This is a genomic window from Bacteroidota bacterium, assembly GCA_013360915.1.
Taxonomy (GTDB): Bacteria; Bacteroidota; JABWAT01; order JABWAT01; family JABWAT01; genus JABWAT01.
Genome location: JABWAT010000001.1, coordinates 288,356 through 403,698 on the forward strand (window position 1 = coordinate 288,356; position 115,343 = coordinate 403,698).

General features: G+C 49.1%; 102 protein-coding genes and 4 tRNA genes (2 of these 106 running past the window's edge). 46 read left to right on the plus strand and 60 right to left on the minus strand.

Annotated elements, in window-relative coordinates; genetic code table 11:
• Window positions 1-1,879, plus strand: partial view of a T9SS type A sorting domain-containing protein gene (locus tag HUU10_01270; protein NUQ80216.1) — the 3' portion only. It extends 695 nt beyond the left edge of the window; the window shows 1,879 of its 2,574 coding nt (coding positions 696-2,574); the start codon falls outside the window, past its left edge; the stop codon is at window positions 1,877-1,879.
• A gap of 166 nt (window positions 1,880-2,045) precedes the next feature.
• Here the strand turns inward: HUU10_01270 and HUU10_01275 are convergent, their stop codons facing one another.
• Window positions 2,046-3,569, minus strand: coding sequence for a 6-phosphofructokinase (locus tag HUU10_01275; protein ID NUQ80217.1), 1,524 nt, complete (start codon window positions 3,567-3,569; stop codon window positions 2,046-2,048).
• 139 nt (window positions 3,570-3,708) lie between these two features.
• Between HUU10_01275 and HUU10_01280 the strand changes: the two genes are divergently transcribed.
• Window positions 3,709-4,914, plus strand: coding sequence for an MFS transporter (locus tag HUU10_01280; GenBank protein ID NUQ80218.1), 1,206 nt, complete (start codon window positions 3,709-3,711; stop codon window positions 4,912-4,914).
• A 249-nt stretch (window positions 4,915-5,163) separates the two neighbouring features.
• Here the strand turns inward: HUU10_01280 and HUU10_01285 are convergent, their stop codons facing one another.
• Complete coding sequence (locus HUU10_01285; protein ID NUQ80219.1) at window positions 5,164-5,790, minus strand: TonB family protein; 627 nt, start codon at window positions 5,788-5,790, stop codon at window positions 5,164-5,166.
• A gap of 321 nt (window positions 5,791-6,111) precedes the next feature.
• On the opposite strand from HUU10_01285, the gene HUU10_01290 reads away from it, so the two are divergent.
• From HUU10_01290 to moaA, 11 genes are all read left to right on the plus strand, one after another.
• Window positions 6,112-7,866 carry a M61 family metallopeptidase gene (locus HUU10_01290; protein NUQ80220.1) on the plus strand — a complete coding sequence of 585 codons (1,755 nt, stop codon included), beginning with the start codon at window positions 6,112-6,114 and terminating at the stop codon, window positions 7,864-7,866.
• A gap of 3 nt (window positions 7,867-7,869) precedes the next feature.
• Window positions 7,870-10,035, plus strand: coding sequence for a S9 family peptidase (locus HUU10_01295; GenBank protein ID NUQ80221.1), 2,166 nt, complete (start codon window positions 7,870-7,872; stop codon window positions 10,033-10,035).
• A 1-nt stretch (window position 10,036) separates the two neighbouring features.
• On the plus strand, window positions 10,037-11,347 hold the full coding sequence (gene chrA / locus HUU10_01300; protein ID NUQ80222.1) for a chromate efflux transporter: 1,311 nt from the start codon (window positions 10,037-10,039) through the stop codon (window positions 11,345-11,347).
• Between the two features lie 672 nt (window positions 11,348-12,019).
• Window positions 12,020-12,772 carry a cytochrome c gene (locus HUU10_01305; GenBank protein ID NUQ80223.1) on the plus strand — a complete coding sequence of 251 codons (753 nt, stop codon included), beginning with the start codon at window positions 12,020-12,022 and terminating at the stop codon, window positions 12,770-12,772.
• 20 nt (window positions 12,773-12,792) lie between these two features.
• Entirely contained in the window at window positions 12,793-16,419 is a 3,627-nt protein-coding gene (locus tag HUU10_01310; protein NUQ80224.1) for a nitrate reductase subunit alpha, read from the plus strand.
• A gap of 21 nt (window positions 16,420-16,440) precedes the next feature.
• A complete protein-coding gene (gene narH, locus HUU10_01315) occupies window positions 16,441-17,931 on the plus strand; it encodes a nitrate reductase subunit beta (GenBank protein NUQ80225.1) in 1,491 nt (496 codons plus the stop codon).
• Complete coding sequence (narJ, locus tag HUU10_01320) at window positions 17,931-18,497, plus strand: nitrate reductase molybdenum cofactor assembly chaperone (protein ID NUQ80226.1); 567 nt, start codon at window positions 17,931-17,933, stop codon at window positions 18,495-18,497. The genes narH and narJ overlap by 1 nt, the downstream gene beginning before the upstream one ends.
• Entirely contained in the window at window positions 18,490-19,173 is a 684-nt protein-coding gene (gene narI / locus HUU10_01325; protein ID NUQ80227.1) for a respiratory nitrate reductase subunit gamma, read from the plus strand. Before narJ ends, narI begins: the two co-directional genes overlap by 8 nt.
• Window positions 19,174-19,190: 17 nt before the next feature.
• The gene (locus HUU10_01330) at window positions 19,191-20,747 is read left to right on the plus strand and encodes a NarK/NasA family nitrate transporter (GenBank protein NUQ80228.1); all 1,557 of its coding nucleotides are present in this window, start codon (window positions 19,191-19,193) and stop codon (window positions 20,745-20,747) included.
• Between the two features lie 115 nt (window positions 20,748-20,862).
• Window positions 20,863-22,368, plus strand: coding sequence for an MFS transporter (locus HUU10_01335; GenBank protein ID NUQ80229.1), 1,506 nt, complete (start codon window positions 20,863-20,865; stop codon window positions 22,366-22,368).
• Complete coding sequence (gene moaA / locus HUU10_01340; protein ID NUQ80230.1) at window positions 22,365-23,345, plus strand: GTP 3',8-cyclase MoaA; 981 nt, start codon at window positions 22,365-22,367, stop codon at window positions 23,343-23,345. The genes HUU10_01335 and moaA overlap by 4 nt, the downstream gene beginning before the upstream one ends.
• Window positions 23,346-23,889: 544 nt before the next feature.
• Here the strand turns inward: moaA and ric are convergent.
• Window positions 23,890-24,606, minus strand: a complete 717-nt coding sequence (gene ric / locus HUU10_01345; protein NUQ80231.1) for an iron-sulfur cluster repair di-iron protein — start codon at window positions 24,604-24,606, stop codon at window positions 23,890-23,892.
• Between the two features lie 166 nt (window positions 24,607-24,772).
• On the opposite strand from ric, the gene HUU10_01350 reads away from it, so the two are divergent.
• The 4 genes from HUU10_01350 to HUU10_01365 are packed head-to-tail and all read left to right on the plus strand — an operon-like array spanning window position 24,773 to window position 29,602.
• Entirely contained in the window at window positions 24,773-25,927 is a 1,155-nt protein-coding gene (locus HUU10_01350; GenBank protein ID NUQ80232.1) for a transporter, read from the plus strand.
• 49 nt (window positions 25,928-25,976) lie between these two features.
• Window positions 25,977-26,735, plus strand: a complete 759-nt coding sequence (locus HUU10_01355) for a hypothetical protein (GenBank protein NUQ80233.1) — start codon at window positions 25,977-25,979, stop codon at window positions 26,733-26,735.
• 54 nt (window positions 26,736-26,789) lie between these two features.
• Entirely contained in the window at window positions 26,790-27,929 is a 1,140-nt protein-coding gene (locus HUU10_01360) for an FIST C-terminal domain-containing protein (GenBank protein NUQ80234.1), read from the plus strand.
• The gene (locus tag HUU10_01365; protein ID NUQ80235.1) at window positions 27,929-29,602 is read left to right on the plus strand and encodes a response regulator; all 1,674 of its coding nucleotides are present in this window, start codon (window positions 27,929-27,931) and stop codon (window positions 29,600-29,602) included. The genes HUU10_01360 and HUU10_01365 overlap by 1 nt, the downstream gene beginning before the upstream one ends.
• Window positions 29,603-29,656: 54 nt before the next feature.
• Here HUU10_01365 and HUU10_01370 read toward each other — a convergent pair whose 3' ends face one another.
• The 5 genes from HUU10_01370 to HUU10_01390 all read right to left on the minus strand — a co-directional run bounded on the left by HUU10_01370 (window position 29,657) and on the right by HUU10_01390 (window position 35,982).
• Entirely contained in the window at window positions 29,657-31,234 is a 1,578-nt protein-coding gene (locus HUU10_01370; protein NUQ80236.1) for a 4Fe-4S binding protein, read from the minus strand.
• 14 nt (window positions 31,235-31,248) lie between these two features.
• Window positions 31,249-33,195, minus strand: coding sequence for a 2-oxoacid:acceptor oxidoreductase family protein (locus HUU10_01375; GenBank protein NUQ80237.1), 1,947 nt, complete (start codon window positions 33,193-33,195; stop codon window positions 31,249-31,251).
• A 96-nt stretch (window positions 33,196-33,291) separates the two neighbouring features.
• Window positions 33,292-33,822, minus strand: a complete 531-nt coding sequence (locus HUU10_01380; GenBank protein NUQ80238.1) for a CBS domain-containing protein — start codon at window positions 33,820-33,822, stop codon at window positions 33,292-33,294.
• A 208-nt stretch (window positions 33,823-34,030) separates the two neighbouring features.
• Window positions 34,031-34,942, minus strand: coding sequence for an exopolyphosphatase (locus HUU10_01385; GenBank protein ID NUQ80239.1), 912 nt, complete (start codon window positions 34,940-34,942; stop codon window positions 34,031-34,033).
• Between the two features lie 38 nt (window positions 34,943-34,980).
• Entirely contained in the window at window positions 34,981-35,982 is a 1,002-nt protein-coding gene (locus tag HUU10_01390; GenBank protein ID NUQ80240.1) for a ketoacyl-ACP synthase III, read from the minus strand.
• 156 nt (window positions 35,983-36,138) lie between these two features.
• Between HUU10_01390 and rfaD the strand changes: the two genes are divergently transcribed.
• The 6 genes from rfaD (at window position 36,139) to HUU10_01420 (ending at window position 43,129) form a co-directional block, all read left to right on the plus strand.
• Entirely contained in the window at window positions 36,139-37,110 is a 972-nt protein-coding gene (gene rfaD, locus HUU10_01395) for an ADP-glyceromanno-heptose 6-epimerase (GenBank protein ID NUQ80241.1), read from the plus strand.
• Between the two features lie 194 nt (window positions 37,111-37,304).
• Window positions 37,305-37,718, plus strand: a complete 414-nt coding sequence (locus tag HUU10_01400) for a rubrerythrin (protein NUQ80242.1) — start codon at window positions 37,305-37,307, stop codon at window positions 37,716-37,718.
• A gap of 97 nt (window positions 37,719-37,815) precedes the next feature.
• Window positions 37,816-39,279, plus strand: coding sequence for a 4Fe-4S dicluster domain-containing protein (locus HUU10_01405; protein NUQ80243.1), 1,464 nt, complete (start codon window positions 37,816-37,818; stop codon window positions 39,277-39,279).
• Window positions 39,280-39,284: 5 nt separating this feature from the next.
• Window positions 39,285-39,869, plus strand: a complete 585-nt coding sequence (locus HUU10_01410; GenBank protein ID NUQ80244.1) for a DUF3501 family protein — start codon at window positions 39,285-39,287, stop codon at window positions 39,867-39,869.
• Window positions 39,870-39,892: 23 nt separating this feature from the next.
• On the plus strand, window positions 39,893-40,753 hold the full coding sequence (locus tag HUU10_01415) for a hypothetical protein (GenBank protein NUQ80245.1): 861 nt from the start codon (window positions 39,893-39,895) through the stop codon (window positions 40,751-40,753).
• 21 nt (window positions 40,754-40,774) lie between these two features.
• Window positions 40,775-43,129, plus strand: a complete 2,355-nt coding sequence (locus HUU10_01420) for a DNA internalization-related competence protein ComEC/Rec2 (protein NUQ80246.1) — start codon at window positions 40,775-40,777, stop codon at window positions 43,127-43,129.
• On the opposite strand, the gene HUU10_01425 is transcribed toward HUU10_01420, so the two are convergent.
• From HUU10_01425 to HUU10_01460, 8 genes are all read right to left on the minus strand, one after another.
• A complete protein-coding gene (locus tag HUU10_01425) occupies window positions 43,092-43,580 on the minus strand; it encodes a biopolymer transporter ExbD (GenBank protein NUQ80247.1) in 489 nt (162 codons plus the stop codon). The genes HUU10_01420 and HUU10_01425 overlap by 38 nt on opposite strands.
• Complete coding sequence (locus HUU10_01430) at window positions 43,538-43,981, minus strand: biopolymer transporter ExbD (protein NUQ80248.1); 444 nt, start codon at window positions 43,979-43,981, stop codon at window positions 43,538-43,540. Before HUU10_01430 ends, HUU10_01425 begins: the two co-directional genes overlap by 43 nt.
• Window positions 43,962-44,555, minus strand: coding sequence for a MotA/TolQ/ExbB proton channel family protein (locus HUU10_01435; GenBank protein ID NUQ80249.1), 594 nt, complete (start codon window positions 44,553-44,555; stop codon window positions 43,962-43,964). The genes HUU10_01430 and HUU10_01435 overlap by 20 nt, the downstream gene beginning before the upstream one ends.
• Before the next feature lie 5 nt (window positions 44,556-44,560).
• Window positions 44,561-44,959 carry a hypothetical protein gene (locus HUU10_01440; GenBank protein NUQ80250.1) on the minus strand — a complete coding sequence of 133 codons (399 nt, stop codon included), beginning with the start codon at window positions 44,957-44,959 and terminating at the stop codon, window positions 44,561-44,563.
• 16 nt (window positions 44,960-44,975) lie between these two features.
• Window positions 44,976-45,049, minus strand: a tRNA-Pro gene (locus HUU10_01445).
• A 49-nt stretch (window positions 45,050-45,098) separates the two neighbouring features.
• Window positions 45,099-46,481: a hypothetical protein gene (locus tag HUU10_01450; GenBank protein ID NUQ80251.1), complete on the minus strand. Its 1,383-nt coding sequence runs from the start codon at window positions 46,479-46,481 to the stop codon at window positions 45,099-45,101.
• A gap of 222 nt (window positions 46,482-46,703) precedes the next feature.
• Complete coding sequence (locus HUU10_01455; protein NUQ80252.1) at window positions 46,704-48,428, minus strand: SDR family oxidoreductase; 1,725 nt, start codon at window positions 48,426-48,428, stop codon at window positions 46,704-46,706.
• A 131-nt stretch (window positions 48,429-48,559) separates the two neighbouring features.
• Window positions 48,560-48,709: a hypothetical protein gene (locus HUU10_01460; protein NUQ80253.1), complete on the minus strand. Its 150-nt coding sequence runs from the start codon at window positions 48,707-48,709 to the stop codon at window positions 48,560-48,562.
• An 83-nt stretch (window positions 48,710-48,792) separates the two neighbouring features.
• Between HUU10_01460 and HUU10_01465 the strand changes: the two genes are divergently transcribed.
• The 19 genes from HUU10_01465 (at window position 48,793) to ftsE (ending at window position 65,506) form a co-directional block, all read left to right on the plus strand.
• Complete coding sequence (locus HUU10_01465) at window positions 48,793-49,539, plus strand: hypothetical protein (GenBank protein NUQ80254.1); 747 nt, start codon at window positions 48,793-48,795, stop codon at window positions 49,537-49,539.
• A gap of 7 nt (window positions 49,540-49,546) precedes the next feature.
• Window positions 49,547-50,182 (plus strand): hypothetical protein, encoded by a 636-nt coding sequence (locus HUU10_01470; protein NUQ80255.1) that lies wholly within the window; start codon window positions 49,547-49,549, stop codon window positions 50,180-50,182.
• Window positions 50,183-50,308: 126 nt separating this feature from the next.
• Entirely contained in the window at window positions 50,309-50,494 is a 186-nt protein-coding gene (locus HUU10_01475) for a histone H1 (protein NUQ80256.1), read from the plus strand.
• A 113-nt stretch (window positions 50,495-50,607) separates the two neighbouring features.
• Window positions 50,608-50,679: transfer RNA gene (locus tag HUU10_01480), tRNA-Gln, on the plus strand.
• A 38-nt stretch (window positions 50,680-50,717) separates the two neighbouring features.
• Window positions 50,718-51,650, plus strand: coding sequence for a ribose-phosphate pyrophosphokinase (locus HUU10_01485; GenBank protein ID NUQ80257.1), 933 nt, complete (start codon window positions 50,718-50,720; stop codon window positions 51,648-51,650).
• Window positions 51,651-51,672: 22 nt separating this feature from the next.
• Complete coding sequence (locus HUU10_01490; protein NUQ80258.1) at window positions 51,673-52,302, plus strand: 50S ribosomal protein L25; 630 nt, start codon at window positions 51,673-51,675, stop codon at window positions 52,300-52,302.
• Window positions 52,302-52,868, plus strand: a complete 567-nt coding sequence (locus HUU10_01495; protein NUQ80259.1) for an aminoacyl-tRNA hydrolase — start codon at window positions 52,302-52,304, stop codon at window positions 52,866-52,868. Before HUU10_01490 ends, HUU10_01495 begins: the two co-directional genes overlap by 1 nt.
• A 32-nt stretch (window positions 52,869-52,900) precedes the next feature.
• On the plus strand, window positions 52,901-55,057 hold the full coding sequence (locus HUU10_01500) for a sodium-translocating pyrophosphatase (protein NUQ80260.1): 2,157 nt from the start codon (window positions 52,901-52,903) through the stop codon (window positions 55,055-55,057).
• A 116-nt stretch (window positions 55,058-55,173) separates the two neighbouring features.
• A complete protein-coding gene (rpsF, locus tag HUU10_01505) occupies window positions 55,174-55,563 on the plus strand; it encodes a 30S ribosomal protein S6 (protein NUQ80261.1) in 390 nt (129 codons plus the stop codon).
• A gap of 6 nt (window positions 55,564-55,569) precedes the next feature.
• Window positions 55,570-55,806, plus strand: coding sequence for a 30S ribosomal protein S18 (locus HUU10_01510; protein NUQ80262.1), 237 nt, complete (start codon window positions 55,570-55,572; stop codon window positions 55,804-55,806).
• Window positions 55,807-55,830: 24 nt separating this feature from the next.
• Window positions 55,831-56,289, plus strand: a complete 459-nt coding sequence (locus HUU10_01515; protein ID NUQ80263.1) for a 50S ribosomal protein L9 — start codon at window positions 55,831-55,833, stop codon at window positions 56,287-56,289.
• Window positions 56,290-56,495: 206 nt separating this feature from the next.
• The gene (locus tag HUU10_01520) at window positions 56,496-58,325 is read left to right on the plus strand and encodes a 2-oxoacid:acceptor oxidoreductase subunit alpha (protein NUQ80264.1); all 1,830 of its coding nucleotides are present in this window, start codon (window positions 56,496-56,498) and stop codon (window positions 58,323-58,325) included.
• Window positions 58,326-58,327: 2 nt separating this feature from the next.
• Entirely contained in the window at window positions 58,328-59,365 is a 1,038-nt protein-coding gene (locus HUU10_01525) for a 2-oxoacid:ferredoxin oxidoreductase subunit beta (GenBank protein ID NUQ80265.1), read from the plus strand.
• Between the two features lie 29 nt (window positions 59,366-59,394).
• Window positions 59,395-60,399 carry a bifunctional oligoribonuclease/PAP phosphatase NrnA gene (locus tag HUU10_01530; protein NUQ80266.1) on the plus strand — a complete coding sequence of 335 codons (1,005 nt, stop codon included), beginning with the start codon at window positions 59,395-59,397 and terminating at the stop codon, window positions 60,397-60,399.
• Window positions 60,399-61,850 carry a leucyl aminopeptidase gene (locus HUU10_01535; protein ID NUQ80267.1) on the plus strand — a complete coding sequence of 484 codons (1,452 nt, stop codon included), beginning with the start codon at window positions 60,399-60,401 and terminating at the stop codon, window positions 61,848-61,850. The genes HUU10_01530 and HUU10_01535 overlap by 1 nt, the downstream gene beginning before the upstream one ends.
• The gene (locus HUU10_01540; GenBank protein ID NUQ80268.1) at window positions 61,847-63,124 is read left to right on the plus strand and encodes a GWxTD domain-containing protein; all 1,278 of its coding nucleotides are present in this window, start codon (window positions 61,847-61,849) and stop codon (window positions 63,122-63,124) included. The genes HUU10_01535 and HUU10_01540 overlap by 4 nt, the downstream gene beginning before the upstream one ends.
• Entirely contained in the window at window positions 63,121-64,086 is a 966-nt protein-coding gene (pdxA, locus tag HUU10_01545; protein NUQ80269.1) for a 4-hydroxythreonine-4-phosphate dehydrogenase PdxA, read from the plus strand. The genes HUU10_01540 and pdxA overlap by 4 nt, the downstream gene beginning before the upstream one ends.
• The gene (locus HUU10_01550) at window positions 64,083-64,847 is read left to right on the plus strand and encodes a class I SAM-dependent methyltransferase (protein ID NUQ80270.1); all 765 of its coding nucleotides are present in this window, start codon (window positions 64,083-64,085) and stop codon (window positions 64,845-64,847) included. The genes pdxA and HUU10_01550 overlap by 4 nt, the downstream gene beginning before the upstream one ends.
• Entirely contained in the window at window positions 64,841-65,506 is a 666-nt protein-coding gene (ftsE, locus tag HUU10_01555; protein ID NUQ80271.1) for a cell division ATP-binding protein FtsE, read from the plus strand. Before HUU10_01550 ends, ftsE begins: the two co-directional genes overlap by 7 nt.
• Here the strand turns inward: ftsE and HUU10_01560 are convergent, their stop codons facing one another.
• The 7 genes from HUU10_01560 to rpmE all read right to left on the minus strand — a co-directional run bounded on the left by HUU10_01560 (window position 65,507) and on the right by rpmE (window position 71,308).
• Complete coding sequence (locus HUU10_01560) at window positions 65,507-65,743, minus strand: NifU family protein (GenBank protein ID NUQ80272.1); 237 nt, start codon at window positions 65,741-65,743, stop codon at window positions 65,507-65,509. It abuts the gene before it with no gap.
• The gene (gene apbC / locus HUU10_01565; GenBank protein NUQ80273.1) at window positions 65,740-66,816 is read right to left on the minus strand and encodes an iron-sulfur cluster carrier protein ApbC; all 1,077 of its coding nucleotides are present in this window, start codon (window positions 66,814-66,816) and stop codon (window positions 65,740-65,742) included. Before apbC ends, HUU10_01560 begins: the two co-directional genes overlap by 4 nt.
• Window positions 66,817-66,831: 15 nt before the next feature.
• Window positions 66,832-67,830, minus strand: coding sequence for a hypothetical protein (locus HUU10_01570; protein NUQ80274.1), 999 nt, complete (start codon window positions 67,828-67,830; stop codon window positions 66,832-66,834).
• Window position 67,831: 1 nt separating this feature from the next.
• Complete coding sequence (locus HUU10_01575) at window positions 67,832-68,587, minus strand: hypothetical protein (protein NUQ80275.1); 756 nt, start codon at window positions 68,585-68,587, stop codon at window positions 67,832-67,834.
• Window positions 68,580-69,803 (minus strand): hypothetical protein, encoded by a 1,224-nt coding sequence (locus HUU10_01580; protein ID NUQ80276.1) that lies wholly within the window; start codon window positions 69,801-69,803, stop codon window positions 68,580-68,582. Before HUU10_01580 ends, HUU10_01575 begins: the two co-directional genes overlap by 8 nt.
• Complete coding sequence (locus tag HUU10_01585; protein NUQ80277.1) at window positions 69,800-71,023, minus strand: hypothetical protein; 1,224 nt, start codon at window positions 71,021-71,023, stop codon at window positions 69,800-69,802. The genes HUU10_01580 and HUU10_01585 overlap by 4 nt, the downstream gene beginning before the upstream one ends.
• A 69-nt stretch (window positions 71,024-71,092) precedes the next feature.
• On the minus strand, window positions 71,093-71,308 hold the full coding sequence (gene rpmE, locus HUU10_01590) for a 50S ribosomal protein L31 (GenBank protein NUQ80278.1): 216 nt from the start codon (window positions 71,306-71,308) through the stop codon (window positions 71,093-71,095).
• Window positions 71,309-71,373: 65 nt separating this feature from the next.
• On the opposite strand from rpmE, the gene HUU10_01595 reads away from it, so the two are divergent.
• Window positions 71,374-72,669 (plus strand): D-alanyl-D-alanine carboxypeptidase, encoded by a 1,296-nt coding sequence (locus HUU10_01595; protein NUQ80279.1) that lies wholly within the window; start codon window positions 71,374-71,376, stop codon window positions 72,667-72,669.
• Here HUU10_01595 and HUU10_01600 read toward each other — a convergent pair.
• Window positions 72,663-73,586, minus strand: a complete 924-nt coding sequence (locus HUU10_01600) for a DUF4097 family beta strand repeat protein (protein NUQ80280.1) — start codon at window positions 73,584-73,586, stop codon at window positions 72,663-72,665. The two genes, HUU10_01595 and HUU10_01600, sit on opposite strands and share 7 nt — an antisense overlap.
• A 109-nt stretch (window positions 73,587-73,695) precedes the next feature.
• Here HUU10_01600 and prmA point away from each other — a divergent pair, with 109 nt between their 5' ends.
• Both prmA and HUU10_01610 read left to right on the plus strand, forming a co-directional pair.
• Window positions 73,696-74,535, plus strand: coding sequence for a 50S ribosomal protein L11 methyltransferase (gene prmA / locus HUU10_01605; GenBank protein ID NUQ80281.1), 840 nt, complete (start codon window positions 73,696-73,698; stop codon window positions 74,533-74,535).
• A complete protein-coding gene (locus tag HUU10_01610) occupies window positions 74,532-75,464 on the plus strand; it encodes a hypothetical protein (protein NUQ80282.1) in 933 nt (310 codons plus the stop codon). Before prmA ends, HUU10_01610 begins: the two co-directional genes overlap by 4 nt.
• Here the strand turns inward: HUU10_01610 and HUU10_01615 are convergent.
• The 15 genes from HUU10_01615 to HUU10_01685 form a co-directional block, all read right to left on the minus strand.
• Window positions 75,437-76,573, minus strand: a complete 1,137-nt coding sequence (locus tag HUU10_01615) for a cysteine desulfurase (protein ID NUQ80283.1) — start codon at window positions 76,571-76,573, stop codon at window positions 75,437-75,439. The genes HUU10_01610 and HUU10_01615 overlap by 28 nt on opposite strands.
• Window positions 76,563-77,033, minus strand: a complete 471-nt coding sequence (locus HUU10_01620; GenBank protein ID NUQ80284.1) for a Spy/CpxP family protein refolding chaperone — start codon at window positions 77,031-77,033, stop codon at window positions 76,563-76,565. Before HUU10_01620 ends, HUU10_01615 begins: the two co-directional genes overlap by 11 nt.
• 1 nt (window position 77,034) lies before the next feature.
• On the minus strand, window positions 77,035-77,565 hold the full coding sequence (locus tag HUU10_01625) for a hypothetical protein (GenBank protein ID NUQ80285.1): 531 nt from the start codon (window positions 77,563-77,565) through the stop codon (window positions 77,035-77,037).
• Window positions 77,549-78,124: a sigma-70 family RNA polymerase sigma factor gene (locus HUU10_01630; GenBank protein NUQ80286.1), complete on the minus strand. Its 576-nt coding sequence runs from the start codon at window positions 78,122-78,124 to the stop codon at window positions 77,549-77,551. Before HUU10_01630 ends, HUU10_01625 begins: the two co-directional genes overlap by 17 nt.
• Before the next feature lie 30 nt (window positions 78,125-78,154).
• Window positions 78,155-79,606, minus strand: a complete 1,452-nt coding sequence (locus HUU10_01635; GenBank protein NUQ80287.1) for a glutamate--tRNA ligase — start codon at window positions 79,604-79,606, stop codon at window positions 78,155-78,157.
• Window positions 79,607-79,670: 64 nt separating this feature from the next.
• Complete coding sequence (locus HUU10_01640; protein ID NUQ80288.1) at window positions 79,671-80,240, minus strand: ferritin-like domain-containing protein; 570 nt, start codon at window positions 80,238-80,240, stop codon at window positions 79,671-79,673.
• Window positions 80,241-80,253: 13 nt separating this feature from the next.
• Complete coding sequence (locus HUU10_01645) at window positions 80,254-81,441, minus strand: hypothetical protein (protein NUQ80289.1); 1,188 nt, start codon at window positions 81,439-81,441, stop codon at window positions 80,254-80,256.
• Window positions 81,438-83,150: a HAMP domain-containing protein gene (locus HUU10_01650; GenBank protein NUQ80290.1), complete on the minus strand. Its 1,713-nt coding sequence runs from the start codon at window positions 83,148-83,150 to the stop codon at window positions 81,438-81,440. Before HUU10_01650 ends, HUU10_01645 begins: the two co-directional genes overlap by 4 nt.
• A 2-nt stretch (window positions 83,151-83,152) precedes the next feature.
• The gene (locus HUU10_01655) at window positions 83,153-83,839 is read right to left on the minus strand and encodes a hypothetical protein (protein ID NUQ80291.1); all 687 of its coding nucleotides are present in this window, start codon (window positions 83,837-83,839) and stop codon (window positions 83,153-83,155) included.
• Window positions 83,840-83,900: 61 nt separating this feature from the next.
• Complete coding sequence (locus HUU10_01660) at window positions 83,901-84,914, minus strand: hypothetical protein (GenBank protein NUQ80292.1); 1,014 nt, start codon at window positions 84,912-84,914, stop codon at window positions 83,901-83,903.
• Window positions 84,911-87,166, minus strand: a complete 2,256-nt coding sequence (locus HUU10_01665; protein ID NUQ80293.1) for a PD40 domain-containing protein — start codon at window positions 87,164-87,166, stop codon at window positions 84,911-84,913. The genes HUU10_01660 and HUU10_01665 overlap by 4 nt, the downstream gene beginning before the upstream one ends.
• A 9-nt stretch (window positions 87,167-87,175) precedes the next feature.
• Window positions 87,176-87,649, minus strand: coding sequence for an Lrp/AsnC family transcriptional regulator (locus HUU10_01670; GenBank protein NUQ80294.1), 474 nt, complete (start codon window positions 87,647-87,649; stop codon window positions 87,176-87,178).
• Between the two features lie 188 nt (window positions 87,650-87,837).
• Window positions 87,838-88,767, minus strand: a complete 930-nt coding sequence (locus HUU10_01675; protein NUQ80295.1) for a diguanylate cyclase — start codon at window positions 88,765-88,767, stop codon at window positions 87,838-87,840.
• Window positions 88,764-89,147: a response regulator gene (locus tag HUU10_01680; protein NUQ80296.1), complete on the minus strand. Its 384-nt coding sequence runs from the start codon at window positions 89,145-89,147 to the stop codon at window positions 88,764-88,766. Before HUU10_01680 ends, HUU10_01675 begins: the two co-directional genes overlap by 4 nt.
• Window positions 89,148-89,249: 102 nt before the next feature.
• Window positions 89,250-90,023 (minus strand): energy transducer TonB, encoded by a 774-nt coding sequence (locus HUU10_01685; protein ID NUQ80297.1) that lies wholly within the window; start codon window positions 90,021-90,023, stop codon window positions 89,250-89,252.
• 34 nt (window positions 90,024-90,057) lie between these two features.
• Here HUU10_01685 and HUU10_01690 point away from each other — a divergent pair, with 34 nt between their 5' ends.
• Window positions 90,058-90,951, plus strand: coding sequence for a helix-turn-helix domain-containing protein (locus HUU10_01690; GenBank protein ID NUQ80298.1), 894 nt, complete (start codon window positions 90,058-90,060; stop codon window positions 90,949-90,951).
• Here the strand turns inward: HUU10_01690 and HUU10_01695 are convergent, their stop codons facing one another.
• The 21 genes from HUU10_01695 to nadD all read right to left on the minus strand — a co-directional run.
• A complete protein-coding gene (locus HUU10_01695) occupies window positions 90,952-92,382 on the minus strand; it encodes a proline--tRNA ligase (protein NUQ80299.1) in 1,431 nt (476 codons plus the stop codon).
• Between the two features lie 109 nt (window positions 92,383-92,491).
• Window positions 92,492-93,322: a Crp/Fnr family transcriptional regulator gene (locus HUU10_01700; protein ID NUQ80300.1), complete on the minus strand. Its 831-nt coding sequence runs from the start codon at window positions 93,320-93,322 to the stop codon at window positions 92,492-92,494.
• A 102-nt stretch (window positions 93,323-93,424) separates the two neighbouring features.
• Window positions 93,425-94,237: a TIGR02757 family protein gene (locus HUU10_01705; GenBank protein ID NUQ80301.1), complete on the minus strand. Its 813-nt coding sequence runs from the start codon at window positions 94,235-94,237 to the stop codon at window positions 93,425-93,427.
• 8 nt (window positions 94,238-94,245) lie between these two features.
• Window positions 94,246-94,319: transfer RNA gene (locus HUU10_01710), tRNA-Pro, on the minus strand.
• A 6-nt stretch (window positions 94,320-94,325) separates the two neighbouring features.
• On the minus strand, window positions 94,326-95,288 hold the full coding sequence (locus HUU10_01715; GenBank protein NUQ80302.1) for a TonB family protein: 963 nt from the start codon (window positions 95,286-95,288) through the stop codon (window positions 94,326-94,328).
• Window positions 95,289-95,325: 37 nt separating this feature from the next.
• Entirely contained in the window at window positions 95,326-95,742 is a 417-nt protein-coding gene (locus HUU10_01720; protein NUQ80303.1) for a biopolymer transporter ExbD, read from the minus strand.
• Window positions 95,743-95,751: 9 nt separating this feature from the next.
• Window positions 95,752-96,294, minus strand: a complete 543-nt coding sequence (locus HUU10_01725) for a biopolymer transporter ExbD (protein ID NUQ80304.1) — start codon at window positions 96,292-96,294, stop codon at window positions 95,752-95,754.
• Between the two features lie 21 nt (window positions 96,295-96,315).
• Window positions 96,316-97,008 carry a MotA/TolQ/ExbB proton channel family protein gene (locus tag HUU10_01730; protein ID NUQ80305.1) on the minus strand — a complete coding sequence of 231 codons (693 nt, stop codon included), beginning with the start codon at window positions 97,006-97,008 and terminating at the stop codon, window positions 96,316-96,318.
• Between the two features lie 217 nt (window positions 97,009-97,225).
• The gene (gene aspS / locus HUU10_01735) at window positions 97,226-99,007 is read right to left on the minus strand and encodes an aspartate--tRNA ligase (protein NUQ80306.1); all 1,782 of its coding nucleotides are present in this window, start codon (window positions 99,005-99,007) and stop codon (window positions 97,226-97,228) included.
• A gap of 72 nt (window positions 99,008-99,079) precedes the next feature.
• Window positions 99,080-100,186 (minus strand): AgmX/PglI C-terminal domain-containing protein, encoded by a 1,107-nt coding sequence (locus HUU10_01740; GenBank protein ID NUQ80307.1) that lies wholly within the window; start codon window positions 100,184-100,186, stop codon window positions 99,080-99,082.
• Complete coding sequence (locus HUU10_01745) at window positions 100,186-100,689, minus strand: biopolymer transporter ExbD (GenBank protein ID NUQ80308.1); 504 nt, start codon at window positions 100,687-100,689, stop codon at window positions 100,186-100,188. The genes HUU10_01740 and HUU10_01745 overlap by 1 nt, the downstream gene beginning before the upstream one ends.
• A gap of 12 nt (window positions 100,690-100,701) precedes the next feature.
• Window positions 100,702-101,292: a biopolymer transporter ExbD gene (locus HUU10_01750; protein NUQ80309.1), complete on the minus strand. Its 591-nt coding sequence runs from the start codon at window positions 101,290-101,292 to the stop codon at window positions 100,702-100,704.
• Window positions 101,293-101,356: 64 nt separating this feature from the next.
• Window positions 101,357-102,070, minus strand: a complete 714-nt coding sequence (locus HUU10_01755) for a MotA/TolQ/ExbB proton channel family protein (protein ID NUQ80310.1) — start codon at window positions 102,068-102,070, stop codon at window positions 101,357-101,359.
• A gap of 90 nt (window positions 102,071-102,160) precedes the next feature.
• A complete protein-coding gene (locus HUU10_01760) occupies window positions 102,161-102,487 on the minus strand; it encodes a hypothetical protein (protein ID NUQ80311.1) in 327 nt (108 codons plus the stop codon).
• Window positions 102,484-107,826: a hypothetical protein gene (locus HUU10_01765; protein NUQ80312.1), complete on the minus strand. Its 5,343-nt coding sequence runs from the start codon at window positions 107,824-107,826 to the stop codon at window positions 102,484-102,486. The genes HUU10_01760 and HUU10_01765 overlap by 4 nt, the downstream gene beginning before the upstream one ends.
• A 6-nt stretch (window positions 107,827-107,832) precedes the next feature.
• A complete protein-coding gene (locus HUU10_01770; GenBank protein NUQ80313.1) occupies window positions 107,833-110,205 on the minus strand; it encodes a hypothetical protein in 2,373 nt (790 codons plus the stop codon).
• Between the two features lie 259 nt (window positions 110,206-110,464).
• Window positions 110,465-111,388, minus strand: coding sequence for a thioredoxin-disulfide reductase (gene trxB, locus HUU10_01775; GenBank protein NUQ80314.1), 924 nt, complete (start codon window positions 111,386-111,388; stop codon window positions 110,465-110,467).
• Between the two features lie 11 nt (window positions 111,389-111,399).
• The gene (gene trxA, locus HUU10_01780) at window positions 111,400-111,723 is read right to left on the minus strand and encodes a thioredoxin (GenBank protein ID NUQ80315.1); all 324 of its coding nucleotides are present in this window, start codon (window positions 111,721-111,723) and stop codon (window positions 111,400-111,402) included.
• 10 nt (window positions 111,724-111,733) lie between these two features.
• Window positions 111,734-115,171 carry a DNA polymerase III subunit alpha gene (locus HUU10_01785; GenBank protein NUQ80316.1) on the minus strand — a complete coding sequence of 1,146 codons (3,438 nt, stop codon included), beginning with the start codon at window positions 115,169-115,171 and terminating at the stop codon, window positions 111,734-111,736.
• 46 nt (window positions 115,172-115,217) lie between these two features.
• Window positions 115,218-115,291: transfer RNA gene (locus HUU10_01790), tRNA-Arg, on the minus strand.
• 2 nt (window positions 115,292-115,293) lie between these two features.
• Window positions 115,294-115,343, minus strand: partial view of a nicotinate (nicotinamide) nucleotide adenylyltransferase gene (nadD, locus tag HUU10_01795; GenBank protein NUQ80317.1) — the end only. The gene runs 535 nt beyond the window's last position; 50 of the gene's 585 nt are visible here — the last part of the coding sequence; its start codon lies beyond the right edge, outside the window; its stop codon occupies window positions 115,294-115,296.

The following is a 115,343-nucleotide window of genomic DNA, read 5'->3' on the forward strand; positions in this document are numbered from 1 at the left end:
TGTGTTTTTCATGGTTCATAAGTTCGTGAATGAATCAGACCATGATTATTCAGAATTCATGCTGTCTTTCATCGTGGGTAACTATGTGGGGGCAACAGGCCATGATGATTCACCCCTGGAATATGATGATGATGTGAGTAAGTACGATTCGGTCACGAAAACCTTGTATTCCTGGGATTTCCCGGGCGATAACTCAAGAAATCCGAACTGGATCGGAAAACCTGGCTTTACAGGTATCCGTCAGATCAGTCCTTCACGGTATAAATATGGCAGTTACTTCGCTCCGGCAAACGATATTGATCTGAGGGATGACGAAGCACTTCGGACTCAACTGATGAAAATTGATCTGGGCGATATTTTCAACTCACGTGGCGAAGATGGAGATGGATTGGTTTCATCGGATCTGTTTACTTTAAAATCGGGTGACTCGCTTGAATTTGTGACCATGGTTGGGTTTGGCGAATCCTTAACGATCCTTGATCAGGTTCTGGATTTGGGTGCTGATTTTTGGAAAGCAAAATTTGAACCGACCGATCTGGCTTATTTCCTGGTTGACCAGAAAAATCTGAACCTGAAAAACACACAGGATCAAACCATCCCCCTCATCACCAAGAATATTGGCACCGAAGAAACCTGTTCGGTCACATTGATCGATCTGAAAACCCGGCAGGAAATCAGTCTTGGCACTTACCCATTAAATGAAACCGGTTTGACCATCGATCTTTCTTCTTTCCGCGGAGACGAGTACCAATTCAAAATTGACCCGACCAATGACGAATTGATTCCATTCTCATTTATTGCAACCATTGAACCAACCGGAACCATCCTTTCACAGGAATGGGATCAAAACCCGTTAACCACTTTTGAGTTCGAGACCAATCCATTCTCATTATCCCCCACCGATTCCTTTGATATCACCTTTGAGCGGGTTCTCAAGTATAACTTTTTCGGTCCTGATTATTCACAGGTGACCTTTATAAACCTTGTTACCGGCGATTCTGTAATTACACCGGGTTTTTCAGATCAATCTAATGAGCGGAATATATATTTTTCAATTCAGGATGGCCTGTCTGCAAAAATCAACAATGCCATGAAGGAGGATTTATTCGATTCAGAGTCCAGCCATTTTGAACCAGACAGTGTCCGATTTCAATCCTTTTCTCCCCATGTCAAGATCGCGGGAAATATGTATCTCAGAGTGATGAAATTATTTGATTTCAAAGTTCAACCAGGCGTTGATACATCAAAAGCTGTAAAATTATTAGGTACAACTATAACATCGAAGATTACACCATTTACAATTCGGGATGAAAACGATAAACGAATACCTTTTATTTTCATAAACCGTACTGGAACAAGCGATAATCTTGGTGCAGGAGATCAACTGTTCTTACTGTTTAATGAAGGATTTACTGAGACGTATCAGGACACCATTAAAGGTCCTGATAATTCAACGTACAGGTTTGCAAATAGAATTTTTGTTACAAGTTGGGCAAAAATTCCAGCAAACCAAGATGTGGAATCAGCCGAAGTAACCTATCATCGTGCCTTCAAGGGAAAGAAAACCATACGAATTAAGGGATCTACCCTTCTGTCTGCAAGGAATGAGCAGCCCTCTCAGCTCCAGATCGGAAATCCCTACCCGAATCCGTTTAATCCTTCGGTTGCAATCCGGATCAACTCGGCGACCCGTCAGGTCGCAAAGATTCTGATTTACAATGCACTTGGACAGGTTGTTGAAAGCTGGGATGAAGCAATTCCTGCAGGTGAAACCACCTTAAAATGGTCCCCAAAATCAGGTCTTTCGAGCGGGTTGTATTTTATTTCGGTTTCTGCCAGCATTGGTCATCAGGTCAGAAAGGCTGTTTTCCTGAAATAACACCGGTCAGAACAGTAGACAATGAACCATTGATTCAATTAAATGAGTGGTTGAATGCTCAGCTTTGAGATGGGGTTGAACCCAACAACCTGAACCAGACGCTCAAAGTGAAAGGACATTCCCCGGTCCGGATGACAGCTCCCGCCGCCATCCGGACTGACCAGGATTAATAAGGCAGGTAATCGTTCATGTTTTTCACACCGAGACGGTTTGCCAGATTGGCCAGGTCGGTGGAAACGCTGTTGTCGGTGCGGATTTCATCGAAACCGATGGAATATTCCTGACCGGAAAGCACAGCAGGCATCCGGCGGTTTTCACCCTGAATCACCATTTGCATTAGTTTACGGGCCATCCGTTGGGCGAGGGTAATATCCATGTTATTCGGCTGTGCGCCGCGGATATCGCGTGAGAAGCCTTCAGCAATCACTCTTGACCGGGCATTCAGACCAGCTTCCTGCAATTCTTCCATGAAATACTGGGCCGCATTTCCCTTGTATCCCTTTTGCTTCCGCTCGTTCTGTTTATAGCCTTCAGCAACCACAATGACAGTATTTTCACGGTTTTTCAGGGATTCGGCCACTTCCTTCATGTCAAAACGCGAGGAAGGAAGCACGGCCAGGTGAGCACCGGCACCGAGACAACTGTGGAGAGCGTGATATCCGCCGGCAGCACCCATCATTTCAATGATGTAGCAGCGATGGTGGGTCCGGGCATCGGCCATGTAGCATCTGATCTTTTCAGCACCCACTTCCACACCGGTGTGTTCTCCGATACATTCGGTTCCGAACACATCGCTGTCGATGGTAACCGGGATGAAGTACATGAGAATGTTATCGGGCAACAGTTTTGACAGGGCTTTCATCCCTTTCAGTGTGCCGTCTCCGCCAATACCAATGAGAATCTTCACCTTCCGGCGAAGGATATTTTTTGCAGCCTGTTCCTGAACCTCGGGCAATCTGAAATCACCATACCGCTCTGACCGGAAATCGGCTCCGCGGGCCTCCCGAAGCGGCGGGGCGAACATCACGCCAGGAATTCGTTGTAACTGACGGTACAAACGGGGAGAATAAACCAATGCACGGAAATCCTCGGTACGACCACTGACCACAGACCGGAATCCCTCGGCTGCAACGAAAATTTTCCTTCCCATGGCTTCCAGAAACTGACTGATAAAGGCCGTGACCGAGTTGTAACCCGGGGCGCACCCGCCGTCCTGAATAATGAGCACATCCATTTCCCGGTAAAAATCTTCCTCTTCACGGGCAAGCGACGTACCAAAACGGGCCAATTCACGGTAAAAGTGGCCGTAAGCCAGCGGATTTCCCTGCTCAAGTGTTTCGATATCCTGACGGGAAAATGAAAACAGTTCCACATTCGTCAACGCACGGACGGTTCCATTCCGGGCCTGATCATCCACCAGAGACAACTCTCCGAAAAGAGAGCCCTTCGAATAAATTTTGATCGTCCTGTCAAATTTTTCCCAGGCCAGTTCACCAGCGGCCACCAGGTAGGCTTCCCCCCCGGCATCACCTTCCTTGTACACCGTTTCACCGGCTTTGAATTTGGTTTTTTTGAGAAATCCGGCAATTACCCGGATGTCATCATCATTTAGCTGACTGAAATTTTCGACGGACTTCAGAAAACTGATCACCTCGGGGGAGTGGGGATCGAAAGCCATAGGCACCGACATAATCATTCCTTTTTGTATAAAGTTGGCCAAAAATACGAAATTTGACAGTAAATATGGACTTTTTCGGGTTAAACTGTTGTTAGGGATAGGTCTAACAGTTAAAAAAACCACACACTTCCAATCCAAATCGGGATCCCACTTGTCCTCTGCTCACAATTTAACACCCGGTCGTGAACGCGCAACGATTCTTCTGCTTGCTGCTATTCAGTTTACTCATATCCTCGATTTTGTCCTGATGATGCCGCTGGGTCCCCGGCTTATGGATTATTTTACCATCGGGACCAGTGAATTTTCTCTGTTGGTTTCTTCTTACACCTTCAGCGCAGGACTGTTCGGTCTGCTCATCGGGTTCTTTCTGGATCGATTTGAACGGAAACGGGTCCTGCTTCTGCTTTATACCGGCTTTACCATCGGAACACTGGCCTGTGGACTTTCACCGAATTATGAAACGTTGCTGCTGGCCCGGATTCTCACCGGAATCTTCGGAGGGGTACTGACAGCCGTTACCTTTTCAATCATTGGGGATATTATTCCCTACGAACGCCGGGGAGCCGCCACCGGTGCACTGATGGCAGCCTTTTCGGTTGCTTCCGTGATCGGGGTTCCCTCTGGATTGTATTTTGCCACTTTGTGGGACTGGCACGCACCGTTTTTTATTCTTGCTGGTACAAGCGGCATTGTTCTGGTCTTTGTCTGGATCTATCTGATCCGTATTCAACCTCAAACGGGGCCGCATCGACCGAGGCTAATGGAAACTGTCCGGACGGTTCTGACAGATAAAAACCATCAGCAAGCCTATCTGCTCATGGCCGTCATGATGCTGGCCGGATTTACAGTGATTCCGTTTATTGCTCCCTATCTGGTCTTCAATACCGGCATGACCAACGCAGAACTTCCCTGGGTCTATTTCACTGGCGGAGCAGTAACGTTTTTCTCAAGCCAGTGGGTGGGCCGGTTAAGTGACCGGATGGGCAAACCCAAAGTCTTTACTGTATTCGCCCTGATTTCGGTGGTGCCGATCGTGGCCATCACCGTGTTGCCACCCGTTCACCTGCTTGTGATTCTGACCGTGACAATCATTTTCTTTATCACAGTAAATGGCCGGATCGTACCAGCCATGGCCATGATCACCGGAAGTGCCAATCCGGCACAACGCGGCAGTTTCATGGCGATCAATTCCTGTATTCAGCATCTGACCAGCGGATTGGGAGCCTTTTTAAGCGGACTGATCGTGACCACTCTGCCCGACGGAAAACTGGCAAATTACGGTTGGGTGGGATTGTTCGCCGCCGTGATGACGTTTATCGCCGTCTACATCGGCAATAAAATGACCGTGCGCGGGTAGGTTATATCAGCCTGCTGATGTCTGTACGGATGGATTTCCGCATAAGCCGGAATAGTGGTCTGGCCATTCAGACTTTTTTGTTAGTGTTACGTTACCTGACAACCTGTTCAAACTTTACTCAATATACTGAGTTAAATTACTCAACGTACTGAGTAATCATCCCCATCTGCAACCACCATTGTGTCACCATTTTAACTAGCTTGATTGTGTTTCCATGCAGCAGTTTGGTTAATCCAGACGCAAACAGACCTACTTTTTCTTTTTTGTGATGGTGAAATTCAGTGAGACTTCCAGCGTGACCGGAAAGGCATATCCGTGGATCATTTTAGGAGTACCTTTATTCGCCAGAATCGCCTTAATCGCCTCTTCAGACAATGCCTCATGCGGTGATTCGAGGACTTCAAGAATTTCCTTTTTACCTGTGGCATCCATTCTGACTTTTAAAACCACCCATCCTTGTATGCCTTCTTTCACAAGATCTTTAGGGTATTTGTTCAGTGCCCGATTGATGTTTGGTGATTGTGAATACGGACTGAATTGAACCGTGTCGGACAGAATCACTGGTTCTGCCGGAAAAATTCCGGACCACTCCCGTAACCTGGGAGTCATAAACTCAAAATATTCTTTGTTCTGGACCTCTTTTTCTGTTCCATCAAATGTATCAAGGTAGGTAGCCAGGATAAGAAAACCCTCTTCGGTTTTTCCAAGTCTGGCCAGGGTATGAGAATAAAACAGGCCCAGAAATCCATCGGTTTTTTCCAGATCACTGTTTTTATACAAATCTTCGAAAACGTGTCGAGCTTCTGAATAATGTTTTTGAAGGTAGTACTGATGTCCGATAGCAAACAACGAGTCATAGGATCGAGAAAATACCACAGGGGCAAGGGATTGTGAAGAACCAGATCCTGGAATCAGAACTTGAAAAGAAATAACCCCTACAAACAAACATAAATATCCCACTGCCTTTTTAATCTGACCTGGAAAAGACATACAATCATCCCTTATAAGGTAAATTTCGTTGCAAAAATAAAGGCAAGGACCAGACGATTGAACATTGGACAGTCCTGATCTTTCCAAGAAAATGAAATTTGTCAGGAATGCAGATCTCTGTCTGTGCCATTTATAAATTGCCTTCATCCACCGGCAGGAATCTCACCGGAATTTTCATCGGCAGATCGTCGTTTTTATCTTCCACACATGAAACGACTGATTTTTCTTCTTTTTCCACTTTTCGCCATGTCACTTTCTGCACAGCCGGCCATTCAATACACCATGGATTTCAGGGAGCCCAACAGTCACCTGATCGATATCACCATGACCATCCGGAATGCCTTGCCGGGGACTCAGCAGGTGGCACTTCCTGCCTGGCGTCCCGGCCGGTATGCCATTCAGAATTACTCGAGGCTGGTACAGGAAGTCAGGGCGGCATCGGAAACCGGTCTTCCCCTGCCCATCAGGAAACTCAACAAGGACACCTGGGAAATTTCGAACGGAAATGTCTCTGCCATCACCGTTACTTATTCCTTTTACGCAACGATTCTCGATGCCGGATCAACCTTTTACAACGATCAGGAAATCTATTTTAACGGATCCAATCTGTTTATGTATGTGCCGGGTCGATTGAATGAACCCGTTTTCCTGAAGATTAATCACCCCGATGGCTGGCAAACCGCCACAGCCCTGAAACCGGCAGGACCCAAATCCTTTACTGCTGCCTCTTTTCATGAACTGGCCGATTCCCCCACCATTATTTCGCCTACCCTCCAGCACCGCAAAGTGACCGTGGATTCCATCAATTTCCACATCTGGATTCAGGGAGAAACGAATGGAAATCCGGATGCGCTGGCTGAGGGTATCAGAAAAATGGCACGTACCCACCTTGATTTCTGGCAGGGTGTGGTCCCCTTTACCGACTTTCATTTTCTGTACCATCTGGTCGATTACCGCAGTGGTCACGGGGTGGAACATGCAAAAAGCACCTCGATGGTGCTCGGGCCCCTCACCAATCTGCCGGACCCTGATGACTGGAAACGAGCCTACCCGACCACCTCTCATGAATTGTTTCATGCCTGGCATGTGAAATACCTCGTTCCCGCCGATCTGGAACCGTATGACTACAGCAAGGAGCAATACACCAATCTGATCTGGTTTCTGGAAGGGTTCACCTCCTATTTTGATATCTACCTGAATCACAAGGCCGGCCTTATCACCGAAGCAGAGTATTGGGAAGAATTCGAACGCCTCATCCGCCAGTCAGAGTTAAATCCGGGAACTGCAGTCACTTCCATTGCCGATGCCAGTTATGACGCCTGGCTGTATGGGTATTCGTCGGATGGAAATAAAAACCGGATGGTAACCTTTTACTCTCAGGGAGAACTGTTTGCCCTGCTTCTCGATCTCGATATCCGCAAAGAAACGAACCACCAGAAAACCCTCGGCGACCTGATGCGCTGGCTGGTTGCCGAATTCCCCGTGAAAGGCCGGTTCTATCAGGAATCGGACCTTCTGAACGGATTGAAGCTTCTCACCGGAAAGTCCTACGCACCCTGGTTTGCCGATTATGTTCATGGAACCAAGCCTTTTCCTTTTCAGCAGGCATTCGATTCTGCAGGCTATGAACTTATCAAAGTCCCTGCCGATCCGGTGAGCCGGACCCTTCTGGGAGCGGATTTTAAACGGGTGGATGAAGACTGGGTGGTCGATCAGGTTCTGCCTGACTCTCCTGCAATGAAGGCGGGACTTTTTCTGGGAGACAAACTCTCCGGATCGGTTTTCCATCCACTGCCCGACAAGAATCTGGATGCCTGGCTGGCAGGCAACCTGTCAGACAGCACGCTGACCCTGGAAGTGAAACGTCGGGGGAAACCGGTGAAACTGGTGCTTTCCGGACTGAACACCACCCACTATACATACAAAATTCAGAAAAAAACCAACCACACTTCCCCCTGGTAAACCATGAAAACACTGGCTGCTTTCCTTCTTATCGTTTTACAGTCACCGGTATTTGCACAAATACCCATCACATTGGAAGACATTTTTCTGCACGGAAAATTCAGAGGTGATTTTCTGAAGGGTAACACCTGGATTCCGGGTGATGCAGCCTACTCTTTCCTGAAAAGAAACACGGAAACCGGCCTGACTGATATCTGGCGGTATGACCTGAAATCGGGAAAGGAATCTCTGCTGATTTCTGCAGAACAACTTCGGGAGACGCCACGCGATTCGGCCCTCGATATTGACCATTACGAGTGGACCAGCGATGGACGGTTTCTGGTTTTCACCGGAACCCTGACGGCCCGCAGCCTGAAAACAGGTGGGTATGTGGCCCTGTTTGACCGCAAGGAGAATCGTTTCAGACAGGTGTCATCCGATGACGGAGAGTATCAGATTGTGCAACTTTCGCCCGACGGGAAAAAAATCGGATTTGTAAGAGATCACAATCTGTTTGTCATGGATCTGGCCACACGGAATCTTACCCAACTGACCACCGACGGAACCGATCAGATTCTGAATGGTCATTTTGATTGGGTTTATGAAGAGGAATTTTCGGTGATCAATGGCTGGCAATGGAGTCCGGATTCGCGTTCCATTGCTTTCTGGAGGCTCGATCAGACCCGGGTTCCACGGTTTCAGATTCCACTTTACACCGGAACCTACCCGGAAACCAACGACTACAAATATCCGAAAGCCGGTGAAGCCAACTCGCTGGTTTCTATCGGAGTGGTCAATATCGACGATGGAAAAACCCGTTGGGTCGATCTCGGTAAGGATCAGGATATCTATGTTCCCCGCATTCAATGGGTTTCATCTTCAGGAAAACTGGCCGTTCAGCGCCTGAACCGCCTGCAAAACCAACTGGACCTGATTATCTGGGAACCTCGGACCGGAAATCAGACAACGGTTCTGACCGAAAAAGCACCTGCATGGCTGGAAATCAATGATAATCTCACTTTTCTGAATTCCGGATCGTTTATCTGGAGCTCAGAAAAGGATGGCTACAACCACCTGTACCTTCATGATCAGTCGGGAAAAATGATCAGGCAACTGACCAGCGGATCGTGGGAAGTGGATCAGGTTCAGCGGGTGGATGAAAAAGCCGGACTGGTTTATTTCACAGCTGCACGGGAATCACCGATGAACCGTGATTTATATCAGGTTACTATCTCTGACGGAAAACTGACCCGTCTGACCCGCGACCCTGGCTTTCATCGGGTAAATCTGCATCCGGATGCTCCCTATTTCATTGATAATCACAGCCATGCCAATCAACCTGGTAAAACTTATCTTGTTTCTCTCAAGGGAGAAAAGATCAGAACGCTGGTGGAAAATCCCATGTCCTCGATGAAATCCTACTCACTTCCCGAAGTCAGGTTTCTTACCATTCCGGCAGCCGATGGTACACCCATGAATGCCTGGATGATCAGACCAGCGGATTTTGATTCGACCAAACGGTACCCGGTTCTTCAGTTTGTTTATGGCGGTCCCGGCTCTCAACAGGTTCTGAATGCCTGGATCCGGGATTATTTCTGGTATGCCCATCTGACCCAGAAGGGGTATGTCATTGTCTGCGCCGATAACCGCGGAACCGGATTCAGAGGTCGTGATTTCAGGACTGTGACGTACAAAAAACTGGGCAACATTGAAACAGACGATCAGATTGCGGCTGCCCGCTGGCTGGGAAGCCGGTCATGGGTCGATTCAACCCGAATCGGCATCTGGGGCTGGAGTTATGGGGGCTATGTGAGCTCATACAGCCTGTTTAAAGGAAATGATGTGTTCAAAGCAGCCATTGCGGTGGCACCGGTTTCCGACTGGAAATTTTATGACACCATCTACACCGAACGGTTTATGCAGACTCCACAGCTGAATCCGGAAGGGTATCAGTCCGCTTCAACGCTGACCTGGGCCAAACAATTAAAAGGCCATTTTCTTCTGGTTCATGGTACGGCCGATGACAATGTGCACTTTCAGAATGCAGTGGAACTGGCCGATGAACTGATTGCCAACGGACTGCAGTTTGACACCATGTTTTACCCGGACCGGTATCATGGCATCACTGGTGGAAAAGCCCGTTACCATCTGTTTACTTATATGACCAACTGGCTGGTGGAAAATCTGTAACATGCAGGCGGCTGACTATCCAACTTATGCGGCCGCCTTCCGGTTCTGGTTTAAGCTTGGCTGGATCAGTTTTGGAGGTCCGGCAGGTCAGATTTCCATCATGCATGACGAGCTGGTCGACCGCCGCAAATGGATCAGTAACAGCCGGTTTCTTCATGCACTCAACTATTGCATGCTGCTTCCCGGACCCGAAGCACAGCAACTGGCCATTTACATCGGTTGGTTGCTGCACGGTGTAAAGGGCGGACTGACGGCCGGAATGCTCTTCATTCTTCCCTCGGTTCTGATTCTGCTTGGCTTAAGTCTGGTCTACGTGACCTGGGGATCGGTTCCCTGGATCCAGGCTCTTTTTTCCGGACTGAAACCAGCCGTGGTGGCCATCATTCTATGTGCCGTTTATAAAATCGGCTCAAAGTCGCTTGTATCAGCCACCCATGTGGTGACCGCTGTTTTGTCGTTTTCAGCAATGTTTTTTCTGAAGGTCCCCTTTCCGCTTATCCTTCTGTCAGCCGCTCTGTTTGCTCTGATTCTGAAATGGAAAGCACCTGCACTGTTGCATGCCTCATCGGGTTCTGCAAAAAAACAGGAATCGGAAGAAGCCGGCTTTCTTCTGAACGCAACGAATCCGGCCGGAGATGGTTTCCAGATCAATCGATTCCTCAGACAATTGGCCATCACATTGGTTTTCTGGGGAATGCCGTTGTTGATTTTTCTGGTGTTATTCACCGAATCAGGTTTCTGGATTCAGCTTTCCACCTTTTTTACCCAGGCTGCACTGGTCACTTTCGGTGGCGCGTATGCCGTACTTCCCTACGTTGCACAAGTCACGGTCCAGCAGTTGGGCTGGTTAAGTCCTCTGCAGATGGTCGATGGTCTGGCCCTTGGGGAAACCACACCCGGTCCGCTCATCATGGTTTTGGCTTTTGTGGGCTTCATGGCCGGATATAATCTTCATGACGCGTCGGTAGTCTACGGAACGCTGGCCCTTCTGACCACGGTCTGGTTCACCTTCCTTCCCGGATTTTTCTTCATTTTTGCCGGAGCACCGGTCATCGAACGGACCCGGGACAATCCGGCAGTGAAGGCAATCCTGACCATTATTTCGGCGGCGGTCGTCGGAGTGATTCTGAATCTGGCCCTCTTTCTTGGTCAGGAAGTCCTGTTTCCTTCCGGAGTTCAATCTGATTCCATTTCCTGGTTTCCTGTTGGCTGGATGGCCATTTCGCTTCTTGCCCTGATCAGGTACAAAGTAAACCTCATTCTCTGGATCGGAATCAGTGCCCTGGCCGGATTGGCTGCTGGCGGGTGGTGATTGGTGATTGGTGAGTGGTGATTGGTGAGTGGAGATTGGTGATTAGCCCGTCGTCAGTCTCTTTGAACCTGGTCAGTAATTGGCGAGCGGAAAAACCCGGTGGCTGCATTTCGACTGCGCTCAATGACCGCTCGAAGCAGACCGGTTTTTCCCGTATCTGATTAAAGAAGTGATCAGCCTTTCGACTCCGATCAGGGGCCTAAAACAGATAATCGTAAATACCGGTCATTCATGATCAGTAAAACCGATTCTTCACTGTCATCCCAACCCAGGTCGGGGTCTGTGTCATTCTGCAGAACCCGTTAACTGAATGACTAAGACGAGATTCCGGCTTTTCCGTCAGTGTCTGAGGTGCCACACCTGAATGGCAGCTGATAGTTTGATCCCTTTCTTACAGGTAAATCCGAACACCAAAAGTATTCTGTATTCCGAATTCTGTATTCCGAATTCTGTATTCCGAATTCTGCATTCTGAATTCTGTATTCTGAATTCTGAATTCCCCTCCTGACTCCTGACTCCTGACTCCTGTCTCCTGAGTACATCACTTGGTCCTTTTTCTTTAGTGGACCATTTCATCCACTTATCTCTAATCCTCACTTAATTTTCACTTTTATATATACTATTTAGTCCATATTTAATTTTGCTGGTAACCAAAAGGGCGGAACATTGAACATGAAAGTTTACCGGTTGACCATTTTTCTGCTGACCGTTGTGTTTGTCACGGCGGGGATTGCTCAGGATTCCACTTCTTTGACTTCAGGGGTGGCAGTGTTTAGTTCCAAATGTGCGGGATGCCATCAGTTTGGCAAGGTAGTGGTGGGTCCGGACCTGAATCTGTCGAAAAACCACCCGGATGACGTGCTTCATTCAGCCCTTGGCCGGATGGAAGCCATGACTGGCCCTCTCACTCCGGAGGAGAAATCGGCTTTGATTGCACTGATCCGCTCCGAAAATCCATCCGGACTGCTGACACCGCCTGCTTCGGCAGAACCGATGACGGTAAAATCGGAAGACGCACTGGCCGGAGAGGCTTTATATGTTGGTTCCACCCCCTTAACCAATGGCGGAATGTCATGCATTTCATGCCACACCAATTTTAAGGAACAGGGGACCGGGAATGGTAAACTGGGCCCCTCTCTCCGGGGAGCCTACACAAAATTTGGTGAAGCCGGACTGGTCTCTGCCATTCAGAACGCTTCGTTCCGGGTGATGCGTGAGCCATATAAACAACACCCGATCACAGCCGATGAAGCAGCAAAACTGACTGCTTTTCTTAAGTCGGTCGATCAGCAATCCGATACCGGAACAGCGGAATTCAACTTCCTGCTGGCCGGTTCGGCCATTGGCGGCATCCTGATCGCCATCTTCTTTTTCATGTACGGCGCGAGAATCAAACCCGTCCGTCAATCCCTGAAACATTACTAAAACCAGAAGGAACCCGACGCATGTCCTGGATCGCCGATCTCATCAATCCGGATGCCCGAACGTGGGAAGATTTTTACCGGAATCGCTGGCAGCATGACAAAATCGTCCGAAGTACCCATGGTGTGAACTGCACCGGTGGCTGTTCATGGAATATTCATGTCAAAAATGGGCTGGTCACCTGGGAAATGCAGGCACTTGACTACCCCATCATTGCCAAAGACATACCGCCGTATGAGCCCCGAGGCTGTCAGCGCGGAATTTCCTTTTCCTGGTATATCTACAGTCCGGTCCGGGTGAAATATCCCTACATTCGCGGCCGTCTGCTCGATTTGTGGCGTGTGGCCCGTCAGACACATGAAAATCCGGTGGATGCCTGGCGTTCCATACAGGAAAATCCGTCTCTGCGCAGTCAGTATCAGAAAGCGCGGGGCAAAGGCGGATTCCGCCGCACCACCTGGGTACAGGCCGAAGAAATCATGGCAGCAGCCAACCTGTACACCATTCAGAAATGGGGTTCCGATCGTATCATCGGCTTCTCCCCCATACCAGCCATGAGCATGGTTTCGTATGCGGCCGGTGCGCGGTTTATGCAACTGATGGGCGGCGTTTCCATGAGTTTCTATGACTGGTACTGCGATTTGCCACCTGCCTCTCCTGAAATCTGGGGCGAACAGACCGATGTGGCCGAATCGGCCGATTGGTATCATTCCAAGTTTATTGCAGCCATCGGATCGAATGTATTCATGACCCGTACTCCCGATGCTCACTTCATGGTCGAGGCCCGCCATGCAGGGGCTAAAGTGGTGGTCTTTTCTCCTGACTTTAACATGACGGCCAAAGGATCTGATGAATGGATCCCCATTCAGCAGGGACAGGATTCCGCTTTCTGGATGGCGGTGGGGCATGTGATTCTGCGTGAATGCTACCAGCAGAAACAGGTGGATTATTTTACGGATTACACACGGCGGACCACCGACTTTCCCTTCCTGGTAAAACTAGAGCAAGCACCCGATGGCACCTGGCGTGCCGGATCGCTTCTGAAGGCTCATGAAGTACCCGGAACAGAAAAAGAGGAAAACCGGGAATGGAAATCCTTCGTCTGGGATGAAATCTCGGGTAAACCGGTAATTCCCATGGGAACCGTTGGCCATCGCTGGCAGAAAGACAAAGGTCAGTGGAATCTGAATCCGAAGGAAAGCATCTCAGGCAAGGACATCCGCCCCGCCCTTTCTGTTCAGACCGATCAATCCGAGTGGATTCCGGTAACCTTCAATGACTTTTCAATCGGAACCAATGACCGTGTGGTTGCCCGGAAAGTACCGGTTCAACAGGTAAAAGGCACTCATGGTAAAGTCACCATCACCACGGTTTTTGATCTGATGATGGCCCAATATGGTGTGAATCGTGCACCAGGTGAAAATGACATCTCCTATCTGGATCCCACTCAACCCTACACACCGGCCTGGCAGGAACAATTCACGGGTATCAGTCAGGAAACGGTGATCCGGTTTGCACGTGAATGGGCTCAGACGGCCGAGGTTACCCACGGAAAATGCTCGGTGATCATCGGAGCCGGGGCGAATCACTGGTATCATAATAATCTGGTGTACCGTGCACCGATTTCGGTCCTGATGATGACCGGATGTATTGGCGTGAACGGAGGTGGATTGAACCACTATGTGGGTCAGGAAAAACTGGTTCCTCAAACCTCGTGGGCTCCCATCGCCTTCGGAGCCGATTGGGGCGCACCTCCCCGGCAGCAGAATTCACCTTCCTTTCACTACATCCATTCCGATCAGTGGCGGTATGACAAACGGTTCGATGAGCTCTGTGCCGTTGCCGATCCGGGCAAGGATCTGACCACCGGTCACACCATTGATAAGAATATTCAGGCCGTCCGGAACGGATGGTTACCATTCTATCCCCAGTTTGAAAAACCGAATCACATTCTGGTGGAAGAAGCCCGTGCGGCCGGTGCAAAAACCGACGCAGAGATTATTGAATGGATCGTGAGCCAGTTGAAAGAAAAGAGACTGAAATTCAGTGTGGAAGATCCCGATCATGAAGCCAACTTCCCCCGGTTGTTCTATATCTGGCGCGGAAATGCCCTCATGTCATCAGCCAAGGGACATGAGTACTTTCTGCGCCACTACCTCGGGACCCACGACAATGCAATAGCACCCGAAATCGGACCCGATCAGGTGAAGGAAGTGGCCTGGCATGAAAAACTTCCCACCGGAAAAATGGATCTCATCGTGGACCTGAATTTCCGGATGGATACCTCTGCCCTGTATTCAGACATCGTATTGCCGGCCGCCACTTTCTATGAAAAGAATGACCTGAACTCGACGGATATGCACAGTTTTATCCATCCGCTGCAAAAGGCCGTTCAACCCTGCTGGGAAAGCCGCAATGACTGGGATATTTTCAAAAATATTGCCAAAGCCACCTCGAAACTGGCAAAGAAAACTGCCTTCCCTTCCTTCACCGACCTGATCGCCACCCCGATTGCCCATGACACACCGGGCGAACTGGCACAACCCACTGTAAAAAACTGGATCACAGGCGAAGTGGATCCCATACCGGGAAAAACCATGCCCAACTTCCGGGTTGTGGACCGGGATATCTCCAAAGTCTATGACAAATTCATTTCGGTCGGCCCGGGTATCAGGAAAAATGGACTTGGAATGCACGGAGTTCATATCGATGTAGCCGATCTGCATGAACAGCATTTGAAAGAATTTCCAACCGAACTGGTTGAGGGAGAAGAACGGATTTCACTTCGGGAGGATAAACTGGTCTGTGAATTCATCCTGGCCTTTGCGGCCGAAACCAACGGAGAACTGGCCTGGCGTGCGTTTGACTATGAATCGAAAAAAACCGGGCTGGATCTGATGGATCTGGCAGGTCCCAACCGCGGTGTAAAAATCACCTTCGCCGACATTGTGGCCAATCCGAGAAGAGTGTTGACTTCACCATTCTGGACCGGGTTCACCACCAAGGGCCGGACCTACTCGGCCTACTGTCTGAACGTGGAACGGGGTGTTCCGTTCCGGACCCTGACCGGAAGGCAGCATTTCTATCTGGATCACGAAGCCTACGTTCAATATGGAGAAAACCTTCCGACCCACAAACCTGTCATCGATGCCCTGCACTACGGTGATCTGGTCAATTCATCACCTGAGGGGCAGACAATCCGGCTCAATTTCCTGACTCCACACGGTAAGTGGGGTATTCACTCCACTTACGGAGACACGGTGAGGATGAAAACCTTATCGAGGGGAGTGGAACCCGTCTGGATGAACGATGAGGACGCAAAGGCCATCGGCGTTCAGGATAATGATTGGGTGGAAATTATCAATGACAACGGTGTGATGTGCACACGGGCGAACGTCAGTCACCGGTTACCAAGAGGAATGTGCATGGTTTATCACAGTCCTGAAAGAACCCTTTCCGTCCCCAAATCACCCGAAAGAGGAAACCGGCGGGGCGGTGGGCATAACAGTCTTACACGGGTGAGGTTAAAACCTCTGTTCATGATCGGCGGTTACGCCCAGTTTACCTACGCCTTCAACTATTGGGGTCCGACCGGTGTAAACCGCGAAACCCAGGTCATTATCAAAAAAATGAATCAGGTCAATTATTAAGCGGCAAACCGGAGCATAGCGATGAATATCAAATCACACGTCTCGATGGTGTTTCATCTCGACAAATGCATCGGGTGCCACACCTGCAGCATTGCATGTAAAAACATCTGGACGGACCGTCCGGGGGCGGAATACATGTGGTGGAACAATGTGGAAACCAAACCGGGTACCGGTTTCCCCACCCAATGGGAAAATCAGGAGAAATACAAAGGCGGTTGGGCCCGGGAAAACGGAAAACTGAAACTGCGGTCCCAGTCAAAAGCCGGGCATTGGTTCAGGTTATTTTACAATCCGAATCAACCCGGGCTTGATGAGTATTATGAGCCCTGGACTTACGATTACCAGAATCTGTTCAACGCACCCGAAGGGGACGATCAGCCAACGGCCCGGGCTATTTCACAAATCACCGGTAAGCCGATCGAAATCAATGCCGGCCCGAACTGGGATGATGACCTGAGCGGATCACCCAAATATGCCATGAACGATCCGAACAACGATCACCTGACCCCGGCCGAACGGGAACAATTGCTCGAGATCGAAAACATTGCCATGATGTATCTGCCGCGTATCTGCAACCATTGCACCAATCCGTCCTGTGTGGCGGCTTGTCCATCGGGCGCCATTTATAAACGGGGCGAAGATGGCGTTGTGCTGATCAATCAGGACAAATGCCGCGGATGGCGTGCATGCATTCCGGCCTGTCCGTACAAGAAAATCTATTACAACTGGAAAACCGGTAAGTCGGAAAAATGTATTCTCTGTTACCCCCGTCTGGAAACCGGTCAACCGCCTGCCTGCTTCCATTCCTGCGTCGGCCGCATCCGGTACATGGGTGTGATTCTGTACGATGCTGACCGCATTGAATGGGCCATGAGTGCCGACAATCAGAATCTGGTTGAAGCCCAACGCAGCATTATTCTGGATCCATTCGATGAACAGGTGATTGAAACAGCACTTAGTCAGGGAGTGACCCTCGCCACCATTGAAGCCGCTCAGAAATCACCGGTCTATCAATACGTGAAAGTATGGAAACTGGCCCTGCCGCTACATATCGAATACCGCACCTCGCCCATGTTGTTTTACGTTCCACCCCTGCTGCCTGTCATGGGTCGTGTCGATCATGGCCTTTACTCTCAGGATAGCGACACCTTTTTTGCCGGTGTCGAACAGGCACGCCTCACCCTCGATTATCTCGCCAATCTTTTCTCGGCAGGAAATAAAGAGGTGCTCCTCTATTCGCTGCGGAAAATGCTGGCCATCCGGTATTACCAGCGGCTGAAACAGGTCAGGGATATTAACCGCGACCATGTGCTGGATATTCTGATGAAAGCAGGAACCACCGAGGTGGAAGCCGATGCCATCTATCACATGACCAGTCTGCCAACCCAGGATGAACGATTTGTGCTTCCGCCAACCCAGCGGGATCAGGCCATTGAACCGGTGATGGATCCCGAAGTCTGCAAGGGTTGTACCGGATTCGGAACCCACGACCAGCCTTCAAGGGGCTTTTAATGGATACCACCTTCGAAAAACGGACACTTTTACATCTGATTCCCGATGCGCTGGCTCCGTTGCTGGACTACCCGTCTGACGACTTTCTGAACCGCATTCACCGGCTTGAATCCATGTTGGATGAATTGGATGTTTTGCCAGCCTGCTATCAGAATCTGACAGCACTGATCGACTCTCTGCGTGATCAGTCACCCGATGAATGGAGGGAAATTTACACCACCACCTTCGACATGAACCCGGCTTGCCACCTGTATGCTTCCATCCATTTGTTCGGAGAGGAGAACTTTAAACGAAGCATGCTGATGGCTCGTTTGGCCGATGCGTTCGAATCGGAAGGATTCTCCCATTCGGGTGGTGAGTTACCCGATTTTATTCCCGTTCTGCTCCGGTTTGCCACCTTCCTCGGGCCGGGAGAAAAATCCACCGGACTGATTGCTGAGCTTGTGGTGCCGACCCTCATCCAGGCCCGCGAAAAAACCGCCGCACAGGCTGCATGGCCCTTCGCAGCTGTGTGTCTGGCCTGTACCGTTCTTGAAATTTATCTGCAAAGGATCAGCCATGACTGACTACTTTCTGTATGCGATTCTTCCCTACCTGGCCGTAGCCACTCTTATCGTGGGGTCCGTATTCCGATTTCTGTTTCACAGGTACTCCTGGTCCGCACTTTCGAGCCAGTTTCTTGAAAACAATGCCGTTTTCTGGGGTTCCATGCCCTGGCATATCGGCATTGGCATCATTCTGGCCGGACATCTGGTGGCCTTTTTTCTCCCAGGTCTGTGGTCCCTGATGACGAATAACTACACGACGTTGGTCATCATCGAAACCATCGGACTTGGCCTGGCTGTCATCACCCTGTTTGGTCTGACCATGCTTTTTCTCCGCCGGATGTTAACCCCGAAAATCAGGGTGGTTACCTCCGCCATGGATTGGGTGATTTTATCCGTTCTGATGGTTCAGATCATCCTAGGATTGCTGACCGCTGTCCTGTATCCGTTTGGGTCGGCCTGGGCTACCGGAGTTCTGTCCCCATACCTGCTCAGTTTCTTTTCCTTTGATCCGCAAATTGCCTACGTGACCGATTTACCACTGGTTGTTAAACTTCACATGACCTTTGCCTGGATTTTGCTTCTGCTCGTACCGTTCAGCCGGTTGGTTCATGCCTTTTCTCTGCCATTCCGCTATTTCGTCAGACCGCCTCAGCTGGTTATCTGGAACAGAAACCGTACCACTTCCACCCATTAACGCAGGATTTGTCAACCATGTCAACCCTACCCGACCTGAAACCCGGCCGCGTGATTTCCAACTGGCAGCCCGAAGATGAAACCTTCTGGAACCAATCAGGGAAAACCATTGCCAACCGAAACCTCTGGATTTCCATCCCAAATCTCCTTCTCGCCTTTTCAGTCTGGATGATGTGGAGCATTATCACGGTTCAGATGAAGAATCTCGGTTTTCCTTTCGATGACCAGCAACTTTTCGGCCTGGCTGCCATTGCTGGTCTCTCCGGGGCGACGTTGCGGATTCCCAATTCTTTTCTGATTGCCATTTCGGGCGGACGCAATGTGATTGCCTTTTCCACCGCCATGCTTCTGATTCCTGCCATTGGTGCTGGTTTGGCACTGCAGGATAAAAACACATCGTATTTCACCTTCGCTGCTCTTGCCTTTTTATCCGGAATCGGAGGCGGAAATTTTGCTTCCTCCATGTCCAACATTAACCGTTTCTTCCCCAAAAAAGTGCAGGGTGCCGCTCTCGGTCTGAATGCAGGGATCGGCAATCTGGGCGTTTCGGTCATGCAGGTCCTGATTCCGGCCGTCATGACGGTAGCAGTTTTCGGACCTCTCAGCGGAGATCCTGCCGAATTGATAAAAAATGAATCCGTTTCACAAGTGTGGATCCAGAATGCCGGTTTCATCTGGGTCCCCATTCTCCTGATTGCGGCTTTGGCTGCATGGTTTGGTATGGTCAACCTGCCGGGAGCTTCCTTCACTTCAACCGCCGACGCCCTGATCAAAGCAACGGGCCTGACCCTGATCGGATTTGCTGCGGCTGGAATCGGTGCCTGGCTGCTGATCGGGCTGAAATTAAACATGTGGATTGTCCTTCCGGTTACAATTCTGGCGTGTCTTGGATTGATGAAACTGGTGCCGGGGGCCATTAAGACCAGCCTGAATGCTCAGTTTGCGATCTTCTCGAATAAGCATAACTGGATCATGACCGTGCTGTACATCATGACATTCGGTTCGTTTATCGGTTTTTCAGCCGCATTTCCCCTGCTGATCAAAATTGTCTTCGGAAGTCTTCCGGATGGAAGCATAAATCCGGCGGCCCCGAATCCATTTACCTATGCCTGGTTAGGTCCGTTGGTAGGTTCTCTGATTCGTCCGGTGGGAGGGTGGCTTTCCGACAAGTTTGGTGGCGCACGGGTGACCCATTGGGACACCATTTTTATGATTGCCTGTGCGCTCGGTGTCGCCTGGTTCATCGTTCAGGCCCGGGAAGCCTCCGATCCGACCCAGTATTTCACTCCCTTTCTTTTGTGTTTTCTGTTGCTATTCATCACCACAGGAATCGGCAACGGATCCACCTTCCGGATGATTCCGTTCATATTCAACCCGCAACAGGCCGGCCCTGTTTTGGGCTGGACCTCCGCCATCGGCGCCTACGGGGCCTTTATTATCCCCAAAGTATTCGGTGAACAGGTCAAAGCCGGGACCCCTGAATATGCCCTTTTCGGATTTACGGCCTTTTATGTCATTTGTCTGGTTCTTAACTGGTGGTACTACGCCCGTAAAGGCGCAGAAGTCCCCTGCTGAGCAACAGAATTTGGGTCGGAAGGTGATTGGTGATTGGTGATTGGTGAAGAGTGTATACCCTATCTATCTCCTGACTCCTGACTCCTGACTCCTGTCTTCTTTTAAAGGATTATCTATGAAAACCCCCGAACTGATCGATTTCAGTCAACCCCGCATCCGGTTGCTTCACTTTACCTGGATTGCCTTTTTTATCGCCTTTTATGTATGGTTTAACATGGCACCTTTGGCCACGACCATGCTCAAAAATGTGGGATGGCTGACTCCCGAACATCTGAAAGTACTGGCCATTGTCAATGTGGCCCTGACCATTCCGGCCCGGCTGGTCATCGGTTCCCTTATTGACCGGTTTGGACCGCGCATCGTGTTCAGTGCCCTGCTCGTAACCATGAGCGTTCCGGTCTTCTTTTTCGCCTTCGGAGATTCTTTCATGCAGTTATTCATTTCCCGCATGATTCTGAGCGGAATCGGAGCCAGTTTCGTAATCGGAATCCGGTTGGTGGCCGATTGGTTTCCTCACAAAATGGTGGGGCGCGCCGAAGGATTTTACGCCGGCTGGGGAAATTTCGGATCGGCCTGGGCTGCCATGACCCTTCCCTGGATTGCCCTTTCATGGTTTAGCGACAATCCCGATGGATGGCGGTATGCACTGGCCATCAATGGCGTGGTTTCATTTGTCTACGGAATCCTGTTTTTCTTCCTCGTCAGAGATACACCTGGTGGTGAAGCGTTCCGCGGCATCAAGAAAACCGAACCTATGATTGCCACTTCCTGGTCCGACCTGGTTCAGCTGACCATCTGGAGTTTTCCACTGGTGGGTGCGCTCGGACTGCTTGCCTGGCGGCTCAGCAACATCAAGGTCGGAGATAACGGCACCAATTTCCTCACCACCGACCTGATGTATATCTGCTGGATCATCCTTGCTGTGATCTTCATTGTTCACATGGCAAAAACCTATGCGATCAACATTCCCTTGTTAAAAAAAGGGATTCCAGAAAAGGACCGCTACCGCTTCAGTGATGTGGCTGCATTGAACACCACTTATTTTGCCAATTTCGGCGCCGAACTGGCTGTGGTTTCCATGCTTCCGGCTTTTTTCGAATCCACCTATACCATGGATCCGACCACGGCTGGCATTATCGCCTCCAGTTTTGCATTCGTGAATCTCTTCGCGCGCCCGCTGGGTGGTCTTCTTTCAGATCTGATGGGAAATCGTAAACGCACCATGATCATCTACATGGCAGGAATCGCCCTCGGCTTTTTCGCCATGGCCTTCATACAGGTTGGCTGGCCGGTCTGGTTGGCAGTGGCAATCACCATCTTATGCTCGGTGTTTGTCCAGGGGGCTGAAGGTGCCACCTTCGCCGTGATTCCTCTGATCAAAAAGGAATACACCGGTCAGATCTCCGGAATGGCCGGTGCCTATGGAAATGTCGGAGCCGTTACCTATCTCATCGTTCTGTCCATGGTCGATTCCAAAACCTTTTTCCTGTTGCTGGCAGCAGGTGCTGCTTTCTCTACGTTGTATTGCTTACTTTTTCTGAAGGAACCCAAAGGATCCTTCTCGGATGATCATGGTGAAATACCCGAGTCTGACCAGAACGCTAAACCGGCACAGGCATGATAACCGATTCCTTCGGGCGGATTCATCACTATCTGCGTGTATCTCTGACACCGGCCTGTAACCTGCGGTGCTCGTATTGTGCACCGGCAGATGGCTTCCGTGTCCCTCCCGGCACAAAACAGTTCTCGCGATCCGAAATCACCCGCGTGATCGGCTGGCTGGCTGGAATGGGAGTCACCAAAGTCCGGTTTACAGGCGGTGAACCCACCTTGCGCAGCGATCTCGCCGGATTGATACATGACACCCATTCAACGGCTGGTATCTCTACGGTCGGACTGACAACCAATGGTGTGTTGCTGGGTCTTCAGCTCGATGAGTATCTGAAAGCCGGACTAAGCTCGGTCAACATCAGTCTGGATACCTTGCGTCCGGACCGGTTTATGGCCATCAGCAAGCGGCCCTGGCATCAGCAGGTCATGACCGGAATCAGGAAAGCCATCGATTGTGGCCGGTTACAGGTTAAACTGAACATGGTGGTTCAGCGGGGTGTGAATGAGGATGAAGTGGTTGACATGATTCATTTCTTCGCCCGTGATCCGGTTGAACTGCGGTTTATTGAACTCATGCCCTTTGCCGGCAACGGGTGGGACCCGCAGGCAGGCATTCCCTCTCAGGAATTACTGAAAAAAATCAGACAATCGGTCGATCTTGCCACCATCGAACAATCAACAGCTGGTCATGTATCCGATCAATGGGCCGTCAAAGGTTCAGCCTTGAAACTCGGCTTCATTTCTTCGGTGAGCAACGCCTTTTGCGGAACCTGTTCCCGTATCAGGCTGACCGCCGACGGAAAGTTTAAATCCTGCCTCTTTGATGATGGCGAACTCGATGTGCTTTCTCCCCTCCGTGCCGGTTGTACCCGTGAAGAATTTCACACTCTGATCCGCACTCACATGTTAAAAAAACCAGCCGCACATGGCGGCCACGATTTTTCCAAATCCACCACGCACCGGTCTATGATCAGCATTGGTGGCTGAAAAGGGTGATTGGAGATTGGTGATGAAAAGATCAGAAAACAGTGATTGGTGATTAGCCCGTCGTCAGTCTCTTTGAACGTGGTCAGTAATTGGCGAGCGGAAAATCCCGGTGGCTGAGGGTCTCGAAGCCGACCGGTTTTCCGGTAACTGATTTAGAGAAGTGATCAGCCTTTCGACTCCGATCTGGGGCCGAAAACAGATAATCGTAAATACCAGTCATTCATGATCGGTAAAACCAATTCCTCACTGTCATCCCAACCCAGGTCGGGATCTGTGTCATTCTGCAGAACCAATTAACTGAATGACTAAGACGAGATTCCTGCTTTTCCGTCAGTGCCTGACGTGCCGCACCTGAATGGCAGCTGATAGTTTGATCCCTTCCTGACCGGTAAATCCGAACACCAAAAGTATTCTGTATTCCGAATTCTGTATTCTGTATTCTGAATTCTGACTTCTGTATTCTGAATTCTGACTTCTGTATTCCTTCCTCCCGGTCCCTGCACTTTAACTATGCTCAGTGACCGGGACCTTGGGGCCTGACTATTTAAGCAAACGACTCTTCCAGCACCTGCGCACGTTTATGAAGAATGTTGTTTTCCAGGTGAATGTGCTGGTGAATATCCATTTCCCATTCACGCAATTCCTGGAACCCGATCCGGTAGGTGTTGCATCCATCTTCCGGTACCGAAAAATGGTTCGAAAGTTCGCGGAGATCGCGTAAGTCTGCCCCGGCTTCCACATGTTCATATTCCATCATCCGAATAGGATGCTGCACCGACGGAAACACGGCCGAAGGCTGGCCCTTACCCGTACGCTTATTTTCCTCCATAGCCTTGATATAGGGAAAGAGCATCATTTCTTCTTTCATCAGATGCTGAACCAATCCGCTGTAATGCCGGTTAAAGACATCCCTGATCTGGATCAGTTCGGGATGGTTACTGCCATGAACCGTGGCCAGTTTGTTAAGCCTGCCCACCAATACCGGACCTCTTTCCCGAATAAAAGCATGGTGCTTCGCAAGAATGTAATCGATCAGGGCGACCGTCTCCATCGACCCAAAATCAGGAAGATCGCCGGCCTGCACCTCGACCGAGGTGGCCAGCTCTATGAAAAATTGCTCTGCATCCAGTCGCTTCTCTTCAACCACATCTTTTAACAAGCGACCCCCGCCGCAACAGAAGTCAATATGGTACTTTTCGAAAACGCGAACCGACTGATGGTGGTCACGGACAATATCACCTATGGTTTTATCTGCAAACATGATTCACTCCTTTGTTTTTTGTAAAAATACTTTATATGTACTTTTTAGTCCACATTAAATTTGTATTTTTACGTTTCAATGACCGGGTATAAGTCAGAGGCCTGGCTTCTGAGAGAAATTACCCGTTTCCGACCTATTTTTGGACAGTTTAATCAGAGTAACACATATGACTTACGGGATCCGGTTCAACCGGAATGAATGGTCCGGTGCCTTTGGCGATATCGGAACCGACCTGCCTTTGATAATCGGCATGCTGCTGGCAACCGATCTGAATGCAGCCAATGTTCTGATCGGATTCGGTGTCCTGCAGATTCTTACCGGGTTGGTTTACCGGATTCCCATGCCGGTTCAACCTCTTAAAGCCGTTGCTATGATCGTGATTGCTGGTGAAATACCTGGGGCCGTCATTGCCGGCGGCAGCTTGGCCATTGGTGCGATTATGCTGCTTCTGACCGCAACCGGCCTGCTCATGGTGCTGGCTCGTACCATCCCAAAACCGGTGGTCCGGGGTATTCAGATGGGTTTGGGAATTCAATTGTCTCTGGTTGCCCTGAAAGATTATCTGCCATCGCTGGGTTGGTCGGGGTATGCCCTTGCACTGATCGGATTTTCAATCGGGGTTGTTCTGCTCGGTAACCGACGGTATCCGCCAGCCATTCCCATTCTTCTCACAGGTGTTTTATTCGCTTTTGTGGTTCCATCGGGTGACTCCATTTCCTTTTCACTTTCCCTTCCCGTTCTGGCAGCACCCGATTTATCCTGGCAGGTCATTCTGACCGGATTGGTGGTCCTTGCCCTGCCTCAGATTCCGCTTTCTCTGGGAAATTCGATCCTTGCCACCCACCAACTCGCCTCCGATTACTTTCCGGAAAGAAAAATCACCATCAATAAAATTGGCTGGACCTATTCGATCCTGAACCTGGTCACTCCCTTTACCGGAGGCATTCCGGTTTGTCATGGATCGGGGGGAATTGCCGGACATTACACTTTCGGTGGCCGGACGGGTGGTTCAACCATCATTTACGGCCTTTTCTATGTTGTGTTGGGTCTTTTTTTCAGTTCTGCTCCCTCCTATGCCCTTTCCCTGTTTCCAAAACCCACGCTGGGAGTTATCCTGCTGTTCGAAGGAATGGTCCTGATCCTTCTGGTAAAGGATATCATCACCGACCGGAAGGTTTTTTTCATTGCCGTTCTGGTTGCGCTTCTCGCTGTCGGACTTCCTTCCGGCTATCTGATCGGGATGCTGGTGGGGACCACTTTGTATTACCTGAGGAACCGGGGAGTCCTTTCCCATGCCGGCCATCGTGATTCTGACCACTGAGAATGTAGTGATCTGGTGATTTTGCCGGCCGAATCAGTTATATTCCCCCATGGCGGGTCATCAGGCTCCGGGGGTTAATCCTCTTCTTGAACAATATATGCATCAGCATGATGTGCTCATTCATCTGCTGAACCGAACGAGTAACCGGCTGGGCGAAACGTTTTTCGTCGATCTGGTTACCGAATTGGGTGCCTCACTGAAAGTTCCCTTTTCCTTTATCACCGAATGCACCCTCGATGACCCCGATCGGGTGAAAACACTGGCATTCTGGAACCAGGGAAAAGTATCAGCCAACTTCAGCTACCATCTCAGAAACACGCCCTGCCGCCGGGTGATAAACGGTGAAAGTGTCATTTTTCCAGAAAAAGTGAGAGACTTTTTTCCCGATGATTTCGGTTTGGTGCAAATGAATGCCAGTTTCTATGCAGGAGAACCCCTGTTTGATTCAGATGGTGAAGTCATCGGACACATTGTGGTCATGAGCCAGGAACCGGTTCATGATACCGAATGGATTTTCCTCGTACTGAAATTAATGGCCCTCCGGGCATCGGCCGAGCTGGAACGGAAAATTCTCGATGCAAAACTGCAAACAACCATCCGGGACCTTCAAACAGCCCTCGACAATGTAAGAACCCTTCGGGGATTGGTTCCGATTTGTGCAAGCTGTAAAAAAATCAGAGATGACACCGGTTACTGGCAACAGGTCGAATCCTACGTGGCCCGCCATACCCATGCCGATTTTACACACGGAATCTGCCCTGATTGCCGGAACATGCTCTATCCCGAACTGCAGAACGCCGATGAGTGACCGCAGGGAATTTTTTTGGTTCCCTATCCGTTCATGTTATCTTTCCATTCGACGATGAAAACCAAACAATACCTATTAAACGCTTCACGGCGACTGAACCCCTCTTTACCCGACTCGGACGCGTCGGTCGGGCTGGTCCTTGTCTTCGGCAGCCGTCCGCTTCTGGATCAGGAACTGGCCGGGCTGAATCTTGCCGGAAGGTTTCCGTCCGCACTGATTACCGGATGTTCCACCTCGGGTGAAATTCGGGACACCGAGGTCACCGATGAAACCATGGTGATCACCACCATTTCAGCCGACCATTGCCGGTTTTACGGCACCACAGCAGATATCCGTCACTTTGGCTCCAGTGCCGATGCAGGTGAATCCCTCATCGCCGCACTTCCGAAGGAGGGGCTCAGACACGTGTTTGTCCTGTCTGATGGACTTAATGTGAATGGCTCCGAACTGGTCCGCGGACTCAACAGACTACTCCCTTCCGGTGTTTCTGTGACCGGCGGACTGGCAGGAGATTCCGACCGGTTCGAAACTTCACGCGTGATCTGGAACGGGCTTCCGCACAACCACCTGATTGCAGCAGTTGGCTGGTATGGGGAACCATTAAAAATCGGATATGGCAGTCTCGGAGGCTGGGATCCCTTCGGTCCCGAGCGTGTGGTCACACGATCAGCAGGAAACAAACTTTACGACCTCGATGGAAGAAACGCCCTGAACATTTATAAAACCTATCTTGGTGAACAGGCCAACCATCTTCCCGGCTCGGCCCTGCTGTTCCCGCTGAGCCTCAAATTAACCCTGTCTGCAAAACCAGTGGTCCGGACCGTGTTGTCAATCGATGAAACCGATCAGTCCATGACCTTTGCCGGTGACGTTCCGGTCGGGGCTTACACGCAGATGATGAAAGCAAATTTTGACCGGCTGATCGATGGAGCATCGGGTGCTGCAGAAGCCGCGAGTACAGGTTCATTGCAGGGCACAGAACCCGAATTGGCCATCCTGATCAGTTGCGTGGGCCGTAAAATGGTTCTCGGACAGCGAATCGAGGAAGAAGTGGAAGCTGTTCGGGATACACTGGGACTTTCCACAACCCTCACCGGCTTTTATTCCTATGGTGAAATCTCCCCGTTTACCCCGGATGCCACCTGTGAACTCCACAACCAAACCATGACAATCACCACATTTTCTGAACGGTAATGTCTGAGCAACACCCACTTCTGAACCGGCAGATCCGGAAATACCTGGATAACGATCCGCAGCTGATCGAAAAAATCGGTGGTTTTCTGAGTGCGGTTCAATCCGCCTATGAACAGGCCGATTCCGACCGGAAAATGCTGGAACGATCCCTCGAACTCAGCTCGGGTGAATTGGTTAAATCCAACACCGAACTCAGAGCCATTTTCCGCGCGTTTCCCGATATGTTTTTCCTTGTTAACGGCAGTGGAATCATAATCGAACACCGGGGCGGCTCACCGGAAGATTTATATGACCCCGATCTGAATCTGTCCGGAAGGTCCATTTTCTCCGGACCGGATCAGCTCGTTGGTGAACGCTTCATGGCCATTTTTAATAAGGTCCGCGAAACAAACACCATTCAGAGTCTCGAGTATTCGCTCCATATTCATAACTCGAATAAGTATTATGAGGCCCGTTTCGTCCCGCTCGAGTCGGGTAACACCATTATAATCATCCGGAACATCACCGAGAAAAAGAAACTCGAAGCCCAGTTTCTCAGAACCCAACGGATGGAAAGCATCGGAACCCTCGCCGGTGGCATTGCACACGATCTGAACAACGTATTTGCCCCGCTCATGTTATCGGTGGACCTTCTCCGGACCCGGGTTACCGACGAAAAATCGGTCAAAATCATCGGAACTATTGAAGAGTCGCTGAGGCGCGGGGCCGATATGATCCGGCAGGTGCTTGCCTTTGCCCGTGGGGTTGAAGGGAATCACCGGGTACTCGACCCGAAACGGATTATTCAGGATGTCCTGAAAATTGCTGAAGATACATTTCCGAAACAAATACGCCTGCAATCCGAAATAGCCGGGGATCTTCCCATGGTCAGGGGTGATGAAACCCAGCTTCATCAGGTGATTCTCAACATCTGCGTCAATGCACGGGATGTAATGCCTGTGGGCGGAACTTTGCGTATTCAGGCCCGGACACTCCATCTGACCAATCCACCCATCGATTCTGTGATGAAAGTGGGTGAATTCGTGGTCATTTCCATCAGCGATACAGGAGCCGGAATTCCTGCTTCCATCATTGACAAAATCTTTGAACCTTTTTTCACAACCAAGGATGTGGGCAAAGGAACCGGACTGGGACTCTCAACAGCTCTGTCTATTATGAGAAGTCACGGCGGACACATCAATGTGTACAGCATTGAGGGACGGGGAACGACCTTCACCGTGTATGTTCCAGTTGCCGGTCAGGTTGTTTCAGAACAAACTCCACCGACTCCGTCTGCCATTGAACATGGAAACGGGGAATGGATTCTGATCATTGATGACGAAGCCCCCATCCGGATGATTGCCGAACAGACGTTAGTCGTCTACAATTACAAGGTTATTACCGCTGCCAATGGCTATGAGGGAATCCAGATGTTCAAGCAACATCAGGATAAAATCAGCCTGGTGATTTCAGACATGATGATGCCTGAAATGGATGGGATCGAAACCGTCCACCACATCCGACGAATGAGTTCAACCGTACCAATCCTTGGAACCAGCGGACTCAGTTCTTACAGCCAGGTTTCCGATCTCACCGGACCTGCCACTTCCTTTTTGTCAAAGCCTTATTCAGGCTACGAATTGCTGACTGAAGTGCGGCGGATGATTGATGAATCGCTGATCAGCGGATCCTGATTAAAAAAAAGGGGGCCTGAAAGCCCCCTTTTTCATTTACAATATCTGGTACAATTACCGCAATCCCGCCAGTTCCTGAAGCATGTGCCAGTTTTCCAACCGGTTTTGCATGGTTTCCAAAAGTTCAGGCGAAGGCTCTCCTTCCTTACCAAACTGTTTGGCAAACCGGCCTTCACTTCTTGCAAAATCAATAAAGGTAACCGGTTCATTGGTCTTCGGATTGGTGTACCAATCGTCTTTCGGATTCGGATTACCCTGAAGGCTCAACCGCTCACGGAAAGTCTTACCTTTTCTCGGATCGTACACAAATAACGGGAAGGCACGTGTATCCACTGCAAGCCTGGCTTGGGTCGAGGCCATGTTATCCCCCACTCCGTGCTCGGGTTGGCATGTGGTATACACCGACAGAACCGCAGGACCATCAAACTCGTTAGCCGCCATTACCGCCCGGTAAAAATGATTGATGTGCGCGGCTGTGGTTTGAGCCACAAACACATTCGGGTGCATCATGGCAATGGTCCCAAGTTCCTTCCGGCTTTCCTTCTTGCCCTTACCTTCTTTTCCATATGCCGACATTTTCGCTTCCTGCCCGTGGAAGGATCCGGTAGAAGCCTGACCACCGGTGTTCGAGTACACCTGTGTATCGAGAACCAGCACCTTGATATTCATTCCAGAAAGCAGCATGCGGCTCAACGCCTGAAATCCGATATCCAGCATGGCACCATCACCACCGATCAGCCACATCACTTTCTTACGGCTTTCCGGATCCTGATCCCATTTAGCTCTGACGCCCATGGCGAAGGTGGGACCGTTTTCGAACAATGAATTGGCCCACGGTGTTAAAAACGGGTTGTAAGGATAGGTGGAAGAATACACGGTGTTGCATCCCGTCGATGCGATCACGCCGACCTGATCGGGACCGTAGACGAATCCTGTGGCCGCCAGCATCATCCGGATGGCAGTTGCTTCACCACACCCCATGCAGGATCCCGCTCCGCCAACATACAAAAGTGACTTTCCTGCCAGCATCATATCGGCAAGCACTTTTTCGTTGATGTATTTACCCGGAGTTTCCGGGGCCTGCTTGTAGGCCTCAAAAGCTGACCGGTACTGAGTCATGTTGTCCGGTGTCTTCCTGATCATTTCAAGCGCATTGTCATCGCAGACCGTTACGCATTCTGCACACCCTTTGCACTTGGTCGGATCAATGAAAATGCCAAACAATCCGCCGGTGCCTGTTTTCTTCTCAAAAACCGTGTGGTATTTCTGTGTTTTTACAAACTGACTCCGGAAATGCTCACGGAGCGCCGGATCCGAAATAGCTGCCAGTTCCTTTTCAAGCTGATCTTCTTCAATCACCTTCCCCAAAATGGCTGTATCAGGGCATTCTGTCACACATTCCATACATCCGACACAATTTTCCGGGATGTATTTCGGAATTTCGGGGGCAATGTAACTGAAATCACGCAGAACACCGGTTCCTGCCGGAATCAGCGATTGAACCGTGGTGATATCGGCTGGCAAGGCTTTTTCGGCAGTACCCGAATTGTAAGCTCCAACAATCCGTTGGTTGAAATCCTCCCGGTCGATAACAAAATCAGTCCGGGGGGCTGGTTGGTGGGTTGTCGACATGGTCGTTCCTGATTTTAATGTGTTGATAAAACGGGTTGCTGAATTACCGTATCGGGGATAACGCGGTACTCAAGGTATCCTTTTTTCACACAGGTCATGTTGTCTTCAATGACCCGCTCACCGCGCTTTCCGAAGTACTTCCGGATGGCTTTTTCCACTCCTTTGAAAACAGTCTCATCCGATATACCCTTTTCCTTCTGAAAGGGCGTATTTCCAAGGAAAATCCCAAGCAGCACAATTCCCTGCATCCGCTGAACCAGATCAGCAGATGAAGAAACCAGACGGGCCACCTCGACTGTATCCATGTAAACAACCCGGATGTTTCTTTGTCTGATCTGCTCACGGGACTTCAGGGGAATTGAAGCCCACACATCAGCCGGTGACTCATATCCCGATTGAATAAACAGGGTTCCGCCTTCCACCAGCCCTGAAAGCGGATTGGAGTGGTTGAAGGCATAGAAATCGTTCACGGCCACAAACTCAACATGCTCCAGCTCGGCATGGGTGCGGATGTGCCCATCGGCCAGTGTCAGGTAATAGGTGGTTGGAAGCCCCTTTTTCTCAGATCCGTATTTCGGATAGGCTTGTACATGTTTTCCAAATACCTCTCCGCCAATGGTCGCAATGATTTTGTTGGTGGTCACCGAACCGAATCCACCCACCGAATGCCCGCGCATCGAAAAAGCGCCGGAAGGCCTTACATCCGGATCAACCGAAATTGGCAGTGCCAGCGGATGGTCAATGCCAAGTGTGAAGAATCTTTTTCCCGATTTTTCCATGTTTTCGTAAGTGGCAATCAGGTGACCCGGCCTGATGTCCCGCGATCCCATTCCTGCGGTAGCCGAGTAAATCACTGGTAACTTTCCAATCACCGGAAAACCCTCGGTACCGATCAGGGCATCAGCAAAGGCTGCCTTGATCTCAGCCGTCAGCGGATTGGATTGTGCCAGCGGATTGTCCATCCGTTCAATCACGGTAAAGGCGCGCACGCCTTTCAGAGACTGAACCAGCTGAACCGACGGAAATGGTCTGAATGAACGTACGTGAACCACACCTGCTTTCACCCCACGGTTCTCCCGCAGCCAGTCAGCGGCAGTTTCGGCTGTTTCAGCCAGTCCACCCATGCCTACAATGGCAAACTCGGCATCTTCCATCCGGTAGGTATCTACCTGTGAATACCGGCGGCCGGTCAGTTTTGCAAACTCATCAAAGGCAGAATCAATGGCAGCAGGCACGATATCATAGAAAAACCGTTGTGCCATCTTCCCTTTCATGTAGGCATCCTGATTCTGAACAACACCGGTCATGACGGGATTGGCTGTATCGAACAGATTCAGTACCCGGTCCTGCGGCTTTCCCGCAAAGCTGGCCATCAGTTCCGGCTCACAAAGCATGACTTTTTCGATGGTGTGTGTGGTCAGAAATCCATCCTGAACCGACATAATGGGTGTACGGGTGTCCTCAGCAATCCGCCTGGTGATCAAGGCAAGATCACCGGCTTCCTGAGCATTTCTTGCAAACAAAATGCCCCAACCGCAATCAGCCACCGACATGATGTCATCATGCCCGCAATGGACGTTCAGCGAATGTGAAGTGAGTGCACGGGCCCCGATATGAAAAACAATCGGCAGCCGTTTTCCCGAAATGGTGTATAATACTTCTTTCATCAGAACAAGACCTTGTCCCGATGTAAAATTGGTCACCCGGCCACCAGCCAGTGCAAAACCTTCACAGGCCGAGGCGGCAGAATGCTCAGATTCCGGCTCGATGAACGCCAGGGTTTCACCCCACAGATTTCGTTTACCATTGGCAACCTCTGCCTGAAATCCGCCCCCCATATTGGTGGATGGTGTAATCGGGTAGGCACAGGCCCCCTGGCAAATATGGGTTTCGACCCACACAACTCCACCCGTCCCGTCGGTGGTGGTTTCTATTCCCGGATATGGTACCGGTTTACTCATTGCAAGAATCCTTCCAGAATCTGGTTACAGTTGATAAAAAATTGGGCCTTTGGTGGCGGTATCCTGATAGAAACTCAGGATCCGGCTCGATTGCTCTCAGGCACCTTCGCGCGATTGATTTTTCCTGAGTGGCTGAGGCGGAAGGTTTAAAACTTCCGAATCACAGAATGAACAGATAAAGGAGACCACATCCCTGATGGAAAGAACCGAAACCGGTAATCCCTGACTGTCCACGATGGGAATGTGCCGGTAACCGCCCACCACCATTTTGTTCATGGCATAGACAATGGCATCCTCATCATGCAAAGATTCCGGATTGGGGGTCATGTAATCGGCAACGGGTGTATCCGCCAGATCTACCGAATTGCCGATCAGGCGGTTCAGAATATCGCGCTCGGTAAAAATCCCGGCCAGATGTCCCTCGCGGGTGACCAGCAGAGCCCCGAATTTGCGTGTCTGCATGATTCCAATGGCCTCGGCCAGAGAAGTTTCATGTCCGATCAGCGTGGCAGGCACCAGGTTCAGGTCTCTGATCGGTCGGGTCAGAATGTCATCGAAAACAAACGGAGTTCTTGATTTTGCTACCGGTTCCAGATAGTGGCTGAGTTCATCATCCAGGTATTCCATCGCTTCCCCCCAACATTGTTGATTTAACTAAATTTAGTCAAAGTAAAGAGCAGTGACAATACCGGGAAACTTTTTTAATCCGCTTTTCTGTTTGTTCTTGAAAATTAAGCACTTATAAAGAATTACATCTCTTTTTATCCTGTCGTCAGTCATAAAAAAGGCTGCCTTGAAGCAGCCCTTTTTGTTATTCTGCAAACAATGATTTCTGTCAGCCATCCGCCTTACAAAGGTCGATGATTTCTCTGATTTTGGCATCAGCAGTCGAAGCATCCAGCTGGCAGGTCCCTGCCCCCTTATGTCCGCCGCCTCCGAAACGTGCCATCAGCGACCCAATGTTGGTTTTGCTGGTACGGTTAAAAATCGAATGTCCCAGTGCGCAGACGATGGTATTCTTATCCTTGCCATAATGTACCCGTACCTGAATATTGGCGGCGGGATACATGGCGTAGATTTTAAACCGGTTTCCGGTGGGAACGTCATCGGCTTTCCGTAAATCGGTGACAATGACATTTTTCTCGACAACCGAGTATTGTTTCATTGCTTTTTCAAACTCTGATTCGTGCTCCCGGTACCGGTCCACACGCTGTTTAATATCCGGAATGTTCATGATTTCTTCTACCGATTTGGTCCGGATCCAGTCAACCAGCTGCATCATCAGCTGATAGTTCGAAATATCATAATCCCTGAATTTTCCGAGACCGGTCCGGGGATCCATCACATAGGAAAGCAGAATCCATCCGGATGGATTCAACACATCATCCATGCTCAGCTGGGCAGCATCCGATTTATCGACTTCAATCAGCAGTTTTTCATAACGGGCAAATTTGGGTGATTTATAATAGTTGTACACCACCCGGGCAGCACTTGGGGCCACTTCAAACAATCCCTTAAATCCGGATTCCATATCCACCCGCTCTCCTTCACTGGCATGGTGGTCAAACCACATGGCACAGTTAGGGTGATAAGGCAGATTGGTGATTATATCATTGGAGGTGATTTCAATTTTTCCATCCTGCATGTCCTTCGGATGGGCAAACACCACTTCCTCAATGCTTTCAACTTCCTTTAACAAAACCGCACACACCAATCCATCGAAATCGGACCGTGTCACTAAGCGCATGGAAAACCTCCCTTTTAATGATTCTTTAATATACGTTTTTAGTAGCGGATTATCACACTTCCCCAGGTAAAGCCGGCGCCAAATGCCGCCAGTCCGATCAGATCCCCCCGCTGTATCGTTCCTGCATGGACCAGTTCAGACATGGCAAGCGGAATAGAGGCTGCAGTGGTGTTCCCGTATTTCTGAATGTTTGAAACCACCTTCTCAGGTGAAATGCCCAGAGAGGATCCGACTGCTTCGGTAATCCGTAAATTGGCCTGATGTGGGATAAACCAGTCCAGATCTGTGACGGTCTTTCCGATTTTATCCAGCGATTCCTTCAGTACTTCAGGGAACCGGGTAACCGCATGCTTGAACACATAGCGGCCATTCATCTGCGGAAAATGGATTCCCGAGTCAACCATCTCATGGGTTACCCGGACCGGTTCCAGCGGGGTTGGTCCATAACACCACAATTCTTTTGCGTATTTTCCTTCAGAATGCATGGAATGACTCAGAATACCCGTTCCTGCTTCCTGAGTTCCCGTCAGAACCACCGCACCGGCTCCGTCACCGAAAATGACCGCCACATCCCGGCCCGCCGTGGTCTTGTTCAGAGAAGTCGATTGCAATTCAGCTCCGACCAGCAGAATCGTCCGGTAAAACCCGGTTTTGATAAATGCATCTGCCATTTGCAAACCGTAAACAAAACCACTGCACTGCATCCTGATATCATAGGCTGCCAGATTGGATTTAAAATCGAGATGATTCTGAATGGTACAGGCACAGCCCGGGAAGAAATACTCTGAGGAAAGCGTCGCAAAAATGATACAATCCACATCTGCCGCCGACAGTCCGGCATGGGCCAAAGCCATGGTGGCCGCCTGAGCACCCATCCAGCTGGTCGATTGTTCAGGCACATTCGCATACCGCCTTTCCCTGATACCGGTCCGTTCCTGAATCCAGGCATCGGTGGTATCCATCAGTTTTTCAAGGTCTGCGTTGGTAATACGGTTCTCGGGAACATAATGGCCGATTCCGGCAATCCGGGTGCTTGTCATCGCTGACGTCCTTTCTTGATGGTAAGACGGACGGAATCCCGGTCCGGTATCTGGCTTGACTGCCCAAGTGAGCAGGTGGGTCTGGTTTGGATTATTCTGTACAAATTTATTTCTTTATCAGTTAAAGGCAACTGATTTCAGCGAGACAGGATTTATATGTTTATCATCACCGGCGGTGCAGGCTTTATTGGTAGTGTTCTGGCCTGGAAATTGAATCAGGAAGGAATCACCGATATCATGATCGTGGATAACCTTTCCACCAGCACCAAGTGGAAAAACCTTCCGGGTCGCCGGTATGAAGACTACATCCACCGCGATGCCTTTCTCGAGATGATCAATCAGAATAAGCTGCCTTCCGATATTCAGGCCATTTTTCACATGGGTGCCTGTTCATCGACCACCGAGGCAGATGCCGACTACCTTATGCGGAACAACTACCAGTACAGCAAGACACTGGCCGAATATGCCATCAGAAAACGTATCCGGTTCATCTATGCAAGCAGTGCGGCCACCTTCGGTGACGGAACCCGCGGATTTCAGGACGATGAAACTGCCTTGGATCAATTGCTCCCCATGAACATGTACGGGTATTCCAAACACCTTTTCGATGTATATGCCCGCCGCAAAGACTGGTTTTCCGAAATCGCCGGCCTCAAGTTTTTTAATGTGTTCGGACCCAATGAATACCACAAGGGTGAAATGGCCTCGGTGGTGTATAAATCCTGGTTGCAGATTCTGGAAACCGGCCGGGTCAAGCTTTTTAAATCAAACCACCCCGATTACCGCGATGGCGAGCAACTGCGCGACTTCATCTATGTGAAAGATGTGGTTGATGTCATGTGGTGGCTGTATCAGAATCCAAGGGTAAACGGCCTGTTCAACCTTGGAACCGGTACCCCCCGCACCTGGAAAGACCTCGTATCGGGTGTCTTCCATGCCATGAACCAGCCTGTGAAGATCGAATTCATCGACATGCCCCCCTCCCTCAGAAAATCCTACCAGAATTTCACCGTGGCTCCCATGCAGAAACTGGCTGCCACCGGTTGCCCGGTTGCCTTCCAACCGCTCGAGTCGGCAGTACATGATTATGTGACCAATTATCTCATGACTCCCTACCCGAATCTTTAGTTAGAACTTTTATAAATAACAAAAACCGATAAATCTTTTTTATAGGATCGATTGATCTTTTTGATTGAAATTTAACCTGTTGTGTTCTTACTGATTCACAAGGTTTGGTTATATTGCATCACGGAATCAGAAGTCCGATTCCAACCCGAACCCGGGAAGTTGTTGTCGTCAATCAAACAAAGTCAGGAGTGCTTATGAATCTGAAGTCATCAAAGACCATTGAAAATCTGAAGGCTGCATTTGCCGGTGAATCCCAGGCCAATCGCCGCTATCTGTATTTTGCCCGTCAGGCCGATATCGAAGGCTATCCTGAAGTCGCCAGCGTGTTCAAGAACACCGCTGATGGCGAAACCGGACACGCTTTCGGCCACCTCGATTTCATCAAGGAAGTGGGTGATCCTGCAACCGGAATGCCCATCGGCGAAACCGCAGAAAACCTGAAAGCCGCTGTTGCCGGTGAAACCTATGAGTACACCGAAATGTACCCGGGTTTTGCAAAAACCGCCCGTGAGGAAGGCTTTGCAGAAGTTGCAGAGTGGTTCGAAACCCTCGCCCGCGCCGAGAAATCACACGCCGGAAAGTTCCAGGCAACTCTCGACGCCATGTAACGGTTTCCGCTCTTTCTAAAACCCTGCCGTTTCTGTTGTACCCAAGGTTGGAAACGGCAGGGTGTTTTTTTCACATCTTAAACCTGAAGGTAACCCCATGGCCGCCAATCATCATGATACCACCAACGCCATTTACGATGTGTACAACCCGACTTATTGGGATCCGGCCTCCCTCTCCCATGAACTGAACCGCATTTACGACATCTGCAACGGGTGCCGGCTGTGTTTCAACATCTGCCCGTCGTTTCCCGCTCTTTTTAACAGCATCGATCAGCATACAGACCTGAAACGGGCCAGAGCCGTTCAGTCAGGCCTGGTTTCAGAAAAAATCGAAAAGGAAACCTATGACGATTCCCGGCCCGAGGGAGAACATGCCGTCGAGGCTTCAATCGAAGCCACCTTTTCGGGCACGGTCTATGACCTGACGGATGAAGAAAAATGGAAAGTGGTCGACCTGTGCTACCAATGCAAATTGTGTGATCCGGTCTGCCCCTACACACCAGCCAAAGGTCACGATTTTCAGCTGGATTTCCCCAAACTGATGACCAGGGCCCAGGCCATCCGGACAAGAAAACGGGGCGTCAGGCCAAATGACAAATTCCTGAGCAACACAGACTTTTCCGGCAAAATGGGAACCATGATGGCTCCTCTGACCAACTTTGCCAATAACACCAAACTCATCCGGTCGGCCATGCACAAAATCATTGGCATCCACAAAGACCGTATGTTACCTGATTTTCAGAGTGAAACACTCGAGAAATGGTATAAAAAACACAAAGCAACCGTTAAAACCAGTGCCTCCAGCGGCGAAAAGGTGGTCATCTTCGCCACCTGTTTCACCAACAACAACGATCCGTCTGTTGGTAAGGCCGCTATCCGGATTCTGGAGCACAATGAGGTCGAGGTTCAATACCCGGTTCAGCAATGTTGCGGGGCTCCCTACCTCTCCCCCGGAGATTTTGAAGGATTTAAAAAACAATCCCTGCCAAACATCCTCGAACTGTCACGCTGGGTCGAAAAAGGATACAAAATTGTGGTGACCGGTCCTCCCACCTGTTCTCTGACCATAAAAACGGAATACCTGCATTACTTCAGTAAAAACGAGCCCGATGTATACCGGAAAATTCAGATGGTGGCTGCAGCAACCATGGATATTTCTGAGTACCTGGTGTCGCTGCACAAACAAGGCAAACTAAAAACAGACTTTAAGCACGAAATCGGTACAGTGAATTATCACTTGTCCTGCCATCTGAAAGCCCAGAATATGGGTTACAAGAGCCGGGATCTGCTGCGGGTGGTTCCAAACACCAAGGTGAACCTCATCGATAAATGTTCCGGTATGGATGGTGGATGGGGAATGAAAGCCGAGTTTTTTGATGACTCCATGGCTGTGGCTGCCAAACTGGTCAACTCCCTTAAGTCGAAGGAATGCAATACCACCTGCTCAGACTGTACCCTCGCCGGTCTGCAGGTTTACCAGGCAAGTAAACAGGAAATCAAACCCGTTCATCCGGTGGTCACCTTGTACAATGCCTACGGATTTGATGAAAAAGAAGGATAACTCCAATGGAAACGATTCAGGTTCAATCCCTGCTTAATATTGTCGAGTATGAAAAGGTCCGCAACCAGTACCGCCAGGAAATGATCGACTATAAGAAAAACCGTCGGGTTTTTCTGGGTCCTCAGATTTCGATGGTTTTCGAAAACATGAAGACCATCAAATTCCAGATACAGGAAATGATGCGTGCTGAACGGATGATTCGTGATCAGGAAATTGAACAGGAAATCGAAATTTATAAAACCCTGCTTCCGACTAACAATGAACTCAGCGCCACGCTTTTCATCGAAATCACCGAGGAAGCGCGTATCCGCCAGGATCTTCATCAATTCATCGGAATGACCGACAATCAGTCACTGGTCCTTGCGGTTGGTTCAGAAAAAGTGGTTGCCATGTTTGAACCAGGTCGCAGCGAGGAAGATAAAATTTCCTCGGTTCACTACATCCGGTTCCGTTTTACACCCGATCAGATCAGACAATTCACAAATCCGGATATTCCCGCCTCCTTCCGCATCAGCCACCGGAATTATCAGCATGAGTTTGCCATTCCTCCTGCCATGAGAGCCTCGCTGATCAGTGATCTGTTGGCATGAAGTAGTGACTGGTTGATGAGGGAGTGAAAACCTGGTTTTTTTTCATAGATGGATTGGGAATTGCACCCGACCCATCACCAGATAATCCGTTTGCTGATTGTAAAGGTTCCTTTCTCTGGAACCTGATGCACGGTCCTGTTCCTGATGGATGGTACAGTTACCCCGTCGATGCGTGTCTGGGCGTAGAGGGTCTGCCTCAAAGCGGAACCGGTCAGATTTCCCTGCTTACCGGCATCAATGCCGCACGTAAATTGGGACACCATCACGGACCCTTTCCACATACCAGTCAGCGAAAGTGGCTGGTTGACGACTCAATCGCCACCGATTGTAACAGATCAGAGCGGTCCTGGGACCTTCTGAATGTCTATCCGGCTGCCTATTTCCAGTCCTTGCATGCCCGAAAAATAAGACTCTCCACATTTGGATTTCTTCAGACACTCAACGGAAAAGCATTGCATCCCATGGAATCCCTGCAGACGGGTATTGGGTTTCCTCCCGTCCTCGACTTTCAGCCACTTCAACGGTTCGGGTTTCATTTCAACATCGATTTTCCGCACGGGTCGGCACAACGCCTGATTGATCAATTCAGCCGGATCGACTTTGGAATCACCGAGTATTTTGAACTGGATTATTTCGGGCACCGTCAGGACCGGGCCCAACTGGTCAGATGTTTCCAGACCATTTCCACCTTTCTCGAAACCCTGGCTTCCCTTCCCGGAGCACCTGCTATTCTGATTTCATCCGATCATGGCAACGCCGAGTCCCTGTCCACCAACGGACACACCCGACATCCAGTCCCCATGATTATGAATTTTTCTCCTCCGTTTGTACCTTCCTCCATTACTGATCTCCGGGTATTGTTAAATCATAGCTTGTCCAAATAAATGAGAATCGGGCCACACCCGTTGGCCCAGCCCATTGGATTTCTGGCAACTGCAACGGTCTTTGGAATGGCAGCCGCCCCGCTAACCGGGCACCTGCCATGGTGGATTCCTGCTGGTCTGGCAACCATTGGACTGGGTCTGAGTCTGTCTTCACTTTTTCGCAGGAACCTGTTGGTGCTCCCATTACGGCTGGTGCTTATTTGGTCTGCAGTAGCCCTTCTTGCCTCCCAATGGTACACGGCAGGGACACGGAAGCCCGATCTACCCGATCTGTCCGTAGCCGTTCCTGTACGGGTCACCGTCCTCAGGACCGACCGGCAACCCAACGGAAAGGCCGTGGTTGATTTCCGTATCCATGCCATTTCCGATACAGAAAAATGGATTCCCGTACAAGCTGGTCTGCGGGTTTATGCAGATTCTATAACCGGTCCGTGGTGGCAGGAAGGAATCGGATACGAATTGTTGGTTCCCTTAAAAAAACCGCCGCCGGCCACGAATTTTCATGACTTCGATTTTAAATCGTGGTTGTTAAAGAACAACATTCATTATCTCATCCGCTCCACAGAAATCAGATCGGCCAGCCTGTTTCCCGAACTGAATGATTCCTTCGGCATTTTGATCGGCAGGCTGCGCTTCCGGATTGAACGGATTCTTGCACAATCCATTCCGTCATCCGATGGCCAGGCCTTTGCAAGAGGGTTGCTTCTCGGAAGCCGCTCTTGGGTGGAAAAGGAAGATATTCAGGCCTTCTCAGAAACCGGGACCCTCCATATTCTCAGCGTCAGCGGACTTCATGCAGGCTTGGTGGCGCTGATTCTCTATACACCCCTGATTCGGCTGAGAAGCCGCTTCCCGGGAAAGGGCGAAAAAATACGGGTGCTGATCACATTGGCAGGTCTGGCTTTTTACGGGCAACTCACCGGTTGGCCGGTCAGTATGATTCGTTCTATCATCATGACCTCTGCATTTCTCTCCACAAACCTGATGAACCGGCACAGGGAATCCTGGTCCCCATGGCTGTTTTCCCTGACGGCCATCTTATGGCTGTTTCCCGACCAATTGACCGATCCAGGATTTCTGTTATCGTTTCTGGCTGTTGGTGCTGTGATCATTGCCTCGCGGGTTCTCAGTCATTATTCCGGTGACCGTCCGGTTAATCCGGTCCTGTCTTCTGGTTTTATCACCGTTCTGGCTGTTCTGGCTACCGCACCGGTAACGGTTGCCCTTTTTCAGAATCTGCCTTTTTCCGGATCGGCCGCCAATCTGCTGATCATCCCGCTGACGAGCCTGGTCCTGATCTTCACCTTTCTTGCGGTATTGGCTGCTCCGTTTCCCTTTCTTTCCGAAGCCTATGGAGAGGCGGTTTCCCTGTTTACCGACTGGATCTATCAGGTCGTTTCAGCAGCACATCAGCTGCCGGGATCCTTTTTCCGGTTTCAATCAGGCGATTGGCTCTGGCTGTTGGTATGGGTCTCGCTTCTGGTGGCCCTTTTTGCCTGGAACTGGTGCAGAACCACTTTTGCAGCATGGCTATGTGTTTGGATTGCAATATTGGCCCTGGTAACCCGGTTTTTTCAACCGCTGCCCACCCGTGTTGATTTTATCGATTGCGGTCAGGGCGACCTGTCGGTGATCCGGACGGAGAGACACCTGATTTTAATTGATGCTGGTCCGGAATGGGCAGACAGGAAACCAGTTTCATCCACCATTTCCGGTCTGGTGAAATCGGCTGGTGAGGCAGAAATTGACTGGCTGATTGTGACCCATCCGCATCTCGATCATTATGGGGGTGCAGTCACGTTGCCAGTGCCAATCCGAAGGCTGGTAATCGGGGATACTTTACACGCCGGTCCTCATTTTCACCGATGGATTTCCCACCTGAAAAGCCAGGGAACAGACGTTACTCAGGTCAATCACACGTTAAAAATAAACCTGGGCGCCAGCGAAGCGTTGTATGTCGTTAATGCAACAGAACCTACCGATCAGGCAAATAATCAGAGTCTGCTGATCAGGTATCAGGGGAAAAATCAGTCGGTGCTGTGGGCCGGGGATGCTGAGGCGGATCTCGAAAACCATTTTTCAAGAGCTCTTCCCGCCGGTTTCCTGCATGCATCCATCCTTAAAATTTCCCATCATGGGAGCAGAACCAGTTCAGAACACCAGTTTCTGGAAACCGTAGAGCCGGCGTGGGTTGTGATTTCGGCTGGAAGAAACAATGAGTATGGTCATCCCCATCAGGAAACTTTGACTGTTTTACGGGAAAAACAGATTCCGACCCTCATCACAGCACAATCGGGAGGAATTCGTCTGGTTCCCGGTGAGGAAGGGGCGGTACCGGTTACCTGCCTGAATCTGAAGGAGCTGGGGAAATGGTGATTTTATTGCGGTTCAGAAGATAAAGTCCATCCAGAACACCGACCACCTGACCATAGGATACTCCTGCTTCCGGACTGAGAATGAGGGGTGTTTCACCTGCCGGGAACTGCCCGGTACGCATGGCATTGAACAGTGAATCCGGACTTGATTGTACCTGCTCCCCTTCCCGGGAAGACCAGACCACCCGGCCATCCCGCAAAATGGAAATTCTGGGTGTTTCCCCCATCGGTTCACCGGCGCCCTGTCTCTGAGTTTGCGACTCGCCCGGCTGGATGGAAAGTTGCGCAGGCTGACGGTAAACAGTGGTCAGCATGAAAAAGGTAAGCAGCAGAAAAGCCATGTCCACCATGGGTGTCATGTCCAGAAAGACCCGGTTATACGTTCGTACCGGACGTTCCTGCGGAGGGTTCAGGGCTGACGGGTCAGCAGGTGAAAACGTTTGATGTTGCATTCTCTGAATAGTCCGATCAGGCTGTCAACCGTTGCATAGGCAACCGATTGATCCACCCGAAGTTGAAGTGAAAACGCAGAATCAGCTTTTTGAACGGCAATCAGGTCCGATTTCAGTTCCTTAAGCTCCCGCATGGTATGAGTAGTCAGTCGCCGGTTTCCGCTGGCATCGGGGTTATAAAACACTTCCAGTTGGTTGGGGCCAGCCAGGGAAACAACCACCCGTCCCAGCTGAGCATCTTCTGCAGACCGGTTCCCCATGGGAAGGTCCACTGGCAACCGGCTCGGACTCCCAAAGGTGGTGGTCATGATAAAAAACGTCAGCAGCAGAAAGGCCACATCCACAAACGCCGTCATATCCAGGCGTAAACGACGTGTTTTATCAGTTTGATTCACGGCCATGATAATTCCTGACGGCAGCATCAAAACGTTCGAGTCTGCGCTGAAACAGGTTGTGAAAGACAATTCCGGTGATGGCAACCATCAAACCACCCGCGGTGTTAATCAGCGCTTCCGAAATCCCCACCGATAACTGAACCGCATCGGGGGCGCCGTACGTGGCCAGTGCCTGAAAGGACCGGATCATCCCAATGGTTGTTCCAAGCAATCCGACCAGGGTTGAGATCGTGGCGAGGGTCGCAATTCCACTCAGATTGGCTTCGAGAAGCGGAAGAATCTGATGATATCGTTTCCTGACCTCGGCACTGCCTGCCTGGTCAATGGCCGTGTTAACCCAGAACCGACCACCAGGAACTCCCTTTCCGTTTGCGGATGGATCTGACCAGGATAATTCAACCGTTATTACAATGAGCCGGTCGGTGACCCATCCGATCATCAGAATACTCATAAAAAGAAGGGCAATTACCAGATAGCCACCATCTCTGATAAATCCGGGGAGCAGGTAGAAATAAATAATCACAGCAAGAATGGCAGCCAGTGTGATCAGTAAGAAATTAAACAGTCGGTAATTCATCATGGTTTTTAATCGATGGTAACCTGGTAAACCGGGTCTTCGGAAGTGATCCAGCCCAGTCCGATAAGTCGGTTTCTGATCAGGTTTGTTTTAAAAAAGGCAATGTCACTTCGCTGGTCCGATATCACTTCCAGAGGAAGGCGTTCTCCCTGCCCGGTTTGAATCCAGCCAATTAAGGTACCCGTTTTCTGTTCCCCGCCACCAAACCGGATGGTTAAACCACCTGCCGGTACCACGTGTTTCGAGTATACCAGATTGGCACCATTCCAGTTCTGGTACCAGGTGATCAGGGAATCAGCGGTTGGAAGCAGTTCAGCCGGTGCCGATATCCGTACCGGAATGGACTTCTGAACAGGCGAACAGGAAAAAATCAGAAAAGATGAAAGGATGAGGGGAAGGATTTTCATGTAAAGAAGAAACGAGTCGGGGCGACAAGATTTGAACTTGCGACCTCACCCACCCCAAGGGTACGCGCTACCAGGCTGCGCTACGCCCCGAATCGAGTTGCAAAGTTAATCCGGAAACGAAGGTCAATCAAGAACCTGATTATAAATGCTCACCAAATTTCGCTTGTTTGACAACAGGTGATTCGATGGGGGCACCTGCATGGTAGCCATAAATGGCGGTGGTTTTGGGGAGATGAGAGGCCAGCTCTTCCACATCGGCCAGTGCTGTATGAACCGGATCACCACTTACAGTGGTATCATGAAGAACGACATTACAATCAGAAAACCAGGTCGGATGCAAGAGGTCATATCCGGCTTTATCGATATCTCCCGATTTCAGACGCGATTCCAGAATATTGTTTTTGTAAAGAATATCTCCGCTGATCCCTACTTTTTTGCCGTTGAATGAGAACTTGAATCCAAGGGTGTGAATCGGGTGGTAGTTGGTCCGTATCTCGATATTGGCACCGTGATAGTCAGAAAACTGCTTTCGGTTGTTCAGGTCGGTAAAATCAATGTAATCGTCAATGTTGCCGAAATTCGGATTAAAAATGGTCCTGAGGTGCTGATAAATTTCAGGAACAGTCAGAACACTCATCCGTTTACCCTGGTTGATTTTTCTCGAGAGTATACCTGAAAATCCTTCAATGTGGTCTTCATGAACATGGGAAATGATGAAATCGTTGACCTGATCCAGGTGAATCCCCAATTGCCTTGCCTTGTCAAAGGTTTTCGCAGAAGGATCGATCCAGACCAGTCGGTTGTTCCAGCCCAGCAGAAAATTCGAAGTCACACCCGGACGGGTTCCGATGCCGGTGCCGGCCACAACCAGCGTGAGTTGGTCAGAGGGAAGGCTAAAATGAGGTACCTGATTCAGAATGGTGTCCACATAATGCCCTGCCTGTCCGTTCATAGAAATAAATGGATACTGACGGGAATCAAATACGAGTTTCTTTTTATCAAAAATGACCAGCTGATTGTTTTCGCGGTATTGGAACCGGAGGGTGCTGAGTGAAAATTCATCACGGATCGGACACCACTCAAACACATCGTCGACCCAGCGTTTCGGCTCAAATTTGGACCGCTCGGTTCCATACTCATCCTTGACGTAGTTTCCGTTCATCGGAATTTCAAGGCGGCCATAGATCTTCTTAAGATTTTCTTCAGTACTGATAAATTTGATCCGGTTCGGATTCATAAAATCCATAAACCGTGAAATCCAGAGTTCAAATTCAAAGCCGGTATAACTGTCACCCAATTCATTTGTATTGGGCTCTGAAGCAAAAATGGCAACGGGTAATTTCTTGAATACCGGAAAGTAGGTTTTAAACAATTCGGGAACGGTATTGACCTGAACCAGGCCAATGGAAGTTTCTACGAGGTAAGCGGATAGCAGTCCGTTTTCATCACCTATCCGGTAAACACCGTTACCGGTGGTGTATACGCCATCAGCTATTTTTTTAAAGGACGAAATTACATCCACCCAGTGGTCTCCCTGCCATTTTTGGTCCGGTTTGCACCGGGCTGACTATAAAATTAACAAACCGGCGCACAGCAATCAGTTGTTCAAATCACAAAACAACCTGTTCAGAACGAAATGAGGACAAAAAACCGGTTGCCTGACACTACCTAACTTAATGAGAAAATGTCTGCTTTTCAAGCGCATCCGGTAATTCTGTACCTGATTCGGGAGATTTCATCGGGGTTAAGCCTTCATTCTCTCCCCTTTTTCTTCATTGATGAAGATCCAGGCGGCCACTTTACCGATATGAATCTGACCGTCACCGGGTGAGAACCAGTATTGATGGTCTCTGACAATCCGTGAACTGGTATCATGCCCGGGAACCGATTCAGCACTGCTGATGATCGCCTGTATCCGTTTTTTCCAGACTGCCATGTTTGAGGGTCTCAGATCAATCCAGCCATCCCGCGCCCACTGGTCGGTCAATGCAGGAGATAGATGATGAGAATGCGTTCCACCTGGAACCTTAATAACCGGACCTCTGAGAATAGACTTTCCATCCGGCAGTAGGATTGGGATTCCAATCGAAAGTATCCGGGCCCGGTAATCCTCATTTTCACTGACCCACTGTGTCATTTTTGCACTCAATTCAACATCACTTGTTGAAAGTATCTGCTCAAATCCTCCCATGATACGTTTCAGAATATATGTCTCATACAACAGTTTTGACAGCTTGGGGGGACCGAGCATTTCAAAGGCCACCGAATCGACCCCATGTATGGTTTCCAGTTCTCTCAGTTTTTCGAGAGCCCGATTTCTGAGGTAACCGGCACGATAGGTCGGCCCCATGGTGGCATTATCGAGTGCATTGACAATATCGGCCCCGGTGTTTCTTCCCTTGATTTCCCAGATGATGGTACGTGAAATTTCTTCCGGAGTGATAAATTCCATTTGCCCCTCTTCGGTGAGCGCTTCGAATTCACCCAGCGAAAACATGCCGTTTTCACCGGTATCGATAAACGGGGCCTCCAGGTACCTGGGGGTTTCCTTGTCCTTCAGCACATTGAAACGGGAGGGATCTGCAAGAACCGGAGCCAGTTCACCTTCCAGCGGGAATGCCGAGCCGGGCGGACAGTCAGTCAGAAGAACCGGTTTGCCTTTCACCATGACAGGTCCGTATGCAATGCGCTTCCAGGCAATGGCGGCGGTTGGTTTCACTTCCTTGATTATCGGACCGTCGGGAGTGCGCCCCATGAGGAAAAGCAGCAGGGTATGTGCACCGGCAATGGCCGATTTCGCAAGCAGCATTCTTGATGGTTTATCCTCAGAGTGCGTATAGGGAATGTTTAATCCCATGCCGCCTGTTCCGGAGGTTCCCACCTTTATATAGATGGATGTCCCCCCCGATTTCATTCCATTCAGCAACACCTGAACATGCCGGATCAGCTGTGGAATGTATAAAGTCCCGATCAGATCACCGGTCCGGCTGCCGATCAGATCTGTTTGAACCGACGGGTTTGCCTGCAGTAGTTCATACAATTCTGAAGCAGCAGTGAAAATATCCTGATAGGCAACTGCAGTTGCTGTGTTGACACAATCAATGACAATGTGGGGTTGGTAGTTCTGCAGAATCTGATAAAGCCAGGATTGCTGAAGTATGTCGGGGGTAAGGGGGTCAATGACATCGCGGATGAACCGGTCTTTCCGTTCGGGATGGTTGAAAATGTCAGTGCGGGACAGGTCTTTCATTTCCTGCCGAACAAACAGATTTCCACCAACGGGCACCAGCCGCACACCGCGGGTATCCATTTCCTGGCGGAGTTCATTGATAAAGGTGATCGATTCCTCTTCCTTGAGTGAGCTGATCACCAGTTCGGTCACCCCTTCTTCAACGAGCAGACGACAGGTCGACCGGCCAACCAGTCCTGCTCCGCCCAGAACGAGCGCACGTTTTCCCTTGATTTCCATATAAACTCCATGGTTTGGTCTGATACAAATAAACCATTCCAGGCGTTCAGTTACGATTAGAGTTTAGTTAGTTTTATGCGGGAATCCGGTCAGGAGAACCGGAAGGAATGGGGACGGTGGGTTACAATCAATCAGTGGGTGATAGAAGATGTCTCTGCTGGCGACTCCGGAAACGGTTGGGTACGACCGGTATTGATCCGGGTAACCAGAAAAGTAATCGCAATCAGACTGATCAGAATCAACACAGAAAGTGCAGTGGGTGATAAAAGTCTTTTAACCATGCGTGTGATCTTTTTTATAATGATGATGCAAAAATACCCTTTAATTAATTAACTTGCACGTGCCAATCATCACAATTATTTAAATGCAGAACCCTATTCTGTCCCTGCTTCCCCTTTTAGGGGCAATCCTTTGCTTTGAGTCACATGCGTTCACATCCGGAGCCGATTCTACCATACGGTCAACAAAAACCCGTTACCTGATCGAACTCCCTCCTGACCGTGTGGACTCAGCCATTGCTGCCGAGACCGTCAGTGGTCGCTGGGACGGTTATAAGCGTCAGGTATCCTCACATACCTGGGTAACAGGGGGCGTGTCTGTGGGTCAATCATCGGGAACCACAGCTTTCAGCCAGTTGGTGAGCAAGGGGGTCCGTTTCGAATGGATGGGTCCTTCGGGGACCTTTCATCTGTTTTACCACGATCTGAAAATTGCCGAAAGAAGCGAAATTCATGAACAGTTTCAGATCATTAACGGGGCAACCGGCCTGACTTTTTCTGACTATCCATTTATTTATTTTACTCGGTTGGGGGGTGGTTTATTGGGGTATCGTGCTCACAATAAATACAATCAGTTCCCCAATCTCGTTCTGGAAGCCGGTTCCTGGTATTTTCTGGATTCACCCATGGCCAGCGGTCTGTTTATAACGGTACGGCAATTGGTGACCGAGCCGTTTTATTATCTGGAAGCAAATACAGGATATCACCTGTACCTCGGGAATCAGGTGGCCTGCAGTTTTGTTCTGGCCTATGGAAAGTTCGATCAGCATCATGTGCTGTCGGTTGGAACCCTGATCGGCTTTTATCTTCCCGATTTTTCTCTTCAATGGTAACAGAATCATGAACATTCTATTCTTATCCGGTGCCTATTACAAAGACCGCCGGTTGCTGGATACCGCCGGTAAATGGCTGAAACCCATCACGGGGCCCCTGCTTATTATTCCAGCCCCGGATTTTTTCTGGGGGTCAGATGGCCTTCCTTTAAAAGAAATCAGTCGGAACCCATTGCAGTTTCATGAAATTTACAACCGGTCTCTCATCGACCGGCTGGGTTCAGCCATGTTGCCTGCCATCAGTCTGATGGCTTCTGACCGTGGAATGTTGACGGTACGGGAAACCGGAGAATTTGAACTTCACCCAGAAAAAATTCGAAATCTGACCGGAAACGGGATCTCACTGGTCATTACCCCAATTATCAGACAAGGCGAACAGATCACTTCCTGCTCTCTGGTTGAATTCATCCGTAGCCTGCACCATCCGGCAGTATCCATGACCTTCCTGTCTCCTCTGATTCCTCCACCCGGCATTTCATCCGTCAGAGAGCTGATGATCTGGTCTCAGAGTGACGATCAGATCCGCCCGTCCTTCGAGTGGCTCAATCCGTGGCCGGCTGGTTTATCAATCACACTGGCCGATGATTTTTCAATCAGACTGGCCGGTTCAGAACCGGGCCTTTTATTGTCTCTGAAGGCCTGAAATCACCCTGATATGAGGCAATTGCTGTTTTCTGACAGACTTGACATGCACTCTATATCTTCGTAATATGCATAATCTTTGCAATCACAAACACTCACTTAAAACTAAATCACACAGGAGTAACCAATGGCAAAAAACCGCTATTCTGATCTGAGCAATCTCTTGGAAGGGGCCCAGAAAGATTTTGCTGCTTTCTATGAAAAAGGTAACAAGGCAGCCGGTACCCGGGTACGTAAAGCCATGAATGACTTGAAAGCGCTGGCTTCAGATATTCGCAAAGAAGTTCAGGATCTCAAAAACAAAGAAGCCTGATCTGATTGATTTTTCAGACAATTAGTAAAAGGTCCTGGTCTCCCCGCCAGGACCTTTTCTTTTTCTATTGACACTACAGATCAACTTTTCTATCTTTGTCGCTCTCAAAATACTGGGGCGTCGCCAAGCGGTAAGGCATCGGCCTTTGGAGCCGACATTCGTAGGTTCGAATCCTGCCGCCCCAGCAACCTGTTTACCGGCTGCAACCTAGAGACTGACCTTCATGAATCATCGTAAAATCAAGATTTTCAGCGGTCGGTCGAACCGGCAATTTGCTGAGAGTGTAGCCGCACATCTTGGTTTTCCACTGGGTAATGCAGATGTCAGAAACTTTTCTGACGGAGAAATATCCGGTCAATACCTGGAAAGTATCCGTGGGTGCGATGTTTTTGTCATCCAATCCACGTACCCGCCTGCCGATCATATCATGGAACTGCTTATCCTGATTGATGCTGCGAAGCGGGCATCTGCAAACCGTGTGACAGCAGTCCTTCCCTACTTTGGGTACGCACGCCAGGACCGGAAGGATCAACCCCGTATTTCAATTGCTGCCAAACTGGTGGCAAACCTGCTTTCAACGGCTGGCGCAGATCGCGTGGTGACCATGGATCTGCATGCTCCGCAGATTCAGGGTTTCTTTGATATTCCGTTTGATCACCTTTACAGTTCGGCTGTCTTCATTCCCTATTTCAGGCAGAAGAAAATACCGAATCTGATTGTGGCCAGTCCCGATGTGGGAGGAATTAAACTGGCGAGATCCTTTGCCAAGAAGCTTGAGGCCGATCTCGTTGTGGTGGACAAACGCCGTCCGCGGGCCAATGTTGCCGAGGTTATGAATATCATCGGGGACGTGGAAGGCAAGAATGTATTGCTGGTAGATGATCTGGTTGATACAGGCGGATCTCTGGTTAATGCCGCGGAAGCCCTCCTTTCCAAGGGGGCCTTGTCCGTTCAGGCAGCCGTTGCCCATGCAATTCTGTCTGGCAATGCAGTAGAGAAAATAGAAAATTCGGTTTTATCTGCGTTTTATGTTACCGACAGCATTCCGCTGAAAAAACCGTCAGAAAAGATTCACGTCATGTCCGTCGCCGAGGTTTTTGCCGAAGCCATTCACCGGATCTATACCGACGAATCAATTTCATCACTTTTTGAATAACAGTTAGAAAAGGAAACGTGCCATGGATGTCATTAAACTCAATGGCTTGACCAGAACCGACATCAGCAAATCAGCCAACAAAAAGCTTCGGATCTCCGGACAGATTCCGGGAGTGCTCTATCATAAAGGTGATGCCAATCTTCACTTTTCTGTCAGTAACTCCGAGATGCTTCCGGTCATCCACGGTGGTCAGGCTCATGTGATTGAGCTTTCCCTCGACAGCGGAAAAAAGGTCAATGCCCTGCTCAAAGAATTGCAATTCGACCCGGTATCGGATCGTTGCATTCACTTTGATCTGCAGATGGTGGCCGGTAATGAGAAAATTACCGTGTCCGTTCCGGTTCATACCACCGGTGTACCTGTCGGTGTGAGCAAAAATGGCGGAATGCTTCAGGTCATTCACCACCACGTCCGGGTTCGTGCAGATCAGAAACACCTTCCCGATCACATTACACTCGATGTATCCGGTCTGGACATCGGACAAGCCATTCATGCCGGAGAAATCAAGCTGGATGGAATTCAGGTGATGGAAGAAGCCTCAGTAGCCATCGTATCTGTAGTCCGCAAGCGGGCAGATGATCATGTGGCCGCCCCTGAACAAAGCCTTGCTGAGCCAGAGCTGATTACCAAGGGCAAAAAAGAGGATAAATAATGGACTTCCTGATTGCCGGGCTTGGCAATCCGGGAGACACCTATCTGAAAACCCGGCATAACGCCGGGTTTATGGTTATTGACCAGGTGGCTTCGCGGTTTCCGGTGGCTGTCTGGTCTTCTCAGTTTCAGAGTCTGACTCTGAAAATCAGGGTTCACGACCGGACTGTGATCCTGATGAAACCCCTGACCTACATGAATCGGAGTGGTCAGGCCATCCGGGCTGTCAGTGATTACTTTAAAATTCCTGCAGACCGGCTCGTGGTGGTAACCGATGATATCAATCTCCCTGTTGGCTCGGTCAGAATACGGTCATCGGGCAGTGCCGGCGGACACAATGGTCTGTCTGATATCATCAGTCACCTTGGTACCGATTCATTCACCCGGATCCGGTTGGGTGTCGGAAATCAGTTTGAACCAGGCAGGCAGGCAGACTATGTACTGTCCCCCTTCCCCAAACACGAATGGGCAGACGTTCAGACGATGATTGAAAAGGCCGCTGATGCCATCCCGTTTCTGGTGGCAAATGGTGTCACGGCGACCATGAATTTTTTCAATAAAAAGTAAATAAGGAGAGAAGACCTTTTATGCCAACGATCATGATTGATCCCTTGTACCTTACCCTGATTTTCGGGGGTGGTACCCTGGCGCTTCTGTTTGCATGGTACAAATCCAGATGGATTGCCAGACAGGATGCCGGAACGGAAAGAATGAAGGAAATTGCACAGGCAATTTCTGAAGGAGCCATGGCGTTTCTGGGTCGTGAGTACCGTGTTCTTGCAATTTTCGTGGTTGTGGTAGCTGCCCTGCTGGCATTTGCAAACTGGGGTAAGTCTGATTCCAGCGCGCTGGTTGCTCTGTCCTTTGCAATTGGTGCCTTTACTTCGGCACTGGCCGGATACTTCGGTATGAAAGTGGCCACCAAAGCCAATGTCCGGACGACCAACGCAGCACGTGATGGCCTCTCCAAGGCGCTTCTGGTTGCTTTCTCGGGCGGATCTGTCATGGGAATGAGCGTGGTTGGGCTTGGTATCCTGGGCCTGGGAGCACTTTTTGTCGTCTACTCAACCATTTTTGGAATCACTACCATTAACCCGGCTGAACTCACTGCCGAAACCAGTCATCACTGGCATGAGCAGGTCGTGCGGTTGCTTAATACCCTTTCCGGATTTTCCCTTGGTGCATCATCCATTGCCCTTTTCGCCCGTGTAGGCGGTGGAATTTACACCAAAGCAGCCGATGTGGGCGCCGACCTGGTCGGAAAAGTTGAAGCAGGTATTCCCGAAGATGATCCCCGCAATCCGGCCGTTATTGCAGACAACGTGGGCGATAACGTCGGCGACGTGGCAGGGATGGGTGCTGACTTATTTGAATCCTATATCGGTGCCATCATTGGTACCATGGTGATCGGTGCAGCCATTGTGGCAGCCTCTCCCGAGTACAATGGTCTTGCTCCTATCCTTCTTCCGCTGGTATTAGGTGGTGTGGGTATTCTTGCCTCTATTGCCGGAACCTTTTTCGTTCGTGTTAAAGAAGGCGGCAATCCTCAGATAGCCCTTAACATTGGAACCTTCGGTGCCGGCGCAGTCATGCTGATCGGAACTTATTTTATTACAGACATGATGTGGCCGACTGCACCACTTATCGATACCATGTCCGGTATTCAGGTTAATTCTATGGGGATATTCCTTTCCACCATTTTCGGTCTGGCTATTGGTATTGCAGTTGGTCTGGTGACCGAATACTATTGTGCCACCGGAAAAGGTCCGGTAAACAGCATTGTTGAACAATCCGTTACCGGTCCGGCCACCAATATCATCGCAGGCCTGGCGGTCGGCATGCAATCGGCCACCATTCCCGTTTTCCTGATCGCAGCCGGAATTGTCGGTGCGTATAACCTCGCCGGTCTGTATGGTGTGGCCATTGCTGCTTTTGGTATGCTCTCCACCACCGGAATCCAGCTCGCCGTTGATGCCTACGGTCCGATCTCTGATAATGCAGGTGGAATCGCTGAAATGGCCGGTCTTGAAAAATCGGTCCGTGAAAAAACCGATAAACTGGATGCAGTCGGAAATACCACAGCTGCAATCGGTAAGGGATTTGCCATTGCTTCTGCCGCCCTGACCGCTCTGGCTCTCTTTGTGGCTTATATGACCGCCGCTAAAATTGATATTAAAGCAGGAATCAATCTGGCCGATCCCCGTATTGTTGCGGGACTTTTCATCGGTTCAGTTCTTCCCTACCTGTTCTCTTCAATGGCCATGCAGGCCGTTGGTCGTGCCGCCATGGACATGATCAAGGAAGTCCGTCGTCAGTTCCGTGAAATCCCCGGTCTGCTCGAAGGTAAGGAAGGGGTAAAAGCTGAATATGCCAAGTGTGTGGATATTTCGACCCAGGCAGCCATCCGCCAGATGATTCTTCCTGGGCTGCTGGCCATCCTTGCTCCGTTGGCCTTTGGTCTATTATTGGGTAAAGAGGCCCTTGCAGGACTGCTGGCCGGTGTGACCGTCAGCGGAGTCTGTCTTGCCATTTTCATGTCCAATGCCGGTGGTGCATGGGACAATGCCAAGAAATCATTTGAAGGTGGTTTCAGGTTGGCCAATGGTGAAATGGTGAAAAAAGGTTCTGATGCTCACAAGGCAGCTGTAATTGGTGATACCGTCGGCGATCCTTTCAAGGATACGGCTGGTCCTTCACTGAACATCCTCATCAAACTGATGTCGGTGGTTGCCCTGGTTATTGCACCCTTATTATAAGAAAAAAGCCGGATCCGGTGCCGGATGGCTGCCGGGTCTGGTTCAGTTAAATCAACCAGCCATCCAATCACCTGCTTTCAGCATACAGCTGAAGGCCCTAAGGTCCAAAGGTAAATATGGAAGCGACAACCAACCATTACGAGACGACCTACATCATCAATGCTGCGATTGAAGAGCAGACCATCGAAGAAACGGTGGTAAAATTTGATGAGTTCATTAAGGAACACGGCGGTCAGTTAGTAAAAACTGACCGGATCGGCCGTAAACGTCTCGCCTATCCGATCCAGAAAAAGCACAGCGGCTATTATGTCACTGTTGAATATCATGCCCTTCCGGAAAGCATTGCGCAAATCGAACGTGCTCTCCAGCTTGATGATTATGTCCTTCGGTTTCTGACCATTGTGGTTGATAAAAAGATCGCCTATCACCGCGAGCGGGAAATCAAAAAAGCTGAAGTAGAAGCATCCTATGCTGCCGAATTGGCCGAGAAAGAACGGAAAGGGTAAGTTATCATGGCTATCAGAACACAAACCAATATTAAACGGATCTGCCGTTTCTGCGAAAATGGAACGATCTACATCGATTATCGCGATGAAAAGCGTCTGTACCGGTTTATTACCGAGCAGGGAAAAATTATTCCCCGCCGTATTACCGGAACCTGCGCCTATCATCAGCGGGTCCTGGTCGCAGCAATCAAACGTGCCCGTCATCTGGCGATTTTGCCATTTGTTTCAACCAATGTACGCTAATACCCCACCAACAGGAGCACACCAATGAAAGTGATTTTAAAACAGGAAGTTGATGGACTCGGAACCATCGGTGATGTGGTAAAGGTGAAAGATGGCTTTGCCCGGAACTACCTGGTTCCTCAGGGATTTGCCATTGTCGCCAATGAGCGTAACCTGAAGGCCATTGAAGGCGAAAAAAAGCGTCTCGCAAAAGTACGCGCCAACAATGTTTCCCTTGCTGAAAGCCTCAAATCCCAGTTGGAATCAGTCCGGCTGGAATTTGTCCGGCAGGCCGGGGATGAAGGAAAACTTCACGGGTCGGTCACCAACCAGGATATTGCTGAATCGCTTGGACAGAAAGGGTTCAATGTTGATAAGCGGAAAATTTCGGCTGGTCACATTAACCACACCGGCGATTTCACGGTATCCATCAAACTGTTTCAGGACATCACAGCTGACCTGACGGTCAGTGTCCGGGCAGCAGAAACTGCCACTGAAGCCTGAAAATAGCTAACTGAAGAAGGGGGAAATGAATCCCCCTTTTTTTTTCTGCAAAATAACCAAAACCCAGCCGGTCACGGCTTTCTGTGATCACTTTGATTTAATCAAGGCCGGACTGATATTTGCATGGGAATTTCTCCAAGGAACCACCTGTTTACTCCACCACAGACCACCAGGACCAACGTCTAATGTCTCAGCAAGAACAAACCATGGAAAAAGAAGTTAAAGTACTTGAAAGTGTCACCATCCGCTTTGCCGGCGATTCCGGCGATGGTATGCAGCTGACAGGAACTCAATTCACAAATGTATCGGCCATTATGGGAAATGACCTGGCTACCTTGCCAGACTTCCCTGCCGAAATCCGTGCGCCGGCCGGAACGCTTTACGGTGTTTCCGGTTTTCAGGTGAATATCGGGTCGTCTAAAATTTATACACCGGGTGACCGTTGCGATGTACTGGTGGCCATGAATCCGGCTGCCCTGAAAGTCAACCTGCGGGAATTGGATCCCAATGGCGTCATCATCGCAAATGAAGATGCATTCGTTGAAAAAAACCTGAAGTATGCCGGATACAATGAATCACCGCTTACGGACGGATCCCTGACCAAATACCGTGTTTTCAGAGTCCGGATCAATCAATTGACCCAAATGGCCCTGGAAGCACAAAACCTTCCGGCAAAAACAGTTGATCGTTGCAAAAACTTTTTTGCACTCGGACTTATTTTCTGGCTGTTCAGCCGTGATATGAATCCGACCATTGCCTGGATCAAGGATAAATTCAAAAAAACACCCGACCTGATAGAAGCCAATATTGCCGCCATGAAGGCAGGTTATAATTATGGTTATACCACCGAGGCCTTTCAGGTCAAATACGAAATTACCTCGGCAAAATTACCAGCCGGCACTTACCGGAATATCACAGGTAACTCTGCACTTGCCATCGGTCTGGTTGCGGCCAGCCATCGTTGCGGACTTCCCTTGTTTCTTGGAAGTTACCCGATTACCCCGGCCTCTGATATTCTGCATGAACTTTCCAAAATGAAGAATTTCGGGGTAAAAACGTTCCAGGCGGAAGATGAAATTGCCGCGGTGTGCTCAGCCATTGGTGCTTCCTTTGCAGGTCACCTGGGCATCACCACCACCTCAGGACCCGGTGTTTCTCTGAAAGGAGAAGCCATGGGCTATGCAGTGATGACCGAACTTCCGCTCGTCATTGTCAATATCCAGCGCGGCGGACCTTCAACCGGTTTGCCAACCAAGACCGAACAGTCCGATCTGAATCAGGCCATATTCGGCCGGCATGGTGAAGCACCCATGCCCGTTCTGGCAGCATCAACCCCTGCCGATTGTTTCGACATGGCCATGGAAGCTGTCCGTCTGGCCACCAAGTACATGACTCCGGTCATTTTACTGTCCGATGGGTATCTCGCCAACGGGTCCGAACCCTGGCTGTTGCCCGATCCTGCAAAATTCGAAAACATCCACGTGGATTTTCTGAAAGAAAAGAACGGGAAATCCCCCTACAGCCGCAATGAATTCAATGCCCGTCCGTGGATCAAACCCGGAACACCGGGACTCGAACACCGGATCGGCGGAATCGAAAAGGCCAATATCACCGGAAACATCAGCTATGACCCTGAGAATCACCATCAGATGGTGTATTTAAGGAAATCGAAGGTGGAAGCCATCGCTGCTGAACTTCCCGATGCAGATGTGTACGGAGACAAATCAGGCGATCTTCTGGTGGTGGGTTGGGGCAGTACACACGGTTCCATCAGAAAAGCTGTTGAAACCATGAGAAAATCGGGGAAAAAGGTGAGTCATATGCACCTGAAATACCTGTATCCCATGCCAAAAAATGTCGCCAGTGTTCTGTCGTCCTATAAGAAAGTCCTGGTTCCTGAAATGAATACAGGTCAATTGGCCGGATTGCTCAGAAACCAGTTTCTGACCCCGGTCATCCAGCTGAATAAGGTACAGGGCCTGCCCTTTAAGGCCATTGAAATTGAATCGAAGATTGAGGAAGTGCTGAAAGGTTAATTATGTCTGAAGTCGTTCAAAATCCGGAAACGGTAAAACTGACAGCAAAAGATTTTGTTTCGGATCAGGATGTTCGCTGGTGTCCAGGATGTGGTGATTATGCCATTCTGGCCGCTATTCAGCGGACTCTGCCCGAATTCGGTGTTCCAAGAGAAAATTTTGTATTCATTTCGGGTATTGGTTGCTCCTCGCGGTTCCCATACTACATGAATACTTACGGAATGCACACCATCCACGGACGGGCCCCGGCCTTTGCCTCGGGTGTGAAAGCGTCTAATCCCGATCTGAGTGTTTGGATTGTCACCGGTGATGGTGATGGTCTTTCCATCGGTGGAAATCACTTTGTTCATACCATCCGTCGTAATTTTGACCTGAACATTATTCTGTTCAATAATGAAATTTACGGATTGACCAAGGGTCAGTATTCGCCGACCTCTGAAGTTGGCAAGGTGACCAAATCGACCCCCATGGGCTCAATTGATACCCCATTGAAACCAACCTCCATTGCACTGGGTGCCGAGGCTGCCTTTGTTGCGGTCGGAATTGACCGTGATACCAAGCATCTGCAGGAAATGATCCGCAGAACCTACCGTCATAAAGGGACCAGTTTCCTGGAAGTTTACCAGAATTGTGTCATTTTCAATGATGGTGCATTTGAAGCATTGACCGATAAAGACACCAAACCAGATAACGTCCTTTATCTTGAACACGGAAAACCCCTCGTCTTTGGAAAAGATAACAGCAAGGGAATCCGGATGGATGGTTTTTCGCCAGAGGTGGTTAACCTCACCGACGGAAAATATTCCGTGAATGATCTCGCTGTTCATGATGAAAAAGCAAAGGATACAACCTGGGCCACCATTCTTTCAAGAATGAACCGTAATGCTGGTTTCCCCCACCCCATTGGTGTTTACCGCGATGTTGAGCGTCCTTGTTATGAACTGGGTCTGGAAAATCAGATCAAACTCGCACAGGCAAAAAAGGGTCCGGGTAAACTGGCCGACCTGCTGAATGACGGGGATGTTTGGATAAATAACTGAAAGGAAGAGCCCGAAAGGGCTCTTTAAGTATGATGGAAAATTACTGGATTCAACTCAAACACCTCATTGACGGGTCTCAGAAAATTATTCTGACCACGCATGTACGGCCTGATGGCGACGGCCTTGGTGCTGAGGCCGCACTGTTTGATTACTTCGATTCGCTTGGAAAACAGGTTCGGATTATCAATGTTTCTCCCCTTCCCGACACGTTTTTTTATCTGAATCCTGATTCCAGGTATGAAGTATTCAACACCTCCATTCATACCCACCCCATCGAAACCGCTGACTGCATCATCATTCTTGATTGCAACCAGTTAGATCGGTTACAGGAAATGGGACCTTTTGTAGAAAAGACCCAAGGCAAAATCGTCATCATCGACCACCACCTCAATCCGGGTGACTTTGCCGATTTGCTGTGTATATCCACCGACGCTTGTGCCACAGGTGAGATGGTTTATGATTTTATTACTTTTCATTCCGGACTGCAGACGGTCAGCAACATGGCTGCTGCCGGTATTTACACCTCAATTCTGACTGATACCGGTAGTTTCCGGTTTCCCCGAACCACTCCCGCCGTTCACAGGAAAACAGCATTTCTTCTGGAAAGTGGTGCCGATCCTTCCTTCATCTATGAAGCAGTACATGAACAACGCACTGTTTCTTCCATTCAGTTGCAAGGTCAGTTCATGAGTCAGATCCGTCTGGCATACGACGGAAAACTGGCTTACTCCGTTATCCGGAAGGCCGATTTTGACCGGTTTGGGGCCACACTGGAGGACACAGAAGGATTTGTCCGGTATCTGCTATCAATCAGAGGCACCGTCATGGGAATATTGATAACCGAACAACCTTATGGCTTTAAACTGTCTTTCAGAAGCAAAGGTGATATTGATGTTAACCGTCTGGCCAACCAGTATAACGGAGGCGGACATAAAAATGCATCCGGTGGACGACTTGCCGATACTTCTGATCTTGCCATAACCCGTCTTATTGCCGATGCAGAACCTTATATTCTTCAGGAGGAAACGGTCTGATGACCCTCAAATCCAACGCTTCATTCAAACCAACTGATCTTTGGGTTGGTTTTTTTACGACAGAAGGAAAAAAACCTGTTATCAAGAGCTCCCATGCACCGTTGGTAAGCTGGGGAAAATCGCTTCCCGCACTGGCTGGTGATGGACTCCGCTGGATTCCGGCCTCTGATGAGGTCCCTGCAAAGCTGGCCATCCTGACCGAATTCAAAACGGTGAATGGTCACCCGACAGAAGGATTCCGTAGGGCTGGCGCAACCGTCGCACGCCAGGTCAGGGGAAAAGATACCGGTACTCTCGGTATTGACCTGACCGGACTTTCCCCGGATGCAGATCAGGTCCGGGCGTTTGCAGAAGGATTTTTCCTTGGCCTTTACCAGTTTGATCTGTTTAAATCTGACCGCAAAAAGACTTCATTATCATCCGTTTTCCTGTATCAGTCAACCGTGAAAGACTCTGTGGTCAAAAAGGTGGTTGCCGAAGCTGAAATTCTGACGGACAGCCAGATCTGGGCACGAAATCTGGTAAACCGTCCTGCAAATGATCTCACTGCAACGGGACTGGCAAAGGAAGTGTCTGAACGTGCCGGAAAATCCGGATTCCAATGCACGGTACTGGATAAAAAGAAAATCAAATCCCTGAAAATGGGTGGACTGCTTGCCGTCAATAAAGGATCGGCAAATGAACCTGTTTTTATCATCGCTGAATACAAGAGCAAAGGTTATCACAAGGCACCTGTTGCTCTGGTTGGAAAAGGTGTGATGTTCGATACCGGCGGTATTTCCATTAAACCATCCGCCGGAATGGGCGACATGAAGGGCGACATGGCCGGTGCCGCCGCCGTTCTTGCCACCATTGATGCCATTGCCCGTCTTGGTTTGACAGGTCATGTAATTGCTCTGGTTCCCGCAACCGATAACATGCCTTCCGGTACTGCTCAATGTCCGGGAGATATCATCACCACCTTGTCTGGTCTCACTGTAGAGGTGGATAACACCGATGCCGAGGGTCGGCTGATTCTGGCAGATGCCCTGCATTACGCAAAGCAGTATAAACCTGCTGCCATTATTGATCTCGCTACCCTGACCGGCGCCTGTGTGGTCGCACTCGGAACGCAGGCAGCCGGATTAATGTCTAATCAGGAACCACTGCAGACTGCTCTTCAGGAAGCCGGAAAAACCAGTTATGAACGTGTGTGGCCGCTTCCCCTTTTCGATGAATATGCACCACAAATTAAATCGGATGTTGCAGATATTAAGAATGTGGGCGGAAGAAATGCCGGGGCCATCACGGCCGGAAAATTCCTTCAGCGATTCGTCGATGATACACAGCCATGGGCACATATCGATATTGCCGGGCCCAGCTATCTGGAGTCCGGTGACCATTACCTTCCAAAGGGCGGGACTGGCTTTGGTGTCAGGCTGCTTGTTCAGTATCTGAAGGACCGTCAGTGATCAGGAATCTGGCCTTACTCGCTCTGGCTGGTTGGCTGTTACCTGTTTCCTCATCGGCCCAGCAACGTCTCGATGAGATCATCTTCCGGCAGAACCGCCCGCTGTTTTTTCAGGAAGTGAATTGGATCCGTCCAGATTCAGGAAATGGTCTGGTCAGCTATCATTTCAGAATATCAAATGATTACCTGGCATTTGTAAACACCACCGGCCCAGACCAGACTCCGGTCTACCAGGCCAAAATCCGCCTGAATATTCAGATTAAGGGAACTGACAGCAGTTTCTATAATTTTTCAGAAGACTTCTCAGAAGTGGTTTCAACCATCCGGGATTCGCAGAACCGGTATCAGTTTCTGACCGGTTCCATCCAGTTCCCTGCCACCTCCCGGCCAGCAGTGGTAAACCTCGAGGTTACCGATCTGAACAACAACAAACAGATTTTTCCCTCTACCATCCGGAAAGTAATCCGCCAGCAAAAAACCACCTCGGTGGATAATGTCTGGATTCTTGAAGACGATTCAACCTGGTACAAACCCGTTAACTTTGAGAAATCGGTGGTTTTGGGCAAGCCGGCCTATCTGTTCCTCTCCGTAAGCGATTCTCTGAATCTTCGAAACTGGAAAGTGGGGCTCCTTCATAAACTGCCGGGAGAGAAAGAATACGCTTCTGTCGATTCTATGATGAATCTGCAGTTCAATCCACTTGAGACCAAGACCATCCGGTTGAATGAAAAAAACCGGGTAAAAGTCACCGGAGTGCGGGCCGGACTCGATTTTTCCAAACTTGATGCCGGTCAGTACGGACTAACCATTGGTCCCACCGCAGCAGATACCATCTTCTTTAACGTCAATTGGCTGGACATGCCTTTTTCATTATATGATCTGGATGTTGCCACCCGGGTTCTGAAGTATCTCGTTTCTGATAAAGTCTATGATGACCTCTCTTCTGGTTCAGCTAAAAAGCGGATCAGTGCATTCAGAAAATTCTGGAAGGAACGGGATCCAAGTCCGGGAACGACTTATAACGAACTTTTACATGAATACTACCGTCGGGTCGATTATACCTGGGCTAACTTCGGAACCTCAAGAAATCCGGGATGGAGAACAGACCGGGGAAAAGTTTATATACTCAACGGGGCACCCAAAACCCAAAAGAAGGAAACGCCTCCCAATCAGCCTCCCAGAGAAATCTGGGACTACTCAACACCCGGCAAACGGTTTGTTTTTGTTGACTTAAGTGGCAAAGGGGATTATACCCTTCAGAAAACCGGACCATGATTCCCCGGCTCTATGTTTCCTGCGGCGATCCCAATGGCATTGGACCCGACATTGCAGAACCGGCATTAAGGGCGGTTGCAGACCAGGCACAGGTGATTCTTTGTATCCCTCAGGAGTTGACCGCCTTATATCGGTGGCCGGCACGGGCGTTTAAACAAACACAACGGGAAACGGGCCTGTTTTTTCATCCCACAGAATCTAATCCGGATTATCTCTACCAACCCGGCCAATTCTCTGTGCAGGCCGGGAAACTCGCCTTCTTTTCTTTCCAATCGGCTGTACAATTAACCAAAGAAGACCCCTTCTCGGCGCTGTTAACGCTGCCGGTAAATAAAAAAAGCTTCATAGCCGCCGGCTCTCCGGTAGCCGGACATACAGAACTGATCGGTCTGCTGCTGAAAGAAGCCGAACCGCTCATGATTCTGCTCAATGACCAGATGCGTGTGGCATTGCTGACCGTTCATATCCCCATCATGAAAGTCTCACAGGCCATAACACCCGACCGGATACGTTCGCGTACCCTCGCATTTGAAAAAAGCCTCCGAACCGACTTCGGAATCGAAAAACCGGCCATTGCAGTTCTCGGACTCAATCCGCATGCGGGAGAGGATGGATCCATCGGTACCGAAGAAAAACTTGTCATGGAACCCACATTGGCAGAATTACGGGCTGACGGATTGAACGTGGAAGGCCCCTTCCCTTCAGATGGCTTTTTTGGTAACAAACAGTACTCCCGGTTCGATGGAATTCTGGCTGCCTATCATGATCAGGGACTCATTCCTCTGAAACTTTCCGGGATGGATCTTGGCGTTAACTTTTCGGCCGGCAGTCAGATTGTCCGGACATCCCCGGACCATGGAACGGCCTATGATATTGCGGGTAAGGGGCTTGCCAATCCTTCATCGACCCGTGAAGCCGCCCGACTGGCTTTACACGTCCTGTCTAAACGCCATCAGGTATGAGTTATCAGGATCCGTTTCCGCTGACAGCTGGCATTTATGACCAGACCAGCCGGTTTGTCCCATACGATATCTGGGCTGGCGTGATTCAGGAAATGCTCGATCTCCATGCCCATCAGTCCCCATCCACTGTTCTGGAACTATCAGCTGGTACCGGTTCATTCCGGTCCTTTTTTGACCGGCCTGAAATAAAATCCTATGTTTCCACCGATATTTCCCTGATGATGCTGCAGGGGGCGCAAATGAAAATGGCTGATTCCGGACAGCATAGCTTTTTCACAGTAGCTGACTCTGAACTGCTGCCATTTGCCTCTGACCGTTTCGATCTCGTGCTGCATTTATTCGATAGTATCAATTACCACATTACAACCGATCGTGTGAGAGCTGTTTTCTCAGAAGTGTGCAGGGTGCTTCGTCCTGGTGGATTGTACATATTTGATTTCACAACGCCTGCCAATTCTATCAACAATGCACCCGAAGATTTCGATGAAATTATTGAGGATGAATCGGGCGGGTACCAGCGTTTGTCGGTTTACAACCCCGAAACGGGAATCCATACCACCGAATTCCGATTCAACCGGGGCCATGATATTTTTACAGAATTCCACAGGGAACGTCCCTACAAACTTCCCGAAATGAAGGAAATCATCCGGTCAGTAACCGGCTGGGCAGCAGAAGCCTGGATTCACGAGTTCGAACCCGGCGTGAAAGCCCGCAACAATTCTGAGCGGATTCACGCCATTATCAGGAAAAAACCATGCTGACTTTTTCCAATGTTCAGGCCAGTTACGATGGTCAGATTGTGTTTCAGAACCTGAATTTTACCATTCAGAAAGGTGAGTTTATCTATCTGGTGGGTCAATCTGGAACGGGTAAAACCACCTTAATGAAACTCATTTATTGTGACCACATTCCGGATAATGGAACCATCCGTTTTCTGGATTATCAGGTCACTTCTATTGCCAGGCGGGAAATTCCCCATCTCAGACGAAAGCTGGGAGTGGTTTTTCAGGATTTTAAATTGTTGCCGGACCGGTCCGTTTTCGATAACGTGGCCTTTTCACTGGAGGTAACAGGAGAAAAGCGGAAAAACATTGAAACCAGAGTGCAGAAGGTTTTGGCCGAGGTCGGGCTGGCTCATAAAAAGGTTAGCATGCCCCGGGAACTGAGCGGCGGTGAACAGCAACGGGTGGTAATTGCCCGTGCATTGGTGAACGAACCGTTTCTTCTTCTCGCCGATGAACCTACCGGAAACCTTGATCCCGAGGTGGCAGAAGATATTATGAAATTGCTTCTTCGGATCAATGCCATGGGGACCACCATCCTGATGGCCACTCATGACTATTCAATCGTCAGGAAATTTCCGCAGCGGATTTTCCAGTTAAAGGACCGCGCCATTCAGCAGGTTATCCTGAAAACCTGATCAGGGTACCGCTTCGACCCGCCGGATCGACGGGACCATCCGGCGGATGGTTGCCTGTATCCCGGCACGGAGGGTCATGCTGCTCAGCGGGCAGATCCGGCAATTACCAAGCAGCCTCACTTCAACGATTCCATCGTCACTGACCGAAACCAGTTCGACATCTCCATCATCTTGCTGAAGGGCCGGACGAACCAGGCCCAACGCTTCAAGAACAAGTTCCTTTACCGGTTTCGTCACTTAAAAATGATCTCCACTGGTTTGGTGGCCTCAGAATCAGAATTCCGGATGGCAACCTGCTGGGCAAGGCGTCCGGCAATGTCACTGAAAACAACTGCCATGGGGGAGGCAGGTGCTGATATTCCGATTGGTGTTCCCTCATCACCGGTTTTACGGAGTTGGGTATTAATGGGCACTTCTCCCAGAAATGGCACACCAAGAATTTCAGATGTCCGCTTTCCGCCACCGTTCGAGAAAATCTCTTCCCGCTCGCCGCAGTGACCACAGATAAAATAGGCCATGTTTTCAATGACTCCCAGACAGGGTACATTGACGTTTTTAAACATGGCTATTCCCTTGACTGCGTCGGAAAGGGCCACATCCTGTGGGGTGGTAACAATGACCGATCCGGTGATCGGGATCGTCTGAACCAGCGTTAATTGGATATCTCCGGTTCCCGGAGGCATATCCACAATCAGATAATCCAGTTCTCCCCAATTGGTATCGGTGATAAACTGTTTCAACGCGCTGGAGGCCATGGGTCCGCGCCAGATCACTGCCTGTCCCGGCTCAATCAGAAAACCAATGGACATCAGTTTTATTCCATGTTTGGTAATGGGCACCAGCCGTTTACCATCCTCAATTCCGGGTTTTTCTTCCTTCAGATCGAACATGATCGGAATGGATGGACCGTAAATATCCGCATCAATCAAACCTACACGTGCACCGCTCGTGGCCAGCGATACGGCCAGATTCACCGCAACGGTCGATTTGCCCACCCCACCTTTTCCGGATGCAACCGCAATGATGTTCTTCACACCGGGAAGTGAGTGGTTTCCGATCACCTTTGAAGTGACGGTTGCAGTCATGTTCACCTGTACATCAGCAGAACCCGTTTCTGCTTTGATTTCTCTGACACAATCTTCCTGGATTTTTTCTTTCATGGGGCAGGCCGGTGTCGTAAGATCGATCGTTACCTGGATGGAGGATCCCTCAATCCGGATGTCCTTCACCATGTTCAGAGTTACAAGATCCTGCTTAAGGTCCGGGTCATTTACCCTGCTGAGTGCTTTTATTACTTGTTCGCGGTTCATGGTTTGTTCTTTTGTTTAATTGATGATGTCGGTATGGTCACCCACATTGAGTTTCCTGATCGGTCCTTCAACCGACACATTACGGCCAACGATCGAATCTTTGGCCGTAACCAGACTCAGTCTGGAGTGATCATTGATAATACTGTTACTGAGTATACACTGGTCAAGGGTGGTGCCACTTCCCACCGAAACATTGGGACCCACTACTGAATTCCGGACAACAGCACCCGGTGCCAGAAAAACAGGTGGAATGATCACCGAATTTTCGACCTGCGAGGCGGGGGCCTGATGACGGTTCATTCCGAGCAGAAACCGATTGGTATCAAGCAGGTTTTGAACATTCCCGCAATCGAGCCAGTAACGGACCGTTCGGGTTCTGAACCTGAATCCACGGTTGACCAGTGCTTCCAGTGCATCCGTCAACTGATATTCACCTTTGACGGTCCGGTTTTCTGCAATCAGCGCATCCAGCTCCTTTGCAAGTTCCTCGCCTTTCCGGAAATAGTAGACTCCGATAATTGCTTTATTTGATACCGGTTCGGTGGGTTTTTCGACAAACCGGGTGATTATCCCGTTTTCCTCAACTACCACACCATAGGCTTTCGGATTTTCCACTTCCTTCACCCATATCACCCCATCGGCATCCAGATCAGAAAGACCGGAAAGATCTGCATCGAAAATGGTATCTGCATAGGCCACCAGCACTTCACCGTTTAAAAGCGGTTTCGCCTGATGAATGGCATGTCCGGTTCCAAGAGGCGGGTCCTGTAGAAAGAACGACGACCGGATGTTGTATCCGGTCAGCAACTGATTCAGGTTTGCCTGAACCTCCTTGTCGAAATCTCCGAGAATAAAACCAATTTCTTCGAAACGCTGATCGGATGTCGACGTGAGAGTATCAAGAATTTCGCCCAGCATGATTTTCCCACCAACCATCATGAGCGGTTTCGGTGTGGTATGCGTATGAGGACGAAGGCGGGTTCCTTTCCCGGCCATCGGAATAATCATTTTCATGTTACATCATTCCCATTTTTTTCATTCGCATGATCAGCGTGGTACGGTTTATTCCCAATAAACGTGCTGCACGGGTTTTATTTCCGCCAACCTGATCAAGTGTGTGTTGGATATAGGCTTTTTGCATGGATTCAAGTTCCGGTACCGGCTGATCGGCCGATTTACTAACGGTCAGTTGAATCTGATCATTGACCGTCACCGGAAAGGTGTACAGCTGTTCACGATCCCGCTTTTTCAATTCAAGCATGTCCATCGATGAAAACTCGGTGATCATCAGTTCAATGATGGATTCCAATGATTTCAGATCAGAAGGAAGTGTTTGGTTTAAAAGAAGCAGCCTGGCATTTTCGAAAGCCTGTCTGGCCGGAAACCAGGCCGAAAACTCCAGATAGGTTAGGGAGGATTGTTTCCAGAAACCAATCGCATCATCCACCGCTCCGAGTTGGGTGGCCATGACTGCCAGAATATCGTAGGGTTCCTTGCGCTGAGAAAGGGTCTGTTCCAGTCTTTCTTTCAGGAACCGTTTCCGTTGGGTCAGAGAAGTTCCTGAAAGAACCGACTCATACTTGTTGCGGGATTTAAAATAGAAATGGGTTCCCTGAAAGGATCCCAGATAAAAACTCTCAATTCCCTCTTCCAGCGCAGTCTCAGCTGCTTTCTCTCCAATCCGATCAATCCATCTGATCAGGGAGGCTTTCGAAAAGAACGGGCCGCCAAGCGCAGCCATTTCAAGAATTTTAAGTGATAAACTATGCATGTCTGATTAAAATAAAGGCACAGGCACCATCAAGTGGTCGACCCTGAGGCGCGGTCCGCAATCCCATATGGGTGACCAGAGCGGGTTCCCTGAATGCCTGATTCACTTCCAGTTTGTAATCTGGTCGGCGTGAGAGGAAATCCAGAATCTGCTGCTCATTCTCAGACCAGAGTACCGAGCAGGTCGAGTAAACCAACCGGCCTTGCGGACGAACCCAGTCGGCAACACGGTCCAGAAAAGACCGCTGCAGCAGAATCAGATCCCTGAGGTCTTTTTCCGACCGGTTAAACCGGATATCCGGTTTGCGGTTCATGACACCCGAACCCGTACAAGGAACATCGAGCAACACAGTATCAACTTGTTCTTCCGGATTAAACGCCATCAGATCGGTTTGATGGACCGACACCTCACCCATCACATTCAGTCGTTTCAGATTCGATTTCAGACGGTCCAGGTGTCCACGGTTCAGGTCGATCGCCTGAGTTTTCAGACTGGTTCCGGATCGTTTAGCCCAGATTATCAGTTTACCGCCAGGTCCTGAACAGGCATCGATGAGTGAAGTTGAGGATGGATCATAGCCATAATCGGCCACCAGCCAGGAGGAATGGTCAATAAATTGCTGATTTCCTGAAAGAAAGGCTTCGGACTGAAGGGCCGCCGGAACATCTTCAATGCGAACCAGCTTTTCACTGTCTGACCAGTCCACCGCCCATTGAACCGGACGGGTGCTCATATATCTCGTCCAGTCTTCCCTACTCGCGGGCGTGCCAACCTTTTCAAAATCACTCCCGAACCACTCTGGAAGATTCTCAGACCAGGTTTTAACAAAATCCTCCGGTTTCACCTCTCTCGAGATTCCATTCAGGACGGCATTGGCAAGACCGGCCAGACCGGGTTTTCTCGATTTAATTTCATCAACCCAGGAATTGACCGTAGCATAAGCGGGTATCGAATCCATCTGAAACAATTCATAAACGGCCAGATGAAGCGCCCGGTCTATATCTGGCGGAGGGGTTTTGTTCAGACGGGACCGCAGGAGATCACCAATCGGCTGATACAACCGGATGGTTCCAAGAACCGATTCCTGAACCTGTCCATGCCAGGTAGCAGGCCATTTTTTTTGCTGACGGTGCTGATCAATCAGAGTGGTAAGTTTGCCGGGCCGGTTAAAGAAACCGGAAATTATATCAAGGGATACCGAGCGAAATGTTTTCATGAAGAGGATTTGTGCTCCAGGACGGCCAGATTCCTGATGTCCTCGAATAAAGTCTGATCGGCATCTGTGAAGGGGACAGACCGGCGGCCCATCACGGCACGGGCTGTTTCAATGGCTTTGTTTAATCGGAACGGAATCAGTTTTCCATCGGCAGACCAATGAAAGGAAGGGATAAAGCGGTCTGGAAAACCGGCACCAAACACCATGGAAGAAAAGCCAATGACCGATCCGGTATTCAGCATGGTATTAATTCCGGTTTTGGAATGGTCCCCCATGATCAGACCCATAAAAAGAGATCCGGTAGAAACCATTTTTCCATTTTCCCAGATATCGACCGGTGCATAGGTGTTCTTCAGATCAGAATTATTGGTATCGGCACCAAGATTGCACCAGCTGCCGATAAAACTGTGTCCAAGAAATCCGGCGTGCTGTTTGTTCGAATAACCTTGAATGATCACATCTTCCAATTCCCCACCCACCTTACAAACCGGACCAATGATGGTATTCGGGTAGAAGGTACTTCCCGCCTTTACTTTCGAACCAGCTCCGATATAAAGCGGCCCGGAAAGGACACTGTGAGACATGACTTCCACCTGGTCATCCAGAAAGACAGGACCTTTCCGTAAGTCAAAGGCTACAAAGGGATGAATAGTTGCCGATGGCGAAATCCATAACTCATGATCACCCATGGTGGCACCCCTGTAAACCGATCCGGATGCCTTGAATCTCCCCGATCTGGCCAGAAGCCCGGCCTGATCTTCGATGGCCAGTCCGCTATCAAGGACCACTTCCCAGGTGTGGTTAAATAATCCGGCAGAAATTGTTTCCGATTTCTGCACAAAACGGGTTGGATCCTCTGCAAGGAAAAAATCCATGAGCTGATCCGGACCAACTACCACGGCGATCAGATCGGCATCATTGGTCAGTGCCATTCCAGATCCGCTCAGCTCTGAACAATGAGCAAGAACCTGTTCAAGATGACGAACCCGGCTGTTGATAAATAAAACAGGTTCACCAAATAACACGGGCAATTGCCCGGTATGCTGATAGAAAGCGGCCAGATGCGAGGTTGGTTTCACTCCCCAGAACCGATGACCGGTCAGAACCTGCAAATGGTCGGCAGGTGTAAGGGGACCCGTGCGTAAATGAGCAAATGAACGGGAATAAGTAAGAGGAAAAAATCGGGAAACAGCGGGGTCGTCAAAAAGACCAAAAAGCATGGATGGGCCGGCTGGCAGAATTCAGAAACGGAAGGAATGGACGTCTGTCCATCCTTCCTGCATCTGGTATTACTTTTTCGGCTGGGCGGCAGCGTACCGCTTGTTAAACTTTTCAACCCGGCCGGCGGTATCGATCAGACGATCCTTTCCACCGGAAAAGAATGGATGGCAGTTTGAACAAATTTCCACTTTCAGCTCTTTGTTGGTGGAACGTGTCTTGAATGAGTTTCCGCACAGGCAACTTACCTGGCATTCCTGATAATTTGGATGGATTCCGGCTTGCATGTATATCTCCGTCGAAAATAACTTTAAAGGTAGATAAATTTTTCCATCATATCAACGGAACTGCATTGAAAAAACTTGTGGTCTGTCTTTTTGCCGGAATCGCAGTGGCTTGTCAGCCGGAAATCCGGAAACCAGTCAGTCTGCCTGTCTTTCATCCGCAAAGTTACGTGGGGTATTGGTTTTCCGATACGGAAGGGACGGTGCTCGATTCCTTTCAGGCAAACCGGTACTTCATCCCGGCCTCCCTGACGAAGTTATATTTCTATCCGGTGCTAAAACAGGTGTCCGGTGATCCGTCCTTTTCTTCCACCACATGGAATTATGACCCCGCCGACTCCACGCTCAGACTGGCGGCTCCCGGAAACCCGCTTCTCGGTTATAACGACCTGAGGAACTGTATTTTAACATCCGGTCCAGTCAAACGGGTCATTCTGTATCATTTGCCATATGATTCCTCCCGGGTCTGGGGTGCCGGTTGGATGGCCGATGACGAGCCTGCCGATTATCAGCCTTATTTTTCGGCAGTTCCTGTAAACCTGAATGTTCAGACCGTCACCGTTCAGTGCACCAGAGATTCTATCACAATCCTCCAGGAACCCTGGGAGCTTCCCTACCGGATCAAGCCTGGCAGCAGTCTGTCGGTTACCCGCCCCCCGGCCTCTGATACCCTGCTGGTAACCATTCCCCCCGATTCATCCGGCTCTGTCACCCGAAAACTTTCTATCAGAAATCCTTCCAGGTACCTGTATCAGTGGTTACGGGCTTCATCCCTTCAGAATGTCTTAAGCATCGTGACCGTACCGCAACTGCCCGTGTTCAGTAACCGGATTGCCCACGACCCGGGTGAACTTACTCATCTGATTTTAAACCAGAGCAATAACCTGGCCGCCGAACAGATTCTACGGTATTGGTCTTTGAAAAACGGGGGAAACGGATCGGTTGCCGGTTACCTGAAACAAAATCCGGTACCTGCACCGGATGGCCGGCTGGTGGATGGATCCGGATTATCCAGATACAACATGCTGACCCCAGCCGCTTTGGGGAAAGTGCTTCAGACATTTCGGAATGAGCCGGCTTTCAAAACCGGTCTGGCCATTTATGGAGAATCAGGAACGTTGGATGACCGGTTCAGATTGGCGGATACCACGGCAGTCATCGTGGCAAAAAGCGGGAGCATGAATACGGTTCAGAATCTGGCAGGATTGATTCTTATCGACGGTCAGCCGGCAGCAGAATTCGTACTGATGATTAATTTCTGGATGGATTCAAAAGAAAGCCGTTACCGGCTGGAAAAAGCAGTGTTGGATCGGTGGATTTCACTGGTTCGGAAAAACACCGATCCGACTGCCAACAATCACTGACCACTGATCCGGATGTCTCCACCCGAGGTTCTCAAATGAACGTCGGGACCGCCACCATTGATCTTCCCGTCAACCTTGTCCTTTTTCATGGTCCCCTTGAAACTGACTTCAAGGTCATCGGTAATCGAAACCCGGCCTCCGGTGGTGCGCGCATCCAGATTGAGTGCCGTTGCTGCCGGAAGGTTCACAACCAGATCACCGCCAGAGGTTGATGCACGGACTCCGTCACATTCCTTCCGGATATCCACATATATATCACCACCGCTGGTTGAGGCATCCACAAAACCCTTGGCATTTTTTACATTGACATCGCCCCCGGAAGTGCTGACTTCAGTCACACCGCTGACCGTGTTAACCTTAATATCACCACCCGAGGTGCTGGCGTAGATTTTTCCGGTAATCGAAGAAAGCACCAGATCACCACCGCTGGTTGAAGCTTTCAGAACTCCGATCAGGTCGGTGACCTTCACATCCCCACCCGACGTACTGATGGTGGCTGCACCCGTGATTTCCCTTACCTGAATGTCTCCACCCGACGTGGTTAACTGCAGGTTAAGTGACTTCGGCATTTTTACAACAACCGTATGTCCCACCGAGTGCGTCCAGTTAAAGAAATTCCACTTGGATTTTCCTTTGTATTTTATTTCGATCCATGCACGGCCGTTATCAACCCCGAACCGTCTTTCATAACGCTCTTCAAAATCCTTTTTCGACTTATCAGAGGATTTGTTCAGGAAAATGTCAATACGAACCTCTGCTACTGACCAGGATTCCACTTCAATATCTCCGCCCAGGGTAGAGACATAGACTTCTTTCAGGTCAGATCCCGACAGGGTGCGGGTTTCAATTAATTCCTGCGCGGAAAGACTTGTCCATCCGGCCAGAAATAACACGGTGGCGGTAACCATAGATTTCATGTTTTCCTCTGCTTTCAGTATCTGAAATTTGAACGGGTATACGAACCGAAGCTGAAAGGGTTTCGACTCTCAGTTGAATTGTTAAACCATGACCGGTAGTTTCGTGGCCATGAAATCATTTTTGAAAATATCGGTGACCATACCGGAAGAAAATTACCTGACCCTGAGTGAGTGGACAGCCGACCAGGATGGGTTCCTGGGACTCGAAGAAGGGTTCGATCAGATGACCCTCTATTTTACAGATCAGGAACCTGTCACTCAAATGGTTACCGACTGGCTCGATGCACAAAGGCACGCCGGCCTGATCTCCTCCTACCAGATTGACTCCCTACCCGATCAGAATTGGAACGGATTATGGGAATCGGAAATCAAGCCAATCATTATTGATGATTTTTTCTGTATCTATCCCGGTTGGTCGCCTCCCGGTCAGACCTGGCCGGTTTCCATCCGCATCGATCCGAAAATGTCCTTCGGTACGGGATATCACGAAACCACCCGGCTCATGCTCCGTGCTTTGCGCGGACTAAACCTGACCGGAAAACCTGTTCTGGATTGTGGTACCGGAACCGGTGTCCTGGCCATCGCAGCCCTGAAGCTCGGTTCTCCTCAAGTAATGGCTTTTGATATTGATGAATGGTCGGTGAAAAACACCCGGGAAAACCTGGAGCTGAATGGAATCTCCGAACAGCTTTCGTTACGGGAAGGTGACTTCTCCATCGTCAGGGGAACTGGCCCCTACCCGGTCATTCTCTCAAATGTGAACCGGGTCATTCATTTGCAGGAAGTGGACTTCTACCAAACTCACTTACAACCCGGGGGAATTCTCCTGATCAGCGGTCTGCTTTCAACTGATGAGACTTCAATACGGAAAGCCTTTCAGGATGCCGGGTTTTCCCTTCTGAGGGTTCTTCAGGAAAATGAGTGGATTGCCATGGAGTGGACCCGATGATTCGCGCAGTACTCGATATTGGAACCAACACGGTTCTGATGACAATACAGGATACCGGGAACAACAGAATTCTGGGAGATTATTCCTCCATTGCCCGGCTGGGTGAGGGTTTGCAGAAAACAGGAAAAATCGGCGCGGATGCCATCGGTCGACTCGGAAAAATTCTTACCGATTACCTGAAAATAATGGATAAGACCGGAGTCAGTCACTGTCGTCTGATTGCGACATCGGCCATGCGGGATGCCTCGAACCGTCAGGAAGTAATTGACCAGATTCAAAGGGATTTCGGATTAACAATTGAAGTCATTTCGGGGGATGAGGAGGCACAATACACCTACTCAGGCGGACTTACCGGATTGAATCCGGATCCATCAAAGCCCATTGGTCTGATCGATATCGGCGGAGGAAGTACCGAATATATCATCGGTACCACAGAGTCCATCCGGTTTAAAAAAAGCCTCAACATGGGGACCGTCCGGTATTCCGAACAGTTTCACCTTCATTCAGAGAATCCGGAATCCTTCGATTTAGACGGTTTAAGACAGGAAATTAAAAGACAGCTTTCCCAACTTCAGGTCACTCCCCCATCCGATACTCAATGGGTGGGCGTCGCGGGCACACCCACCAGTCTGAGTGCAGCCTTTCATCAGTTAAAAAAGTACGAAGCAACTGTTGTTCACGGATCCGTTCTCAGTCTTGGGTGGCTCGAATCAAATGCGGCGGAATTTTCGAAACTCCCTCCAAAGGGTCTTTTAGAACGATATCCCATTTTTGGTAAACGGTATGATCTGATTCTCGCCGGTACGATTATACTGACCGAATCGCTCAGATGGGCTGGCACCGATCAGCTGATGGTGTCTGATCATGGACTCCGGTATGGCGTGCTGAATGCCGGCGAAGATCAGAATTGGCGGGAAAGAACCGTATAAAGCGCTTCAACAAACCGCTGAACGTCAGAAAGACTCTGATCATGCCCAAAGGAAATCCGCAGGCCGGATCTGGCCTCTTCTGTGGACTGTCCGATTGCAAACAGAACATGTGAAGGCTCAAAACTGCCCGATGAGCAGGCCGACCCGTTGCTGACCGAGATTCCGGCCGAATCGAGTCCCATAATGACCGCTTCCCCATCGGCCAGCCGTCCGTCCGGAAGGAACAGCGTCAGATTCAGTATCCAGGGCGAACCCGTCTCCGGTGAATTGACCCGGATGGAAGGAAGACGGTCCTGCAACAGACTTCTCAGATGCTGGTTGACTGATCTGATCTGATCCGAAACAGGTGCCCGATCTTTCAATGCCTTTTTCAGAGCAAGGGTGAACCCGGCAATGAGAGCTGTTGCCTCGGTACCCGAACGCCGGTTCCGTTCCTGAGAACCGCCATGGAGCAACGGTTTCAATTCGTTTCCTTGTCTGATGATCATTAATCCGACACCACGGGGTCCTCTGATTTTGTGACCGGAAAATGAGAGAAAGTCTGCAGACAGATAAGGTGTCATGTCGATCTTACCCAGTCCCTGAACCCCATCAATATGAATTTTTACCTGCTTTTTCTTCAGTTCCTGCAAAAAACCCGATGGCAGAATCGTTCCCAGTTCATTGTTGACCGCCATCAGTGAAACCAGTGCAGGACCAGTGACGGAATCAATATCCGGAGTTCCCCATTTGTCAACCGGCAACCAATGAAACCGGGCACCATAGTCACCCAGAAATTCAATGGTTTCGGTGGTGGCATGGTGTTCGGCGAGGGTACTGTAGAAAGTGGCGAGCGGAGTGGTTAACCAGTAATAGCCCTGAAGAACGGAATTTATTGACTCTGTGGCTGAACCGGTAAAAACAACCTCGGATGGCCTGAGTCCCAGTAATCCGGCAACGGTTTCTCTCGATTCCTCGATCAGAAAGCGTGCACGACGGCCCTCTTCATGAATACTGGAGGGATTTCCGCCAATCTCCATGGTAACTCTGTCAATTTCTGCCCGGACCTCCTCATCCATCCAGGTGGTGGACGCATGATCGAGAAACAGACGTCCCGTCTTATTTTGCATCAGTTCCGGACCGCTTGTTTTTTCCCCGCTCCATTTTCCTGACGAATTCGTGATAGAACTCTGAGTCAAACACCAGCAGCGCTGCATATTGTGATGGAGTCAGTAACTTCTGTGCTGACTTCAGGTAGGTGGCTCTCGAATCCAGCATTTGCTGCTCCAGGGCAATCAGTTGTGAACTTAAGGTGGTTAGCTCTGATGCAGACATTTCTTTTTCGCGTTTTTTTAACGTCTGAAAAAGTTGTTTGCGCTCCTCGCGCAGTTTATCCATCTCGTCGAGATGTTTATTCAGCATCGAGAAAAATGGACCAGATTGCTCATCGGTGATATTGAGCCGGTCGGTCAGTTTCCAGATTCTGAGTTCTCTGATTTTGCCTCGGTATTCAGCTGGAACCATTTCTTCCTGCGCGGCTGCGGGAAAAGCCAGAAGAAAAACAAACAGCAGGGTCCACAGATGTCTCATTTCAACCTCCGGTTTCCTCATTTTTCATTGTTTCATACCATTCATCAATTGTCTCACCGGAAATGTCTGGTTCCGATACAGGAAATCCGGTTTCTGAAGACCATTCCTCAATCAACTCACCCCAATCCGGAGTGGTTTCAGATTCACTGTCCTGACCATAGCGCAGAAAGTCGGGAGAATCCGCATTAAAATAACCAAGCAGTTCGTATCCGTTTTCAACCGCTATGGTTTCCTGACGCAAAACCAGGTAGCCTGCCAGCACCGATACACCAATAAAAAGGGCTGCGGTTGCTGCCACAGAAACCAAACGGGACATCCAAACACGCCGCCGTGATTTGTTCAGAATCTGGTCGGGTAATTTTGTAAAATAATCGGAGTCCTCGTTTTCAACCATTGCGGGAAGGACCGACTGAACTTCCTTTTCAACCGACTCAAACCAGGATTGGCACTTGCGGCATTCCGGTAAATGAACCTCCCAGTAATAGTCAGTCAGGTTTTTTTCGTCCGCATAGCGGTCACAGCGGATTTTCATGACCCAATGCTCCTTTTATTTTTTGCACCGCATGGAAAAAGTTGGCTTTGCAGGCTCCCAGAGAACGGCCTGTCTGTCGCGCAATTTCTTCATAAGGCAATTCATCATAATACCTGAGAATAAAAATCAATCGTTGCTGCGGAGGCAACAATTGAATAACCCGGTCTAATTGTTCTTTCCAGTCCTTTTTCTGCAAATGGTCTTCAGGTGATCCATCCGGATCTCTGAGCAATTGCAGGTCGTTTTCCTCAGAAGTCGTAAAAGGTTTCTGTCTTCTGAAATGATGCCTGATCTGGTTAATGACAATCCGGTATAACCAGGTAAAAAATCCGGAATCTCCCCGGAACTGGTCGAGTTTCCGGTAAACCTGAATAAATACCTCTTGTGTGATTTCATCGGCATCCTCATGCGACCCAACCGATCGCCTGACTGTCCAGTATACCCTTTTCTGGTACTTTTCTACCAGACGGGTGAAAGCTGGCTCCGATCGCCTGTCCAGAAAGGCTCTGATCAGCGCAGGGTCATCTGCAGGGTTCAGGTGATCGTCGGCCGGCTCCATATTCTGTCTGGTTAGATACCCGAAGGGGTCTCAGGGTTTAACCTGGGCCACCTTGATGGCGGACAAAGCCTTGTCCATCCGGCCCAGACAGGTCGCTTTCCCAAGCATCTCCATCATGGTGTAAAGTGCCGGTCCTGAGGATTCTCCCGAAATAACAATCCGGAGAGGCTGTACCAGACTTCCCGGCTTAATTCCGGCCTGTTCTGCATAGACCTTCAAGGCATCTTCTAATTGCTGATGAGAAAAATCGGATACCGCTGAAAAAGTGGCTTTCAATCCGGTCAGATGAAGCACGGTATCGGGGGTCCATTTTTTCTGAATGGTTTCCTCATCGTACCGATCGGGATCCGAGAAGAATGGTTTGGAAAACTGAACAAAATCATGCAGAAAATTCACCCGGTCCTTCAGAAGGTCGATCACTTTGATCAGATACTCATCCGGGGCAGAATAACCTGCTTCCAGAAAACGTGATTTCAAAGGTACCAGCAACTGCTGTCCCGATTTTAGCCGGATGTGCTGCTGGTTCATCCAGTTCAGCTTGTCAATATTGAATATGGCACCAGCTTTACCCACACGGTCAAGGGTAAAAACGGAAGCCAGATCACCGAGCGAAAAAATCTCCCGTTCCTCTCCGGGATTCCATCCCAAAAAGGCGACAAAATTAATCAGGGCCTCTTTTTCATACCCTTTGGCCCGGTAATCTTCAACGGCCACATCACCCTGACGTTTCGAAAGTTTGCTGCGATCGGCATTCAGTAAAAGCGGCAAATGAGCAAATTGTGGTGGTTGCCATCCAAAATACTGGTATAAAAGAATATGCTTTGGTGTACTCGGTAACCACTCCTCTCCACGAATCACATGGGTAATCTGCATGTCATGATCATCCACCACGTTGGCCAGATGGTACGTGGGGAACCCATCCGACTTGAGAAGAACCTGATCGTCAATGTTTTCCGGGGTGATTTCGATCAGCCCGCGGATAAGATCGGTAAACCGGACCGGGCGTTCGGGTACTTTCATTCTGACCACATAAGGCAATCCCGCTGCTTCTTTTTCCCTGATATCGGCGGGTGTCAGATGTTCACACAATTTGTCATATCGGGGGGGCTGACCGAGTTTTTGTTGAATCAGCCGCATTTCATCAAGCCGTTCTGCGGTACAGAAACACTTGTAGGCATGTCCGTCTTCCAACAGTTTCCGGCCCATTTCCTGATAAAGCGCCGTCCGTTCTGATTGAATGTAGGGACCATGCGGACCACCAACTCCCGGACCTTCATCGAAATCTAGTCCGGACCAACGGAGGGTTTCAACCAGGTTCTCCATGGCACCCGGCACAAACCGGGTACGGTCGGTATCTTCAATCCGAAGGATAAATTTTCCGCCATTTTTCTTAGCAAACAGATAATTGTAAAGTGCGGTTCTGAGACCTCCGACATGGAGGTAACCGGTGGGACTGGGGGCAAAACGAACGCGGACAGACATGACTTTTCCCGTGATTTATATAAACTTATAAAAATACGGGACTTGGAAAATCAATTCAAAAAAATCAGGGAGAACCCAACGCAGTAAACAGGTCCGTCGAGGTGATTCCGCTCAGCCCCTGTAACTCACGATACTTCAGGTAATGGGCTGCCTCTATGGGATAAATATCGGCGAGAGCCTTTTTGGCCTCCCGGGTGGAAAGAACCGAATTGAACATATGCTCGAAGTATGCTTTGGCCGCTTCGTATTCCAGAATCGTTGCAAGAGAAACAACCTGAGATTCACTTGAAACGCCTGCCGCCCTCGGATCCTTTTGTACAGATTCCCAGTTAACCGTGGCCCCGCCCAGTGATTGAAGGACATTGTTGATGTAAACGGCATGTGTCCGGTGACTATCCATAAACGCCACAGCTGTTTCAATAACCACTGGTGTGGAAAGAACACCCGATGCGGCGGCAAACTGGTAGGTGGCAACGGCAACACCTTCCATTTCAACCACTTTTTTTAATAAGTTGATGTCGCCCGATGGATCTGCAGCGCGTGAATCGGTTTCTAGAATATCACAACCGGCCAGCAGCAACCCGGCTCCCAGCGTACCGGTCCCAGATAACTTTAAAAAATTTCTCCGGTCCATTTATCCTCCCTGCTCAGAAACTGAATGACATGATTGCAGCGGCCCCATCATCCTTGGGATCGGTTCCTTCATTGGTTTGTTTAAATCCGACAAGTTTGATCAGCACTCCCTGATCAATGGTGTACCCGACCACAGCTGTCAGCCGGTCCGTGTCGATATCCCATTGCTTTTCTTTTCCATCCGGAAAAACAACCGGGTCAAACCAGATCCGATCAAACCGTCCAGCCAGGAACAATCCAGGAATCTGGGGAATGTCGAACTTCAGGTCTGCGTAAGCCCCATGATTGGTCAGACTGAAGGACCGGAACCCAATCCCGTTTCCATTGGGAACAAATACTCCATCCTTAAACATGGGGGCCGTCCATCTGGACCACAGATACTCACCACTCAGTTCGAAATAGGAATAAGCCAGCACTCCATCGACACCAATGGTCAGTTGTTTATTTTCCTCAATATCGGTCAGTACCGAATTCACAGCGTCTTTGGTCATAAAGGAGCCATAACTTCCCGAAAAACCAAATACCGCCCAAATGGCGGGCCGCAGAGCTAGTCGCCCGGTCACCGACAGACTTCCATTCGCCTTCAGATTTCCGCCGGTTGAAACGGGCTCATTGGAAACCATCACTTCCGACTCAAAAAAATCTTCATAAACAAAATAGGCTTTAAAACCAGTCTGATATCCCAGAAAAGTGGCAGGGGTCAGTCCCACATCCTCTGATCCATAACTGCCGGTATCTCCGGTTTTAGGCCAGAACCCACGCAGACGGCTCATGTTGATAAAAAACCCGTATGCCAGGGGAGGTGTAAATGAAATCGACTCCGTTGAATGCTGTCGTTTGGGATACAGCCCGAACGGCGTCAGCAACCGGCCGGCAGACACTCCCCACGTCTCATCTTCCGAATCATAGTTCAAACTCGCAAAGGCCAGTCTCGGCCAGCTTTCTTCGCCATACCAACCCGGTGCATATAAAAATTTTCCCGAGACACTCCAGCGATCCGTAACCTGTGAACCAAAAAACAGGTGGAGGTTCATGATCGAAAAGTTGGGATACCGGTTTCCAATGCCATTGGTGATCGTTTTTGAATCGACCTCACCCATCGAAAAACCTGCATCGAGCAACCCACTCCACTGAACCTGGGAAAACCCGGCCTGGACTTCTATTAAAAACAGGGCAATGGTCAGTACAAACAATCTTCTCATGATAACACCTCATAGATGGGAATCGGCTCACTGAATCCCTTGAATGACATGGGTTCTAACGGCTTGATGGGGATTTCTTCCCCAAGGCCTCTTTTAACGGAATCTGTTATTAAAATTTGTTGCGCCCGTGCTGCACTGCACAAACGGGCCCCCAGATTGACATTGGCACCGATAACGGTATAATCCAGCCGGTTTGCAGAGCCCATGTTTCCAAGAACCACCTGACCGGCATTGATTCCGATTCCGATTCCAATCTGGGTATCGGCCTCCCGGTTCAGTTCCCTGGTCGCCTGCATGATTGACCGGGCACAATCTGCAGCCCGTTGCTGATGTCCTTCATTCATGAATATCGCAACCATTTCGTCGCCCACGAATTTATCCACCGATCCCTGAAATTTTTCGACCAGATCGGCCTGAACGGACAAATACTGATTCAGCATCTGAATGACCACTTCGGGCTCAGTCTTTTCAGAAAAGGCGGTGAATCCGCGTATATCGCTGAACAGAACGGTTACATCCATCCGGCGGCCTGCAAAATCGGCATCGGTCCCCGCCACCTTACCAATCATTTCTTTGGTGTGGCTGCCCACATACCGCAGCAGGTGAAAGCGTTCCTTGAGTCCACGGGTCATATCATTAAAGGCCGAGGTCAGTGTGCCCAATTCATCTTTCGAGGTTACAGGAAGGCTGATGTCATAATTTCCCTGCCTTACTTTTTCAACGCCAACCGACAAGGCTGTGATTGGTCGTGTGATGGTGGTTCCAACCAGGACCGACAGGATGATGGCCAGAAACAAACCAAATGCCCCGGTCAGATAAATCAGCCGTTCGATCGCGGTTATTATGGCCAGTTGCTGACTTTCTGGAGCAGAGAGAATATAGTAGGCATTTTCACCCTTCCCCAATGGGGCCATAACACTGAAGTATCGGTTATGACTCAGCGTGACATCAAAAACAGGCGAGCTTGCCATCTGTGACCGGACCACATCAAACCAATCGGGATGATTCTGTAAAATATCCTCGAGCTGAAACTGGTCCGACCGGGACAGTGTCGATGCAAAAATGACGGTATCCTGCAAAAAGGTAACATCAAACCCCGACAGATATTTCAGTGTATCTGCCTCCTTTTGTCCAAGAATGGTCCCAAGGGTCAGTGTTCCCAGAACCGAAGTCGCCGATGGAACAAATGATGGAACCGACACAACCTGATACACATATGGCTCAATCGTCCACAAATCGATAAAGTCAGGATTCAGAACGGGATCAATGCCCTCAATGGACCTGCGGATGGTCTCCCTCCAGGTCAGGGTGTCTCCCCATGCTTCCGGATTGGTAAGACTTGCAACCTGAACGCCCTCCCGGTCTGTAACCACAAACAGATCGGTTTTGATAGGGCTGGCCATGTCACTGATTCCGATCAGTACCGTTTCGTGAATCACCTCAGGCTTTGATTCCGGTTGCCCGATCAGCGATAGGGTCTCCTTCAGTAATGGCTGGTCCGATAAAATCAGAGACGTTTCCACCAGCCGTTCATAATTCTGCCGCTGAATGACCTCGAAGGTGGCCTGGGACTTTTTGAAATCCTTCCGGACTTTGTCGGCAATCTGATCACCCACCGACCGGGTGATAATCAGCAATACCCCCAGGAGAATAATAAAGACAAGAGAACTGAAAAGCAGGATAATCCTGACTTGAATTTTGTTCAGCATAATTATCCGATCGTCAGCTTAAGTTGGCGGTCACTTCCTGCTTCCACTCTGATTTCGATGGGCTCCCCCTTGAAATCAGGATGAAATATATCCACCCGATAGGTGCCAGGCTGCAATCCGTCAAAGCGGAAGGTTCCCTGTGGTGATACACGCTGAAAAAAAGGCGTATCCAGCACCAGGATGTATGCAGACATGTTGGTGTGAATGTTACAGAAAACCTGAACCACACCAGGTCGTTCAAACGCCTGATAGATGGTTTCACCCGTCAGACGCTTGCCAATATTGAAACTTTTAACCGGAGACTTACTGAATACATTGTGGTAAATCCGGTCCATGTTTACGATCGAAACGGTGGACCCAACGGTAACAGGCGTGACCCTTGGATGAAAAGTGACATTCTTCTGATTCAGTTCAGGTGAATTCGAAAGAGGTTCCGGTTTGATGGGCTGATCAATCCGCGTCAGATAGACGATGGCATCTTCAAGCGGATTCGAATTTTCAGCTTTGGAGGGGGTCTTTTTAGCCTGGTAACGGCTTCTGTACAAAGCCCCCCGCTCGCGGACCCCGAGGGCGGACTGTGAGGATTGAATCTGTACCGTTCCCTGAATGGTAACAGAAGAAGTCGTCTGTCCCTCTGACCGGGACAGACCGGTAAGTAACAGACCAGAAAGTAGTAAAAACCTGATCATGGCATGTAAGATTTAATTTGGAAAAAGTCTTATCAGCCACAATAATACGGTTTTTTCTGGATCAGAGAATAACGAGCATCTCCCGTGTGGCCTGCGTCAAGATAGTAAACTGTTCTTCCAGACGTACTTTCTCGACTTGTTTACGACGGATTCGTTGATTCAGATCATCTGCCAGACCCTGATAGTAGGCATCCTGATCGGGTTTATATGATTTGACACGGATCATCAACTGGTGAGAATCACTTTCCAGGATGGCTTTCAGTCTGGATTGAATTGAATCGGTCAGGACTCGCAGTTTCTTCTCTTCCATCCGGTAACGATCAATTTTACCAGCCAGGGATTCCCCAATCTGCTCCACTTCGATATACAGATGGGCCTTGGCTTCAATTTTCCTGAGCACATCCAGATCCGATTGATGGTACGCATCATTGATTGCCTTCATCACTTCATCAAAGTAAGCCAGTTCAGACTCATTTCTGGCCTTATCCGGATGGTAGATCTTGGCAAGATCCCGGTAAAGGGTTCTAAGCTCTGATTTTTGTTCTTCAGTCAATTCCCGGCGGCTTTGCTTCATAGCTCTCAGCGTCCGCTCATCTTCATCCAGCTGATGCGCATCGGCTTCCAGCTGCCGCGTCAGGTCGGTCAGTTCATCAAGAATCGATTGCTCGTCCACCGGTTTACCCGCATGAAACCGTTCAATTTTCATCCGGACCATTCTGATTTCATAATCCAGTTTGTCTAATTGAAGGTATAACCGCCCGACCCGGAAATTGTAGTCGGTCTGGAACAAACCCAGCTCGGTTTCCAGATCATCCAGTTCCAGAAAACGATCGCCCAACTGGTTTCTCAGATCAGTCACCAGGCCTTTCAACCGTTCCAACTCAATTTCGTCCGCCGTTCTGACACGGGTGATTTTCCGGCCGGCATATTTCCGCAGACATTCCGTCCTGATCTCACTCAGAACTTCAAACGCTTTTTCAAAAGCCTCTGAAGATTGCTTGAAGTCATGGCGGTCCGAAGCCTGCACCGCCTGGTTGTAATAGGCGGTAAAGATTTCATAAAGAGCCGTGTTCATCGCAATCCCCGCAATTCTTCGTCAATATTCCAGATTCTCATTTCTCCACCGTACCCATTCATCAGGTACCGTCCGTTCGGGGAAACCCTCAGATTGGTTCCTCCTTTGATGGTTGCAATCATCGACCGCTCCTGCAGAGACCAGATCCGGGTCATGTTATCCAATCCCCCGCTCATCACCATGGGTTTGTCGGGATGAAAAACAACCGCAGTGATATTCTGCTGATGCGAACCTATGGTCCCTAGATCATTTCCGGTGATCGTGGACCATAGTTGCAAATCCTGACGGATTCCCGTGGCCAAAACCAAACCATCTGGTGAAATGGCCATGGCGGTGACTTTTCGCTTCGGATCATCGAGCATCCAGAGCAGTGAACCGGATCCGCGATCCCAGACCGCCAACTGACCAGCTTCCGTACGGGCATAAACGAAATGGTTGTTTTCAGAAACCCTGATTTCGATGGCCATCGACGTCAGTCCGCGGTAGTCTGTGATCACCTTTCCGTTGGTCAGTCCGTAAAGTTTAACCACGTAATCCAGGCCACAGGCCAATAAATAGGAACCATCCGGACTCAGAATCGCCGACTTGACGATCTTTTGATTGCCTTCAAAGGATTGGATAATCTCATTGGTCCGGCAATCGTAAATGGTCAGTGATTGTTCACCCCTGATCAGAATCAGTGGCTCTATACCAAAAAAGGCCACTTGTCTGATCCGGTCTTCAGGAATTTCGATGTCATGCAGAAAACTGACCGAATCGATATCCCAGATCTGAACCGTTTTTTCATCCGAGGCGTAGGCAAAATGCTTTCCATCCGGTGAAAACGACAGGGTCCTCGGCCAGACATAGCCGGTATCAAAAGCCGATTCAACAGTACCGGTTGCCAGGTTCCAGATTTTGATTTTATTATCCGTTCCACCAACAGCCACTCGTCGGTCGTCCGGATGAAATTCACTGGCTTTGAGGTACCCTTCCGGCATCAGGAAAATGGCATAACAGGATCCGGTGGTATAATCAAAGATTTTAATGGAATTATCCCACCCTCTGCAGGCAACATAGGGTTTACCCTGACTGAACGGATTGTTGAAAATCCAGTCATCCGTACTGTGAAAATCAGAAAGGACATGTCCTTCAGTCAGATCCCAGATGGTGACCCGATGGTCCTTGCTTGAAGAAAGGGCAAACCGTCCGTCTCCCGAAAAAACGATTCCCATCATCTTATCACTGGAGCCCCCATCAATGACGGTCAGCTCATGCTCAACATCGATAACACGTGCGAACTCACCGTTCCGGGTGGTGGCCAGCAACCGTCCGGTGGTCTGCTGATATACCAATGAATCAATCCAGGAATTGTCATATTCAAACCGGGAAACCCAGGCGCCTGTTTTCATATCGCCGGTAATGATGGTCTTATACTCACTTCCGAGGGCAAAACGGTTCCCATCGGGAGACAGTGCCAGAGATCGCACATATTCTCTTGGCAGTTGCACGGTCCAGACGGGTGTCCCACTCTGAATCGACCATAAAATCAGATTCTGATCAGAACCATAAGTCAGCACTTCTTCCCGGCCGGGTACCGGATGAAGGGAAAGAACCGATCCGTCGTGGGCATGAAAAACCTGCAGACACTCCCCTGTTACCGGATTCCAGGTCTTCACGGTTCCCGCAGAGGAGCCAGTAAACAAAACTCCGCCATCCGCTGACATTTTCATTACGGTTACTTCTTCTTCATAACCGCCGATCAGAAGTGTATCGCCAGACTGTATCCCCAGTACTTTAATGCGATTACTCGAAAGAATCACCATCGAGTCTCCATCCGGACTGAACCCAATATCGTTCAGAAGACTTTCCCCGATACGAAGCCCCTCTCTGACATAGATTTCCTTGGTAACCACCTCGCTCAGAAGGTCGCCCTTCCTGGCCTGCATGGTTACGGTTTTCCGACCGCCGGAATAAAAGCGATGATAGACAATGGGTTCTGAGAGGAAGTCGGTTTGCCAGTCTGCGGCCTGATCAAAATTATACCGGACCGATACCGGCTCCCCTTCCTGGTTACTGTCGAAAAAATGCCGGGCATTGAATGCAAATTCCGTATTGATATAGCCAGACTCGGGGAATGGAAAGAAATTAAGGTTTCTGAAATGAATCAGGGTCTGAGAATGCTCAAGACCAAGCTTCAGCGATCGCCTTTCTGAATGCAGGTCAAACCGGCCGGGGAGCCGGGTTGAAGCAGAGGTTATTTCACGGGACATGGGGACACCTCATGATGCTTTAAGTTTTTTTGCGAGCCGGGAAATATCATATCCCCGCTCAAATACCTTGGAAAGAACAAGAACCGTCGATGCCCGCAGGGTTCCGGGTATCAGACGGATGCGGCGGAGTATTTCTGATAATCCATCCGGTGAATGGGTTTCAATCCGGATCAGAAAATTGTCATCGCCGGCTACATCATAGCAATCTATAATTTCGGGAATTTCTTTTAAAAATTCACTATAGGCACCCGAATCAACCGTTGCAATGGTTGACACACGGATGAAGGCGGCGAAATTTCCGCTTACCATCGTCGGATTCAGGATGGCTCCATATCCTTTGATGATATCCAGTTTTTCCATGCGTTTCACACGCTCGAATACAGTCGGACCCGACAGATTCACCAATTTACCAATATCAGCATAGGTTGCTTTCGCATCCGTCTGAAGTGCAGTGAGGATTTTGAGGTCTGTTTCGTCCAGCATCCGAATAACTTTTGGATAATATGGACGAATTTACCAACAATATTAGGCCATGTCAACCATGTTACTAATATTATTAATACTTTTTATTTATTTTTTGTATGTGGTTCGGAATCTGGCCCCAAATCCGAATAGAATTTGGAGCGGGTTCGATGGGTCCGAATGTCATTCGGAAAATGGTTGGACCGTATTTACTGAGGAAGGGACTCCTCAATATCCTCCTGCTTGGCTGATATGACCCGGTTCCGGCCCGAATTTTTGGCAAGATAAAGGGCCTTATCGGCTGTATCGATAAATTGGGTCGGGGTCATGGAAGCCGAGTATTGGGCCACCCCGGCCGAAAGGGTAAAATGCACGGTTTGACCGTTGACATAAAAAATCTTCGATTGAAAATCGATGCGGACCCGCTCGGCAAAAGCGTAGGCACCCTGAGAATCAGCACCAAAAAGAAGCAGTAAAAACTCTTCACCACCATACCGCACAATGATATCATCGGTACGTGCACGGCGAAGCAGGATTTCTCCGAGGGTTTTAAGCACCTGGTCACCAAACAAATGGCCAAAGGTGTCGTTAATCTTTTTAAAATGATCAATATCAACCATGACACCCGAAATGGGGATTCCATGCCGCTGAGACCGTTTCAGTTCGGTTTGCATGCGGTACTCGAGAATGGAACGGTTGTACAGACCGGTAAGGGTATCGGTCACTGCCTTTTCTCTCAGGCTTTTCTGAATCCGGTAGTTCCGGATGGCAACTTTCACTCTCGCACAGAATTCGGCTGTATGAATCGGACGAATCACAAAATCAACTGCACCCATCTCGAGACCATGAACAATTTTTTCGGTGCTCGGTGCAGAATTACTGACCAGCAGAATGGGAATTTCGTGGGTGGTTTGGGCACTTTTCAGCAAATCCAGTACATTATACCCATCGGTATCGGGAAGCGACGTGGCAACGATGATCACATCAGGAAGCTCGTTAAAGGCCCTTTCCACTCCCTCTTTTCCGGTTGTGGAAATGGTGACATCATATTGATCCTGCTTAAGCAATGACTGCTTTACATTATCAGCAAAATCTTCATCGCTTTCTATGATGTGGATTCGTACCGTCGCTAAATTCATTGGACCGCCAGGTGTTCTTTAACCTTACTGCGTAAATCGGCAGGCATGATCGGTTTGTTAAGAAAATCGGTACAGCCAGCCTCCATGGCCCGCATGTAATCACTGTCGAGCGTGTAGGCTGTCAGAGCAATAATCGGGGTGTTAAATAAACCGGGATCACTCCGCAGAATCCGGGTAGCCTCCCATCCATCCAGAATCGGGAGGTTCAGATCCATAATGATCAGGTCAGGGCGTTTGGCCTTGGCCATGGCAACACCCATCCGGCCGTCAGAGGCAAATATCAGATCGTATTCACCGGAAAGAACCTGCTGGATAAAATCTCTGTTATCTTCCAGATCCTCAACCACCAGTACTTTTTTCTTTCCTGCAGACAGTGACATAACCTCTGAAATGATACAAGGGATGAAAAATTAATTACCTAAAATAAGGATTGATTGACGGCCATGCAAAGTAATCTTTACGGCTTGACTGGTTTCTGTGATTTACAGAACCGGATAAACCATCGAAAAGGTTACCGCAAGCACAGAATCCGGAAATGGCTGAGGCAACCCTGGCCGGTCAAATGACCTCATAACGGCCCGAACGGCCGATTCGGTCATCTCCTTATTAACATTGGAGTATAGCACATCAAGCGTTTTTAGTTTGCCTGCCGTGGTTACTTCTACTTTAACCATCACCCGACCTCCCCTTCCCTGACCTGCAATGTAACTGAGGGGCTCAATCCATTCCCTTTGGATTGTTCTGATCCATGCGGACATATACGGAGCATAGTCCCACTCATAGGAACTGAGCTGAAAGGATCCCTGCCGTGAAAATCCCTTCCGGTCTTCATACATGCCTGCTTCACCCCCCGGCTGTGCAGTGCCAGTGTGTTCAGAAGGTTTGTTTTCCTGCTTATCGGTGTTTCCGGGTGAAAGGTCCTGACCGGACTTCGTTTCCGGGTTCGCCGTCCTTCCTTCCACTGGCCGACCTTTTTTCCATGCCTCCCCGTCAGTTACCTCACTCGGAGTTTCCGAGTAACCGGCCTGATTTCGCAAACCCTTGTTTATTCCGGGTTCGTCTGCTCTTTTCCAACCGGTATCCACCAGAATATCGGTTTCACGGGTTTTACCCGTCATGATTTCCACCGGCTCTGTAATTCCCTCCTGCTTTGCTCCCTTCCATGACTGACTAAAAAAAAGCACCAGAAACACAATGAGATGCAAAGTGACTGAAACGGGAATTGCAAACCAGGCTATTTTTGTTATGGATGTCATTGACTAACCAACTTATCCTTTGCCTGAATCCTTCATGAAACCAGATCAGATATTTTCTTCTAAAGAAGTCGCCGACATGCTCGGCGTTAACGAGTCCTCTGTGAAACGGTGGACCGATTCAGGTAAAATAAAATGCATCCGTACTCCCGGAGGACACCGGAAATTCAGACTGGAAGATGTGAATGATTTTCTGAGAGTCAACAACCTGGGATCCGTTCCATTTTCAGATCAGCTGTTTCAGCGTCGTGATGATGACAACCTGCCGGTGGCCATCCGGTACCGAGATTACGGGATTCTTATTCCCCACTTCTACCGGCTGGCCTTGCTGGCAGACAGCAACGAGATTTTTAACTTTCTCACCATTTTGGGAATGCACGACTACCCCCTTGCTGATCTGTTCGATTACCTGCTGTCACCGGTCCTTGTCAGAATCGGCACCGATTGGGAAATGGGAAAAGTTTCCGTCGATGAAGAACATGCAGCAACCGCAGCCATTTTCGATAGCCTCATCCGGTTGCAATTTTCATCAACCCGTCTTCCGAGAAACCCTCATCATGCTCTGATTGCAGTTCTTGAAAACGATTTCCATGAAATACCAGCCAAATGCATGGGAATTCTCCTCGACCGGGAAGGTTGGAACATCCACTATCTGGGAGCCAATTCTCCGATTTTCAGTATCGAAAATGCCATCAGGCGCCAACCACCTTCGGTACTCATCCTCGGATCGACCATTGCACCCGATCAAAACTCTCCGATTCCGGAGGCCGTCGAAAAAATAGGCCGTTCACTCAAAAATACCGGCGGGCACTTAATCGTCGGTGGGTCGGGTCTTAATTCCTTCCGCGATACCATCCCGTCGGTTGATTGGTGGGCAGGATCTTTCCGCGAAACCCTTCAGTTTATCCGTACCCGCTTTTCAGCAAACTGATCAGTATGCTTTCGAAAACAGAACCCGGCGCTCCGAAGAACCGCCGCAAACCGCACATGCACCCTTTTCGGCAGGTTCATCAAACGGAATACAACGAATGGTAGCCTTGGTTTCATCTTTCACCTTTGTTTCGCAATCCGCACTTCCGCACCAGTGTGCCCGTGCAAATCCCTTTTCATTGGTGACAATATCCAACAATCCAGCATAATCATTTACTGTGAATATTTTTGACTGAAGGCGAACCCTCGCGCGCTCAAGCATAGAAGTCTGAATGGTTTCCAGCAGGGTGGGAACTTCAGTTGCCACGCGGTCCAGAGCCAATGCCTGTTTTTCACCGGTGTCCCGTCTGGCTATTGTGCATAATCCCTGAGCCAGATCCCTGGGACCAATTTCGATCCGTACCGGTACACCCAGCATCTCATACTCGTTGAATTTCCAGCCTGGTTTATACTGGTCACGATCGTCCACAAACACACTGTGTCCTGCACGAACCAGTGTTTTCTCTATTTGACGGGCTGTTTCCAGTACCGCTTGCTTTTCCTCATCCGACTTGAAAATGGGAATGATAACAACCTGGGTTGGTGCAAGACGGGGTGGTAATACCAATCCCTGATCATCGCTGTGAGACATAATCAATGCCCCGATCAACCGGGTCGAGACCCCCCAACTGGTCGCATAAACATACTGCTGCTGGCCAGATTTGTCCTGAAAGGTCACGTCGAACGCTTTGGCAAAATTCTGACCAAGATGATGTGAAGTACCCGCCTGCAAGGCCTTGTTATCCTGCATCAGGGCTTCAATACAATAGGTATGTACTGCACCGGCAAACTTCTCAGAATCAGTCTTCTTACCGACAATCACCGGCACCGCCATAAAGTCCTCTGCAAACCGCTGATACACGCGAACCATTTTCATGGTTTCTGCTTCGGCTTCCTCTGCAGTTTCATGGGCGGTATGACCTTCCTGCCATAAGAATTCCGTGGTTCTCAAAAACAGCCGGGTACGCATTTCCCACCGGACCACGTTCGCCCACTGATTATACAGCAGAGGAAGATCCCGGTAGGATTGGATCCACTTTTTGTACATGCTCCAGATAATGGTTTCACTGGTCGGCCTGACGTACAGCTTTTCTTCGAGCTCCTTTCCTCCCCCGTGGGTAACAACCGCACATTCTGGTGAAAATCCCTCAACGTGCTCAGCTTCTTTATTCATGAAGCTTTCAGGTATGAACAGGGGGAAATAGGCATTCACATGTCCGGTTGCTTTAAACATGTCATCCAATGCTTTCTGCATTTTTTCCCAGATGGCATACCCATTGGGACGAATAACCATGCATCCCCTGACGGGAGCATAGTCTGCCAGTTTTGCATGAAGAACGATATCAATGTACCATTGGGAGTAGTCCTGTGAACGACTGGTTATTTTGGCCATGGCTGATGAGTGATTTTTTTTGTTTAGGTTGATTGGTAAATGAAAAAGCAAAGCCGGTCATAGACCGGCTGCAGAATAGAACATGGTTTGGAAAGCAGGTTTGTCCAGGTTACTTCTTCCCACGTGATCTGAAACGAAGTTCCATTTCTCTGACTTTCAGCTGAAGTTCTTCCACGGGTATCTGGAGGTAATAATTCAGAAGATCTCTGATCATCAGCAGCCGGGTACCGTTTTCCTGGCTCATACCGGTTACCCGTTTTTGCTCCAGAATTTTCATGAGGTTTTCATTCTGAAGTTCTTCGAGGGTCAGGATAAAGACCTCAGAGGACCTTCCATCCTTGGTTGGGAAAGTGCCTCCGGCGATGTTTGCTTCCAATTGAATCCGTTGTTCACCGGCAGGGGCCTGTGCAGCACGGGCCTTCACATCCTGAACTGACATCTGTCCGGTGGAGGCAGGACTGGCGGCACCTGCAGGAGCATCAGGAATACCACCTTCAGCCTGATGAGCCACCAGTTTCTGGGTGGTATCACGCAGCCGCTGGCTCATGACCTTGATAAAATTCAGCAGAATCTTGATTGTTTCATTAGGCCGGCTCTGCAGCATCCGGTCAAAATTGTACTTCGGCATGACCAAAAGCTCTGCACGGTCTTTAATAAGAGCGGATGCAGAACGCTTTTCCTGCTCGAACAGGGACATTTCACCAATACAAGCTCCGGGACCCAGCACCGCAATGGTACTTTCCTTCCCTGTGTTGTCTTTCTTGGTAATTTCAACTGAACCGGAAAGAACCACATACATGATCTGGCCAACAATCAGATTTTCCCTGAATAACACGTATCCGGTATCAAATGTCTTGATAAAGGCATATTTGATAATCTGATCCATTTCCTCCTGAGATATACCCTGGAAAATGGGAATCGTATTCGGATCGACGTGCATGGGGAAACTCCTCGAAGTCTCTGGTGTAAGGCTAAATATGATAATTTTGATTACTAAAGACAAGTAATCCAGAAATCGTTACCTTATGTGATGCCGTATCTGTTACCTGGCGCAAACCGGATAAAGAGAACAGTCCTCACAGATTTCCGGTTGCCGTGCCGATGGACAGTGGTTCAGTATTCCAAGCCGGCTGAGTCCGAAATCAAACTTTACCGGGTCTTTCGGGTCAATTTCCTTTAGTCGTTGTGTTATCAGGGTGGCTGTTCTCATGTCGGTCCGTCTGGCCTCTGATAAACCAAGATAGTAACACAACCGGGAGGTATGTGTATCCAATGGAAAAATCAGGCTGGATGGAGAAAGATGAGTCCAGAGCCCAAAATCAATCCGGTCCTGCCTTACCATCCACCGGTAGTACATCATGAACCGCTTCCGGCCCGAGGAACCCGCCGGATCGGGAAACATGTAACGGGTGCCCGGTGTCCATCGGTCGGATTTCTCCAGAAACCGACCCCATTCCTCATACAAAGCCCTGTCATTCAATCCATCATGATTCTCTTCCAGAAAATCTGCAGGCGACTTCCCTTCCAGCACCATCATCCGGATAAACATTAACAAAGTGGCCAGATCGGCCCCGGAATAAAAACGATACGGTCTGGACTCACCTATCTGTCGAATATCTTTTTCATTCATTTCTGTCAGCCCGCCAACCAATGAGTCGCCAAAACAAGGCATGAGATCAGAAAAGAATCGCAGAATCAGTGAAACTCGGCCAAAAGAATAGGCTGATACCAGCAATCCGACCCATTCAATATCGACTGGATTCCTGTAAGCATGAACAATTGAAATGGGATCTGTTTTAATGAACGATTCATCATTGAACCGATCATAAAGCTGAGTGAGATAGTGGGAAAGCAAAGGAAAAGTCGGGGTGATAGGATTTGAACCTACGACCTCTCGGTCCCGAACCGAACGCGCTACCAGGCTGCGCTACACCCCGATGAAATTATTTACCCAATTTGAACTTAATGGGCATGGTGAACATGGTTTGCACAGGAACTCCACCCTGCATACCGGGTGTGTAACGAACATTAAACAATGCATCCTGTGCAGCCTTATCCAGAGCAGGGTGAACCGACTTAAGAACTTCTGTATTAATCGGGGTACCATCTTTATCGATGTAAACCCGGCACACGACTGTTCCTTCCACTTTCAGCATCATGGCGATTTCGGGATATTTCAGAATTTTATAGATTGCAGGTGGCCCGCCTTCTATCTCAGGACTCACTTCTGTAACCTCATAAATTTTCGTATCGTCATTGATTGCTTCGAGTTCTTCCTGCTGAATAGCAGCAGTTTGTGTCTGTGCCTGAACAGGTGCGGCCGCTACTGGTGTCACAACCGGTGGTTGAACAACGGGTTGTGCCGGTGTTTCAACCGGTTTGCTGACAGGCTGTACAGGTTCCTGCTTAACGGCAGGAGCCTGGGCAACCGTCACAGCAGGTGTTTCCTTAACTGCGGGTGTGGTAACAGTGGGAGTATTTGAAACCGGTATGGCAGCCGGTTTTTCCTGAGGAGGAGCAGCAGGAACCACATTGTCGGCAAGGGCAATTGGTTTGGCCGCAGTCCCTTCACCAGCGGTCAGCGGAATGTAAAGCTTGGTGGTAAAATTGGGATTTACCCGCAATTGCTTGGCATATTCCGAATAACCCGATTTAGATGTCCGTATTGTATAGACATCAGGCTGAACGTTAACAAATGAAAAATTTCCGCCCGAATTACTTCTTGCAGAAAGTTTTTGCTGCTCACCAAGGTAGAGATACACCGTCACAAACGGGAGGCCGTTGTTCGTAGCCTGGTCAATGACTTTTCCGCTGATACGTCCATACTGTGTTTGCCCGGAAACGGGGGAAACCGCTACCACTGCAACCATCAGAAAACCAGCAAACCACAAAACCATCTTCTTCATTGAATCCTCCCGGGGTGTGAGTTCAGCCAATCAGAAATTAATCTTCTGGCTTGGCTGAATAATTGATACGAAGTGCATCAGCATCCCGTAAACGTTGCTGGATGTCAGTTACGATACCCATCTTCTGCTCTTTATCCACACGCAACGATACGATTAACTGGGGGATTGCACGCCGTTTTTCAGAGAAAACCGGTACCAGCACGTCCAGGTCGTCCACAATGGCATCATCAACCTGAATCTGGTCATTGTTTCCGACGAAGATGTAAGAAACAAACCGTTTTTTATCAATCTTTTCAATGGCCTTTGCATTCGGCAGAACAAACTGAACCAGAAGGGTGGTATCCCTCAAGGTGGTTGTCACCATGAAAAAGAACAAAAGCATGAAAATGATGTCGGGCATAGAGGCAGTTGGAATTTCCTGCTTAACATTGGCAGATTTCTTCTGAAATTTCATACTGTCTCCTTATTTAACCCGCTCTGGTTCAGCAAAGGAAATCTTTTTGCCATATATGGCAGTAATCTGTTTTTTCTGATCATCACCAAGCTTTTCAAATGTGGTCCCGAATTTGGACCGTGCCTCTGCATCTCTGATTTCAGAGTAAGCGATGTTCAGCTCGTCATATACATCCATGAAGATGTTATAACTGGTTTCACGATCCACTTTTACAGAAATGAGAGCTTTATCGGGTCCTTCAGAAAAGTTTGGATCCGCTCCCCGGTTGGTGATATGCTTTTTGGCAATCTCACGAATCTGGGCGATAGAGGATTCCTCATTATTAACCAGCACCTGTCCTGCACTGTTCACCAGAATATTCATGATATTCCGGGCTTTAACAGGAGGGGGTGGTTCATCCGTTGGAGGAGGCGGAAGCACCAATCCGATACCGGTATCAACGTCAATGGTGGTGGTCACCATGAAGAAGATCAGCAGTAGGAAGGCGATATCAGCCATGGATGCGGATGGAATTTCCGGATCTGGCTTTTTTTTGCGTTTGATGTGTGGCATACTGGTTACCTGATGGTAAGATTATTTACCGGAAACCTTTTTACCGCGCTGAATCATGACCAGGGAGTCAATGAGTTCGATGGAAGATTCTTCCATATCGATCACAATCCGGTCGATCTTGGATACAAAGTAGTTATAAAACACCTGAAGGATCATAGCCACAACCAGACCAAACAAGGTGGTCAAAAGAGCGACAGCAATACCACCAGCCACAACGTCAGGAGAAATGTCTTTTGCCGCCTTGATAGCATCAAATGCATCAACCATCCCTTGTACCGTTCCGGTAAACCCGAGCATCGGAGCAAGTGAAATCATGGTCGAAATCACAATCAGTCCTCTTTCAAGGAAACTCATCTCGATCTGGCCATAGGCAACGATTGCTTTTTCAGCGGCATCAATACCCTCTTCGGCGCGCAGGAGACCAGCCTGAAACACAGCGGCGATCGGACCACGGGTGTTGGCACATTTCTCTTCGGCAGCCTTGATTCCCCCTTCATCCAAAGCCTGTTTAACTTCAACAAGGAATTTTCTTGTGTTGATGGATGCACGGTTCAGCGTCCACAGCTTGGCAATGGCAACGGATAATCCAATGATGAGACATACAAGAATAGGCCACATGAACAACCCACCTTCATTGAATTTTTGAATGATCCAATTCAGGTCGTAGGTAGGAGTTTGGGTGAGGTCCTGCAACAGAAGAAGGGAGAATAGCATTGGGAGATTCCTTTATGTTGAACTGATTATTTCACTTTAAAAGCGTTCGTAAAGGTAAAAGAAGACATTTTAAATGTCAATCGGGTCATTTTACCCAAAAGACATCAAAACCGCCCTGTTTTCACAATAATACACCCCATTCCACCAAGTACAAAAGGCTTCAGGGTCTTTTAGTAAAAAACTAATCCTGAGTCTGATCTGAAGACCCGGCTTGTCCTTATTTATCGGGGTTCCAGGTACTTCTGATGTACAGTTCCCTTAGTTGCTTCTCGGCAACTCCAGAAGGGGCGCTATCCATCAGACTCTGCGCATTCGAATTTTTGGGAAACGCGATGACATCTCGGATGGAGGAAGATTGAGTCATGATCATGGCCAGCCGGTCCAATCCGAATGCAATGCCGCCATGAGGCGGAGCTCCGTATTTGAAGGCATCCAGAAGAAAACCAAACTTCTCCTTTGCTTCTTCAGGGCCGATTCCCAACAATTCAAACATCTTGGATTGTAGCTCCGGCTTGAATATTCTGATGGAACCACCTGCAATTTCACTGCCATTAAGAACCAGATCGTATGCCTTTGCACGGATAGAGCCACTGTCTGTACCCATTTTGTCCATGTCTTCATTCCGGGGAGAGGTAAATGGATGGTGCATGGCCACCCACCGCTTCTCTTCCTCATCCCAATCCAACAATGGGAAATTGGTAACCCAATGAAATGAGTAGGCCTTTTCATCGATCAGATTGAAATGCCGTCCCAGCTCCTGCCGGAGATTGCCCATGATGGTCATGTATTTATACCCGGCACCTGTACTCAGTAACAATTGATCACCGGCTGCCAGACCGAAAGTCCGGACCAGATTCGAAATTGCTTCAGGTGTCAGATGCTTGACGACCGGACCTTCAAGCTGTTCTCCCATACGGAAGAGAATCAATCCGGCGAGGCCCCCCTTTTTATAGCGGTCCACCATGTCATCATAGAGATTACGACTGAGGACCAGAGGCGCCGGGACTCTGATTCCACTGATCAGACTTCCCTCTTCCGACATGGAATCAAACACTTTGAATCCGGTCGGAGCGGTAAAACGGATCTCCTGAATCTTTAATGGATTCCGTAGATCGGGTTTATCGGAACCATAGACATGCATGGCTTCTTCAAAATCCATACGCGGGAAGGGGGTCTTCACATCCACATTCAGGATTTCGCGAAACAGTTGTTTCACCATTCCTTCAGATACATTCTGTATATCTTCCTGATCCACAAATGCCATCTCGATATCGACCTGGGTGAACTCAGGCTGACGGTCAGCCCGCAGATCTTCATCCCGGAAACATTTAACAATCTGAAAATACCGGTCAAATCCGCTGACCATCAGGATTTGCTTATACGTTTGAGGAGACTGCGGCAGAGCAAAAAACTTCCCCGGATTCACACGGGACGGAACCAGAAAATCTCTTGCTCCCTCAGGAGTGGACTTCATCAGAACCGGGGTTTCCACTTCAACAAACTGTTGCTTGTGGAAATAATCCCTGATGCTTTGGGTCATCTGGGATCGCAGAATAATTTTTTGCTGGAGGGCTTCTTTTCTCAGATCCAGAAAGCGATACTTGAGTCTCAGGTCTTCATTGACTTCTTCTGTTCCTTCTATCTGAAACGGAAGTGCCTGTGCTGCATTCAATATAGTAATTTCTGTAGCAACGACTTCCACCAGACCTGTTTTCAGGTTCAGATTGCGACTGTTTTCGGGTCGTAACCGTACCGATCCGGTTACCTGGATGACCCATTCATTGCGTAATTCTTTGGCCTTTTCATAGACAGGCTTATTCTCGGGTTCAAAAACAACCTGGGTTTTTCCATACCGATCGCGGAGATCCACAAACAGAACCCCTCCGTGATCTCTCACTCTGGCCGCCCACCCACTCAGGATGACCTTTTTACCAACTTGTGAGTCCGTCAGTTCCCCGCAGGAAAACTGGCGATAATGAGTAGTTAATTGCTCAGACATCTTGTCCTCATCAAATAAAAAAAAACCAGGTTTAAACAAACCTGGTTTTTAAACCAAAACGGAAAGTAAAAATTAATCTGCGAATACGTACGGTATGTTCAGAACCTGAGGTTGTTTATCCGTTACCGTGCTGAACTGCCACAGACGAACCTTGTTGAGAATACAACGTTCAACATTGGCATTCTTCATGGTACTGGAAGCAATCCGGGGACCTACCACGCGACCGTCCGGTGAAATCCGTAATTCCACCACAATCTGTCCGCGAAGACTCGGATCTTTAACCTTTTCCTGTTCGTAGCAGGCCGTGATAGCACGTGAATGCTCATCAATCACACTGGTCAACTCATCCACTCCACGCGAGGAGGAACCAGATGATTTGATTTTTCCGGTGGAGAGACTTGATTTGATGTTACCGCTGCGACCAAGAGCATCACCAACACCGGTTCCGGCTCCCAATCCGCGGGCAGCACCAACTGCACCCAGTTTTGCACCGACTGCTCCGCCACGTCCCACGTCTTCACGGGTAGCATTTCCAAAGCCCATGCCTTGCTGTCCGGCACCAGACTTCAGAATGGCCCCAAGGTCACCTGTACTGGTAGCAGAACTCAACACATCGGTAGCAGTTCCGGCTGAGGAAGCACGACCCGTACGGGACCGGCCGGCAAGGGCAGCAATCGCGGCACTTGCCTGTGCAGCAACATTGGCCTGGTACTGAGCCTTTGCAGCAGCAGCTGCTTCCGCACGTTGTTGTTTAAACTCTTCTGAAGTGGCTTCTTCGCGGGTTTTACCCTTGGTGGTCGCCTTTTCAGCAGCAGCCTCTTTCTTTTCTTCGGCCGCAACAACATTGTCGGTTTTGATTTCTTCCTTAGGGGTATCCAATTCAAGAGCAGCAGAACGTTTCAGAATTTTTTGCATGAATGCCTGCTTGATCATTTCATTCACTGCAGATTGATCTGGAGGCTCGTAAGTAAGTAACATGGTAAACATGGCACCGTAAACAACCCCGAAGGTCGCTAACAGGATTCCTGCATACCTTTTGTCAATCCCTTCCCAGAATGTTTGTTTAAATTCATCCGGAAATGCGCGGCTTTGTGCAGCCATTACAGCTGTTGCCTTCGGATTAACCGCCTGCATTACTTCATTTGGTTGTGTCTGATCACCGCTTTTATGGTTTTTCATCAGTTACCCTCCACAGTTATCAGCTTAATTTTGGTAAATCCTGCCTGCGAGGCAGTATACACAACCTTTATGAACGAGGTATAATCGAGACCTTTGTCACCCTGTATCAGGATTTCTCCAGTAAACAGGGGCTCACCATCCGGGCCATCACCTAAGTCAATTAATTCCTGTGCACGTGCATCAAGAATATCAAACAACTTTTTGATCATAAACCCAGTTTCAGGATCGACAGGCCCCAAATACTCTTCCGGAGCGGAAACATAGTCGTCATTGAATAGGAGACCGAGCTTAGAGACAGCAATAGTAGCTGTTTTTTTCGGTTTGTCCAGGTTAATGGATTCCGGCAAACGCAAACCCTCTGCTTCAGTAACCAGTGCACCTTCGGCAGAAAACTGGTTCAGCAGAAACAGAAGAATAATTGTCATCGCATCCATAAGCGAGGTCAGAGAGACCCCACCTGAACTAAATCTGTGTTTTTTTCCCTTACTGGGTGCAAATGCCATTGATCAGCTCTCCTAATTAATGTTTACACCCAAGGAGATGCTGGGAAATAAAACCAGCTCAATCTCTTTGCTTTGTTCATTGTATTTGGCTTTAACCGCATCCATGGTCTTGATCAATACCTGATAAGGGATGGTGTTGGCAGCCGTAATCTGAATATTGAACTCATCTGCAAACTGGCCTTCGCCAATTTCTTTCTTCAGATCAGTCAGTTTGTTATTCAGTGCGGCGAGAGGCCAGTGTTTTTTAACATCCTGACCATCATAGACATCATATTCGCCCGGAGTTACCGGAATTGTAGCTGAATTGTTGGGATCGGGTCCCTTTTCGATTCCGCGAATATTAGTCTGAATGGTATAACCATCATCCGTAACCAGTAGCTTCAGATCAAGCTTTTTCTGCTGCTCGGTGGGAGTGTTGGTTGCTCCCCCTCCCCCGCCACCCGAATCGGTTGGCAGGTTGATTTCGATTGTGCCAAGTTTAACGAACTCGGCACAGGACAGGAGCAATGGAATCAGACATACCATGAGGTTCATCACCACAATCATATCCGGTTCCTTGAACTCGTTATCCTGTTTTTTTCGTTGTGAAGGCTTAAATGCCATTTTAACCTCTTGTTATTAACTTTTACCTGCGTAATCGGGATTTGTTCCCGGTTAAGGATTCAGATTAGTTAATTACGGGTTTGTAGCCAGTCAGAAGGTTAATCAGTTTTACAGTGTGCTCATCAATCTCATCAATGATGGATTGGGTCTTCGCCTGAATAAGAACCACAAGTACGGTTAACGGGATTGCAGAGAAAAGACCCATCATCGTGGTACCCATGGCGGCCGAGATACCCTGAGCAAGATACTGTGATTTCTGAGCAGCCGGAATGGCCGTTCCACCCACAGCACCGAAAGCGATAATCAGACCAAAGATCGTACCGGCCAGACCGAGAAGAGTTGAAGCCGAAGCGATCATGACCAGATAACCGGTCCGGTTGGTCAGGCGGGGAATCACTTCAAGGGTTGCTTCATCAACTGCATTCTGAATGTCACGGAATTCCTTCGAGGTATCTGCGCGTTTCAGACCACGGAGGACGATGTAAGGAAGGGCCTTTTCCTTGGATTGCTCGGCAAGGGCAATGGCTTCCTTAATGTTGTTCGATTGAACATGCTGGCGGATGCGCTCCATGAATTTTCCAGCATTGATATTTGACCGGACATACACATAGTAGAAACGTTCAATGACGATTGCCATACCGATAACCATGAAGGTCAGAATGACCCACTGGAACCATGCAGAGGGGTCACCTGCCACAGCATTTCCGTTGGAATCAATGTGATCCCAGAATTTGAAGGAGTTAATAAAGGTATTAAGGAACAAGTCCAAAGCGTTCATTTGGTTTCTCCGTTTTTGGTTTGGTTAGAAAATGATTAAGACTGGGTAAAGTTAAAGGGTGATTTGAAAAAATACAAACACCCCGGGGATTCAATTCCGATTCCGTTTCAGCAGGACCTCGGTGTCAATTGACAAGGGAAACTCACTGTCCTTGCGGATATAAAAGTCGGATTTAGGACGTTCTTTAACCTGATTGGATAATGATTCCACACTGGAGCTTGCCTGGGTGAAATCAGGGCGAATCCGTTCGGGCACCAACTGAACCGTTGGCCGTCTGATTCTCGCACGGATTACCTGTGTACGGATGGTAATCACGGCCCCTTCACCACCTGCAGGTGCTGCCTGTGCCATGAGTTCAGACCAGGAGGATCCGGCAAGAACAAAAAACAGGATAATTAAGATAGTTATTGGTCTCATTTCGGTTCTCCTCCACTTTTTTGTTCACCTTCCGGTTGCGGTGCCGGCTCGGTGGTTTGTGGCGCTGCTTCGGGTTCCTTGGGTTTGACTCCGGGCAGGTCGTTTTGTGACTGGAACATGTTCAGTACCTTTTCAGGGGGTACATCCGGATAGTAGGTAACATTCACGAGAGCATACAGGTTTTTATTATAACTGTCTGTTGCATCGGTTTTGACCGCGAGAACGTTCTTTCCGCGGGTGAGGATCTTGCTGACATCCACAACCAGGGACTTGCCATCAGCGGAGGGCTCGCCCAGTGTTTCATCAATCGGGTTCTCATTCAGATAGATTTCGGCCTTCAGGTTTTTACCCACCACCAGAGTTGCCGTTTCAATGGCACCATCGATGGTCATGGTTTTCCTGAACAGAACCTTGTTGGGAACGGTTTGATTTTCGAATGCATCCGGTTGTTCGGCTACGCTGTTTTCAGGATAATCAAACCGGTTCTTCACCACAATGACGGGAGGCGCCGGCAATTGAACCGGGGTGGCCAGCGATTGTACCTGATTGGTATCAGGCACCGTTTTCAGAGTAGAATCCTGTGTCACCTGAAGAAGTGAATCTGTAACCGGAAATTCATTCTCACCCTGAACCGACACGGTTGAATCGGTTGAAAGAGCCTCTGCAGGCTGTTCCATCACCTGTGCTGGCTCGGTATACGGCTGAGGAATGGTATCGGTATATACCGGTTCAGTGTTTTCTGCAGGCTGAACCAGATCTGTATCCGAAACAGACAGATGGAAATACCTGCTCATGCGGTTACCGGACTCATCCGTTTCTGACTCAAGTGGTGTTCCTTCATCAATGCGGTAGTACCAGACCGGTTGCATCACATAGGATTTCGGTCCGGACAGAAAATCGAAGAAATCTACCTGCATGCCGGATGCAGAAATGGTCGGTTCAGCATTGAACCAGGTGGAATCATCCAGGGAAATCTGGAACCAGTTTTCCGGTATGGCTGTGGTCGCCCGCCAGGAATGATCGGTTTCAAACACAAGGGATCCGCGAAGATCGATTTCACCAAGAAGTTTACCGTAGGTCTGAGGATCTACCGAGATCAGCCGGGTAATGATCTGGCCGGTCCACTGAGTAAATACTCCGTATTCATTCATGAAAAGGATACCGTTTTCGAGAATCGACAATCCGGTTACCTTAAGTGTGTTGATGATGTTATCAATGGTAAAGGTTGCATCCAGATACCAATATTTATCCGGTTCTGCAATTGAAACCTGATCGTATTGCTTTCTGACGGGCAACAAGCGGCGCGATCTTTCCAGATTCATGTCACCCGTTTTCAGTAGGAATTCGGTTGCGCGGTTTTCCACCTGCAGACGAAGATCCTTTCCGAGATTGTTGGCATCAACCACCTTCAAAGCGGTGGCAAATGAATTGATGGTGGTGGTCACATATTGATTATTGCTCTCAATGGCCACATTCATGATACTTTCCTGGTTAAGGATCTCGTCACCAAGAGGTTCTTCATTCACCTCTACCTTGGAACGGAAATTATCAAACAGATGATCAAACGCATTGATGGCATAGTTCACCAATTCAACATAGCGCGTCGCCTGCAAATCGGAAAGGTCGGTTATGGCTTGTCTCGACTCCTGAACCCAGTGGTTTTCAACTCCCCGTTCTGCAGACAGATCGATGTTTTTACGGTACAGTGAAATGGCATCCGCAATATCAGGCGTTACGTCATCAATCAGCTGTGCACCAATCAGCAGGTATACGTTCGGGTCGGTCTGACTATCAAGCAGAGAGCGGTCGTTGATAAACAGAAATACGACCTCATGCTGAGCTCTGGCTGCCCGGAACAGCATTTCTGATGTCTTTTCAGAAACAGTTGAGTCAAGTGAGGCTAGCAGTTTCAGTGTTGAATCAGGTACGACAATGTCATTGGTGGTAATAGAATCTTTGTTCTGCTCCAGAAGGGTATTCAGTGTGGACCCAAACTGTTTCAGGGAAGTATAGGTCTGTGCATAAATCTGATAGGCGGTTTCATAGAAACTCTTTGCATCATAATACACTTCAGACTGATACTTGATAAGATCTGCACCACGGTATCCTGCATCGGAGGCATTCCGCTCACCCACCTGACTGGACAGAATTTCCTGGGTCTTTCCAATATTATAGGTTGCCTCAAACGCCCGGTACAGACTTCCGCCCGGTTCCAGGCTCAGACCGCGGATTTCGATCTGATTGTTCCAGTAAGTTGTTTTTGCTGCTTCCTTTTTGTCCAGCGTAACCGAACTGTTGGCATAATCAATTTTGATATCATCAAAGGCCCGGCGTAGTTCAAGACCGATCTTATAGAGGGACTCACCAGCAAAATAGGGACTTCCTGGCAATTTCTTTGCCTTCAGGTCACGGTTCCGGTTGGCTGCAGCCTGATACTCAACCTGAGCGCCGGTAAAATCCTGTTGTCTTTCGAGGTAATTACCGCGACGGTAAAAGGCCTCAACCGTCCTGAAATCATCCGGGTATTGAGCCGCAAATTTTCCGTAGGCATCAAAGACACCCCGTTCATCCTTCAGGTCAGACTGCAGACCAATGGTCCCAAACAAGACTTCCGTTGCAAACGGACTCTTGGGAAATTTCTCCACATACAGTTCTGAAAGCCTGAAGGCTTCTTTCAGATCACGTGCCTTTTTGGCATCATCAAAGGCAAAATACAGGTACTGCTCGGCCAGTGTTTCTTCATTCTTACCGGCGAAGTAGTAATAGTTGCGCTCAGCCTGTTTAGATGACAGTGAAAAGGCACCCATTTCCTTGTAGTTAGCGTAGATGTTTTTATGGGCGTTATCAACCAGTTCCACCGATTTGGGGAATTTTTCAATCAAAAGATTGTACAGTTCGTTGGACCGGTTAAATTCTTTGATTTTGTCGAAGTTATCAGCTGCAAAATAAATGGCCTGATCGACTTCTTTATAATTAGGTGTTTCCTGATAGATACGGAACCATTGTTCAGCAGCTGCGAAATAATCCTTACGATCCTGCATGATAATGGCATACTGACCAATACTGTTTGACCAGACGCTCCAGGCATAATCCTTTTGTTTCTGGCTGGCATCCTTCATGTAGATCAGGGCACGAGCCAATTTTTCTGCAGAAGGATAGTCTTTAACCTGATAGTAACCGGTCATAAGGTCGGTCACATATCCAGGATTGACTTTCTTATCAGGGTAATATTTCTGAAGAATGACCTGCCAGTCGGCAACCGCATCGAGTTGATTCTTATTGAAATAAAGCAACGAGATGTTCTCAACATAGTCCTTTGTCTTCTGGATATGCGGGAACAACCTGGCGAAATTATCATAGGCTTCTATAAGCCGCTTTTCACCAGTGGTGAGCATGAGTGTATCCACATAGGCCAGGAATTTCAGGTCACGCAAGGTGGAATCGGCCACCATGGCCTGTGCACGGGACAATGAGGAAAGACCAATTTTGGGCGTGGTGGTTTCTTCCTGTTTAAACTGATCCTGAGCAATAGATATGGCATTCAGAGCGGTTTCAAAGCGGTGATGCTCGGAAAACGGGTTTCTGGAAACCTCCAGATAGATCGGGTATGCTTCAGCCTGGCGGTTCAGACGCTGGTCAAGAACAAGGCCAAGGTAGTATCCGTTTTCATAAGCCACCGAATCGTAGCGGGAATAGAAATCAAAGTACTGAAAAACAGTATTGGCATACCGGTTGTAATAAGACAATGCCTGTTCCTGGCTGGAAGTGATGCCTTCCCTGCTCTGAGATCCGTTAAAAGTTTCGGCATAGAACAGGTTGTGATCCATGTTATCAATGAAGTACTTCTGACTGGTGGAATCGACTTCAGTAAACATGGCTGCATTCAGATACCGGTCTACGATTCCCTTCACTGACTGATCTGCATCGGGTCCGTTTTGTTTATTAAACTTATCCAATTGCTGTTTGTACCAATCGGACCGGTAGTTGTACGTTTCCCAATACTTCAGACGTAACCCGTAAATTTCTTCACGCAAGGCAAGTTCTGCCATCCCCGTCAACGCATTCAGTTCCCGGGAACGAAGCTCGATAACCTTACCGGATAAACTGGCGGCTCTTTCTGATTGGGGAAACCGGTTAACGATGTATTCATAAACATAGATTTCGTCTTTTATTTCATCCACTTCTGAATAGGACAAACCCAGCCGTTCATAAACGTAGGGTTCATAGGCTTTAGGAGGATTGAAATTGCCGAAATATTGCACAAGACGATCCAGAACCTCACCGGTGCGCGGACTGCCCGATTTCTGTGAGTATTCCCGTTTGACAATATCCATGAAACAGATACCAATATACTGGGCCGCTTCATCGAGCATTTCGGTCTTTACGAAACCAGGCATAACCTGACCGTCAAACAATTCTTTATTCTGCTGGATATCATCCATCAGGAATGTAAAGTAGGCAATGGCATCAGAGAAACTTCTCAGCTTATAGCTTACCCATGCCAACCGGTACAGGGATTCCCCGAAACGACGGGAAGGAAACTCTGATTCTGCACTCAGTTCGAGCACCTTCTGGAAATGGCTCCGGGCCCGGCGCAAACGTGCATCATCGGAACTGTTAAAAAGAAACTCACCGATCAGCCAATTGGATTCTAGCACATAACGACTGTTTGGGTATTTACGTGTCAGTACCTCGAGGGTACGGATTCCCATTTCTGAGTTCTGCAACTCCCGTCCATAAATATAGGCCTTGTTATAAAGCGCATCCGGAACATATTTACTTTCGGGAATTTCATTGATCACATAGTCGTATAGCCAAATGACCTTGGAAAAATCCTTAACGGCCGGTTTCGGCTGTTCGGGTAACTCTGTGATTTCCTTCTTTTCAAATTGATCGAGCAGTCTGGCATAAGCATCCAGTTTTCGGTTGTACTCGGCATCATCCTCATAAAACTTGGTCTGAACCTTGTCATAGAGAATTTCTGCCTGACGCATGAGGATTTCATCGAGGATTTTTGACCGCTGAAAAATCTGAATGAAACGTTCATTGTTCTGATCGAGCAGAGCCGATAGACGCTTCTCCTCTTCTTCGGAAAGTTTTATCTTTTCCTGAGTCTTCTGAAGGATCAGTTCGATCTGAGGAAGGGTAAAGTTTTTGAAAATCCGGTCGGTTTCAGCCGATTTCGTTTTAGTGGTGATAATATCCTGATCGAGAGGGGTCACCACGATATGGCGACCTTTGACAATGGACGTATCCTGCCCGGAAACAGGACTGGCTACCACTGCAATCAGACATGCAGAAAGAAACAATCGATTGATCCGGCTTCGATTTACTGTCATAAGATGTTACTTACCCTTTTTTCCGGATGTACTTTTTTTCGTAGCCTTTGCATCTGCCTTCTTCGATTTGTCATCCTCGGGCTTTGTAGCCGGTGCAGGAGGAGCAGGTGGCGGATTCAGCCGGTCCATTAATTCCTTGGGAATGGGTTGAACGGACATCGGATCAAAATACACGCTACGATAGTCGGTTAGTTTGGTTTTAAAATCGCTGTTAATGGAGTCGATTCGCTCGACAAAGAGTCGCTGAGATTCAATTTTTGCCAGATCGGACATGTATCGCTCAAACTGATCTTTTTTCTCAGAAATGGCTCTCTTCAGTGCAGAGCGGATCTTGAGGTTTTCTTCATTCTCTGTCTTCCGACGGTCAAATTCACTGAATAAAAGACTGGTCAGACCAAAGGCTGAAGCATCTCCCCATCGTTCGATTTCGGTCTGGGACCGGTAAAAGTCGGCTTCATAGAAAGAGACTTCCACTGCGTTGAACCGGTTTTTAACATCTCCGATCACCTCGGCCATGTAAGCAATGACGTCCCTTTTCATTGGTTCTTTATTCGATGAAACGGCACCACGAACTCTGGATTCAAGGTCACTGGCGCGGTTCACTTCAAGGGTGGCAACATCCCGCAGCATCCGATAGGAGTCTTTACTTGCATTCTCTGAAGACCGTAGGAGAATGGGGGCATGCTGGGCAAACAGGACAATATCCTTGCCGATTGGTTCGGCATAGGCGCGGTCAACAATTCCCTTAAGGGCTGTGATTGCGCTGTCTGCAAAAGTCACCATTTCACGCAGTCCGCGTTGACGGAGAGTGGCCTTTTGTTTATCCAATGACTCGATATCTGCTGTCAGCTCTTCAAGAATCTGGTCATTCAGCAACCGGTTGTCCTTACGGAACTCAAGTCGGCTTGAAAGACCCAGTTTCTGGCTGGTGGTGTTCAACGATTCAATCATGGTGGTAACCGGGCCCAGAGAAGCCTGAGGAAGGTTTCTCGATTCGGCATAAACTTCCATGTTTACCCGCTGACGATTGATAATGTTCCTGTTTTTGTAGAAATCGGACAAAAACTGGTGTGCGATCATTCCATTGATCACATAGTTGTAGCTGGTTTCGGAATTTTCGGTTTGGGAAGGGTTCTTGCGCTGGCGGATGTAACCTTCCAGAAAAACGGCCTGGTAAAGCAGTTCCTGATTGGTTACCTGATTGATGTAATTTTCCACTTTAAGAAGAGCGGTATTGTAATCGGCCTGCTGTAAATCAATCCAGGTTTCTGCCAGAACCGCAGAAGAGTATTCGGGGTGAGTGATTTCAACCTGGTCAAAATAACTTTTACCGGTATCGAAATAGGTTTGAGGGGTAATGGTCACCTTTCTGGCGCCAACTGTTTCTTCAATCCGGAACTCGCCAGCCTTGATCATATTGACACCCTTGAGGTAATTGAGGTACCCCAACTGGAGGATGGCAGATGTTTTGAGTTGTTTCAAAGCCTTAGAGTCCCATGGCCAGACTGTTTCCCGCTCCACCCGGCCATAAAACCGGATGGCGTTATCAACATCATCGGTGATGGCATAGGTATTACCAAGGACATAATTGGACATCATGTAGCCCGGATATTCCCGTGGCACACCAGAAAGGGTTGAAATGACCTTCTGATAGTCTTCCCGCTGGTGGTAGATGACAGCCAGAAGCATCTGGATGTCATAGTAAACCGAATTCTGGGCATTAATAAGCCCTTTCAGCTTTTCCCAGTCCTCGAGGAGGGTTTCATTCTGTCCATAGACGTAATGAATAAACAAAAGCCGGTAAATGGCATTGTTGGTAAAAGCTGAGGTGCCGTTGTATTGTTTCAGTACAATATTATAGTCTGCCCTGGCAGCCTGGTAGTGCCTGAGGGCGAAATTGGCCTCACCACGAAGGAAATACAGGTCATCCAATGATTTGTAGATCGGGGTAAAATCTGTAATTAGGTCATTGAGACCGAGAATAGCTACCCTGAAGTTTCCCGCATTGTAGTAACGCATAATCGCTTCTACCCGGTCGTTAAAGTAGGATTTCAACCGGTCGGGCGAGGCTCCTGTCATCAGGATTTCCTTGTACCGCTGCAATTCTCTCGCTACGTTCTCAGTCTGTGCATACTCCAGAAACTGTTCATACAGTTCCTGAGTCTCAAACGTAAAGCGATATCCCTTCCCGGATCCGGAATAGGAATAGTCCCCGGGTTCAATCTTGGTGAATTGAAGGGATTTCCAGGCATCGCGGCTGAAATTTTTATCCTCTTTGATCCGATATTCCAATTCCCGGTAGGTAATATGGGCCATATCTGCCAGATAGATACTCCGGTTCAGGATCATATTGAAGTGAAAAACCGGGGGGTTTTTCACGCTTCCCTTTAAAACTTCCTCAATTGTTTGTGCAGGAAGAAGGGAAGGGATTAACAAAAGGAGGAAAACTGCTTTTAATAGCTTCATTCTTTAACCCAAGACCGTTTAGACGGTTTATAATAATTTTACCCGGCGCTAAGATAATAAAATATGCTATTAAAACAATCTAACTCTAAGGAATGAAGGTCTGACCGGCCGGATACGTGATTCTTTACACATCCGGCCGGAAAAGACCGAAGAGGGGGGTCTAAGACAGGAATCAGTGGCTTTCAAGAAAGCGGTATGCTTCGAGGGCGGCCTGACAACCGGTGCCTGCAGCCGTGATGGCCTGGCGGTACACATGATCCTGCACATCACCGGCAGCGAAAACACCTTCTATATTGGTTCTGCAACGGTCGTCAGTGATGATGTAACCATTTTCATCAAGGGACAGGATTCCTTTGAACAGGTCGGTATTGGGAATGTGCCCGACAAATACAAAAATTCCATCCACTGCCAGGTCTCTGGATTCTCCGGTCGTCAGGTTTTTAAGACGGGCTCCGTTCACCCCACCCTGATTATGCAGGACTTCTTCTACAACTGTGTTCCAGATCACGTTGATTTTTTCATTGGACAGAACCCGGTTTTGCAGAATCGGACTCCCTCTGAATTTATCGCGACGATGAACAAGAGTCAGTTTGTCAACAAACCGGGTCAGAAACAAGCTTTCATCGAGAGCCGAATCGCCACCACCCACCACCAGAACATGCTTTCCCCTGTAGAAAAAGGCATCGCAGGTGGCGCACGTTGACACTCCCCTTCCAATGTTCTCTGTTTCACCGGGGACACCAAGCATGCGGGATCCTGAACCGGTTGAAACAATCACTGATCCGGCCAGATACTCATCTCCGGAAGTGGTTTTCATATAGAAAGGCCGTTTGGAAAAATCTACCGAAATCACCTTATCGTGAATGGTGCGTGTTCCAAATTTTGTGGCCTGTTTTTCAAGTTTTTCGGCCAGTTCCAGTCCACCGATCCCATCGGGAAATCCGGGGAAGTTTTCCAGATCATTGGTCAGGGTAATCTGACCGCCGGGTTGGGTTCCGAGAAACAGGGTGGTATTAAGATTGGCCCGGGACGCATAAATGGCTGCTGTATAGCCAGCCGGACCGCCGCCGATGATGGCGACATCTACCTGATGCATGGTACTTCCCTTCAGTTCAGGTGCACATTGACCTTGTCGGTCAGCATTTTCTTGGGCATGGCACCGACAATCTGTTCAACCACCTGTCCGTTTTTAAAAACGAGCAGAGTTGGAATCGACCGGATTCCGAATTTGGTGGCCGTCATCGGATTCACATCCACATCGACTTTTGCGATTTTAAGTTTGCCTGCATATTCCGGGGCCATTTCTTCGAGAATAGGGGCAATCATCCGGCAAGGACCGCACCAGGCAGCCCAGAAATCGACCAGGACTGGTTCGTTTGACTGGATGACTTCCTTTTCAAAGGTGGCATCGGTGACAGTAACGGGTTTCATTGAATTCTCCTTAGTTTAAATATCTGACCGCATTTTCTCCCAGTACGATCTGGATTTTTTCCATAAAGTCCTGGTTCATGTTAATTCCAATGTTTCTTGCTAACGCACGGACTGGTTTTTTAATTCCGGTTCCGGTGAACTCCAGATAGACCTGGAGGTCGCCGGGATGTTCCAGCAGCAACGACCAGATCTGTTCGATGTTTGATTCACTTAATCGTGTCAGGTTCAACTGAAGACTGACACTTCCCTTGCTTTTCCGGTTTCGCAGTTTGTCGGCGGTTTCAATTGAATCCACCAGAATTTTTCCGGAATCAGACCCGGCCTGGCCATCGAAGCGACCACTGACCAGAACCACCGCCTCATCGGTGATCAGGTCCTTCAGTTTTTCATATGTTTTACTAAAGACCAGACATTCGACCGTCCCGAAAAAGTCTTCAATGGTGATGAAGGCCATCATCCGCTGGTTCTTATCCGGTTTACGGGTAACCGCCGAAATCTGACCGAGGATGTGAACGGTCTTTCCCATTTTTGATTCATTCAGCGTGTTGATGGGATCACGGGAATAGGCCTCGAACTCGGCTTGCCAGGAATCGAGAATGTGGCCCGACACATAGAAACCCAGAAACTCTTTTTCTTTTGCCAGAATATCTTTTTTGGACCAAGGTTCGGCGGATGAAAAGTCGGGTTCAGGACCACTGGCAGCCCGGGTGTTTCCGGTAGCGGCCGGTGAATCGAACAGACTATCCTGACCGATCCGTTCTGCGTTGAGTTGTGCCTGAGCCCAGGTGATTGCTTTTTCTATACTGGCCAGTTTCTGAGCGCGGTGGCCGGGAAGACTGTCGAATGCACCCACCTGAACCAGACTTTCCAACACCTTCTTATTTACCAGGCGCAGATCGATTTTTCTGAAGAAATCGAAAAAGGATCTGAAACCACCCTGTTCGCCACGTGCCGCAATGATTGACTCGACGGCGTGCTGGCCTACGTTTTTTACGGCGGCCATTCCAAACCGGATTTTTCCATTCACAACACTGAACCCAACCTGGCTCTCATTCACATCCGGAGGCAGAACGGCCAGTCCCATCCGTTTACACTCATGAATGAAAAATACAATCTTATCGGTGGAACCGAGTTCCGAGTTTAAACACGCTGCCATAAACTCGGCAGGATAGTTTGCCTTCAGCCATGCAGTCTGGTAAGCCAGGATGGCATAGGCTGCTGAGTGCGATTTGTTAAAGGCATAATTGGAGAACGGCACCAGAATATCGAAGATTCTCTCTGCCAGTTCCTTTTCATACCCGTTGGCCACGGCTCCGCCAACCCACTCAGGGCGAATTTTGTCCAGTTCTTCCGGCTTTTTCTTGGCCATGATCCGGCGAACCACGTCGGCTTTTCCAAGAGAGAAACCAGCAAGAACCTGCGCAATCTGCATAACCTGTTCCTGATACACAATGACGCCGTATGTTTCTTTCAGGATGGGTTCCAGATTGTTATGGAAGCAGTCGATGGTTTCCTGACCATGCTTCCGTTTAATAAAGGAAGGAATGTTGTCAATGGGCCCTGGACGGTACAGGGCATTCATGGCGATCATATCCTCAATATTGGTGGGCTTCAGTTTTTTAAGGTATTCCCTCATCCCTTCCGATTCGAACTGGAACACACCAACCGTTTCACCCCGCTGAATCATCTCATAGGTTTTTGGGTCATTTTCGGGCAACCGGTCCAGATCAATGTCGATCTGATGGTTTTCCTTCACCATTCTTACCGAGTCGTTGAGGATGGAAAGTGTTTTCAGACCCAGGAAGTCCATTTTCAGCAGTCCGACCTTTTCGGACCAATCCTTATCATACTGGGTGGTAATCACATCATTTGCTGCCTTATGCAGCGGGACAAACTCGGTGAGGTCACCCGGGGTAATCACCACGCCGGCTGCATGCATGGAAGTGTGGCGTGCACTTCCCTCGAGGACTTTTGCAAACTCGATCAGCTGCTTGTGTGAGTGCTCACCATTTTTTTCGATTTCTTTCAGGTCAGGATTCTTTTCCAATGCATCTGCAATGGACTGATCGGGGCCTTCCGGAATCATTTTTGCAATCCGGTCCACATCCTTCAGCGGAATCCCAAGTGCTCTTCCCACATCGCGAATAGCACCGCGGGCCGCCATGGTACCAAAGGTGATAATCTGGGTAACCGATTCCCTTCCATATTTATTCACCACATAATCAATGACTTTTCCCCGGCCCTTGTCGTCAAAATCGATATCAATATCGGGCATGGAGATCCGTTCCGGATTCAGGAAACGTTCAAACAGAAGATTGTACCGGATGGGGTCCACGTTGGTGATACCGGTTGCATAGGCGACCAGAGATCCTGCTGCAGAACCGCGACCGGGACCAACCGACACGCCCATGTCACGTGCAGCCTGAGTAAAGTCCTGGGTAATCAGAAAATACCCGGCATAGCCCATCCGCCTGATAACGGACAATTCAAGATCCAGGCGACTTTGAAGGTCCTCATTGATTTCGCCATACCGTTTCTGAACCCCGCGGATGCAGAGTTCACGAAGGTATTCATCCGGACCCGTGGTATGAGGAGGGAGTTGGAAGTCGGGCAGGTGCGTTTCCCCGAATTTCCAGTCAAAGGAAACCGATTCAGCAATTTTTATCGTGTTTTCAATGGCCTCGGGAAGGTGTTTGAACAAGTTGGCCATTTCGTCGGATGATTTAAAGTACACCTGATCGGTGGTGAACTTCATCCGGTTCGGGTCGTTGTATTCTTTACCGGTAGCCAGACAGAGCAGAATATCGTGAGCAGCGGCATCACCCTGAGAGATATAATGAATGTCATTGGTGGCGACCAGCGGCACTCCCTTTTCACGTGAAAGGTCAATCAGTGCATTGTTTGCGACGATTTCTTCCTTGATACCATGATTCTGGAGTTCGAGATAAAAATTTTCTCCAAAGATATCGAGATACTCATCGACCAGTTTCCGGGCCCGGTCCATGTTCCCTTTCAGTGCCGCATTGGGAACTTCTCCCTTGATACACGCGGTCAGGGCAATCAGACCATCCGAATGCTTTCTGAGCAACTCCCTGTCAATACGGGGTTTATAATAATAGCCATCGAGAAAGGACCTGGAACTGAGTTTGATGAGGTTTTTATAGCCTGTCACATTTTTCGCCAGCAGAATCAGGTGATACCGTTCTTTGGTATCTTTTTCATACATGCTGGTTGGGGTGACATAGAATTCACTGCCCAGAATGGGTTTTATCCCCGAATCTTTTGCCTTTTTATAAAAGGACGGAGCAGCGAACAGATTACCATGATCGGTGATCGCAATGGCTTTCTGTTTGTTTTCAACTGCCTTCTCGACCAACCGGTCAATACGGGCGGCTCCATCGAGAAGCGAATACTGGGAGTGGTTATGCAGGTGTACAAATTCTGCCATTGAAGAGGACCCGGACCGGGTTGACCGGTTATTCGTTAAAAAGAAGTACCCTCGAGAGGATTCGAACCTCCGGCCAAAAGTTTAGGAAACTTCTGCTCTGTCCATCTGAGCTACGAGGGCGTTTAGTGGTAATACTGCCGTTCAAAAATACGGGATTTCACGGGGTCAGACA

Coding starts and splice junctions, on each gene's coding strand:
- HUU10_01275 (NUQ80217.1), bottom strand. CDS start 3,569: ATGTCGGTGCCTATGGCTTTCGATCCCCACTCCCCCGAGGTGATCAGT.
- HUU10_01290 (NUQ80220.1), top strand. CDS start 6,112: ATGAAACGACTGATTTTTCTTCTTTTTCCACTTTTCGCCATGTCACTT.
- HUU10_01295 (NUQ80221.1), top strand. CDS start 7,870: ATGAAAACACTGGCTGCTTTCCTTCTTATCGTTTTACAGTCACCGGTA.
- chrA (NUQ80222.1), top strand. CDS start 10,037: ATGCAGGCGGCTGACTATCCAACTTATGCGGCCGCCTTCCGGTTCTGG.
- HUU10_01305 (NUQ80223.1), top strand. CDS start 12,020: ATGAAAGTTTACCGGTTGACCATTTTTCTGCTGACCGTTGTGTTTGTC.
- HUU10_01310 (NUQ80224.1), top strand. CDS start 12,793: ATGTCCTGGATCGCCGATCTCATCAATCCGGATGCCCGAACGTGGGAA.
- narH (NUQ80225.1), top strand. CDS start 16,441: ATGAATATCAAATCACACGTCTCGATGGTGTTTCATCTCGACAAATGC.
- narJ (NUQ80226.1), top strand. CDS start 17,931: ATGGATACCACCTTCGAAAAACGGACACTTTTACATCTGATTCCCGAT.
- narI (NUQ80227.1), top strand. CDS start 18,490: ATGACTGACTACTTTCTGTATGCGATTCTTCCCTACCTGGCCGTAGCC.
- HUU10_01330 (NUQ80228.1), top strand. CDS start 19,191: ATGTCAACCCTACCCGACCTGAAACCCGGCCGCGTGATTTCCAACTGG.
- HUU10_01335 (NUQ80229.1), top strand. CDS start 20,863: ATGAAAACCCCCGAACTGATCGATTTCAGTCAACCCCGCATCCGGTTG.
- moaA (NUQ80230.1), top strand. CDS start 22,365: ATGATAACCGATTCCTTCGGGCGGATTCATCACTATCTGCGTGTATCT.
- ric (NUQ80231.1), bottom strand. CDS start 24,606: ATGTTTGCAGATAAAACCATAGGTGATATTGTCCGTGACCACCATCAG.
- HUU10_01350 (NUQ80232.1), top strand. CDS start 24,773: ATGACTTACGGGATCCGGTTCAACCGGAATGAATGGTCCGGTGCCTTT.
- HUU10_01355 (NUQ80233.1), top strand. CDS start 25,977: ATGGCGGGTCATCAGGCTCCGGGGGTTAATCCTCTTCTTGAACAATAT.
- HUU10_01360 (NUQ80234.1), top strand. CDS start 26,790: ATGAAAACCAAACAATACCTATTAAACGCTTCACGGCGACTGAACCCC.
- HUU10_01365 (NUQ80235.1), top strand. CDS start 27,929: ATGTCTGAGCAACACCCACTTCTGAACCGGCAGATCCGGAAATACCTG.
- HUU10_01370 (NUQ80236.1), bottom strand. CDS start 31,234: ATGTCGACAACCCACCAACCAGCCCCCCGGACTGATTTTGTTATCGAC.
- HUU10_01375 (NUQ80237.1), bottom strand. CDS start 33,195: ATGAGTAAACCGGTACCATATCCGGGAATAGAAACCACCACCGACGGG.
- HUU10_01380 (NUQ80238.1), bottom strand. CDS start 33,822: ATGGAATACCTGGATGATGAACTCAGCCACTATCTGGAACCGGTAGCA.
- HUU10_01385 (NUQ80239.1), bottom strand. CDS start 34,942: ATGCGCTTAGTGACACGGTCCGATTTCGATGGATTGGTGTGTGCGGTT.
- HUU10_01390 (NUQ80240.1), bottom strand. CDS start 35,982: ATGACAAGCACCCGGATTGCCGGAATCGGCCATTATGTTCCCGAGAAC.
- rfaD (NUQ80241.1), top strand. CDS start 36,139: ATGTTTATCATCACCGGCGGTGCAGGCTTTATTGGTAGTGTTCTGGCC.
- HUU10_01400 (NUQ80242.1), top strand. CDS start 37,305: ATGAATCTGAAGTCATCAAAGACCATTGAAAATCTGAAGGCTGCATTT.
- HUU10_01405 (NUQ80243.1), top strand. CDS start 37,816: ATGGCCGCCAATCATCATGATACCACCAACGCCATTTACGATGTGTAC.
- HUU10_01410 (NUQ80244.1), top strand. CDS start 39,285: ATGGAAACGATTCAGGTTCAATCCCTGCTTAATATTGTCGAGTATGAA.
- HUU10_01425 (NUQ80247.1), bottom strand. CDS start 43,580: ATGCAACATCAAACGTTTTCACCTGCTGACCCGTCAGCCCTGAACCCT.
- HUU10_01430 (NUQ80248.1), bottom strand. CDS start 43,981: ATGGCCGTGAATCAAACTGATAAAACACGTCGTTTACGCCTGGATATG.
- HUU10_01435 (NUQ80249.1), bottom strand. CDS start 44,555: ATGATGAATTACCGACTGTTTAATTTCTTACTGATCACACTGGCTGCC.
- HUU10_01440 (NUQ80250.1), bottom strand. CDS start 44,959: ATGAAAATCCTTCCCCTCATCCTTTCATCTTTTCTGATTTTTTCCTGT.
- HUU10_01455 (NUQ80252.1), bottom strand. CDS start 48,428: ATGGAAATCAAGGGAAAACGTGCGCTCGTTCTGGGCGGAGCAGGACTG.
- HUU10_01460 (NUQ80253.1), bottom strand. CDS start 48,709: ATGGTTAAAAGACTTTTATCACCCACTGCACTTTCTGTGTTGATTCTG.
- HUU10_01465 (NUQ80254.1), top strand. CDS start 48,793: ATGCAGAACCCTATTCTGTCCCTGCTTCCCCTTTTAGGGGCAATCCTT.
- HUU10_01470 (NUQ80255.1), top strand. CDS start 49,547: ATGAACATTCTATTCTTATCCGGTGCCTATTACAAAGACCGCCGGTTG.
- HUU10_01475 (NUQ80256.1), top strand. CDS start 50,309: ATGGCAAAAAACCGCTATTCTGATCTGAGCAATCTCTTGGAAGGGGCC.
- HUU10_01485 (NUQ80257.1), top strand. CDS start 50,718: ATGAATCATCGTAAAATCAAGATTTTCAGCGGTCGGTCGAACCGGCAA.
- HUU10_01490 (NUQ80258.1), top strand. CDS start 51,673: ATGGATGTCATTAAACTCAATGGCTTGACCAGAACCGACATCAGCAAA.
- HUU10_01495 (NUQ80259.1), top strand. CDS start 52,302: ATGGACTTCCTGATTGCCGGGCTTGGCAATCCGGGAGACACCTATCTG.
- HUU10_01500 (NUQ80260.1), top strand. CDS start 52,901: ATGATTGATCCCTTGTACCTTACCCTGATTTTCGGGGGTGGTACCCTG.
- rpsF (NUQ80261.1), top strand. CDS start 55,174: ATGGAAGCGACAACCAACCATTACGAGACGACCTACATCATCAATGCT.
- HUU10_01510 (NUQ80262.1), top strand. CDS start 55,570: ATGGCTATCAGAACACAAACCAATATTAAACGGATCTGCCGTTTCTGC.
- HUU10_01515 (NUQ80263.1), top strand. CDS start 55,831: ATGAAAGTGATTTTAAAACAGGAAGTTGATGGACTCGGAACCATCGGT.
- HUU10_01520 (NUQ80264.1), top strand. CDS start 56,496: ATGGAAAAAGAAGTTAAAGTACTTGAAAGTGTCACCATCCGCTTTGCC.
- HUU10_01525 (NUQ80265.1), top strand. CDS start 58,328: ATGTCTGAAGTCGTTCAAAATCCGGAAACGGTAAAACTGACAGCAAAA.
- HUU10_01530 (NUQ80266.1), top strand. CDS start 59,395: ATGATGGAAAATTACTGGATTCAACTCAAACACCTCATTGACGGGTCT.
- HUU10_01535 (NUQ80267.1), top strand. CDS start 60,399: ATGACCCTCAAATCCAACGCTTCATTCAAACCAACTGATCTTTGGGTT.
- pdxA (NUQ80269.1), top strand. CDS start 63,121: ATGATTCCCCGGCTCTATGTTTCCTGCGGCGATCCCAATGGCATTGGA.
- HUU10_01550 (NUQ80270.1), top strand. CDS start 64,083: ATGAGTTATCAGGATCCGTTTCCGCTGACAGCTGGCATTTATGACCAG.
- ftsE (NUQ80271.1), top strand. CDS start 64,841: ATGCTGACTTTTTCCAATGTTCAGGCCAGTTACGATGGTCAGATTGTG.
- apbC (NUQ80273.1), bottom strand. CDS start 66,816: ATGAACCGCGAACAAGTAATAAAAGCACTCAGCAGGGTAAATGACCCG.
- HUU10_01570 (NUQ80274.1), bottom strand. CDS start 67,830: ATGAAAATGATTATTCCGATGGCCGGGAAAGGAACCCGCCTTCGTCCT.
- HUU10_01575 (NUQ80275.1), bottom strand. CDS start 68,587: ATGCATAGTTTATCACTTAAAATTCTTGAAATGGCTGCGCTTGGCGGC.
- HUU10_01580 (NUQ80276.1), bottom strand. CDS start 69,803: ATGAAAACATTTCGCTCGGTATCCCTTGATATAATTTCCGGTTTCTTT.
- HUU10_01585 (NUQ80277.1), bottom strand. CDS start 71,023: ATGCTTTTTGGTCTTTTTGACGACCCCGCTGTTTCCCGATTTTTTCCT.
- rpmE (NUQ80278.1), bottom strand. CDS start 71,308: ATGCAAGCCGGAATCCATCCAAATTATCAGGAATGCCAGGTAAGTTGC.
- HUU10_01600 (NUQ80280.1), bottom strand. CDS start 73,586: ATGAAATCTATGGTTACCGCCACCGTGTTATTTCTGGCCGGATGGACA.
- prmA (NUQ80281.1), top strand. CDS start 73,696: ATGAAATCATTTTTGAAAATATCGGTGACCATACCGGAAGAAAATTAC.
- HUU10_01610 (NUQ80282.1), top strand. CDS start 74,532: ATGATTCGCGCAGTACTCGATATTGGAACCAACACGGTTCTGATGACA.
- HUU10_01615 (NUQ80283.1), bottom strand. CDS start 76,573: ATGCAAAATAAGACGGGACGTCTGTTTCTCGATCATGCGTCCACCACC.
- HUU10_01620 (NUQ80284.1), bottom strand. CDS start 77,033: ATGAGACATCTGTGGACCCTGCTGTTTGTTTTTCTTCTGGCTTTTCCC.
- HUU10_01625 (NUQ80285.1), bottom strand. CDS start 77,565: ATGAAAATCCGCTGTGACCGCTATGCGGACGAAAAAAACCTGACTGAC.
- HUU10_01630 (NUQ80286.1), bottom strand. CDS start 78,124: ATGGAGCCGGCCGACGATCACCTGAACCCTGCAGATGACCCTGCGCTG.
- HUU10_01635 (NUQ80287.1), bottom strand. CDS start 79,606: ATGTCTGTCCGCGTTCGTTTTGCCCCCAGTCCCACCGGTTACCTCCAT.
- HUU10_01640 (NUQ80288.1), bottom strand. CDS start 80,240: ATGGACCGGAGAAATTTTTTAAAGTTATCTGGGACCGGTACGCTGGGA.
- HUU10_01645 (NUQ80289.1), bottom strand. CDS start 81,441: ATGAGAAGATTGTTTGTACTGACCATTGCCCTGTTTTTAATAGAAGTC.
- HUU10_01650 (NUQ80290.1), bottom strand. CDS start 83,150: ATGCTGAACAAAATTCAAGTCAGGATTATCCTGCTTTTCAGTTCTCTT.
- HUU10_01655 (NUQ80291.1), bottom strand. CDS start 83,839: ATGATCAGGTTTTTACTACTTTCTGGTCTGTTACTTACCGGTCTGTCC.
- HUU10_01660 (NUQ80292.1), bottom strand. CDS start 84,914: ATGAACACGGCTCTTTATGAAATCTTTACCGCCTATTACAACCAGGCG.
- HUU10_01665 (NUQ80293.1), bottom strand. CDS start 87,166: ATGTCCCGTGAAATAACCTCTGCTTCAACCCGGCTCCCCGGCCGGTTT.
- HUU10_01670 (NUQ80294.1), bottom strand. CDS start 87,649: ATGCTGGACGAAACAGACCTCAAAATCCTCACTGCACTTCAGACGGAT.
- HUU10_01675 (NUQ80295.1), bottom strand. CDS start 88,767: ATGAATTTAGCGACGGTACGAATCCACATCATAGAAAGCGATGAAGAT.
- HUU10_01680 (NUQ80296.1), bottom strand. CDS start 89,147: ATGTCACTGTCTGCAGGAAAGAAAAAAGTACTGGTGGTTGAGGATCTG.
- HUU10_01685 (NUQ80297.1), bottom strand. CDS start 90,023: ATGACATCCATAACAAAAATAGCCTGGTTTGCAATTCCCGTTTCAGTC.
- HUU10_01690 (NUQ80298.1), top strand. CDS start 90,058: ATGAAACCAGATCAGATATTTTCTTCTAAAGAAGTCGCCGACATGCTC.
- HUU10_01695 (NUQ80299.1), bottom strand. CDS start 92,382: ATGGCCAAAATAACCAGTCGTTCACAGGACTACTCCCAATGGTACATT.
- HUU10_01700 (NUQ80300.1), bottom strand. CDS start 93,322: ATGCACGTCGATCCGAATACGATTCCCATTTTCCAGGGTATATCTCAG.
- HUU10_01715 (NUQ80302.1), bottom strand. CDS start 95,288: ATGAAGAAGATGGTTTTGTGGTTTGCTGGTTTTCTGATGGTTGCAGTG.
- HUU10_01720 (NUQ80303.1), bottom strand. CDS start 95,742: ATGAAATTTCAGAAGAAATCTGCCAATGTTAAGCAGGAAATTCCAACT.
- HUU10_01725 (NUQ80304.1), bottom strand. CDS start 96,294: ATGCCACACATCAAACGCAAAAAAAAGCCAGATCCGGAAATTCCATCC.
- HUU10_01730 (NUQ80305.1), bottom strand. CDS start 97,008: ATGCTATTCTCCCTTCTTCTGTTGCAGGACCTCACCCAAACTCCTACC.
- aspS (NUQ80306.1), bottom strand. CDS start 99,007: ATGTCTGAGCAATTAACTACTCATTATCGCCAGTTTTCCTGCGGGGAA.
- HUU10_01740 (NUQ80307.1), bottom strand. CDS start 100,186: ATGAAAAACCATAAAAGCGGTGATCAGACACAACCAAATGAAGTAATG.
- HUU10_01745 (NUQ80308.1), bottom strand. CDS start 100,689: ATGGCATTTGCACCCAGTAAGGGAAAAAAACACAGATTTAGTTCAGGT.
- HUU10_01750 (NUQ80309.1), bottom strand. CDS start 101,292: ATGGCATTTAAGCCTTCACAACGAAAAAAACAGGATAACGAGTTCAAG.
- HUU10_01755 (NUQ80310.1), bottom strand. CDS start 102,070: ATGAACGCTTTGGACTTGTTCCTTAATACCTTTATTAACTCCTTCAAA.
- HUU10_01760 (NUQ80311.1), bottom strand. CDS start 102,487: ATGAGACCAATAACTATCTTAATTATCCTGTTTTTTGTTCTTGCCGGA.
- HUU10_01765 (NUQ80312.1), bottom strand. CDS start 107,826: ATGACAGTAAATCGAAGCCGGATCAATCGATTGTTTCTTTCTGCATGT.
- trxB (NUQ80314.1), bottom strand. CDS start 111,388: ATGCATCAGGTAGATGTCGCCATCATCGGCGGCGGTCCGGCTGGCTAT.
- trxA (NUQ80315.1), bottom strand. CDS start 111,723: ATGAAACCCGTTACTGTCACCGATGCCACCTTTGAAAAGGAAGTCATC.
- HUU10_01785 (NUQ80316.1), bottom strand. CDS start 115,171: ATGGCAGAATTTGTACACCTGCATAACCACTCCCAGTATTCGCTTCTC.